The organism is Pseudonocardia thermophila, from assembly GCF_900142365.1.
Taxonomy (GTDB): Bacteria; Actinomycetota; Actinomycetes; order Mycobacteriales; family Pseudonocardiaceae; genus Pseudonocardia; species Pseudonocardia thermophila.
Window position 1 is genome coordinate 1 of sequence record NZ_FRAP01000025.1, and the last position, 111,989, is coordinate 111,989.

Below are 111,989 nucleotides of genomic sequence, written 5' to 3' on the forward strand. Positions count from 1 at the left end.
GGTGCCTCAGACACACCCACCTCGCCCGGAGGCCCTCCCCTCGTTCAAGCCGACACGCCGTCGAGCACTGACAACAACGTCCTGAGTCACTACAGTTAGCGCGCCCGCGTCACCAGCACGTCACCGGTGCCGGTGCGGCCGCGCAGGTGCAGCCGCGGCTGGTCCTCCGGCGGGGTCGAGCGCACGTCGAGATCGCTGCGCGCCTTCCCGGAACCGGACGACAGGTCGACCTCGGCCCACACCCCGGGGTGCACGCCGACCGTCAGGTCGCCGGATCCGGCGGTGATGTCCGCGCGACCGGAGACCGCGACGTCGAGCCGCACGTCGCCGGACCCGGTGCGCGCGTCCAGGTCGCCGGCGAGCCGGGCGATCTGGACGTCACCGCTGCCCGCCTTCGCGTCGAGCGATCCTGCGGCGTCCTCGACGGTGATCGTGCCGGACCCGGTGCGCACCCGGGAGCGACCGCGGGTGCGGGTGATCGTGACGTCGCCGGATCCGGTCTGCACGTCCAGATCGCCGTTGACCTCGTCGGCGCGGACCCGGCCGGTGCCGGTGCGCAGCGCCGTCCAGCCTGAGCGGCCGGTCACGGTCAGGTCGCCGGCGCCGGTGCGGGCCGCGAGCCGGGAGTCGGCCGGGGCGTGCACCGTGACCGCGAGCGGCACCAGCCGCAGCGGCATCTGCTGCGGCGAGCGCACGACCAGTCGCCGCCCAGCCTCCGACCAGCTGATCTCGGTGGCGCGCACCGCCTCGGCGCCCAGCCGGCCGATGTCGAAGCCCGCGCTCTCCAGCGGGCCGGTGTCGAACGAGCCGACGTCCCAGCTGCCGAAGCCGGGGAAGCCCTTGCTCGCCGTCCAGCTCGCGGCGGCGCCGCTCACCCAGTTCACGACGCCGCGCACGCCCTGCGCGAGGAACCCGCCGATGTCCGGGTCGTGGCGCACCTCGACCCGCACTTCGCCGGACTCGCCCTCGGGCAGGTCCGTCAGCTCGACCTGCACGCTGCCGACGTCGACGGCGATCTCCAGCTCCGCGGTGCCGGCGCACGACCAGCTCTCCCGGCGGACCTCCGGGGCGTCCTGCGACCCGTCGTCCTGCGGTGCGTCCTTCGTGAAGTCCATCATCCCTGCACCCATCCCCGGATCCGGCGGCTGTCGTGCTTCGGCTGCTTGTACGGCTTGCCGGGCCTGCGGCCGTGGCCCGCGAGCGCGCCCTGGACGACCTGGGCCAGCCACGAGTTGAGCGACATGCCCTGCTCGGCGGCGGCCTGCTCAGCCTGGTTCTTGATCTGCTCGACCAGCCTCAGCGTGATGCGGGAGATGTCCCCGGCCTCCGCACCGAACCCGCCGAAGTTGCGCGGCGGCGGTTCGGGACTCTCCTGCTCGGTCTCCTCCTCGGCGCCGGGTTGGGGGGTGACCGCCACGCGCACGTCCCGCCCGTCGAGGCGGACCTCGACGACGTGGTCGGGCAGCGCCGCGGTCACCTCGGCGGCGAGATCGGACAGCGCGTTCATGACGGCCAGCCGGGCCGCCGGCTCGATGGCGGCGGCGAGCAGGGCGGCGGTGCGCCGGGTCTGCTCGTCACCGGCTGCGGCAGCGGACGCGAGGTCCTCCCGCAGCTGGTTCACGTACTGGCTCAGGTCCATGACGCCACTGTGGCGTCATTGATGACGTCAGTCAAGGAGAATCTGACGTCACGTTGGTGGCAGCTACCCTCACAGCATGCCGCAGATCGTGCCGCTCCGCGTGCAGCTGGTCGCGAAGACGCAGTTCATCCCGCCGGAGGACGTGCCGTGGAGCACCGACGCGGACGGCGGGCAGGCGCTCGCGGAGTTCGCCGGGCGCGCGTGCTACCAGTCGTGGTCGAAGCCGAACCCGGCCACCGCCACCAACGCCGGCTACCTGCGGCACATCATCGAGGTCGGCCACCTGTCGGTGCTCGAGCACGGCAGCGTCACCTTCTACATCACCGGGGTCTCCCGCTCGCTCACCCACGAGCTGATCCGCCACCGGCACTTCTCGTTCAGCCAGCTCTCCCAGCGCTACGTCCCCGAGCACGACGCCGACGTGGTCGAGCCGGACGTCATCGCCGACGACCCCGAGCTGCACGAGCTCTTCCTGCAGGCCACCGACGCGTCGGTGAAAGCGTACGAGGCGCTGCTGGAGGGCCTGGAGAAGAAGTTCGCCGACGAGCCGAACGCCACGCTGCGGCGCAAGCAGGCCCGCCAGGCCGCCCGGTCGGTGCTGCCCAACGCCACCGAGACCCGCATCGTCGTCACCGGCAACTACCGCGCCTGGCGGCACTTCATCGGGATGCGCGCCACCGAGCACGCCGACGTCGAGATCCGCGCGCTCGCCGTCGAGTGCCTGCGCCAGCTGCAGCGGGAGGTGCCGAACGTGTTCGCCGACTTCGAGATCGGTGTCCTGGCCGACGGCACCGAGATCGCCTCCAGCCCCTACGTCACGGAAGGCTGACCGCATGTCGCTGGCGACCACCGAGCGGAGCGCGATCTGCGACGCGTTCCTCGCCGCCGGACCCGACCGGCCCACCCTGTGCGCGGGCTGGACCACCCGCGACCTGCTCGCTCACCTGCTCGTGCGGGAACGCCGGCCGTGGGCGGCGGGCGGCATCCTCGTCCCGGCGCTGGCCCCGGTCACCGAGCGGGCCATGCGCGGATACGCCGACGTTCCGTGGCACGAGATGGTCGCGACCCTGCGCGGTGGACCGCCGATCTGGTCACCGTTCTACATCGGTGCCGTCGACCGGATGGCCAACGGTGCAGAGCTGTTCGTCCACCACGAGGACGTGCGCCGCGGCGAGCCGGGCTGGGCGCCGCGCCCGCCGGATCCCGAGCGCGACGCCGAGGTCTGGACGATCGTCTGCCGCACCGGCCGCATGCTGCACCGCCGCAGCCCGGTCGGGGTGACCCTGCGCACCCCGGACGGCCGCGAGACCGTCGCGCGGCCCGGGAAGGGCGTCACGGTCGTCGGTGAGCCGGGTGAGCTGCTGCTGCACGGCTTCGGCCGCGACGCCGTCCAGGTGGAGATCCAGGGCGATCCCGACGCCGTGACGGCCTTCGGCGGGGCCGGCCGCGGCATCTGACGCCCGTGCCGCGCGTGTGATCCCCGGCCGGCCCGCCGCGCCGCCCGGATGCCGCCGTGGCCGGGCGGTACGGTCAGGGGCATGAGCTCGGCAGCGCGTACGTTCGGTCAGGTCCTCGTCGCGATGGTCACCCCCTTCGCCGCCGACGGTTCGCTCGACCTGGCGAAAGCGGAGCGGCTGGCGAACCACCTGGTCGATCTCGGCTGCGACGGGCTCGTCGTCAACGGCACCACCGGGGAGAGCCCCACCACCACCGACGCGGAGAAGGAGGCGCTGATCCGCGCCGTGGTCGGCGCCGTCGGTGACCGGGCCAAGGTCGTTGCCGGGGCGGGCACCTACGACACCGCGCACAGCATCGAGCTGGCGAGGACGGCGGAGCGGGCGGGTGCGCACGGCCTGCTCACCGTCACCCCGTACTACTCGCGGCCGCCGCAGTCCGGTCTCATCGCGCACTTCACCGCCATCGCCGACGCCACCGACCTGCCGGTGATGCTCTACGACATCCCGCCGCGCAGCGTCGTCCCGATCGAGCTGGAGACCCTGCAGCGGCTCGCCGAGCACCCGCGCATCGTCGCGGTCAAGGACGCCCGCAACGACCTGCGCGTCGGCACCGAGGTGATCGCCACGACCACCCTGGCCTACTACAGCGGGGACGACCCGGTGAACCTGCCGTGGCTGGCCGTCGGCGCGGTCGGCTTCGTCTCCGTCACCGGGCACGTCGTGGCCGACCGGCTGCGTGCCATGCTGGAGGCGTTCGAGGCCGGTGACGTCGTGCGGGCCCGCACCATCAACGCGTCGATGATCCCGCTCATCCGCGGGATCGGCCGTGTCGGCGGCGCCGTGTTCGCCAAGACCGCACTGCGCCTGCGCGGCATCGACGTCGGCGACCCGCGCCTGCCGCTCCCGCCCGCCACCGAGGAGCAGGTGGCCGCCATCGCGGGCGACCTGACCGCGGCCGGGGTCGCGCTCGATCCCGCCGCCCGTGACGCCGTCCGCGGCGACGGCACGGCCCCGGGGCTCGGCGCGCTGGGCCCGCGCGTGCCGGCCGACCTCGGGGCCGAGGTCGCCTACCCCCGATCCTGAATCCATCCCGATGACCGAAGGACACCACGTGACTCCGCCGCGCATCCCGCGCACCCCCACCCGCCGGGGAGGGGCCCGATGAGCCGCCCGGCAGGCCGGCGCGACCGGGGCCGCTCCCGGCGCGACCGCAGCCGCCCGGTCAGCGTCCCCGTCGACGCCGAGAACCCCGCCGAGCCCGAGCTCGGCCCACCGCCGGACCTGCCCGATGGCGGGCTGCGCGTCGTCGCCCTCGGCGGCATCGGCGAGGTCGGCCGCAACATGACCGTGTTCGAGTACGCCGGACGGCTGCTCGTCGTCGACTGCGGCGTGCTGTTCCCGTCGGAGGACTCGCCGGGCGTCGACCTGATCCTGCCCGACTTCCGCGCCATCGAGCACCGGCTCGACGACATCGACGCGCTCGTGCTCACCCACGGCCACGAGGACCACATCGGCGCCGTTCCGTTCCTGCTGCGGCAGCGGCCCGACATCCTCGTCGTCGGGTCGCGGTTCACGCTCGCGCTCGTCGCGGAGAAGTGCCGCGAGCACCGCCTCACCCCGCGCCTGCACGAGGTGAAGGAAGGCGCCCGGGTGCAGCACGGCGTGTTCGACTGCGAGTACTTCTCCGTCAACCACTCGATCCCGGACGCGCTGGCCGTCGCGATCCGCACCGAAGCCGGCCTGGTGCTGCACACCGGCGACATCAAGCTCGACCAGCTCCCGCTCGACGGGCGGTTGACCGACCTCGGCGGGTTCTCCCGGCTCGGCGACGAAGGAGTGGACCTGTTCCTCGTCGACTCCACCAACGCCGAGGTCCCCGGCTTCACCATCTCCGAGCGCGAGATCGGCCCTGTCCTCGACGGGGTGTTCCACCGCGCGCCGGGCCGGATCATCGTCGCCTGCTTCGCCAGCCACGTGCACCGCGTGCAGCAGGTGCTCGAGGCCGCGGCCGCGCACGACCGCAAGGTGTGCATGGTCGGCCGCTCGATGGTGCGCAACATGGGCATCGCCGCCGAGCTGGGCTACCTCGACGTCCCCGACGGTCTGCTCATCGAGCTGGACGAGGCGATGACGCTGCCCGACGACCGGGTGGTGATCGTGTCCACCGGCTCGCAGGGCGAACCGCTGTCCGGCCTGGCCCGCATGGCCCGTGGCGACCACCGCTCGGTGCGCATCCGCGCCGAGGACACCGTGATCCTGGCCAGCTCGCTGATCCCCGGCAACGAGACCGCGGTCTTCACCGTGATCAACGGGCTCACCCGGCTCGGCGCGACCGTCGTGCACCAGGGCACCGCCCGCGTGCACGTCTCCGGCCACGCGACCGCGGGCGAGCTGCTGTTCCTCTACAACGCGGTGCGGCCGAGCAACGTCATGCCGGTCCACGGCGAGTGGCGGCACCTGCGGGCCAACGCCGCGCTCGCCGCGCTCACCGGGGTGCCCGAGGACCGCATCGTGCTCGCCGAGGACGGTGTCGTCGTCGATCTCGTCGACGGTCGCGCCAGCATCACCGGCAAGGTCGAGGTCGGCCGCGTCTACGTCGACGGGCTCGCCGTCGGCGACATCGGCGAGTCCACCCTCGGCGACCGGCTGGTGCTCGGCGAGGGCGGCTTCATCTCGATCACCGTCGCGATCGACGCCACCACCGGGCGCGCGGTCACCAAGCCGACGTTGTCGGGGCGTGGGTTCTCGGACGATCCCAAGGCCCTCGACGCCGTGCTGCCGATGGTGGAGGACGAGCTGTCGCGGACCGAGGCGGAGAACATCACCGATCCGCACCGGGTGGCGCAGGCCGTGCGACGGGTGGTCGGCCGGTGGGTCGGGGAGACCTACCGGCGGCGGCCGATGATCGTGCCGACGGTGATCGCGGTCTGAGCTGCGCGGATCGGCCCCGTTCCGGGAGGGCACCGCGATCACCCGGGCAGATCGCGGCGGCCGCGGCCTCGTGCCCGACATCGCCCGGTACCGGGCGACGTCGGCAGCGGCCTGCCGCCGGCCTGCGCGCGGGTCGTCGTCCGGGAGCTGCGGCTGATCGATCCCGAGTCGTCGGCGGGGTTCGCGCTGCCGATGCCGGATGCGCACGGCGAGCCGGCCGAGTTCGTTCTGGTCGAGGAGCTGCCCGCCGACGGGGTGCTCAGCAACCCGATGCCGGCGGTGCGGCAGATCCCGCTCCCCATCGCCCTTGCCCTGGAGCCGGGTTCAACCGGCAGGGTCTCCGCCATGGAGATCCCCCACGTCGAAGACCTGGCCGATCACACCGCCGACGAGGCCGCGATCCGCGCGATCATCGCCGACACCGAGCAGGCGTTCAACACAGGTGACGCCGAGCTGTTCGTGGAGCACATGGCCGCGAACGCGTCGGGCGTCGGGGTCACCGGTGTCGAGCTGGCCGGGCGTGCGGCCACGCTCGAGGCGAGCCGGGTCGCCTTCGCCGGCCCGCTCAAGGGGCAGCGGGCGCGGTACGAGGTCGCCGGGATCACGTTCGTGCGGCCGGATGTGGCGTTGGCGCGCAAGCACGCCTGGGCGGTGGACGAGGCGGGGGAGCTCGTCGACGTCGGGCACGCCATGACCGCGCTCTACGTGCTGACCAAGGAGCAGGGGCGGTGGTGGGTGGTGGCTCGGCAGAACACGTTGGTGGGGTAGGGGGTCAGCGCTGGGGGCCCGCCGTCGCCGGTACGAGGGTCTCGCCGCGGAAGAACGGGGGCGCGACCCGGCTGTAGACGAGCATCAGCACGGCGCCGAGGAGCAGGGCGCCCACACCGATCACGAAGACGCCGCCGACGCCGAAGACGACGGTCTCGCCGCTGGCGGGATCGGCGTAGTCGATGCACGACAGGACGAACGCCGCCAGCAGCACGACGCCGCCGGTGAGCGGCAGCACGCCCTTCGTCCAGAGGGCGCGGCCGGACAGCTGTCGGCGGAAGTACCAGGCGCAGGCGAAGCCGGTGAGCCCGTAGTAGAAGGCGATCATCAGGCTCACCGCGGCGATCGAGTCGGCGAGGACGTTGGTGCTGACGGCGGTCAGGCCGACGTAGAAGACGACCGACGCGATGCCCATGCCCCAGGTCGACCAGGTCGGGGTGCGGAAACGGGGATGGACCCGGGCGAACGCGGCCGGCAGCGCGCGGTAGGCCGCCATGGACAGGGCGGCGCGAGCGGTCGGCAGGATGGTGGTCTGGGTGGACGCCGCGGCGGAGGTGAGCACCGAGAGGACCAGCAGGAACTCGAAGACGGTGCCGAGTTCGCCGTCGCCGAAGACGGCCGGGCCGATCGCGGCGAACACGTCGTCGAGGTGCTCGGGATTGCCCAGGCCGATGCCCTCGGTGCCGGTGCCGGCGAACGCCACGGCAGCCACGGCGACGAGGACGTAGGTGGTCACCAGGAGCAGGGTGGAGAGCACGCCGGCGCGGCCCGGGGTGGTGCCGGGATCGTCGCTCTCCTCGTTGCAGGAGACGGCGCTGTCCCAGCCCCAGTACAGGAAGACGGCGATGAGCACAGCCGCGACCAGCTCATCGACGCCCACGCCGAACGGCCACAGCCAGGCGAGGCTCGGCACGAGCGAGCCCTCCGGGGCGTCGCCCGTGCCGACCTTCACCAGGGCGACGACGGCGAAGACCGCGAGCACCAGCAGCTCGACGGTCAGCAGGGCGTACTGCAGGCGGGCCGAGACCTCGATGCCGCGGTAGCAGATCCAGGTCATGAGCAGGATCCACGTGGAGCCCGCGACCGCGGTCCACAGGGTGGAGGCGGCGAGATCGTGCAGGCCGACGAGCAGGAACGAGTACTGGCCGGCGATCTGGGCGAGGTTCGCCATCACGATGATGTCGGCGGCGATGATCCCCCAGCCGCCCATCCAGCCCGCCCACGGGCCGAACGCGCGCCCGGCCCAGGTGAAGGTGGTACCGCAGTCCGGCTCAGCGGCGTTCAGCTCGCGGTAGGCGACCGCGATCAGGTACATCGGCACGAACGCGAGCAGCATGACGCCCGGGCTCTTGTCCCCGACGAGCACCACGACGAACCCCAGGCTGGCCGCGAGGCTGTAGGCGGGCGCGGTCGAGGCCATGCCGATGACCACGCCGCCGAGCAGCCCGATCGCGCCGCCGCGCAGGCCCTTCGATCCGGGTTCGCAGCCCGGCATCGGCAGGGTGGACGGCGACGAGCTCATGAACCGAACCTCCCGGCGGACGAGTGCGTCTCCGCGCGACTGTAGATCGCCGACGCTAGGGTCGCGGCAGGGCTCGACGGGAGGATCAGCAGGTGACCGCAACGAAGCCGCTGTCGGATCGGGTCGCGCTCGTCACGGGCGGATCGCGCGGGGTGGGGCAGGCGATCGCCACACGGCTGGCCGCCGACGGCGCCGCCGTGGCCGTCAACTACCGGCGCGACGAGGCTGCTGCCGCACAGGTCGTCGCCGAGATCGAGGCTGCGGGCGGGACGGCGCGGGCCTACCGGGCACCCGTCGACGACGCAGAGGCCGTCGCCGCGATGACGGAGGCGATCACCACCGATCTCGGACCGGTCGACCTGCTGGTGAGCAACGCCGGCACGGCCAGCCGTGGCCGCACGATCGCCGACACCCCGGCCGATGAGTACGTGCGGCTCATGCAGGTGCACGTCCTCGGGCCGGTGGAGCTGATCCGGCGGTTGCTGCCCGGCATGCGCGCCCGCGACCGCTCCGACGTGGTCGTGATCTCCAGCTCGATCGTTTCCGACACCCCGCCCAGCGGGGCGCCGTACACGATGGCCAAGGCCGCGCTCGAGGCGGCCGCCCGCACCCTCGCCAAGGAGGAGCGCGAGCACGGGGTGCGGGTGAACATCGTCGCCCCCGGTCTCGTCGCCACCGACATGGGCGAGCGGCTGGCCGCCGCGCGCAGCGGCGCGAGCATCGCCGAGCTGGACGCCCGGTTCCCGTTCGGGCGGGTCGCGCGGCCCGAGGACGTCGCGGGCGTCGTGGCGTTCCTCGTCTCGGCCGACGCCGACTACGTCACCGGGCAGCGCATCCAGGTCGACGGCGGCGGCCCGGCGGCGGGGCTGCTCGGCTGAGGGAGGACTCGGGGATGGTGGTCACCACGCTGCACGATCCGGGGTGGCGCGGGTTCGCCAGCGACAACTACGCCGGAGTGCACCCGCAGGTGCTGGCCGCCCTCGCCGCCGCCAACGGCGGCCACCAGGTCTCCTACGGCGAAGACCGCTACACCGCCCGGCTGCAAGAGGTGATCAAGGACCACTTCGGCGGGCAGGCCGAGGCGTTCCCGGTGTTCAACGGCACGGGCGCCAACGTCGTCGCGCTGACCGCCGTGCTGCCCCGCTGGGGCGCGGTCGTCACGACGACCAACTCCCACATCCACAACGACGAATGCGGTGCCCCCGAGCGGATCGGCGGGATCAAGCTGCTGCCCGTGCCCACCCCGGACGGGAAGCTCACCCCGGATCTGGTGGCCCGCGAGGCGTGGGGCTGGGGCGACGAGCACCGCGCCCAGCCGCTGGCGGTCAGCATCACGCAGAACACCGAGGTCGGCACCGTGTACTCGCCCGAGCAGGTGCGCGCGGTCGCCGACTTCGCGCACGCGCACGGGATGGCCGTGCACATGGACGGTGCCCGGCTGTGGAACGCAGCCGCGGCGCTCGGGGCGCCGCTGCGGGCGTTCACCACCGACGCGGGCGTGGATGTGCTGAGCCTCGGCGGCACCAAGAACGGGCTGCTGGGCGCCGAGGCGGTGGTGGTGCTCGCGCCCGAGCGGGTCAGCGACCTGCGCTTCGTGCGGAAGATGACGATGCAGCTGGCCAGCAAGATGCGGTTCGCGTCGGTGCAGCTGCTCGCCCTGTTCGAGGACGATCTGGGGCTGCGCGCCGCGGCCCACGCGAACGCGATGGCCGCCCGGCTGCGGGCGGCACTGGGAGCCGAGGCACTGCCCGGGCTCGCGTTCACCCAGCCCACCGAGGCCAACGCGGTGTTCGCGACCCTGCCGACCGACGCGGCCGACCGCATCCGGGAACGGGTGCGGTTCTACGACTGGGACCGCGCCCGCGGCGAGGTGCGGTGGATGACCGCGTGGGACACGACGGAGGCGGACGTCGACGCCTTCGTGGCCGTCGTCCGGGAGGAGCTCGCGGACGGTCCGGGAGCGCCCGGCGCCGGTGCATGATGTGGCCGTGATCGCCTGGTCCGATGTGGTCGCGCCGGCCGCAGGCGCGCTGCTGACGGGAGCGGCGGCGCTGCCGGCGGCGCTGCTGGGTGCCCCGGGCTGGATCGTGCTGCCGATGGGGGTGGCCGGGGCGTGCGTCGCCGTCGTGGGACGGCGGGTGCGCGCGCTGACCGCCGAGGTGGCGAAGGCCGACCGGGCTGCGCACGAGCGGGCCGACCAGCTGGCCGCCGCGAGCCACGACCTGCGCTCCCCGCTGGCGATGGTGTCGGCGGCCGCGGAGCTGCTGCTCACCGAGGGGCCCGGCCCCCTCACCCCGACCCAGCAGCGGTTCCTGCGGACCGTCGTGGACCAGAGCGCGCACGCCGTCCAGATCGCCGATGACAACCTCGTGCAGGCGCGGCTGGAGGCCGGGGCGTACGAGCTGCGCCGCACCATGACCGACCTGTCCGCGCTGGTCCGCGAGACCGTCACCGGGCTGCGCCCGCTCGCCCAGCGCCGCGACCAGCACATCATCACGCAACTCCCGGCGGTGCCGGTGCGGGCGCTGGTGGACGCGCCGCTGCTGCGCCGCGCCGTGGTCAACCTCGCCACCAACGCCATGCGGTTCACCACCTACGGTGGTCTGATCGTGCTGAGGGTGCTGGACAACGAGACGTCGGTGGTGATCTGCGTGACCGACGACGGGATCGGGATGAGCCGGGAGGAGCGGGAGCGGCTGTTCCGCCCGTTCGTCAGCGGCTCGACGCTCGGCGACGGCACCGGGCTCGGGCTGGTGCTCACCCGCCGCATCGCCGAGGCGCACGGCGGCCGGATCCTGGTCGACACCAGCCCGCGCCGCGGCACCACGATGATGCTGCGGCTCCCGCGGGAGCGGGCATGACGGTCACCGCGCTCGTCGTCGAGGACGAGCCGCAGATGGCCGACATCGTCGAGTACATCCTGCAGACCGACGGCCTCGACGTGCGGCTGGCCCGCGACGGCGCGCAGGGCTGGGAGCAGTGGAGCGCCGGCGGGATCGGCCTGGTCGTGCTGGACATCGAGTTGCCCGGGCCGAACGGGCTGGAGCTGTGCACGCGGATCCGGGCGGCCAGCTCCGTGCCGATCCTGGTGCTGACCGCCCGCACCGACACCCAGTCGGTGATCGCCGGGCTGGAGGCGGGCGCGGACGACTACGTGACCAAGCCGTTCCATCCCCGGGTGCTGTCCCTGCGGGTGCAGGCGCTGCTGCGGCGCGCCCAACCGACCCGGATGGCGCCGACGGTCGTCGGGGACCTGGAGATCGACCTGCGCAGCGGCACGGTCACCGTGGCCGGGCGGCAGGTGAGCCTCGCCGCCACCGAGATCCGGGTGCTGGCCGCGCTCGCCGAGCGGGTCGGCGAGGTGGTGTCGTGGCGGCAGCTGCTCGCGACGGCGTGGGACGTCGACGACTGGGTGGGCGGCCGCGAGATGGTGAAGGCCGCCGTCTACCGGCTGCGGCACCGGCTCGGTGACGACCCGGCCCACCCGCGCTACATCGAGACCGTGCGCGGCGTCGGCTACCGGCTCGTCAGGTGACGGTTTCGTCACCGACGCTCACCATCTCGTCACACCATTCGGCCGATCGAGGATCTACTTTCGCTGCGATCTCGGACACAGTCGGTCCGACGGCGGCGAGGAGGCCGACGAATGCGCACGAAGGTTCTGTTGACGGCGTTACTGGTGGCGGCGGCTGCGGTGGCCGGATGTTCCCAGCGGGCCCCGGGGGGTGGCTCAGGGGAGGGCCTGACCGTCCTGTGCAGCGCGCAGGAGGACTGGTGCCAGAAGGTCACGGCGGCGTTCGCGGCCAAGACCGGCATCACCACGAGGTTCGTCCGGCTCTCGGCCGGTGAGGCGCTGGCGCGGGTGGACGCGGCGAAGGGGAGTCCGGAGTTCGACGTGTGGCACGGCGGGCCCGCCGACACCTACGTCGCGGCGCAGGAGCGGGGGCTGCTCCAGCCGCACACATCGGAGATCACCGAGCGGATCCCGGCGCAGTTCCGCGACCCGGCCGGGTACTGGACGGGCATCTACTTCGGTGCGCTGGGGTTCTGCTCGAACCCCGACGTGCTCCAGGCGAACGGGCTGCAGGTGCCCACGTCGTGGAACGACCTGCTGGCGCCCGGGTTCACCAAGCAGGTCGGGATCGCGCACCCGGCGACGTCCGGCACCGCGTACACGGCGCTGTGGACGATGGTGACGCTGACCGGCAGCGAGGCGGGTGGGCTGGACTACTTCCGCAAGCTGCACCGGTCGGTGCTGCAGTACAGCAAGACCGGCAGCGGGCCCGGCCAGCAGGCCGCGCGCGGTGAGGTCGCGACGGCGATCGTGTTCAGCCACGACTGCGCGAAGTACAAGAAGGAGAGCGCGCCGAACCTGGTGCTGTCGTTCCCCGAGGAGGGCACCGGTTACGAGATCGGCGGCGTCGGCATCCTCGCCGGCGCGCACAACCTCGACGCGGCCCGGGAGTACGTCGACTTCGCCGCGAGCGCGGAGGCGCAGAACATCGGCCCGACGGTGAACTCGTTCCAGCGACCGACCGCGCCCGACGCCACGGCCGCGCCCGAGTCGTTCGACCCGGAGACGACCAAGCTCGTCGACTACGACCTCGTCGCGGCCGGCAAGGCGAAGGAGGCGCTGCTCAAGCAGTTCTCCAGCGACGTCGCCAACAGCCCGGAGAAGTGACGTGACCGCAGTCCTCGACGCCGGCGATCCGCTCCGCACCCGGGGCGCGGTCCCCGGCCGGGCGCGGGCCAACCCCGCGCTCGTCGTCACCCTGGCCGGGATCGTGCTGTTCCTGGTGATCGGGATCCTCTACCCGCTGGCGAGCGTGTTCCTCGGGGCGCTGTCCGGCGAGGGGCTCGACCGGCTCGGGGAGCTGGTGACCAACGCGGTCAACCGCGAGGTCGTCGGCAACACCATCCTGCTCGGCCTCACCACGGCCACCTTCGGGTTGGCGCTGGCGTTCCTGTTCGCGTTCGTCGTCGTGCGGCTCGACGTGCCGTTCAAGCGGGTGCTGCACGTCATCGCGATCATCCCGGTGATCAGCCCGCCGTTCGCGCTCGCCACCGCGCTCGTGGTGCTGTTCGGCCGCAACGGCGTGATCAGCATGGGGATCTTCGGTATCCCGTACGACATCTACGGGCTCGACGGGCTCACGCTCGCGCTCGGGTTGTCGTTCTTCCCGGTCGTGTACCTGACGCTGGTCGGGATGATGCAGCGGCTCGACCCGTCGCTCGACGAGGCCGCGCAGAGCCTGGGCGCCGGCCACCGGCGGATCTTCGCCACGGTGACCCTGCCGATGCTCGTGCCCGGCCTGGCCAGCGGGTTCCTGCTGCTGTTCGTCGAGGCGATCGCCGACCTGGCCAACCCGCTCGTGCTCGGCGGCGACTTCACCGTGCTGTCCTCGCGGGCGTTCATCGCGATCACCGGCGAGTACGACGTCACGGCGGGCGCGGTGTACTCGTTCGCGCTGCTGATCCCGGCCGTGCTGGTGTTCGTGCTGCAGAAGTACTGGATCGACCGGCGGCAGGTGTTCGCCGTGACCGGCAAGCCCGCCGGGCGCGTGCAGCAACTGCGTGGGCCGGTCCCGTACATCGTCTACGCGGTGTGCGTGTTCGTGGCGGTCATGATCGTCGTCATCTACGCGACGATCGTCGTCGGCGCGGTGAGCGCCGTGCCGGGGATCGACCCGACGTTCACGCTCGCGCACTTCGAGTTCGTGCTGTTCGGCATCGGGTCGGAGGCGATCGTCGACACCACCGTGCTGGCGCTGCTCGCCGCACCGCTGGCCGGGGTCATCGGTGTGGTGATCGCCTACGTCGTGGTGCGCAAGCTGCGGCGGCTCGCGGGCGTGCTGGACTTCCTGACGATGCTGGGCATCGCGGTGCCCGGTACGGTGCTCGGCATCGGGTTCATGCTCGCCTACCGGCCGGAGCACCTGGTGTTCGGCGTGCCGGTGCTGCCGTCGCTGGTCGGCGGGGCGGCCCTGCTCGGCGGGGCGGCCGGCATCCTGGCGGTGCTGACCGTGCGCAGCACCCCGGCGGCGCTGCGGGCGGGCGTCGGGTCGCTGCAGCAGATCCACCCGTCGATCGACGAGGCGTCCACCAGCCTCGGCGCGGACGACTTCACGACGTTCCGGCGGATCACCCTCCCGCTGATCCGGCCCGCGCTGATCGCCGGGCTGACGTTCGCCATCGCGCGGTCGATGACGACGCTCTCGCCGATCGTCTTCCTCACCACGCCCAGCACCAAGATCATGACCTCGCAGATCCTCTCCGAGGTCGACGCCGGCCGGTTCGGCAACGCGTTCGCCTACTGCTGCGTGCTGATGGCGATCGTGCTCGCGCTCGTCGGGGTGATCCGGCTCGTGGTGCGCGACCCCGGAGCCCGGCCGAACGCCGCCGGCGTGGGCAGCGGGCTCGCCACCGCCACCGCGACCGAGCAACCGGCGGCACTGGTTCCCGGCCGTACCGGCGACGAAGGAGTGACCCGATGACGGCGAAGCAGCGCGAGCTCGGCCACGTCGAGCTGCACGGGCTCGGCAAGCGCTACGAGAACACCCCGCCGGCCGCCCGGCCCGCGGTGGCCGACGTGACCCTGGACATCCCGGCGGGGGAGTTCCTGACCTTCCTCGGCCCGTCCGGGTGCGGGAAGACCACCACGCTGCGGATGATCGCGGGCTTCGAGAAGCCCACCACCGGGCGGATCGTGCTCGACGGTGCGGACATGGTGCCGCTGCCGCCGAACAAGCGGCCGATGGCGATGGTGTTCCAGAACTACGCGCTGTTCCCGCACCTGAGCGTGTACGACAACGTCGCGTACGGGCTGAAGATCGACCGGCGGCGGCGGGCGGGGCTGGCTGAGGCCGTCGAGGTGGCGGTGACCAGCATGAACCTGCTCGGCCTCGAACACCGCTTCCCGCACCAGCTCTCCGGCGGTCAGCAGCAGCGGGTGGCGCTCGCGCGGGCGATGGTGATGCAGCCCGCGGTCCTGCTGTTCGACGAGCCGCTGTCCAACCTGGACGCGAAGTTCCGCGAGCAGATGCGCACCGAGATCCGGCTGCTGCAGCGGCGGATGGGCATCACCAGCCTCTACGTCACGCACGACCAGGACGAGGCGATGAGCCTGTCCGACCGCATCGTGGTGATGAACGCGGGGCGCATCGAGCAGGTGGCCACGCCCGTCGAGGTGTACACGCGGCCGGCGTCGGTGTTCGTCGCCAACTTCATCGGCCGGGCGAGCTTCCTGCCCACGTACGCGACCGACCTCGCAGAAGGGGCTGCGACCGTGCCGCTGCTCGGCACGCCCACCCGGGTCGCAGCGCACCCGCAGCTGCGGGCCGGCCAGGACGCGGTGCTCATGGTGCGGCCGCAGTCGGTCCAGGTGGAGCCGACCGTCGAGGGCGGGAACGGAGTGATCGTCAGCTCGGTGTACCGGGGCGACACCGTCGACTACGAGGTCGAGACCGCGCACGGCACCCTGCTCGCGTCGGTCCCCGATCCCGACGCGGACACAATCCTCGCCGAACAGACCACGGTGCGGGTCCGGATCGACGCCCGCCGCGCCTACCTCCTGCCGGCCGACGACACCCCGGGCCGAGCCGGGGACGACGCGCCGACCGGCCCGCCCGCGGACGCCGGGGCGCTGCACCCGGTGTGAGCGTCCGGGTGCGGCCCGGTACGAGGGGTCCGGGCCGCACCCCGGCGCACGCGAGTCGTCCTGTCCGGCTGCGCGAGTTGTCCCGTCCGGCTGCGCGAGTTGCCCCGTCGAGGACGTCGAGTTCGCCTGCCGCGGCGCGTCCGCCGTGAGATCGACGACTTCCGTCGGGCAACTCGCCGTCCCGGTTCGGCGAACTCGCCCTCCCGCTCGGGGAAACTCGCCGTGCTCGTCGGGGCAACTCGGCCGCCCGCTCGGGGAAACTCGCCGTGCTCGTCGGGGCAACTCGCGCCCACGCCGAGTGTGACGCGGCTGGCACCCCGGCCAGGTGTGGGCGGCGGCGCCGCGGGGGACGTCACCGGGGTGATGTCTTTGCGCGGGGCCCGTCAGCCGGCCTTGCTGAACTCCTCGAACGCGTCGGTGATCCGGCGCAGGAACTCCTCGACGGCGGGGCGCTCGTCCGGGTCGAGTTCGGCGACGGCGTCGTCGACCGCGTCCAGGATCGGCTCCAGCCCAGCGAGGACCATGGTCCGGGCCGAGTCGGTCAGCTCCAGGACGACGCGGCGGCCGTCGGTGGTGTGCGGGACCCGGCGCAGGTGGCCCGCCGCCTGCAGCCGGTCGACGAGCGCGGTGGCCGACGCCGAGCGGATGCCGAGCTGTCTGGCCAGCTCGACGGTGCCGGCGTTGCGGTCGGCGAGGATCTGCAGCGCCAGGACGTCGGTGACGCCCACGCCGAGCCGGCGGGCCAGGGCGGCCTCCACGGCGTGGACGGTCCGCATCAGCGCGCGCAGGGCGTCGGGGATCCCGTCGGACACCTCCTCAGGCTACCGGTCGCTAGATTGCCTAACGAATTTATGTAGACTGTCTAGTGACATGGGAGGTCGAATGGACCGGGAACAGCTCCGGCAGCTCAACCAGCAGATGGCCCAGCGGATCGCGACGGCCGAGCCGGCGCCGCTGGTCGACGGCGGCTACGCGCTGCGCGTCGTCCGCACGACGGGCCGCACCAGCGGCGAGCCGCGGGACGTCCCGCTCGCGGTGATCGCCCGCGACGGCCGCCGCTACCTGGTGGCGCCGCGGGCCCGCCGCGACTGGGTCGCCAACCTCGACGCGCACCCCGCCTGCAGCATCCTCGGCGAGGACGCGCCGCTCACCGCGGTCCGCCGCACCGACCGGACGGCCGCCCTCGTGGCCCTGCAGTACGCCCGCACCGCACACGGCCCGGCCCGCAGCGCCTTCCCGTTCACGCCCGACGCACTGCTGGACGAGGTCGTCGCGGCTATGCCAGAGATGGCCGTGTTCGAGCTGGTCACCACGGCGAGCACCGATTCGAGCACCGATTCGAGCGCGTCGTGAGCGCCGCGCGCGTCGTGATCGCCGGCGGCGGCCCCGGCGGTGCCCTGCTCGCGTACCTGCTGGCCCGCGCCGGCATCGCGGTGACGCTCTGCGAGGCGCGGTCGGACTTCGAACGCGAGTACCGCGGCGACTCGCTGCACCCGTACACGCTGGAGCTGCTCGACGAGCTCGGCCTCGCCGACGACGTGCTGCAGATCCCGCACGTCGCCGCCGACGCCTTCCGCTTCCACACGCCCTACGGCACCGTGACGCCGGCCAGCTACGCGCGGCTGCGCACCCGGTTCAACTACGTCGCGATCATGCCGCAGGCCCGGTTGATCGAGTTCCTGCTCGACCGCGCCGCCCGGTTCCCCGGGTTCGAGCTGCGCACCAGCACGAAGGCCACCGGCCTGGTGGAGGCCGACGGCCGGGTCACCGGGCTGCGCGTGCGCGACCGCTCCGGCGAGCACGAGCTGCCCGCCGACCTGGTGATCGGCGCCGACGGCCGCTTCTCGGCGGTCCGCCGGTTCGCCGATCTGCCCGTCGTCTCCTCAGGTGCGACCACCGATCTCGTGTGGTTCCGGCTACCCCGCCGCGCCGACGATCCCGCCGCCGACCTGGATCTCTACGCCGGCCCCGGCCGCTACGTGGGTGTGCTCGGCGGTTCCGATCACTGGCGGGTCGGCTACGCGATCCCGCACGGGGGCTACGCGGCGGTGCGCGAGGCCGGCGTCGAGCCGATCCGCGAGTTCCTGCGTACACACGTGCCGTGGCTGGCCGACCGCGTCCACCACCTCGAGGACATGGGGCAGACCAGCCTGCTGTCGGTCGACATCTCGGCAGCGCCGTGCTGGCACCGCCCCGGGCTGCTGCTCATCGGCGACGCCGCGCACGTCATCTCCCCGGTCGGCGGCAACGGCATCCTCATGGCCGTGCAGGACGCCGTCGCCGCAGCGAACGCGATCATCGCGCCGCTGCGCGCCGGCACCCTGACCGAGGCCGATCTGGCCCGTGTTCAGGCCGCCCGCGAGGCGGCGATCGCGCAGGTGCAGGCCGAGCAGCAGCGCACCGAGCGGAGCTCCGACCGGGCCCGCAGCCGCGGCGCCGTGCTCGCCCCGCCCCGCCGGCTGCGGCCGCTGCTGGAACTGCCGGTGCTGCAGCGCCGCTCCGCCCGCGCCAACGCCTACGGGCCGCGGCCGCCGAAGCTCGACCTCGCGCTCGTCGACGCCGCCTGAGGCAGCCCGGTGAACCAGCCGGGCGCCGCGCGCCGGAACTCGGCCACCGGCAGCTGTCCCGCCCCGGCCGGTACCGCGCCCAGCAGGGGAGCCAGCCGTGCCAGGCGCGCCCGGTTGTCCCGCTCCACCTCGGACGGCGAGCGCGGCCAGGCGCCGACGACGAGCCCGGGCACCGCCACTCCACGCCGCTCCAGCGCCTCCAGCGTCAGCGCGGTGTGGTTGAGCGTGCCGAGGCCGGACCGGCACACCACCACCGTGCTCGCCCCGGTGAGCCCGGCCAGGTCCGCCACGGTGCCGCCGGACCCGTCCAGCTCGACGAGCAACCCGCCCGTACCCTCGACGAGCACGTCGTCGTGATCGGCCGCGAGCCGCTCCACGTGCGCGCAGTGCTCCGCGAGCCCGGGCAGCCGCACGCCCGCCCGCGCCGCCGCGGCCACCGGGGCCATCGGGTCCGGCAACCGGATCCCCTCGGCCGCCCGGACCCCGGCCAGCCGCCGCACGACGTCAGCGTCACCGAGGCCGTCACCGAGGCCGTCACCGAGGCCGTCACCGAGATCGTCACCGAGATCGTCCTCGGTCCCGGCCTGCACGGGCTTGAGAACCGCGACCCGGCGGCCCGCCGCGGCCAGCGCGACCGCCAGCGCCGCCGTCACCACGGTCTTTCCGACACCGGTGTCGGTACCGGTCACGACGAGGATCACGCCGGTACCCGCGGCTGTGTCCACTGCGGCTGCTGTGTGTGCTGCTTCGGCTGCGCCCACTGCGCCGCGAGCCGGGCCGCCCCCGCCGCCCGCTCCGGGGCGATGCCCGCCCGCGCGACCAGCCGCAGCCGCGAGATCCCGTCCGGCACGCTCGGCGGGCGGAAGCAGCCCACCAGCACCCCGTCGTCCTGCAGCCGCGCGGTCGCCGCGGCCGCGTCGTCCGGCGACGCGGCCGGGATCGACTGCACCGCGCCCGGTGCCCGCGGCACGTCCGCGGCCTCGGCGATCGCCCCGGCCACCCGGTGCAGGTCCGCCACGCGTTCCGGCTCATCCTCGACGATCCGGCACGCCGTCGCCGCCGCTGCGGCCGCCGCCGGGGCGAGCGCGGTGTCGAAGATGAACGTCCGCGCGGTGTTGACCAGGTGCTCGCGCAGCACCGGCGAGCCCAGCACGGCCCCGCCCTGCGCGCCGAGCGCCTTCGACAGCGTCGCGGTGACGGCCACGCTCGGGTTCCCGGCGAGCCCCGCCGCGTGCACGGCACCCCGTCCGTCACCGGCGACCCCGATGCCGTGCGCCTCGTCGACCACGAGGAACGCGTCGTGGCGCGCGCACAGCTCGGCCGTGCGCTGCAGGTCGGTGGCGTCGCCGAGCACCGAGTAGATCGACTCCACCACGACGACGGCCCGCGGCTGGTCGCGCTCGCGCAGCAGCCGGTCCAGCGCGTCCAGGTCACGGTGCGGGCAGACCGCGACCGGCGAGCGGGACAGCCGCGCCCCGTCGATCAGCGACGCGTGCACGTGCGCGTCCGAGATCAGCAGCGTGTCCGGGTCACCGAGCGCGGTCAGGATCCCGATGTTGGCCGTGTAGCCGCTGGAGAACGTCAGGCAGGCCGGCTGTCCGGTGAGCCGGGCCAGCGCCGCCTCAAGCTCGGCGTGCGCGGCGGTCGTCCCGGTCACCACCCGCGACGCGCCCGCACCCGTCCCGAACCGCTCGACGGCGGCTCGCGCGGCGGCCCGCAGCCGCGGATCGGCGGCGAGGCCGAGGTAGTCGTTGGAGGCCAGGTCGAGCAGCCCGTCCCGGGAGCGCGGGTGCCGGGCGGCGTCGGTGCGCCGCACCAGCCCCGTGCGGATCCGGGTGGCGGCGGCCTCGGCGAGCCAGGTGTCCAGTGCGGCCATCAGCCGTGCACCTCCTCGACGGCTCCGGTGATCGCCGCGCCGATGGCGGCGATCTCGTCGGACCGGCAGACGTACGGGGGCATCGTGTAGACGAGGTCGCGGAACGGGCGCACCCACGCGCCCCGCTCGAGCGCTGCCCTGGTCACCGCCGGCACGTCCACCGGCCGGTCCAGCTGGACGACGCCGACGGCGCCGAGCACGCGCACGTCCCGCACCGAACGGAGCTCGGCGGCGGGGGAGAGGGCATCGGCCAGCTCCTTGGCGATCCCGCCGATCCGGTCGCCGTAGCCGGGCAGCAGCTCCAGCGACGCCGAGGCGACCGCGCAGGCCAGCGGGTTGCCCATGAACGTCGGCCCGTGCAGCAGCGCGCCGACCGCCCGCGCCACGGCCGACGTGCACAGCACCGCAGCCAGTGTCAGGTACCCGCCGGTCAGCGCCTTGCCCACGCACAGGACGTCGGGCGTGATCCCGGCGTGGTCGACGGCGAACCGCGGACCGGTGCGGCCGAACCCGGTCGCGATCTCGTCGACGATGAGCAGGAGCCCGTGCCGGTCGGCGATCTCCCGCAGCACGACGAGGCACTCGGGCGGGTAGACGTGCATGCCGCCCGCGCCCTGCAGCACCGGCTCGGCGACGATCGCCGCCAGCTCGCCGGCGTGCGCGGCGGCGGTCCGGCGGGCGTGCGCGGCCCACTCGTCGACGTCCGCGGGTCCGGCGATCGCGCCGTCCGCGGTCGGCGCGGCGGGCGGGCGCGGCAGGAACAGCTGCTCGGCCACCAGTCCGGGGAAGAGCGCGTGCATGCCGTCGACCGGGTCGCAGATGCTCATCGCGCCCGTCGTGTCGCCGTGGTACCCGCCGCGCAGCGCGAGGAAACGGCGCCGCTGCGGCCGCCCGATCGCGACCTGGTACTGCACGGCGAGCTTCAGCGCGACCTCCACCGACACCGAACCGGAGTCGGCCAGGAACACGTGCTGCAGCTCGCCCGGGGTGATCGCCACCAGCTGCTCGGCCAGCCGGACCGCGGGCTCGTGGGTGAGCCCGCCGAACATCACGTGGCTGAACCGGCCGATCTGCTCGCGCACCGCGGCGTCCAGAGCGGGGTGGCGGTAGCCGTGGATCGCGCACCACCAGGAGCTCATCGCGTCGATCGCGGTGAACCGGATGCCGTCGGCCGCCTCCAGCTCCAGCCGGGTGCCGGCCGCGTCGAGCACCGCGTACGGCGCGGGCCCGGCCAGGGATGCGTACGGGTGCCACAGCAGTCCCCGGTCGCGCTCGATCAGCCCGTTCATGCGTTCGGGGCCACCGCGGTCCCGGCGCCGCGCTGCCGGATCGCCACCGCGACCTCGGGCTCGACCGGCAGATGCTCGGCCGGTCGAGCACCGACCACCTCGAACCCCGCGTCGGCGATCATCGCCAGGTCGGCCTCGGCGGCCTGGCCCTCGCTCGTCAGGTAGTCGCCGAGGAACAGCGAGTTGGCCACGTGCAGTGCGAGCGGCTGGAGCGACCGCAGGTGCACCTCGCGGCCCCCGGCCATCCGCAGCTCCGCGGCCGGGGCGACGAACCGGGCGAGCGCGAGGACCTTCAGCGCCCGCAGCGGCGTGAGCAGCCAGGTCCCGGCCAGTGGGGTGCCGTCGAACGGGATGAGGAAGTTGATCGGGATCGAGTCGGTCCCGAGGTCGCGCAGCGCGAACAGGGCGTCGATCAGCTCGTCGTCGGTCTCGCCCATGCCGACGATCAGCCCCGAGCACGACGACAGCCCCGCTGCCTGCGCCTGCTCGACGGTGCGGACGCGGTCGGCGAAGCCGTGGGTCGAGCAGATGTCGGCGTAGCGGGACTCGGCGGTGTTGAGGTTGTGGTTGTAGGCGTCGACGCCGGCTGCGCGCAGCCGCTCCGCCTGGCCCTCGCGCAGGATCCCCAGGCAGGCGCACACCTCGACGTCGGGGTGCTCGGCCTTCAGCGCGGCCACGGCGTCGGCGACCCGGTCGACGTCGCGGTCGCCGGGGCCGCGTCCGCTCGCGACGAGGCAGACCCGGGTGGCGCCGCCGGCGATCCCGGCCGCGGCCTGGCGGACGGTCTCCTCGGTCGACAGCCAGGAGTACTTCAGGATCTGCGCCTGCGAGCCCAGTCGCTGCGAGCAGTAGCCGCAGTCCTCCGGGCACATCCCGGACTTGAGGTTGACGAGGTAGTTCACCTTCACCCGGTTGCCGAAGTGCGCGCGGCGCAGCCGGGCCGCCGCGGCGACGAGATCGAGCACCAGGTCGTCGGGGCACTGCAGCACGGCCCGGGCCCCTGCCCGGTCGAGCGGCTCGCCGGACAGTACCCGTTCGGCCAGGTCATCGAGGGTTTTGAACACTGTTTTGAACACTGTTCGAAAGTAGCGAGGCGGGGTGGCCGCGACAAGCCCCCGGTGCCGGGAGGCACACTCCACGGGTGAAGGTCACCCGGGCCCAGGTCGTCGAGGGGGCGTTCGAGGCGCTGCGCGCGCACGGGCTCGCCGGCCTGTCGATGCGCCGGCTGGCCCAGGACCTCGACGTGGCACCGGGTGCGCTCTACTACCACGTCGCGAGCAAGCAGGAGCTGCTCGCCGCGGTCGCCGAACGGATCCTCGCGGACTGGCCCAGCGGAGCCGCCGATCCCCGCTCGGCCGCCGCCGGCCTGCGCCGCGCCCTGCTGCAGGTGCGCGACGGGGCCGAGGTCGTCAGCTTCGTGCAGGCGTTCCGCCCGGAGTCGGTCGCTCCGACGCGCGAGCTGCGCACGCTCTTCGCGGAGCACCTCGGCGAGCGCGAGGCCGACTGGGCCGCCCGCACCGTCGTGCACTTCGTCCTCGGGTTCGTCGCCGAGGAGCAGAACCACGACGAGTTGGTCCGGGCCGGGATCCTGCCGGACGATCCCGCCCGGCAGGCCGAGTCGGAGGAGGCGTTCGCCTTCGGCGTCGACGCGATCCTCACCGGGCTCGACGTCCGCGCTACCTGAGGATCCGCGCTGCGAACAGCGCGTAGACGGCGGCGCAGCGGCGCATCGCGGCCTCGTCGATGAACTCGCCGGGGCCGTGCGAGACGTCCAGCCGGCCCGCGCCGTAGCCGAACGCGGGGATGCCGAGCTGCGCGTACCAGCGAGTCTCCAGGATGCCCGGGCACAGCTCGAACGCCGGCGGGGCGCCCTCGACCTCGGCGACGCACGCGGCGAGCACCCGGGCCGCGGGGTGGTCGGCGTCGGTAGCGCCCGGCGGCTGGCGCTGCAGGACCTCGACCGACGCGGTGGTGCCCGCGGCCGTCGCCGCGCTCGTGACGAGGTCGGTGATGCGGGCGATCTCCTCGTCGAGGTCCTCCTCCGGGTTGCACCGGCGGTCGACGGAGAACCACGCCGAGCCGGGGACGACGTTGAAGTTCACGCCGCTGCCCGAGGCGCCGCCGACGACCATCATCGAGCCCTTGCCGGTCTCGTCGGCCATCGGCAACGCGGTGCGCTGCTCCTGCAGCTCGCGGGCCAGCTCGGTGAGCGGGTGCGCGACGGCGACCATGTGCGCGAACGCGTTGTCGCCGAGGTGGGCCTGTCCGACGTGGGCCTCGCGGCCCTTGACCTGGACGCGCAGGGTGAGCGCGCCGCGGCTGGCGTGCCAGACGACGCCGCCGGTCGGCTCCGCGGTCACCATCGCGAGCGCGGCCGGATCGATCAGCCCGTGCTGCCGCAGGTAGCCGGCGCCGGCGTCGCTGCCGGTCTCCTCGTCGCAGACCAGGTGCAGCACGATCCGTCCGTCCCCGAGCAGCCCCAGCTCGCGCGCGGCCGCGGCCCCGTACAGCATCGAGACGACGCCGCCCTTCATGTCCGCGGTGCCGCGCCCGTACATCCGCCCGTCCCGGCGCTCCGGGGTGAACTGGGTGCGGCTCTGCGCGGGCACGACGTCGAAGTGGCCGTGGAAGTAGACGAGCTTCGGCCCGCTGCCGGCCGCGCCGCGCACGATGCTCGGCTCCTCCAGCTGCGCGTGCGGCGGGATCGGGAGGATCTGCGGTGCGAGGCCCAGCTCCGTCATCGCCGCGCGCAGCCGCTGCGCGCACCGGCCCAGGCCGCGGCCGGGCGGGTTCTCGGTGTCCAGCGCGACGAGGTCGGCCAGCAGTGCGGCCATCTCCTCGGCGCGTGGTTCGATCCACTCCTGCACGGTCGCGGCCAGATCCACGGGAACCTCCACCGTCGGCTGCCCGTACCTTATGGGGAACGATCCGAAATCTCTACGGAACGGGGAAGGGGGTCGGGTGGCCGCCCAGTCGCCGACGCAGCCGATGGTCGACCGGCTCGCCGCCGCCGTGCGTCGCCACCGCGAGATCCACAACCTCTCGCTCGGCGAGCTGAGCCGCGCCACCGGGTTGTCGAAGACGAACCTCGCGCGGCTGGAGGCCGGCGGGGCCAACCCGTCGCTGGAGACCCTCTGGCGGCTGGCCCGCGCACTGGGCCTGAGCGTGGGCCAGCTGCTCGAAGAGCCCCGACCGGCCGCCGCCACGGTGCTGCGCCGCGGTGCCGGGCCGGTCGTCGAGTCCACCGCCGGGATGCGCGGGCGGCTGCTGCACACCGACGGCGGCCGGCACCGCACCGAGCTGTTCGAGCTGGATCTGCCGCCGGACGCGCAGTTCCGCGGCGACGCCCACGAGCCGGGCACCCGGGAGGCGGTCTACTGCGTCGCCGGACGGATCCGCTGCGGCCCGCTCGACGCGCCGCTGGAGCTGGAGCCCGGGGACACCGCGTTCTTCGACGGAGCCGCGGCCCACGTCTACGCGGCAGGGCCGGAGGGGGGGGGGCGGGCACTGCTGGTGATGAGCTACCCGGCGTGATCCCGGTGGGGCTTCCGCCTGCCGGCGCGCTACGATCCGGCACGTGCGCAGTGTGATCGGGCTGATCATTATCGAGCGCGCCGGCTGAGCCAGGACGTCGGCGCGCCGTCTGCTGTCGCACCGGGACCTGGCCCGGACTTCCCGTTCCCCCGAAGTCCGAGGAGGCCGTGGTGGTCCTCGCCGACCCCGTCCCGTCCCGCATGTACCGCAGGATCGTCGTCCACATGACCGGTGGGCTCGACGGTGCGCTGCGGGTCATGACCCTGCTGCGCCAGCGCTGCTACCGGCTGCGCGACGTCGCCGTCGACGTGCGCGAGGGCGTGCCGGAGAGCCGCCTGGAGTGCACGGTGCTGCTCGACCGGGAGGAGGCGGAGCTGCTGCTCGCGCGCCTGCACCGCACCGTTGCGGTCACTGCCGCCGAGTACGGCTGACCGTCAGCCCTGCGGGAGCGGGGCCGCGGTGAGCCGGTGCAGCTCGGCCAGTACGTCCGCGGTGATCTCGGCGAACGAGCGGGCGTCGTCGCGCAGCCACTGGCCGAAGGCGACGGCGAAGACCGCCATCCCGCACTCGGCCGCCAGCGCCGCCGTGACCTCGCCGACGCCGCGGTCCCGCAGTCCGGCGGCGATCTCGGCGGCCAGGTTGGCGAGCTTGTGCCGCTCCCGTTCCTGCAGCTGCGGGTTCTGGTCGATCACCGCTTGGCGGGCCCGGGAGAACGGGCGGCGCTCCTCGGTGAAGAACGCGCCGACGGCCCGCAGCGCGGCGGCGACGACCTCCATCGGCGACGCGTCCGGCTGGGCCTGTGCCACGCCCGCGCGGCAGGCCTCGACCAGCGCCTGCTGACCGTGGAAGAGCACCTCGCGCTTCTCGCTGAAGTGGCGGAAGAACGTGCGCTCGGTCAGACCGACGGCCTCGGCGATCTCCGCGGCCGTCGTCTGCTCGAACCCGCGGGTGGCGAACAGCTCGAGCGCCGCCTTCTGCAACCGCTCAGGGGTGCCTGCCGCCCACCGTGCCACGTCGCGAGTCTAGGTGATGACAGCGGCTGACATCATCGCTACAGTGATGTCTGCGACTGACGTCAGTCGCTGACATCGGGAGGCTTTCCCATGCGCGTCTTCGTCACCGGTGCGACCGGGTGGATCGGCTCGGCCGTCGTCGACGAGCTGCTCGCGGCCGGGCACGAGGTCACCGCCTTGGCCCGGTCGGACCGTTCCGCCGCCGGCCTCGAGGCGAAGGGCGCCCGCGTCCACCGCGGCGACCTGGACGATCTCGCCGCGCTCGCGCTCGGCGCCGAGCAGGCCGACGCCACGATCCACCTCGCCAACAAGCACGACTGGTCCGACCCGGCGGGCAACAACGCCGCCGAGCGCGCCGCGGTGCAGGCCATCGGCGAGGCGCTCGAGGGCACCGGGCGGCCGTTCCTGCTCGCCTCCGGGGTGACCAAGTTCGGTTCCGATGTCCTCACGGAACGGGATCCCTCGCCGTTCCACGGGCCGGACTCGCCGCGCGGCGGCAGCGAGAACCTCGCGCTGGAGTTCGTCGAGCGCGGGGTGCGCACCGTGGCCGTGCGGTTCGCCCCGACCGTCCACGGCTTCCGCGACCACGGGTTCGTCGCCGTCCTCACGGCGATCGCGAAGGAGAAGGGCGTGTCCGGGTACCCGGGCGACGGCAGCAACCGCTGGTCCGCGGTGCACCGCAGCGACGCCGCCCGGCTCGTCCGGCTGGCCCTGCAGGGCGCCCCCGCCGGAGCGCGGCTGCACGCCGTCGCGGAGGAGGGCGTGCCGACGCGGCAGATCGCCGAGGCGATCGGCCGCGTGACCGGCGTCCCCATCGCCTCGATCGACCCGGCCGACGTCTCGGCCCACTTCGGCTGGATCGGCGGCTTCTTCGGGCTGGACATGAGCGCCAGCAGCGCCGCGACGCGCGAGCTGCTCGGCTGGGAGCCCGCCGGGCCGGGCATCATCGCCGACATCGACGCCGGGGCGTACACGGCCTGACACTCGGACCGACCTTCCCCCCTGGTCGGCGCCGGGGCATGATCGCGGACGTGGACCATCGGCGGGACACGCATCGGCGGGCCACGGTGCAGGCGCACGTCGCGGCCGCGCTCCGGGCCTCGGCCCCCGCCGCGGTGCCGGCCGGGCGCGAGGCGGCGGTGCTGGCTGCGCTGCACCACCTCGCACTGGCCGGCCGAGCGCCCGAACTCGCCGCCGCGTACGAGGAGGGGGATGCCGCCGCCGCCGCTGAGGCGGCGCTCGACGTGCTGGAGCGGATGGCCGCCGACGTCGCCGAGCTGGCCCGCCGCCGCCCGTTGCCCGACGAGACCGGGCACCCCGCTGTCCTGTACCCGCTGATCGCTGAGGCTGCGCACCGCAGCGGCGCGGGCGCCGTCGGGCTGGTGGACGTCGGCCGCCCGGCCGGGCTCAACCTCACCGTCGACCGCGCCGCCGTCGCCTACGACGACGGCCGCACGCTCGGTGATCCCGCCTCGCCCGTGCAGGTCGCCGCGGCCATCGTCGGCGGCTGGGCGGTGCCCGATCGGCCGATGCCGCCCGTCGCCGCGCGGATCGTCGTCGACCGGGCCCCGCTCGACGTCACCGATCCCGACGTCGCCGGCTGGCTGCGCGCCTGCCTGCCGCCCGGCGACCACGATCGGGCCGCGCGGCTCGCCGCCGAGATCGCGCTCGCCGCGGCCGATCCGCCGGAGCGGATGGTCGGGAACCCCGTCGACCTGCTGGCGGCCGCCGTGGCCCTGGTCCCCGATGGCGCGCTGCCCGTCGTCGTCACGACGTGGGCGCTCTCCCGGTTCACCCGGGAACGGCGACGGCTGCTGCTGCAGCGGCTCGCCGCCGCGAGCGCCGAGCGGGAGATCGCGTGGGTGACCGTCGAGGGGGTCGGCGTCGCACCAGAGGTGCCGACCTTCGGCGATCGCCCCGCCTCCGGCCACAGCATCCTCGGTCTGGTGCGGGCCGCGGGTGGCCGGGTGCGGGGCGAGGGGCTGGGCCGGTGCTGGCTGCGCGGCCGGATGCTGGCCTGGTTGGCGTCGGGCTGACCGGGGTCGGATCAGCGGGGTTGGATCGGCTCAGTCGCGGCCCCGGGTCGCCGCCTTCCGCCTCCGGTACGCGCGGGCGTGCTCCCGCCCGCCGCACACGGTCATCGAGCACCACCGCGCGCTGCGGTTGCGCGAGCCGTCGTAGACCACCCAGCCGCACTGCAGGCAGGCCTTGAGCCTCGGCCAGGTGCCGCGGTACTGCGCGTCGAGCACGGCGAGGGCGAGCGTCCCGAGCAGTCGATCGGTCGCGCGCGGGCTCGTGACCTGCAGGTGGAGGCCCCCGTCAGCGGCCGTCATCGCGAACGACACCGGCGCGAGCAGGGGCGCCAGCTCTCCGGTGGCGGCGGCTGCGCCGGTCGTGTGGGACGCGGTGAACGTGTGCAGCGCCTCCCGGAACGCGACGACGCGGGCGTGCTCCGCCGGATCGGCCGGGACGACCGGCAGTCCCTCGGCCGTGGTCCAGGCCGTCAGCCCGCCGGGCTCGGCGAAGCGGTCGGCGCCGTTCTCCCGGTTCGCGGTGTTGAGGAAGCGCCGTACGAGCTCCAGATCGCCCGGCGCCTCCCGGCCCGGCGGCCATGCCGGGTCGGGCAGGATCCGCCCCTGGCTGTCGGTGGGGTGATCGGCGTGCACCCTCGGACCTTCCCATGTGGACACTGACCGGCTATCGTCACTATCGTAACGGATATGACCCTGACGCAGCGAGTCGTCGGTGTGCTCGCGGCGGCGGTGGTGGCGCTGGCCGGCTGTGCGGCTGGGGGGAGCGCACAGCCGGCTGAACGCGTCGAGCTGCCGCCCGGGAGCGTCCCTGAGGTCCTCGCGGAGGCGGACGGCGTGCTGGTCGGCCACCGCCGCGACGACCGTCCCGGCCTGCTGCGGCTCACACCGGACGGGCAGCCGGCGGAGGTCCCGCTCAGCCCCGCCACCGGCTACGGCGCCACCGCCTCCTGGTACGCGCTGACCGCGGAGGGCGGGCGGATCCTGGGTGTCGGCGGCGACCGCGGCGGCGCGCACGGCAACGTCCGCTGGAGCGTGTGGACCGGCGACGCCGGCGGGGTCGCTGAGCGCGTGCAGGCGTTCTCGACGTTCGGCGGCTGGGGTGCGGGCGACCTGGTCGGTGCCGTCTTCGCCTCCGGCGGGCCGCTGCTGGTCGGCTCGTGGGAGAGCGCCCAGGCGGGCAACGACGTGATGGTCTGGACCGCTGCCGGCGACGAGTGGAGCCGAGTCGACGTCGCGGGTACGCCGCTGGAGAGCACCCGCACGACGCTGAACTTCGCCGTCGCCGCCACCCGTGCACCCGGTGGGGCACTGGTGACGGGCTGGCAGGCCGGCGCCTCAGGACAGAAGCCGGCGGTGTGGCGCCAGGTCGGCGGGTCGTGGCAGGTCACGTCGCTGCCGGACGGTGGGCGCGCCGGCATCGCGCTCGCGGCCCGCTGCGGACCAGCGGAGTGCGCGGTGGCGGGCCGGGTCGACGGTCGACTCGCCCTCTGGCGGTTCGTGGGCGATCGCTGGGAGCGGGTGGCCGGTGTGCCCGAGATCCCGCTCGGGGAGCGGGAGCCCGTCGCCGCCCCGTTGATCGTGAGCGGCGGAGCACTGCACATCGCCGCGGACGGCGACCGGGTGCGCGCGATCGAGATCAGCGACGGCGGCGTCACCACCAGGGCGATCGCCGACGTCCGCGGCCCGGTCCGCGCCCTGGTGGCGTCCGGCGCCGACGCGTACGTGATCGCTGGGGAGCCCGCGCAGCTGTGGCGGTTGCCCGAGCTGCTCGGCTGATCGGCATCGGGAACGCCGGCCCCGGCCACCGCGTCGGAGCGGATGCGTCGACGAAGACGCCGCAGAAGACGCCGCAGAGGATGCAGCAGAAGATGCAGTGCCTCAGGGAAGGTCCCGGGGGAGATCAGGGTCGAACCAGGGCTTCACCGCATGCCGGCCCCGTGACCGGCTGCCTAGCGTGGACGGTGTGGACGTGGTCGAGGGGCTCCGGCAGCTGATCGAGGGCGCGCTGTCCTCACCGTGGCTGCTGCTCGTCATCCTCGGCCTCGCCGTGATCGACGCGCTGCTGCCCGCAGTCCCCAGTGAAGCGCTGATCATCGGCGGGGGAGTGGCCGCCGCCTCCGGCTCGCAGGAGCTGGTGCTCGTCGTGGCCGCCGCGGCTGCGGGCTCGTTCGTCGGAGAGTCGATCGCCTACTTCATCGGCCGCAGGCTCGGGCCGGCCGTCCGGCGCCGGATGGTCCCCGGCACCACCCGCGCCACGACGTACGCCCACGTCGAGCACCTGCTGCACACCCGCGGCGGGCTGATCCTGCTCACCGGGCGGTTCATCCCGGCGGGCCGTACCGTCGCCGCCCTCGCCGCTGGCGCCACCGGGCTCGCCGGTCGCCGGTTCGCGTTCTTCACCGCTCCCGGCACCGTGCTCTCCGCGGGCTGGTCCGCGCTGCTCGGCTTCCTCGGCGGCGCCGCCGTCGCCGGCGATCCGCTGATCGCGCTGCTCGTCGGCATGGCCGCCGGCACCGTCGTCACGACGGCGATCGGCCTCGCCCGCCGCGGCCGTCCCGGTGCCCCCGGGGCCGAGCCCGAGACCACCGCACCCGTCCCGGTCGGTACCCGCAGCTGAGCTGGGGCGGCCGGACGGGGTGGGGCACCCACCGACCACCCCGCCCGGCCGAGCCTCGCTCCGTCAGGAGCGGTGGACCGTCAGGCGCCCACCGGCCGCTTCTGGTAGCGGCCCGCCGGCTCGCCGACGATCTTGCCGTCCTGCAGGATCCGCGTGCCGCGCAGGAACGTGTCGGTGACCTTCGCCGTCAGTTCCTGGCCCTCGAACGGCGTGTACTCCTGGCTCGACTCCGAGTCCTCCGCGCGCACGGTCCACGTGTGGTCCGGGTCGACGAGCGCGATGTCGGCGTCGAACCCGACGGCGAGGTCGCCCTTGTTGCGCAGGCCGTAGCGGCGGGCCGGGTTCGCGGTGACGAGCTCGGCGAGCCTACCCAGCGGCACGCCGCGCTTGCGGCCCTCGCTCACCAGCCCGGCGAGCAGGTACTCGGTGCCGCCGAAGCCGGACTTGGCGGCGAACACGTCGTCGCGCTTGTCGCCCTTGCCGAACTTCCGCTCGTCCTTGCAGCACGCGTGGTCGCTGACGACCCAGTCGACCGTGCCCTCCTTGACCGCCTCCCACAGCGCGTCGACGTCGGCGCGCTCGCGCAGCGGCGGGTTGACCTTGCCGCCGAGGCCGTGCGCGGTCGTGTAGTCGACGAGCAGGTGGCCGATGGTGACCTCGCGGCGGAAGTCGACGTGCGGGAACGCCTCCGCCATCCGCAGCGCCGCGTCGAGCGCCTTGCGGGAGCTCAGGTGCAGCAGGTTGATGTTCGCCAGGCCGGTCTCGTGCGCGAGGTAGGACGCGATCGAGATCGCCAGGCCCTCCGAGTGCGGCGGGCGCGACGCCGAGTAGGCCTCCAGGCCCTTGAGCTTGCCCTCCCGCTCGACCCGCTCGGTGTACGCGGTCATGATCTCGGCGGTCTCGCAGTGCAGCGACAGCGAGATCTCCGACGCGATGTCGGGGAACTGCTCCCGCGCGGCCTGGATGCCCCGCATGACGAACTCGAAGTGCGCGTAGTCGTAGCGCTCGCCCTCGGGGATCATGAGGAACTCGCTCTGGTCGCTCGACTTCCCGTGCAGACCGTGCGAGCCGTAGAACATGAACACCTTGAACGACGACACCCCGTACTTGCTGATCAGCTCGGGGATCTCGTCGATGTGCGCGCTCATCATCGGCGCGAGGTGGAAACCGTAGTCCACGTACGCCCTGCCCTCGACGGTGCTGAGCACCTCGGGGAAGACCTCCTCGTAGCGGCCGCCCCGGTTGAGGTAGTACTGGCCGGTGCGCATGTAGTTCAGGGCAGTGGTGACCCCGCCCTGGGCGCAGGCGCGGCTCTCGGTCTCGGTGTCGATCGCGAGCGGGTGGTAGATGCCCCAGTGCTGGTGGGCGTCGACGACGCCGGGGAACGCGAGCTTGCCGCCGCCGTCGACCACCTCGGTGGCCTCCGCGGTCGCGAGCTCCGGCCCGATCGCGGCGACCTTGCCGTCCTTGACGGCGATCGCGGTGCGGACCGGGGTGTCGGCCCCGGGCCGCACGAGGTCGATGTTGTGCAGGACCAGGTCGTAGGCCGTCATTCCGTCTCCTCCGTGCTGTCGTTCTGCCGGGCGGTGAGCGCCAGCAGCTCGCCCACCTCGGTCGTGGTGCCGAGGCCGGCGACTGCTGCGACCACCCTCTGGGCGGTCGTGTCGCCCAGGACCGGGCCGGCGTTGTCGGTGAACTTGCGGGCGATCTCCTCGTCGGTGAGCGGGTTGTCCACGCCGCCCCGGTTGACCAGGGCCTTCGCGGTCCACTCGCGCCCGTCGGTGGACCGCGCCCGGATCACGGCGGGGAACTGGTGCGGGTAGATGCTCGTGCACTCCTCGTCGGCGACCACGGTCGTGCGGCGCATCAGCTCCTGACGGGCCGGGTCGGCGAGGTGCGCCGGCGCGTAGTCCGCCAGCGCCGCTCCGAGCCCACCGCCGCCGAACAGCCCCACCACCGCCGCGTACGGGCCGCTGAACTGCGCCTCGTACGGGGTGCTCGGCGTGCGTTTCTTCTCGATCGGCTCGCCCACCGTCCGCACCACCGGTGCGGGCACCCCGATCTCCAGCGACTCGACCTCCGCCGGTGCGAGTCCCTGGCGGCGCAGTTCGGCCGCCGCGTCGACGATCGTGTGCGTGAAGTGGTTGGCCGGGTAGGGCTTGAAGAAGATGCGCGGCACCTCCCAATCGGTGCCCAGCCCGTCGGTGATCGCCTCCGGCCGGTACTCCCCGTGCAGGAACGCCTGGAAGAACCCGAACCGGCCCTCGAACACCGTCGGTGGCCCGGTGAAGCCGTGGCGCACCAGCCGCGCCGCCGACACCCCGGCCTGTGCGGCCCACCCGCAGTGCAGCCGCTTGACGGTGCCGCCGGTGCGGTTCGCCTCGATGATCCCGGACGACAGCGACGCCACGATGCCGATCGCGTGCGCCACCTCCGCCTCGTCGGCACCACCCAGCAGAGCCGCCGCGACCGCGCTGCCCACCGCGCCGCAGATCGACGTGGCGTGCTGGCCGTGCTCGAAGAACACGGAGTTGCCGCTCTCCGGGACGTAGCCGGCCATCCCGATGCGGACGCACACCTCCAGGCCGGCGGCGATCGCGGCGATCAGCAGGTCGCCGCTCGCGTCGTTGTCCTCAGCCGCTGCGAGCGCCGCGGGCACGACGCTCGCACTCGGGTGCAGCACCGACGGCAGGTGCGTGTCGTCGTAGTCGAGCGAGTGGGCGAGCACTCCGTTGGCGAACGCGGCGAGCGCGGCCGGCACCGGGTTCGGGTCGCCGACGACGTGGGCCCGCCCGGTGCCGCCCTGCTCGGCGACGAACGCGAGGGCGGCGGCGCTGGTGTCGAGCGCTCGTCCGGCCACGCACAGGCCCAGCACGTCGAGGATCCGCTGCCGCACGCTCGCGCGCACCGCTTCGGGCACCTGGCCCGCGGCGGCCTCCACGGCGAACCGGGCGACGGTCTGGCTCAGCGTGGGTGCAGACAGGGTGGGTGCAGGAGCAGGAGCGGTCACGAGCCGGCCTCCGGGACGACCGCGAGCGGCCGGACCGGCGAGCCCGTGGCCCCGACGAGCTTCAGCGGTGAGAGCACGAAGAGGAACTCGTGCACCCCGGCGGCGCCCAGCTCCTCCAGGTCCATCGTCTCGATGATGTGGATGCCCTTCTCCACCAGCAGGACGCGGTGCGCGGGCAGCAGGGCGTGCCCCTGGCCGGGCAGCAGCCGCTCGAACGCGATGGTGTCCGCGCCCGCCGCGTGCACCTGGCGGTCGGCGAGCCAGTACGCTCCGGCCTCGCTGACCCCCGGCACGCCGCTCGCGTGGCCGGTGTAGACCTCGGCCCCGGCGTCGAAGTTCGCGCCCCAGCCGCTGCGGATCAGCACCACGTCACCCGGGCGGATCTCGACGCCCTGCTGCTCGACCGTGCGGTGCAGGTCGTCCGGGGTGATCTCGTAGCCCGGCTCGCACTGCTCGAGGCCGAGTGCGCGCGGCACGTCCAGCAGCACGCCGCGGCGGAACATCGGCGCGATCGTCTCCGCGCCGAGCGCCTTCATCGCACCGCCGCGCTGCGCCTCCTCCGCCGAGATCCCGCCGAGCAGCTCGCCGTCGTGCGAGACGTGGGAGAACGCGTCGATGTGCGTGCCGACGTGGGTGCCCAGCGAGATGTGGTCGGCCGCGGCGGAGCCGCCGTCGGCGCGCACCATGTCGCCGTGCCGGCGGGGGAGCGTGTGCCAGTACGGCGGGTGGTTCGGCGACTGCGGCATGCCCTTGAACAGCGGCCTGCCCAGGTCGTGGACCCGGACCCCCGATCCCAGTGCTGCATCCAGCCACGAGGAGGTGATCTCCCGCGGCGCGTCGTTCACAGTCATGCGATCACCCCCCGCTCGCGCAGCTCGTCCATCTCCGCCGGCGCGTAGCCGAGCTCGGTGAGCACCGGCTCGGTGTCCGCCCCGAGGTCGCCGCCGGTGTGCCTGATCCGTCCGGGGGTCCGCGACATACCCCACATGACGTTGTGCATCAGCACCTCGCCGAGCTTCGGGTCGGGCACCTTGGTCAGCATCTGGGTGGCCCGGATGTGCTCGTCGTTGACGATGTCGGCCGCGTCGTAGACCGGCGCGACCGCCGCGCCCGCCGCGGTGAACTCGGCGATGACCTCGTCGCGGGTGCGTTGACCGATCCACTCCGAGACGTAGCCGTCGAGCAGGTCCGCGTGCTGGGCGCGCTGCGCGCCCGTCGCGAACCACGGCTCGTCGATCACCTCCGGGTGCCCGACGAGGTGCATCACGCGCTCGGCGATGCTCTGCGCGCTGGTCGAGATCGCGACCCAGCGCTCGTCCTTCGTCTTGTAGGTGTTGCGCGGCGCGTTGTTCTGCGAGCGGTTGCCCGTCCGCTGCCCGACGACGCCGAGCTGGTCGTACACGGTGGGGCCGGGACCGACCGCCGTCATCAGCGGGGTCAGCAGGTTCATGTCGACGACCTGGCCCTTGCCGGGGCTCTTGGTGTCCCGCTCCCAGAGCGCCATCATCGTCGCGGCGACCGCGGCGACGCCGGCGATCGAGTCGGCGAGGCCGAAGGCGGGCAGCGTGGGCGGGCCGTCGGGCTCACCGGTGAGGTGGGCGAAGCCGCTCATCGCCTCGGCGAGCGTGCCGAACCCGGCCCGCCTCGCGTACGGCCCGGTCTGCCCGAACCCGGTGACCCGCACCATGATCAGGCCGGGGTTGCGCTCCCACAGCTGTTCCGGGCCGAGGCCCCAGCGCTCCATCGTGCCGGGCCGGAAGTTCTCCACCAGCACGTCGGACCGCTCCGCCAGGCGCAGCAGCACCTCGGCGCCCTCGGGCTGCGACAGGTCGGCCGCGACGAGCCGCTTGTTGCGGGAGACCTCCTTCCACCACAGCGGCTCGCCGTCCTTGGCGGGCCCGTGCCCGCGCATCCCGTCGCCGCGGCGCGGGTGCTCGATCTTGATCACGTCGGCGCCGTAGTCCCCCAGTAGCTGGCAACACAGCGGACCGGCCAGGATCGTGGAGGCGTCCACGACCCGCACCCCGGTCAGCGGGCCATCGCCGAGCGCGGATTGCTCGGTCATGCGGAAATGGCTCCCCTCGGTTCGATGACCTCGCGCAGGATCCGGCAGAACGTCTGCGGGTCTTGTTCGGCGAGGAAGTCGGTCGCTCCCGGCACCACGACCGCGCTGCGGTGCTCGATCAGCTCGACCGCTCTCGGGTGCATGTGCTTGATCCGGTCCTCCGTGCCCGCCAGCAGGAGGTCCACCGGTCCTGCGGCAGCTGCGGAGTCGCGCAGGTCGTGGCGCCAGATCGCGCGGTACGACGAGGCGAAGTCGGGGCCGGCGTGCAGGTAGTCCCGCACCAGTTCGGTGACGAGGTGCGGGTCCGCCCACGGGTACTCGCCCCGCACCCGGTCGAAGATCCAGTTCAGGTGGCTGCCGTCCGGGCTGGGCTGCCACGGCGGCGCGAACGAGGCCAGCCGGTCTGCCCGCTCCTGCGGTGTGTAGACGGGCACCCCGTGCAGGACCACGCCGGCTGCGCGGCCCGGCCGGCGGGCCACCGCGTGCAGGGTGAACACCGCTCCGGTCGCCCGCCCGAACAGGAACGGCCGCTCGGCCCCGACGACGTCCGCGACCGTCCACGGAACCTCGGCGTAGTCCTCGACGCCCCATTCCCGCGGCGGCGGATCCGACTCGCCGTAGCCGGGCGTGTCGATCGCGATCGGGACGCAGAACTCCGCGAGCCCGGACAGCGCCTTGCGGTAGCGGCGGGCCGACAGCGGGCTCTGGTGCATCATGATCAGCACCGGTCGCCCGGACGCCACCTGGTCGCGCAGCGGATCGGTGCTCGCGGTGAGGACGTGCACCGCACCCCACGGCACGGGCAGGTACTCGCCGGTCATCGGCCACCCCCCAGTTCCACCGGCTGCTTCTGCTCCTGCTCGACGCGCATGCACGCCACCTCGTGCCGGTCGGCCACCTGCGCCAAGCGCACCTGCCACGACGAGCACGCGTCGACCTCGATCGGGCACCGCCCGGACAGCACGCACTTCGTGGGCTTCTTCGACGGGTTCGGGATCTCCCCGCGCAGCGGCACGTGCTCGCGCTTCTGCCCGACGACCGTGGAGAGCGTCGCCGACATCAGCGCCTGCGTGTACGGGTGGCGCGGGTTGGTCAGCACCTCCTGCGTCGGGCCCTGCTCGACGACGGTGCCCAGGTACATCACCGCGACCCGGTCGCTGATCAGCCCGACGGTGGCCAGGTCGTGGGAGATGAAGACGTAGGAGATGCCGCGCTCGCGCTGCAGGTCGCGCAGCAGGTCGAGCACGCGCGCCCGCACCGACACGTCCAGCGACGACGTCGGCTCGTCGAGGATCACCAGCTCCGGCTCGGTGATGATCGCCCGCGCGATGCCGATGCGCTGCTGCTGGCCACCGCTGAGGTTGCGCGGCAGCCGGTCAGCGTGCTCGGCGGTGAGGCCGACCCGCTCCAGCATCGCCACGACCTTCTCGCGGCGCTCGGCGCGGGAGAGCTCCGGCCGGTGGATGATCAGCGGCTCGGCGATGATGTCGCCGACCTTGAGCCGTGGGTTGAGCGACTCGTACGGCTCCTGGAACACGACCTGCAGCCGCGACCGCAGGGGCCGCATCTGCTTCCTCGACAGCGCGGTCAGCTCGATGCCGTCGAACACGACCGAGCCGGACGTCGGGGTGATCAGGCCGAGCGCGATGCGGCCGAGCGTCGACTTGCCGGAGCCGCTCTCGCCGATGACGGCGACGGTCTCGCCCTTCGCCACCGACAACGAGACCCCGTTGACGGCGTGGACCTCCTTGCCGCCGCGGCGGAACACGTGGTTCACGTCGCGCAGTTCCATGATGCTCATCGGCTGGTCACCGCCTGTTCGGTCAGGCCCGGCGCCTCCTGCGCCCACGGTGCCGGTGGCACCGCGTCGAGCAGCTGCTTGGTGTACTCGTGGGTCGGATTGGTGAACACGTCGGCGACGAGCCCGGTCTCGACGACCCGACCCGACTTCATGACCACCACCCGGTGGCAGTACTGGGCGACGACGCCGAGGTCGTGCGTGACCAGCAGCAGCGAGCGGCCGCCCTGCTTCACCTGGGAGTCGATCAGGTCCAGGATCTGGCGCTGGACGGTCACGTCGAGCGCGGTCGTCGGCTCGTCCGCGATGACCAGCGGCGGGTCGTGCAGCATCGCGAGCGCGATGACCACACGCTGCGCCATGCCGCCGGACAGCTCGTGCGCGTAGCCGCGCAGCACCCGTTCCGGTCCGCGCACCTGCACGGCCGCCAGCCGCTCGATCGCGAGATCGTGCAGCTCGGCGCGGCTCATCCGGCGGTGTGCCCGCATGACGTTGCGGAACTGCTTCTCGATCGACAGCACCGGGTTGAGCGCGCCGAACGGGTTCTGCGCGACGAAGCCGATGCGGGCCCCGCGGATCTCCCGCAACCGGGTGCGGGAGAGCTTGATGAGGTCCTCACCCTCGAACTCGGCGCTGCCCGCGACGACCCGCCCGTAGGAGGGCAGCAGCCCCAGGATCGAGCGGATGGTCACGGACTTGCCGGACCCGGTCTCGCCGACGATGCCGACCGCTTCGCCCGCCGGCACCTCGAACGAGACGTCATCGATCGCCCTGACGACACCCGCGCGGCCCCGGAACTGGGAGGTCAGACCCTGTACGCGGAGCATCAGCTTCCCTCCACCCGTCGCTGGATGCCGTTGGCCAGCATGTTGAGGCTCGCGATGGCGATGAAGATCGCCACGCCCGGCCAGATCGCGATCCACCACTGGCCGGTGGAGATCGCCTGGGCGCCCACCTGCACCATCGATCCCCAGGTCGGGGTGGGCGGCGAGACGCCGATGCCGAGGAAGTTCAGCGCCGCGATCACGATCACGGCGTTCGCCGTGGTGAGCGAGCACTGGACCAGGCAGACGTCGATGACGTTCGGCATGATGTGCCGGAACATCACCCGCCGCGGCCGGGCCCCGGTGGCGATCGCGGCCTCGATGAACCGCGCCTCGCGGATCGCCAGCGCCTCGCTGCGGATCAGCCGGATGAACCGCGGGCCGTTGATGATGACGATCGCGTAGAGGATGTTCTGGATGTCGTTGCCGGTCAGCGACACGATCGTCACCGACAGCACGATCAGCGGGAACGACTGGAACGCGTCGAGGGCGCGCATGAAGCCCTCGCTCCACTTGCTCTTCACGCTCAGCGGGAGACCGACGAGGAGACCGATCACCAGCGAGGCGAGCGTGCCGGCCAGCGCGAGCGGCAGGTCGCTGCGGCCGGCCGCGACCACGCGGGAGAAGACGTCGAACCCGTTCGCATCGGTGCCGAAGATGTGCTGCGCCGACGGCGGCTGCAGCACCGACGTCGGGTCCGGGGTCACCGGGTCGTACGGCAGCGGCGCCAGGAACGACGCCAGCAGCAGGAACAGCAGCACCGCGACACCGGCCACGATGCCCGGGCTGACCCGGGCGAAGTTGACGATCTTCGTGACGACCTCGGCGGCCGGGGACTTGGGGATGGCGGCGGCGTCACTCATAGCTCACCCGCGGGTCGAGGAGGAGGACCACGATGTCCAGGAGCAGGAAGAGGGTCAGCGTGAGCAGGCCGGCCGTGATCACGAAGCCCTGGATGATCGGCACGTCGACCTTCAGCACGCCGTCCAGCGCCCACTGGCCCATGCCGCGCCAGTTGAAGACGCGCTCGACGATCGCGGCGCCGCCGAGCAGCGACCCGAACAGGATCGCGACGTAGGTGATCACCGTGGTGCGGGACGCGGCGAACGCGTAGTAGACGACCGTGCGCTCCCGCAGCCCGCAGGCGCGGGCGAACTCGACCTGCGGCGTGGTGAGCGCGGTGCCCATGCTGCCGCGCGCGGTCTTGGCGAAGTACGACGCGTAGACCAGCCCCAGCGCCAGCACCGGCAGCGCCGCGTGGCTCACGGCCATGCCGAGCGTCTCCCAGTCGCCGGTGAACAGGCTGGAGAAGATCAGGAACGGCCGCTCGTCGGCGGAGCCCGCCGTGATCGGCAGCCGCCCGATGGGCGCGGGCGCCCAGCCGAGCAGGAAGAAGAACACGTAGATGCCGACCAGTGCGAGGAAGAAGTCCGGCACGGACTGCAGCACCGAGGTGATGCCGCTCATGATCCGGTCCGGGAGCCTGCGGGCGAAGTAGGCGCCGATCACGCCGATCGTCATGCCCAGCGCGAGCGCGAACAGCAGCGAGAAGAAGACCAGCTCGATGGTGTTCGGCAGGAACTTCCCCAGGTCGGACAGCACCGGCTCGTTCGTGAAGAACGAGGTGCCGAGATCGCCCTGCAGCAGGTTCGTCCAGTAGGAGACATAGCGCTCCAGCACCGGCTTGTCGAGCCCGAGCTGGGCGTTGACGTGCGCGATCTGCTCCTTGGTCGCGAAGTCGCCGAGGATCGTGATCGCCGGGTCACCGGGGATCAGGAACGTCAGGAAGAACGACACGCTGCCCAGCACGAACACGGAGATGGGCACGATCGCGATGCGCTTGAGGATGTAGCGCAGCATGGGGCGGCGCTGCTTCTGCTTGACCGCCGGCTGCGCGGCTCGCGCCGTCGTCACAGCACACTCACCCCTCCGTCGACGCACAGGGTGTGGCCGGTGACCATCGCCGCCTCGGCGGAGGCGACCCACCGCACCGCAGCCGCGACCTCCTCGGGCCGCACGACCCTGCCGAGCGGGATCGTCGCGAGCTTCGCGGTCATGTAGTCCTCGTTGTCGAGGACGTCCGCGGTCATCGGGCTCGGCACGATCGTGGGTGCCACCGCATTGACGCGGATCTTCGCGCCCGCCCACTCCAGCGCCAGGATCTTGGTCAGCTGGATGACCCCCGCCTTCGTCACGCCGTACATCGCCGAGCCGGCGATCGCGACGAGACCTCCGGTGGAGGCCAGGTTGACGATGTTGCCCCCGCGGGTGGAGAGCACGGGGTAGACGGCCTGGCACATGCGGAACGTGCCGTTGAGGTTGACCTCGACGACGTCGTGCCAGACCTCCTCCGGCATGGTCTCGGTCGCGCCGCGGGCGTTGATGCCGGCGTTGTTCACCAGCAGGTCCACGGTCCCGGCCCGCTCGACCGCGGCCGCGACCGCCGCGCGGCACGAGTCCCCGGAGCGCAGGTCCAGCTCGACGGCGTGGGTCGCGCTCGCCGGCGCGGCTCCGCCCAGGTCGGCGGCCACGACCACGTAGCCGTGGGCGGCCAGCTCGTCGCAGATCGCCGTACCGATGCCGCCTGCGGCGCCGGTGACGAGGGCGACGGGGGAAGCCTGGGAGTCGGTCATCAGGTCACCTCCGCGAATCGGCCGTGCCACTCGGCCCGGGCCTGCTCGGGGAGCGGCAGACCGGACAGGCGCACGGCGGGGCTCAGCGGCTCGTCGATGCCCGCGAGGCGCAGCAGCGCCCACAGCGTGGCGAGGTTGCTGCTCACGGTGGGCCGGCCGGTCTGCTGCTCGATCGCGACGAGCGAGTCGAGCGTCCGCCAGTTCGTGCAGCTGATCGCCACGACGTCGGCGTCGGAGACGTCGAGCGCCGTCGCCGCCGCGTAGCTCGCCGCGGGCTCCAGCCGGCCCTTGTCCAGGTTGGACAGGATGTGCAGGTCGTTGCGGGCGGTCACGGTGAACCCGGCCTGGCCGAGGTAAGTGACCGCGCCGTCGGCGACCGGGGCGACGTACGGGGTGGCCAGCGCGACCTTCCGCGCTCGCAGCGCGGTGAGCGCGGCGACGAGCGCGCTGCTCGTCGTGACGATCGGCACCCCGTGGGCGCGGGTGAGGTCGTCGCACGTCGCCTGGTCGGAGTCGCGCCCGCCCAGGAAGCTGCCGGACGTGCACGCGTAGGCGATGGCCGCCACACCCGCGGACGCGAGCTCGGCGACCGCCCGGTCGAGCTGGGAGTGCATCGCGAGCAGGCTCGCGACCTTCTCCTCCTCGGAGGCGACCTCGGCCACCGCGACGCGGGTGGCGAACACCGCGACGTCGGGCGGCAGGTACGCCGCGAACTCGGGTTCCACCGTGGTGTTCGTGGACGGGACCACGACACCGACACGCGCTCGCCGCCCGTACATCAGCTGCCGCCGTTCACGAGCGGGACCCGGAACCCGGGCCGGATCTCCGAGAGCAGGTCGACCACCTCGTAGCGCAGGTCGAGGCGCTCACCGGTGGTCGTGTCCCGGAGAGTGCCGGTCCAGGTGGTGCCGTACCGGATCGTGTTCTCGATGCTGGTGTAGGTGCCGCAGAACACCAGGTAGGACGACGGCAGCGCCGCCACCCGCTCCTCGAGCACCTTCACGATCGCGTCGGGGGAGAGGAAGACCGACGCGCCGCACCGCTGGTAGAGCGCGCCGTCGACGGTGGACTCGAGGACGAGGTCGCTCCAGCGCGGGGCGACGTCGCGCCACCGCCACACCTGCCTGCCCAGCACGCTCGGGCAGTACTGCTTGGCCCAGATGATGCTGTGCTTCTCCAGCACGCGGTCGGTGTGGTCGGACCCGACGCCCAGGAAGATCTCCCCCTCGTGGACGACGAGCACCAGCTCGACCTCCCCGGAGGTGCTCCCGCTGTGCACGCCGATCCGGTCGTCGGTCGTCACCGAGTTGACCGACATGGGGTAGATCCGCGGCGCGGGGACGTCGAACGCGATCCGCACGCCCACGTCGGCGACCTCGCGCTGGTGGGCGACGGCCGCGTTCGGGTCGACGGTCGCCGACCCCAGGTTGTAGAGGCGCTGCGGGGTCGTGACGAGCCGCTGCGGCCCCGCGCCCGTCCGTAGGACATCGAGCGTGAAGGTGGTCACCCGCTGTTCCTCGTTTCGCAAGTCGTACAGAGTCGGGGTGCCGTCCCCGCGCAGTGGGGGAGCTGCGCGGGGACGGCTGAGGGAGGGGGATCAGCCCTCGTCGAAGAGGCGGTCGAGCACCTGCGTCGCCGCCTCGATGGTCGGCATGCCGGCCGGCAGCCCGGAGAGCGCGATCGCCTCCAGGACCTCACGGCGGCTGGCGCCGTGCTTCAGCGCGCGCTTGCCGAAGTAGACGATCCCGTCGGGGTCGTTCTTGGCGGCGGTCGCGACGCCGACCAGCACGAGGTAGCGGGTCTTGAGGTCCAGCGCCCGCGGCTCCTCGGCGAACAGCAGCTCGGCCGTGAGCGCGTCGTAGCGGGCGAGGATCTCCGGGGAGACCTCGTCGAGCAGCTCGTGCACCGGCAGGACGTAGCCCCGCCGGGCGCGGACGGTGGCCAGCGCCTCCGATTCGGGCTTCTCGGTGGTGGTCACTTCTCAGACTTCCCTTCCGGCGAGCTCGCCTTCCCAGATCGCGTTGAACACCCGGCGCGGCGATACGGCGTCGCCGATCGCGCGCACCGGCACGACGCCCTTCAGCGCGTGGAACAGGGCGTCCTCGGCCTTGTTGCCGGTGCTGAGCACCACGGCGTCGACGTCGGAGTACTCGGTGGTCTCACCGGTCCAGACGTCGCCGAGGGTCACCGTGTCCTCGAACACGCGGACCAGCTCGTGGTCGGTGATGAACGTGATGCCCTTGTTGCGGATGCGCCGGTAGGTGGCCTGCAGGTCCCGGCTGGCCTCCAGGTCGGGGGCCACCTGCGGCAGGCGGGTCACGATCGTGACCGAGTGCCGCAGGTCCGCCAGGTGCTCGGCGACCACGACCGGCTGCCGGGCGCCGGTGTCGTCGAAGACGAACACGTTCGGGCCGATCTCGGCCTTGCCCGACATCACCTCGTTGATCGAGTAGACGTTCCACTGGTCGACGCCGGGCACGATCGAGCCGTCGCCCCACGACGCCGGCCGCAGCGAGCTCCAGCCGTGCTTCAGCGGGGTCGACCCGGTCGCGATGATCACCTCGTCGAACCCGGTGAGGTCCTCGACCTCGGCCCGGTGCCCGAGCTTCACCTCGACCTGAGCGTCCTCGATCTCCGAGATGAGCCAGTCGGTGATGCCCTGCCACTCGGCGTAGCTCGCCGACCTGGCCATCAGCGCGACCTGACCGCCGAGCTCGTTCTTCTGCTCGAACAGGGTGACCGAGTGGCCGCGCTGCGCGGCGGTCAGCGCCGCCCGCAGCCCGCCGGGTCCACCGCCGACGACGGCGACCCGCTTGCTCTGCTCGGCCTTCTTCAGCGTGCCGATGCCCAGTTCCGTCTCCCGCGCGACCGCGGGGTTGTGGACGCAGGCCAGCGGGCTGTTGACGATCGAGGCGAGGCAGTGGTTGGCGCCGACGCACGGCCGGATCCGCTTCGTCTCCCCGCGCATGGCCTTGATCGGCCACTCCGGGTCGGCGATCAGCGTCCGGGTCATGCCGATCATGTCGGCGTCCCCGCGGGCGAGGACCGCCTCCGCCAGTTCCGGGGTGTTCAACCGGCCGACCGCCACCACCGGGATGTCCGGCGGCAGCGCCCGCTTGATGTTCGCGGTGTCCTTCAGCTGGAACCCGGCCGGCTGCGGCGTCGCGCCGTAGATGTTCATCCGCTCGATGTACGTGCCCGCGGAGACGGACACGTAGTCGACGAGCCCGGTGTCGACGATCGCTTTGGCGATCTCGGTCCAGTCGGCGTTGGTGAGGCCGCCGGGGACGCCGCCGTCGGTGCCGTTGATGCGGACGCCGACGATCCGGTCCGACCCCACCTCCTCCCGGGTGTGGCGGATGATCCGCAGGATCAGCCGCAGCCGGTTCTCGAAGCTGCCGCCGTACTCGTCGGTGCGGTGGTTGGTCGCCGGCGAGAGGAACTGGCCGAGCAGGTAGCCGTGGGCCAGCCCGTGGACCTCGACGCCGTCGAGGCCGCCCTCGGCCGCGTACCGCGCCGAGAGCACGTACCCCTGGACGATCTCCTCGATCTCCTCGTGCGTGAGCACGTGCGGCATCTCGCGGTAGACCGTGCAGGGCACCGCGGACGGTGCCCACACCGGCAGCCGGTTGACCGTGCCGTTGGTCTCCCGGCCCCGGTGCCAGGGCTGCGCCAGCAGCAGGCAGCCGTGCTCGTGCACCGCGGCGGCCAGCTTGCGGTAGTTGTCCACCACCGCCGGCTGGAAGGCGAAGATCTTGCCCTTGTACGGCTGCGTGGTGGGGTGGACCGCCATCGCCTCCATGGTGATGACGCCGACTCCACCGCGAGCGCGTTCCGCGTAGTAGTGGACGTGCTCGTCGCTGAAGTTGTGGTCCTTCACCAGCTGGGTGCTGTGGCCCGTCATCCAGACGCGGTTCTTGGCGGTCCGCGGTCCGATCTTCAGCGGGCTGAACAGGTTCGGGTAGTCGGTCATCTCAGCCCTGCTTGAGCGTGTGGACGAACATCTCGCCGTTCGGGGCGTGCTGGTAGTTCGTCAGGCCCGTGCGGACGGCGTGCACGAACTGGCGATCGACCAGGTAGATGAAGCCCGGGTGCTCGGCGAGCAGCTCGCCGGCGCGCTTGACCAGCGCGTCGCGCTCGTCACCGGGGCTGGTCGTGCCGACCTTGGCGACCACGTCGTCGTACTCGCTGTTGACGTAGCCGAAGGTGTTCAGCTTGCTCTTCGAGGAGTTGTAGAGGAACAGCGAGTAGTACGGGTCGGCCACGGCCGGGGGCTCCAGGTACAGCAGCGCCTGGAAGTTGCCGTCGTGGAAGACCGTGTTGATCTCGGTGGCGCTGGCCAGGGTCTGGATCTTGACGTCGATACCGACCTTGCTCAGCTGGTTCTGCAGCAGGATAGCGATCTGCTCGGCCTCAGGGCCGGGCCGCGCCGGGGAGATGTGCAGCGTCATCGACAGGTTGCTGACGCCGGCCTGCTCGAGGAGCCGCTTGGCCTCCTCGACGTCGTAGCGGTACTTCGCGGCCTCCGGCATCTCGACGCCGTACGCCGTGCTCACGCTCGCCTCGGCGGGCTGGTTGAAGCCGCGGTAGACGGCGTCGACGATCGACTTGCGGTCGATGGCCAGCGAGATGGCCTTGCGCACCTCGTCCTTGCCCAGGACGGGGTCGGCGGCGTTGAGCACCAGCGGGATGCGGTCGGCGGACACGCAGGTCTGCACGTCGATCGCCGGGTTGTCGCGCAGCTGCGCGTACTGCTCGTAGGCCAGGCCGGCCGCGTACGAGGCGTTGCCGGTGGACAGCAGCTGGGCCCGGCTGGCGGCGTCGGAGACGCCGATGAACACCAGCTTCTCGACGTCACCGCGCTCGGCGGTGTAGTTCGGGTTCTTGCTCAGCGTGAGCCGGTCACCGGAGACGAAGTCGCTCTCGGCGTGCGTCCACGGGCCGAACGTCGAGGCGTTCTTGGAGACGAAGTTCTTGCCCCACGGGTCGTCCGCGGTGACGTGCTTCTTGACCTCGGTGCTGTCGAGGATGCGGAACTGGTACCAGGTCAGGATCGCCAGATCCATCGCGGACGGGTTGTCCATGTGGATCTCGAAGGTGCGGTCGTCGATCACCCTGATCGGGTCGGCCGCGTAGTCGGCGACGTCCTGCATCAGCGTGTTCGGCGTGCCGACCTTGAGGTCGATCAGCCGGTCGAACGTCCACTTGACGTCCTCGGACGTCAGCTTGTTGCCGGCCGCGCTGGTGGCCTCGCGCAGCTTGACCGTGACGGTCTTGCCGTCGGCGCTGCGCTCCCAGGACTCCGCCAGGTCGCCCTTGAGGTGGTCGACGCTCGCGAGGGTGGTGCAGCCCTGCTGGTCGAGATCCTCGGTGCCCCAGCGGAACAGCGTCCCGCCGAGCTCGAAGCCGATGTTGCGCGACGGGTCGCCCTGGTGGTCGGCCGGGTCCAGGCTCGTGGGTAGACCCGAGATCGCGTAGGTGAACGTCGTCCCGCCCGCGGCCGCGCTGGACTGCGAACCGCCACCGCCGCCGCACGCCGTGACCGCGAGCGCCGTCGCGGCCAGAACGGCCACCGGCCCCGCCTTCCTCCGCCACGACGGGCCGGAGCGGGCCGCCCGGGCAAGTGCTCTCCGCGTCATCAATCCTCACCTTGTTCCGGTCAATGGGAAGACGCTACGATGATGTCCCACTCTCAAGAACAGATCGTCCTGCTGTCAAGCCCGAACGGTTAACAACTTGAAACAGCGACGGTTGTCCGTTCCGGGCAGCGCCCTCCGGGTCGCCGTCGCTCCGAATGCTTCTGAAGGGTCGCCAGATGTCGGCTCACCTGCGCCTGCACGAGACGGTCCGGTGCGGCCGCCTCACTCTGCGCAACCGCATCGTCATGCCAGCGCACACGACGAACTTCGCCGTGAACGGTGTCTTCTCGCCCCGGCACATCGCCTACCACCGGGCGCGCGCGGCGGGCGGTGTCGGCATGATCATCACCGAGGGGATGCGGGTGCATCCGACCAGCCTCGCGCGTTCCAACACCGTCTCGGCCTTCGACGACGCCGTGATCCCCTCCCTGACCGAGCTCGTGGAGGTCGTGCACGGGCAGGGCGCGCTGCTCGCCGGCCAGTTGCTGCACGTCGGACGGCAGTCGGGCGGGCACCACATGCTGACCCCGGCGTGGGCGGCGTCACCCATCCCCTGGTCGAGCACTGCGGCCGTCCCGCACGAGATGACGACCGAGGAGATCGCCGAACTGGTCGCCGCGTTCGGCGCCGCCGCCCGCCGGGTCGCGGCCGCCGGCGCGGACGCCGTCGAGCTGCACCTCGGCCACGGTCACCTGCTCCAGCAGTTCCTCTCGCCGGCGACCAACACGCGCACCGACGGATACGGCGGCAGCTTCGCCAACCGGCTGCGCCTCACGCAGGAGGTGTTCGACGCCGTCGAGGCGGTGCTGCCGCCGGAGATGCCGGTCATCCTGCGGATCAGCGCGGACGAGTTCATCGAGGGCGGCCTCGTCCTCGAGGACACGCTCGCCGCCGTCGACCTGCTGCTCAAGGAGCACCAGATCGACGTGCTCCACGTGAGCCACTCGGCCTACGTCGGAAGCGCGAGCATCGCGACGCAGATGGCGGACATGAGCTTCCCGCCGCTGCCGTTCCGCCACCTCCCGCGCGCGTTCAAGCGGGAGTTCCCGCAGCTGTCGATCCTGGCGGTCGGCCGGGTCGACAACCTGGAGAACGCCCGCAGCCTCATCGAGGAGGGCGACGCCGACCTGGTGGCCCTCGCCCGCCCGCACATCGCGAACCCCGACCTGGCCGCGCTGCCGCTCCTCGACGACGCTCCGCCCGCCCGCGACTGCATCGCCTGCAACCAGGGCTGCGCCGCCCGGCTGGAGGCCGGGCTGCCGATCAGCTGCGTGGTCAACCCCGAGGTCGGCATGGAACGGGAGTGGGACGCGCTGCGCGCCGCGTCCCGCGAGGGGGAACGCCGCCGCGTGCTCGTCGTCGGCGGAGGGCCGGCCGGGCTCGAGGCCGCCATCGCGGCCGCCTCGGTGGGGCACGCCACGACGCTGGTCGAGGCGGAGCCCGAGCTGGGCGGTGCGCTGCGGCTCGCGGCCCAGCTACCGATGCGCGGGGAGTTCCGCCGGTTCATCAGCGAGGCGGAGGCGCTCGCCCGGCACGTCGGCGTCGACGTCCAGCTCGGTGTGCGGGCCGACGACGCCCTGCTGGCCGAGGGCTGGGACTCCGTCGTGCTGGCGACCGGCGGGGTGGAGGTGCCGGAGACCCGGTTCCCCGCGCTGCCGCTGGCCACCGCGCTCGCCGAGCCCGACAGCACCGGCGGGCACGTCGTCGTCGTGGACGAGGACGGCACGACGACCGCGCTCGCCGTCGCCGACCTGCTGCTGACCCGCGGCTGCCGGGTCACGCTGCTCACCGACCGCCCGAGCATGTCCTGGCGGGTGCCGGTCTACTCCCGGCCGGCGCTGTGGGAGAAGCTCTCCGGCCGCGGGTTCAGCGCCGTGCTCATGCGGGCTCCGGTCCGGCTCGACGACGGCGTGCTGACCTACCGGGACCCCCTTTCTGGTGAGGAGGGGGAGCTGCAGAATGTGTCCTCAGTGATCACGATCCGGCAGCGGGCCGCAGGTACGACGCCGACCCTGCCCGGCTCCGTGACCGGATCGGTGATCGGCGACGCCTATGCCCCGCGGACGGCGCTCGAGGCCGCCTTCGAGGGTCGGTTCGCCGGGCTCACGGTCACGGACACCCCCGGTGTCCGCACCGCGGCAGCCGCGCTGCGCGGCCGGCTCTGACCACCGGAAGGACGACGATGCAAGCGGTCGATCGGGTGTCGGCGGTGCTGCTCAGCTTCACCGAGGCGAGCCGGGACCTGGGCGTCACCGAGATCGCGGAGACGGTCAACCTCCCCAAGAGCGCCGTCCACCGCATCCTGGAGGCGCTGGTGCGCACGGGGTTGCTCGCCAAGGACGCGGACCGCGGCCGGTACCGGCTGGGCCCGCGGATGCTGGAGCTGTCCATCGCGTCCCTCGGGACGGTGGACCTGCGCTCGCTCGCCCAACCGATCATGGAGGAGCTGCGGGACCGCACCGGTGAGACGGTGACGCTGAGCATCGCGATCGGCCGCCAGCGCATGTACGTCGGGCAGGTGGAGAGCAAGCAGGACGTGCGGATGACGATCGAGGTCGGCCGGCGTTACCCGCTCTACGCGGGTGCCTCGGGCCGCTCGATCCTCATGACGTTCCCCGACGCGGATCTCGAGGCCTACCTCGCGGGCATCGAGCTGAACCCGCTCACCGACCGCACCGTGCGCGATCCCGGGCGGCTGCGGGAGATGCTCGAGATCGACCGGCGCCGCGGCTACTCGGTGAGCCAGGGGGAGCGCGATCCGTACGCCGCCGCGATCGCCGCGCCGATCATCGCGCGGGGGACCCGGGCCGTCGGCTGCTTCAGCGTCTGCGGCCCGCACGACCGGCTGAAGGACTCCGCCCCCGAACGGCTCGGGCCCCTGGTCGTCGACGCCGCGGCGACCATGTCCGCTCTGCTCACGGGAACCAACGGCGGTTGAGTGCCACCCCGGGCCGCGCCCGGGAACGGAAAGGTGTGTCATGCCGAACAGGTCCGCACAACCGGGCCGCAGCTACCTCTACGTCCCCGGCCACCGCGCCGACCGGCACGAGAAGGCGCTGGTCAGCGGGGCCGACGACGTCATCGTCGACCTGGAGGACGCAGTCCCCGCCGACGCCAAGGACGAAGCCCGCCGAGCGTGCGCCGCGCTGCTGGCCGGCGGGCCGTCGTCCGGGGCGCAGGTGTGGGCGCGCGTGAACGCCCATCCTGCCCACCTGGCGGACGACCTCGCCGCGGTGGTCTCGCCCGCGCTCACCGGGATCTGGGTGCCGAAGGCCGAGCCCGCGCTGCTCGCGGAGGTCGACGAGCGGCTCACCGCGCTCGAGCGCGCGGCCGGGCTGGCCGAGGGATCGACCGCGGTGATCGCCCTGATCGAGACCGCGGTGGGCGTGCTGCACGCGGAGGAGGTGGGCCGCTCCCCGCGGGTGGTGCGACTCGGCATCGGCGAGGCCGATCTCGCGGGCGAGCTGCGGCTGCAACCCGATCACGAGGCCAACCAGCTGTACGGGATCCGGCTCGCGGTCGTGCTCGCGAGCGCGGCCGCCGGGCTGGCGCCGCCCGTCGGGCCGGTGGAGATCGCGGTGCGGGACGAGGAACGGCTGCGGGTCTCCACGACCCGGCTGCTGCGCCAGGGCTTCCGCGCCCGCACCGCGCTGCACCCGCGGCAGATCCCGGTGATCAACGAGGTGTTCACGCCCACCGCCGAGGAGGTCGCCGAGGCGCGGGAACTGCTCGCCGTCCTCGACGAGGCCCAGCGGCGCGGGCAGGCGACGGCGGTCGATGCGAAGGGCCGCCTCGTCGATCCCGCGGTCGTGCGCGGGGCGCAGGAGATCCTCGACCGCTACGCGGGTCGCGCGACGTAGAGGCAGTCCAGCGGGTCGTCGGGCACGTCGTGCACGGTGACGTCGCCGAACCCCGCGTCGGCGAGCATCGCGCAGGCCAGCTCGCGGCCCCACATCGTGCCGAGCCCCGCCCCGCCGTGGGCGAGCGACACGGTCATGCAGTGCAGGGTGCTGACCCCGTACAGCAGCGGGGCCGCCGGGTCGCCGATGTTGTCGTCGAGCCGGCTCGCGGCGTTGACGTCCATCATCACGAACACGCCGTCGGAGTCCAGCGCACGGCGCACGGCCGCCAGCACACCGGCGGGATCGACCTGATCGTGGATCGCGTCGAAGGCGAACACGGCGTCGAACGGCGGATCGGCCGGCAGCCCGACGACGTCGCGCACCTCGAACGCCACGTTGGTCAAGCCCCACTCGGCGGCCTCGGCGCGGGCGCGCGCGATCGCGTCGGTGGCGATGTCGTAGCCGACGAACCTACTGGCCGGGTAGGCCTTGGCCAGTAGGTTCGTCGAGTGCCCCGTGCCGCAGCCGATGTCGGCGACCCGAGCGCCCGCCGCTAGCTTGCCGGGCAGGCCGGGGACGAGCGGGACGATGCCGTCGAGCAGCTGCCCGTCCATCAGCCCGCGGGACATTCCGTCCATGACGTCGGTGAACTCGGGCCGGAACTCCTCGTACGGGATCCCGCCGCCCTCACGGAACGCGCGGGCGACACCGCTGACGTGCGGGGCGAGCAGCGTGCAGATGCGGGCCATCGGCGCGAGGTTGGCCGATCCGGGCCCGGTCAGGCAGACCGCGTGCTCGGGCGGCAGCGTGAACGTGCCGTGAGCGTGCTCGACGATCCCCGCGGTCGCCAGGGCGGCCAGGCACTCGCGGACGTACCGCTCGGTGAGCCCGGCCCGCTCCGCCAGCTGCGTGCTGGTGCCGGGCCCCTCGGCGAGCGCGTCGAGCAACCCGGTGCGCTCGGCCAGGTCGATCATCAACGTCGTGATCGCTCCGGCGTAGGTGCCGATCAGCTCGCCGGCGAAGCGCTCGACCCGGGCGGTGTCGATGCCGGCGGTGTCGATGCCGGCGGTGGCGGTGGCGGTGCTGGCGGTGCTGGTGCTGGTGGTATCGCTGCCGCTGCGCGTGGTGGCGGTCATCGGGGCCTCCTTCGGTCGGGCCGCGAACGCTAGGCCCGCCGGAAGGGCCGCCGCATCGCGCGCACGACCCATTCGGCGGCGTCGATGTGGGTCGTTCTACCCAGGTGCGCTACCCGTGCTCAGCGGGAACGAGGCCGTGCGCGAACGCGTACGCCGCCGCCGCGGTCCGCGAGGTGACGCCGAGCTTGGCGAAGATGTTCGACAGGTGCCGCGCGACCGTCTTCTCGCTGATCACGAGCGCGGCCGCGATCTCGCGGTTGGTCTGCCCCGCGGCGAGGCAGGTCAGCACCTCCAGCTCCCGCGCGGTGAGCCCGGCCGGAACCGCTCCGCCGCGCCGGGCCGCGACGTCCGCCCGGCCGGTGACGGCGCCCAGCTCGGTGAACGCGGCGTCCGCGGTGTCCAGCTCGCGCGTCGCCGCTTCGCCGTCTCCGAGGGCGGTGTAGGCGTCCGCCAGCAGCAGCCGGGTGCGTGCGCACTCGTACGGGGCGCTCAGCTCGACCCACTGCCGGCACGCGGCGCGCAGCGTACCCAGCCGCCCCGGCCGCGTCGCCGGTCGCCAGCTGCACCGCTCCGGCCGCCCGGGCGGCCAACGCGGCCAGCCCGGGCCCGGCGCACTCGGCCGCCGTGGCCGACAGCTCCGCCGCGGCCTTCTTCGCGGTGACCCGGTCCCCGGCCGCTAGCGCGATCTCGACCTGCGCGGCGCACAGCCGGGCCCGCTTGAGCCGGTCACCGGTCTCGGCGAGCAGCGCCGTCCGCACCGCCGCCGCGGCCGCCGACGTCCTGCCCTGGGCGAGCCGCAGCAACGCCAGCCCCGGCTGCGGATCGCGGCCGAGCCGGTGCGCCCGCGCGTACTCCTCCTCGGCCGCGTCGAACCGGCCCCGCAGCCGGTGCAGCTCGCCCAGCTCGTAGTGCCCCTCGGCCGCGGTGCTGATCATGATCTCGTCCAGCTCCGCGCACACCTGCGCCGCCACTCGCTCGGCCCGCTCCCAGTCCCCGGCCATCGCGAGGATCTGCGCGCGGTGCACCCGGCAGATGCCGGTGAACACCACGGCGGCCGGCAGCGCGGCGCCAGCGCTCCAGCGCGGCCGTCCAGTGCGCGGCGCGCCGCACATCGCCCAGCTCGTGGCACGCGGCGATCATGTGGCAGTACAGGTTGCCGGCGATGTCGGGCGCGATCTCGCCGTCGACCACGGTCACCATCGCCTTGTCCAGCAGCGCCAGTCCCTCGGCGACGCGGCCCTGCTTCACCAGCGCCCGTCCCTCGCCGAGGGTGCCGGCGGCGACCACACCGGGATCGCCGAGCCGCCGTCCGTCCGCCGCGACCGACCGCGCCGCAGCGATGACGGACTCGGCCACCTCCGGATCCCCGCAGTCGTCGATCGCGGCCTCGACCCGCGTGAAGTAGCGCAGGTAGACGGCCTCCGGCGCGTCCGGCAGCTCGGCGAGCAGCTCCGCGGCCCGGCTCATCCACCCGAACCCCTCGATGTCCTCACCGCGCAGCAGATGGTTGACCGCCACCTGCAGCGCCGCCGCGGCCGCCCCGCGCCGCTCCCCGGCTGCCAGGTGCGCCCGGTGCGCGGCTCGCCCGGCCTCGATCGACTCGTCCACCTGCCCGAGCCACCACGCGCTGTCGGCGAGCGCCAGCGCGTCCGCCGGCGCCAGGTCCGTCACCGCTGCCGCCCGCCGGAAACCCTCCCGGGCCGCGTCCCACCGGTGCTGCTGGTAGGCCGCCCGCGCCGTGCGCAGCGCGCCGTCGTCACCGCCCATGCCGACTCCTCGCTCGCCGCCGTGCAGGACAGCGTGGTCCCGCGGTGGCGCCCTGGCAATGAGGGGAAGCTCCGCCGTGAGCGCACACCGTACGGCGTCGGGACCCCCTCCGCGGTCAGGCGGCGAGGATCTGCATGTACGAGGCTCCGGTAGACGCGCTCCACCTCAACAGCGCCCCGGCCGCGCACCCCGGACCGGCACGCCGCGCCTGACCGAGCCCTGCCGGACGGGAGATCACCAGGGCATGGCCCCGTGCTTGGACACGAACGTCCCGGTCGGTCCGTCCGGTCCCACTTGCGCCATCCGGACGACGATCTCGGCGGCTTCTTCCACCGTCTGCGTGCCGGTGTTGCCGTTGAGATCGGTCTTGGTGTAGCCGGGCTCGACGGCGTTGACCCGGAACTCGGGCAGCGCCTTGGCCAGCTGGATCGTGATCACGTTGACCGCGGTCTTCGACGCCGGGTAGGCGATGCCCTGGTAGAAGTGCGTGAAGCTGGCCGGGTCGCTCAGCGTGGAGAGGGACGCGAGCCCGCTCGACAGGTTGACGATCACGGGCGCCGAGGAGCGGCGCAGGATCGGCAAGAACGTGTGGGTGACCCGCATGGTGCCGAACACGTTCGTCTCGAAGACGGCGCGGACGTCGTCCGCGGTGGTGTCCGCCGGTGCGAGGATGCCGTTGTCCGGCAGCCGGCCCTCCACGCCGGCGTTGTTGATGAGGACGTCGATGCCGCCGGCGTCCTCGATGGTCTTCGCGGCAGCGGCGACGGAGGCGTCGTCGGTCACGTCGAGCTGGACGAACTCCGCACCCAGCTCGGCGGCCGCGGCCCGGCCGCGCTCCTCGTCACGGGCGCCGAGGAAGACCCGGTGCCCGGCGGCGATGAGCTGCCGCGCCGTCTCCTTGCCGATGCCCTTGTTCGCTCCGGTGATCAACATCGTGCTCATGCCTCCACGATCGTCCGAGCGGCGCAGGCATGAGGACTGTGCGGTTTTCCTGGGACTGCCGGTACCAGGACGAAGGGCTCAGGGCGTCGCGGTCGTCGGCGGAGCTGTTTGTGCGCTGCCCTCCGCGACCGGGTTTCCGCCCGCACCCGGACTGCCCCCGCCCGACGCCGGGGGAGTGGGCGTGCCCTCACCCGAGCCGGGGCTGGAACTACCGGTGCCCGGATCGGACGGTGCGGGGTCCGAGGGGCTCGGAGCCGGCGTGCCGGGATCAGGTGCCGCGGGGCTGGGGTTCGGCGACGTCCCCGGCCCCGGGTCCGAAGGAGTGGTCGACCCATCGGCCGGCGCCGGCTCGGGCACCGTGGCCGGCGCCGGCGCGGCCGGCGAACTGTTCGGCGCGGAGGCAGCGGGGGCCGGTGCCGACTGCGCCGGCGGCTGCGGCGCCGTGGCAGCCCGCCCGGTCTGAACGGCGGACCGCTCCTGCGGCGCGGCCGGCCGCGGCTGCGCCGCGGGGGCCTGCTCCGGCGGTTCCACCTCGGCCGGGGCGTCGGCGGTCGCGGTCTGCGCGCCCTCCGCGGCCTGCTCAGCGGGGGCGGCCGGACGGGAGATGACGGCGGGCGTCTCCCCCGACAGCAACGTCGGATCGACGGTGTACGCCAGCGCCGCGGCGCCGCCCGCGATCCCCGTGGTCACCAGCGCGGTGAGCAGCGCGACGCGCAGCCGCAGCCCCCGGCCGGTCTGCCGCTCCGGCTCGGGCCACTCCACGGCCGCCCGGCGGATGTCCGGCACGTCCGGCCGCGGCGGCGCGGCCGGCGCGCTGCTCGCGGCAGCGGGACGGACCACCTCAGGCGCGGGCGCCGGAGCAGGTGCCGGCACCGGCGTCGCCGGCTCGGCAGCAGGCGCGGCAGCAGCCACGGCTGCCGCGGCGCGCTGCGCGGCCAGAGCGGCCCCGCGTGCCGCGGTCGTGCGCGGATCGGAGTCGACGGTGACCGGACGCCCCAGCCCGGCGGAGACCAGCTGCGGCACCAGCGGGATCCGCGACGAGCCGCCGACGAGCAGCACCGTGTGCAGGGCGGTCGCGTCGATCCCGGCGGCGGCCAGGGCTCGGCGCAGCGCGGGGACGGTCTCGGCGACCTGCGGCCGGATGCGGTCCTCGAAGTCGGCGCGCGCGATCCGCACCCGCGTGTGCACGCCGGGCAGCATGACCTGCACCGCGCTGTCCACGTCGGCCGAGAGCGCCTCCTTGGCCGAGGTGCACTCGCGGCGCAGCGCCGCCACCGCGGCCAGCACGTCAGGATCGGTGTCCTCGACGCCGGCCTGGTCCCACGCCGGGTCCCAGGCGTCGCCGATGGCCTCGCGGACGTGGGCGAGGACCTGCTCGTCGAAGTCGACGCCGCCGAGGTCGCTGCCGCCGACCCCGTCGAGGCCGACGGTCAGGCCGCGCACGACGGGGGTGCCGTCGGCGTCGCCGGCGAGGACGGCCGCGCTGAACGTGCCACCGCCGAGGTCGTAGACGGCCATCAGGGTGTCGGGTTCGAGCCCGGCCGGGCCCGTGTGCCCGAGCGCGGCCGCGACCGGCTCCGCGACCAGCTGCACGTCCGACAGGCCCGCCGCGGTGAGCGCCTCGCGCAGGGTCGTGCAGCGGTGGGCGCCCCAGCCGGCGGGGTGGGTGACCGCGATGCCGTCCGGTGCGCCGCCCTCCCGGGCGGTCACCAGGCCGACGACGCTGGTGACGAAGCGGGCGGCGATCTCGTCGGCGCGCATCACGCGGTCGCCGAGGACGAGCGGGGTGTGGTCGCCGATGCGGCGGGTGAACCCGCGGGCCACCCGTTGCGGCTCGGTCGCCGCGCGGCGCTGCGCAGCCTCGCCGACGAGCAGCTCGCCGGCCTCGGTGAGCAGGGCGATCGTGGGGATCGCGGTGGCCGAACCACCCAGGGACACGGGCTCAGGGCGCGCATCCGCCGCGCGCGCGACCGCCGCCGTCGTCCACGTCGAACCGAGGTCGATGCCGAGGTGGTACCCCGGCCGTGGTGGAGGTGTCGGCAGCGTTCCCATGTCGTGATCATCGAGCACCCGGAAACAGCCGTTAGCCCCACCCCTGACGACCACACCGACGAGTGCACGCTGGTCCGGCGGGCCTCACGGAGGGCGACGGCGGCTCACCGGAACGGCCCAGGACCGTGCCCGTTCGGCTCACGGGTGCAGCGCGCGGACCTGGGCGGGTTCCGGGCCGCCGGGCGCGAGGAGCAGCACCGCGTCGTCGAACCCCGCCGCCGCGTAGCGCTCCAGCGCCTCGGCGGCGGCCCTCAGTTCGTCGGCCGTCCGGGCGGGCACGTAGCCCGCGACCGCGCGCCGCCCGCCCGCCGCGCGGAACCGCTCGTGCGCGGCGAGGATCTCGCCGGGGGAGCGGCGGTGACCGGAGGCGATCCAGCCGTCGAACTCCCGCGCCGCGCGCTCCACGTTCGCACCCCACGAGCCCAGCAGCAGCGGCGGCGGGCCAGCGGCCGGGGCGGGCGCCAGATCGGCGTGTTCGTCGCGGCCGTGCGCGAGCAGTCCCCGCAACCGTTCGACGGACGAGCGGAAGTCCCGGAAGCGGGTCGTGTGATCGCGGTCGAGAGCCGCGAAGTCGGCTGCGGTCGATCCCGGGCTCAGCCCGAGCGTGAGCCGGTCGCCGCACACCAGCATCAGCGACAGGATCCGGTGGGCGAGGTCCGCGGGATGGTGCAGCGGTACCTGGACGGTCGCCGTGCCCACCTCGATCCCGCTGCCGGCCGTCGCTGTGGCCGCGGCGGCCAGCGCGACGAACGGATCGGGCACCAGCCGGCCACGACCGATCACCTGCGGCGCCCACAGGCTCTCGAACCCGGCGTCCACCAGCTGCTTCGCCCACTCCACCACCGGGGACGGCGGGCCGGGGGACAGGTGGACGAGCGCCGCGCCGATCCTCACCCGCTCCGCCGCCGAGCCGCGAAGTCCGCGTACCAGCGCAGCGCACCGGGATCGTCGACGGACGACGGGTTCGCGGCCTTCTCCAGCGGGGTGCCCCGCATCAGTTTCTTGATCGGCACCTCCAGCCGCTTGCCGGTGAGCGTGTGCGGCACCGCAGGAGCCTCGAGGATCTCGTCGGGCACGTGCCGCGGGGAGAGCTGGGTGCGCAGCGTCGTGACGATCTTCTGCTTGAGCGCGTCGTCGAGCGTGTGCCCGGGCGCTGGGACGACGAACAGCCCCAGCCAGTAACCACCGTCCGGCTGCTCGACGCCGATCACGAGCGTCTCGCTGATCTCGGGCAACGACTCCAGGACGTCGTAGAAGTCGCCGGTGCCCAGCCGCACCCCCTGCCGGTTGAGCGTGGAGTCGGACCGGCCGTGGATGGTGATGCTGCCGTCGGAGTGCATGGTCACCCAGTCGCCGTGCCGCCACACGCCCGGCCAGGTGTCGAAGTACGACTCGGTGTAGCGGACGGCGTCCGGGTCGTTCCACAGCTGCACCGGCATCGACGGCATCGGCTGGGTCACCACGAGATCGCCGACGGCGTCGACGACGGGCTTGCCGTCCTCGTCCCAGGCCGCGCAGTCGACGCCGGCGAGCTTGCCGCCGATCCGGCCGACCCGCACCGGGGAGTACTCGTTGGCACCGACGAACGCACCGGAGATGTCGGTGCCGCCGCTCGTCGAATCGATCTTCACGTGCGGGCCGACGTGCTCGGCCACCCAGCGGTAGCCGGCCGGGGGCAGCGCCGAGCCGCTCACCATCAGGTGGCGCAGCCGGCTCAGGTCGTGCTGCTCGCGCGGGGACACGCCGGTGGCCGCGGTCGTCGTGATCACCGCGGCGCCCATGAACGCGACGTCGGCCCCGACGCGGGCCGCGACCTCGAACACCGCGCCCGGCGGATGGTTCGGGCTGCCCTCGTACAGGACGATCGACGCGCCCTGGGTGAGCGCGCCCATCTGCATGTTCCACAGCGCCCAGCCGGTGCCGGTGTAGGTGAACATCCGCTCGCCCTCACGCAGCCCGGCGTAGAGCCCGGCCCACTTCAGGCCTTCGAGGGTGATCCCGCCGTGGCCGTGCACCAGGCCCTTGGGCAGTCCGGTGGTGCCGGAGGTGAACAGCACCCACAGCGGATGCGAGAACTCGACCGGCTCGAACTCGAGCTCGGCGTCCTGCGCCACGAGCTCCGCCCACGGTGTGGTGCCGTCGGGCGCCGGCCGGTCGAACGCGTACGGGACGTGCACGACGTGCCGCAGTGGGGGCAGCTTCTCCCGCAGCTGCGCGACGACGGGGCCGCGGTCGACCAGCTTGCCGTTCCAGTGGTAGCCGTCGACGGCGATCAGCACGGCCGGTTCGAGCTGGGCGAGCCGCCCGATCGTGCCCTCGACGCCGAAGTCCGGTGAGCAGCACGCCCACACCGCACCGACCGCGGCCGCGGCGAGGCAGGCGATCACCGTGTGCTCGGTGTTCGGCAGGTACGCCGCGACCCGGTCCCCGGGGCGCACCCCGGCCCGGCGCAGCCAGCCCGCCGCGGCGGCCACCGCGCGGCGCAGCTCCCCCCAGGTGATCTCCCGGGCCGGCTGCCCGCCCTCCTGCACGCACACCAGCGCCGGGGCGTCGTCGGCGCCGCGGCGCAGCGCGTTCTGGGCCCAGTTCAGCCGGGCCCCGGGGAACCAGCGGGTGCGCGGCATCGGGTCGGGCGTGCGCACCCGTTCCGCCGGCGTGGCGAACTCGACCTGGTAGTAGTCGACGATCGAGGTCCAGAACCGGTCGATGTCCTCGACCGACCACGCCCACAGGGCGTCGTGGTCGGGGAACGGCCGCCCCTCCCGCTGCTCCAGCCAATCGAGGTAGGCCCGCAGCGTCGAACCCGCGATCCGCTCGGGCGGCGGGGTCCAGAGCAACTCGCCCGCTGTCTCTACTGCCTTCTCCGTCATCCCGCTCCTGCTACCGCCGTTCCGACGCCCGGCGGGCCCCGTGATCGGGGCCCGCCGGGGTCCGATCTCACTCAGACCAGCGACCACTCAGACCAGCGACGTTCAGACCAGCGACGCGGTCAACCCACCGTCGAGGACGTAGCTGGCGCCGGTGATCCACGACGCCCGGTCGGACGCGAGGAACGCGGCCACCTCGGCGATGTCCTCCGGGGTGCCCAGCCGGCCCTGCTTCATCGCGACCAGGTCGCCGAACGGCATCTGCGTCGCGGCCTCGAAGTCCGGGACCAGCCGCTCCACCATCGCGGTGTCGGCGAACCCCGGGCAGACCGCGTTGAACCGGACACCGGTCGGGCGCATCTCGACGGCCGCGACCCGCGTCAGCTGGATCAGGGCCGCCTTCGACGCGCAGTACGAGCCCAGGAGCGGGCTGCCGCCGATCCCGGCGATCGAGGCGATGTTGACGACGTTGCCCGTCGACTCGATCAGGTGCCCGATCGCGGCCTTCATCGCCACGAACGGCCCGCGCACGTTGACCGCGTGGATCCGGTCGAAGCTCTCCGTCGACTGGTGCAGCAGCGGCGAGGAGACCTCGATGCCGGCGTTGTTGACCAGCACGTCCAGCCCGCCGAGGATCTCGACCGCCTGCGCGATCGCCGACTGCACCTGCGCCTCGTCGGTGACGTCGCAGTTCGCGACGCCCGCCGCGCCGATCTCGGCGGCCGTCTGCTCGGCCGCGTCGGCGTTGATGTCGCTGACCACGACGCGCGCCCCGCGCTGGGTGAACAGCGTCGCGATCGCCTTGCCGATCCCGGCACCGGATCCGGTGACGAAGACCCGCTTACCCTCCAGCTCGCTCATCTGGTTCCTCTCGGGTGGGGTGGTGGGTCGGATCCGTCAGCCGGCCTCGACCTTGGGCAGGATGTCGTTCTTGAGCCGCTTGAGGTCGTCCATCGTCTTCTCGGTGGGCACGTCCTGGAACGGAGGCCAGATCATCGGCATGTCCAGCCCGGCCTCCTTGTAGGCCTTGAGCCGGTCGGTGATCTGGGCCTCGGTGCCCACCAGCAGGTTGGTGAGCTTGCCGTTCGGGGACTGGTCCACCTCGGTGTCGGTGATGACCGTCCAGATCATCGAGCTGATCACGATGTCGTCGACGGTGCGGTTGGTGTCGAGCTCCTCGAGCTCCCGCTGGATCGCCGCGCGCCAGGTGCGGATGTCGTCGGGGGAGTCCTGGATGCCGATCCAGCCCTCGAGGTTGTACTTCGCGATGCGCGCCGCCGAGCGCTTCGGGTCCTTGAGCCCGGAGAAGTAGATCGGCGGGTGCGGCTTCTGCACGGGCTTGACGCCGAACCCGCACGGCTCGAAGTCGGCGAACTCGCCGTGGTACTCGAAGAACTGGTTCTGCCAGATCCCGAGCATGATCTCGATCGTCTCCCGCACGTGCTTGTGCCGCTTCGGGAAGATGTGCGACGCGCTCGCCGCCGCGAACTCCTCGGGCATCCAGCCGGAGCCGACGCCGACGTTGAGCCGCCCGCCGGCGAGGTGGTCGATCGTGGCCATCTCGGTGGCCAGCACCGCCGGCGCGCGGTAGGGGGTGTCGGTGATGCTCATGCCGATGCGCACCTTCGACGTCTTCGCGGCGAGCCACGGGATCAGCGGGTAACCCTGGAACCATTCACCCGCGGCGGCCACCGGCAGCGCCTTCGGCAGCCCGTCCATCATCCCGAACGGGTAGGTCAGCTCCTGCCGGTCGGAGGCCACCGGGACGACGATGCGGTCCAGCGTCCACACCGAGTCCAGTTCGAGCTCCTCGGCGAGGGCGGTGAGGTCCTCCAGCTCTTTGAGGGTCACCTTCGTGCGGAAGTTCGGCAGGTAGAGCGCGAGCTTCATCGGATCGGTCTCCTTGCTGAAACGGGTGGGTGGGGTTGGTACGGGATCCGTCACGCGCGGGTCAGCGCGCCACGGATCTCGGTCTTGAGGACCTTGCCGACGGTGGAGCGCGGCAGGTCGGGCCAGATCTCGATCTGCTTGGGCGCCTTGACGCTGCCGATGCGCTCCTTCGCGAACGCGATCAGCTCGGCCGGGTCGATCTCAGCGCCGGGCTGCAGCTGCACCACCGCAGTGACGCGCTCGCCCCACTTCTCGTCCGGCAGCCCGACGACAGCGCAGTCGCGGACGGCCTCGTGCGCCATCAGCGCCTGCTCGACCTCGGCCGAGTAGACGTTGAAGCCACCGGTGATCACCATGTCCTTGGCGCGGTCGACGATGTAGAGGTAGCCCTCTTCATCGAGGTAACCGATGTCGCCGGTGTGGTGCCACCCGAACCGGGACGCCTCCAAGGTGGCTTCCGGGTTGCGGTAGTAGCCGGCCATCACCAGCGAGCCGCGCACGCAGATCTCGCCGCGCTCGCCCCGCGGCAGCGGGTTCCCCTCCGGGTCGAGGATCGCCACCGTGACCAGCGGCGTCGGCTTGCCGGCCGAGGCGAGCCGGGACGTCGCGATCGAGCCGTCGGGCAGCCGGTGCTCGGCGGGCGACATCGTCGAGATCATCATCGGCGCCTCGGACTGGCCGAACAGCTGCGCCATCGGGCCGATCCGCTCCAGCGCCTCGGCGAGCCGGGCCGTCGACATCGGCGCTGCCCCGTACCAGAAGCACTGCAGCGATGACAGATCGGTGCTGTCCAGCGCCGGGTGGCCGAGCAGCATGTAGATCACCGTCGGCGGAAGGAACGTGTGCGTCACCCGGTGCTGCTCGATCAGCTCCAGGAACCGCCCGACGTCCGGCTTCGGCATGATCACGATCTCGCCGCCGCGGGCCATGACCGGGAAGCAGAGCACCCCGGCCGCGTGCGTCAGCGGCGCGAGCGCCAGGTACACCGGGCGGCCCTCGAAGGGGTAGCTCATCAGCGTGATCGCCGACATCACCTCGAGGTTGCGGTCGGTGAGCATCACCCCCTTCGGTCGTCCGGTCGTGCCCCCGGTGCCCACCAGCGCCACCACGTCGTCGGGTGGCGGGGCCTCGACGGGCGGATCGGCGCGGGCGGCGTCCAGCCAGTCGTCGAACCCGGCGGCCAGGCCGTCGCCCGGCCCGAACCGGACGAGTGTCGTGAGCTTCGGCAGCCCCGGCGCGATCTCGGCGACCAGCTCGTCGAACGCCGGCTGGTACAGCAACGCGGAGCACTCGAACAGGTCGAGCAGCTCTGCGTTCTCGGCCGCCGCGTTGCGCGGGTTGATCGGGCACCACACCGCACCCGCCCGGGCGATCCCGAAGACGCAGGTGAATGCGGTGGGATCGTTGGCGGACAGGATGCCGACCTTGTCCCCGGGCGCCACACCGGAGCGGCGCAGCGCGCGGGCCACGGTGCGGGAGAGCGCCACGACCTCGCCGTAGGTCCGGGACGTGCCGTCGATCGTGAGGCACGGTGCCCCGGGATCCAGGGAGGCGCCCTTGTCCAGGTAGAAGCTCAGCGACATCGCCGCCCCCCGATCGATCCACCATCGGCTGTGATGACAGTCACGACCGTGGCCCGGTGCTGGACGGATGTCAAGATTTTTCTGGACGAGTGGTCAAAGAATCCACCCGACGGTTACCGTGACGCGGTGACCAGTTCAGCAGCCGCCCGGCTGCGGGGTCGCGTGGACAAGTTCGAGCAGCGCCGCCGCGAACTCGCCGACGCGGCGCTGCACACCTTGGCGGACCTCGGCTACGCGCGCACCAGCCTGCGTACGATCGCGGAGAACACGTCGTTCTCCCACGGCCTGCTGCACTACTACTTCGCCGACAAGATCGAGCTCATCACGTACTGCGTGCAGCGGTACAAGGCCGCGTGCACCGAGCGCTACTCGGTGCTCGTCGCGGAGGCGACCACCCCGGAGGAGCTGGCGATCGCCTGCGGGGACGGGCTCGCGGCCACCCTCGCCGACGCGCCGCTCATGCACCGGCTCTGGTACGACCTGCGCAACCAGTCGATGTTCGAGGAAGGGTTCCGCGCCGACGTCGCGGAGATCGACGCCGGTCTGCAGGCGATGATCTGGGACCTCGTGCGCGCCTACGCCGAGCTGGCCGGTGCGCAGCCGAGCTGCACAGCGGCCGAGGCGTACGCGCTGTTCGACGGGTTGTTCCTGCACGCGCTGCAGCAGTACCTGGGCGGAGCCGAGACGGCGCTCGACGAGCTGCGGCAGCGGTGCCGCGACCTGCTGCCGCGGCTGGTGGGCTGAGGTTGCCGGGTTGCCCGGTCCGCGCTTCCTCAGTCCTCGTCGTCGTCGTCGTGGTCCTCGTCGTCGCTGCCCGACGAGGAGCTGCTCTCCTGCGACGACCCGTCGTCGCCGCCGTTCTCTTTGAGCCACTTGCGCACGCCGCCGGCGCCGTAGATCGGGCCGTCGTAGGTCATGCCGCGGGCGGCGTACTCCTTCGACGCGTTCACGACCTCGACGAGGTCGCCGACCTTGAGGTAGGAGAACCAGAACTTGGCGTCCTCGAGGGGCAGATGCACGCAGCCGCCGGACGGGTTCTCCGGGTCACCGGCGTGGAAGGCGATGCCGCCGGGTGCGAAGAACACCGAGTACGGCATCGGGTCGGGCACGCCGTTGGTGAACGATTCGCTGCTGACGTGGTCCTTGTTCTTCCACTCGACCCGCCAGTTGTACCCGGGTGGGGTGGGCTCGGTCTTGCTGCCGGTCGCGACGAGCACCGGGCCGCGCACGACGTTGCCCTTGCCGTCGAGCAGCCACGCCCGCTGGGAGTCGAGATCGACGCAGGCCTTCGCGGACACCGTGCACGGGGTGCCGGTGGCGAGCTTCTGCGACCGGGCCATCTGCGCGGTCCGCTTCGGTGCGGCCGCGACGGTGGTCGGCTTCGGCGTCGACGTCGGCGTCTCGGACGGCTCGGCGGACTCCTCCTCGGTCACGGGCGCTGCGGTCGGCAGTGCAGCCGCCACCGGCGGTGCGGCGGTGCTGGCCGGTGAGCCGCACGCCCCAGCGGCGAGCACGAGCCCGACGACCGAAACCGCGACGCCGAGCGCTCGAACCTGGTTGCGTCCCATGATGAACTGCCTTGCTCCTCGCGTCGGGAACCCCGCGGCGTGAGCACCGCCGGATTCGACCTCAACCAGGAAGACGCCCGGGGCGGATCGGGGTTGCCTCACCTCCGGGACGGGTGCCTGCGCCAGCGCGGGGACGAAGCAGGGACCAGCGGATACGACATCAGGACGACGTCCTGACCGGATGGACGGGGATCGCACGCCGCGTCGCGCGGGCGGGAGCCGGGCGGGCCGGCTGCTCGTGCGGCTCGGTCTCGGCTGAGTCACGCGGTGGCGGGCGCGGCGGCCCGGTCGCGCAGGTCGAGCAGGGCGAGCGCGACGAGGATGAAGCCGAGCACGGCCGCGTAGTGCGAGACCACCCAGGCGCTGGAGCCCATGGCGGCCTGCGCGCCGGCGACCGTCGCCTCGTCGTCCCACGGGCGCAGGACGGGGCGCAGGGTCGTGAGGACGGCGGCGATCAGCTGGTTCCAGGTCTGGTCGAGGTCTTCCGGGAGGCCGAAGCCGCCGCCTGCCTCCAGCGAGCTGAACCCGTGGGCGACGGCGCGCAGGCAGCGGGCGGCGTGGACGGCGGCCGAGCCGGTGAGGCCGTAGCCGCGCAGCGTGGCCAGCACGACGTCGAACAGCTCGTCGCCGGGCCGGGCCAGCGCCGGGTCGTGGAGCGGGTCGAGCGGGACGGCGGCGTAGCGAGCGGGATGGCGGCGGACGACGTCGCGGTAGGTGTCGAGCAGGGCGCGGACGGCGTCGTCACCGCTGCGGCCGAGGACCGCGGCCGTGAAGTGCCGGGTCATGTCGCCCATGACCCGCGCCGCGATCAGGGTCTTCAGCTCGCCGAGGCCGGCGACGTGCTTGTACAGCGACGGGGTGGCGACTCCGGTGCGCTGCGCGACCGCGGCGAGGGTGAGCGCGTCGATGCCGTGCTCGTCGACGACGGTGAGCGCGGCATCCACGACCGCCTCGTCGAGAGCCCCGCCCTAGCCACCGCTGTTCCTCATAGCCAAGAAGCTGATCTCATCAGCCGATGTCGTCGAGCGGCGTGCTGGCTTGGGCATCCCACGAGCGCGTCGCCGCCGTCCCTGCCCGCCCGGGGCGACCCGCCGCCGCGCTGGGGCGCCGAGGAGCACGTCCGCGCTCTGTTCGCCGACCGCGCCACGGTGGCGCCGCCGCACCACCACGGTCATGGACCGCATCGGCGACCCGCAGGAGGTCCGCGAGCACGGGAAGCACGAGCACGGATCGCCGCCGGTGTGCGCACACCGGCGGCGATCCCGAGGCGTCGTGCAGCTCGACCCGATGGGGCGGCGCGCACCGCCCTCGCCCCCACGAGGGCGGTGCGCTGCTCACCAGGTGACGAGCAGCGACTCGAGCCCCCGGAAGAAGTAGCTGGCGATGTAGGTGGGCTCGTAGCCGTCGGCCAGGCGCATCCCGGGCAGCCGGCGGACCAGCGTCTCCACCGCGACGCGGATCTCCGCCCGCGCCATCGGGGCGCCCGGGCAGGTGTGCAGCCCGCGGCCGAACGCGAGGTGCTCCCGGACGTTGGGCCGGTCGAGGTCGACCCGGTCGGGATCGGGGAACCGGGTCTCGTCGCGGTTGCCGGAGCCGAACAGCAGCAGCAACGGGGCGCCCGCGGGCAGCTCGGCACCGCCGAGGTTCGTGGCCCGCGTCGTGACGCGGAACAGACCGCGGTGGGGTGCGTCGCGGCGCAGTGCCTCCTCGGTCAGCTTCGGGATCGTCTTGACCGGGTCAGCGCGCAGCCGGGCGTGCACGTCCGGGTTCTGCAGTGCGATCAGCATCGTCGCGGTGATCGCGTCGCGCGTGGTGTCGAACCCGGCGACCCGGGCGGCACCGCGCACGATGTTGTGCACGCGCGCGTCGGACAGGCCGGGGTAGCCGTTGGCGCCGTGCACCAGATCGGAGATCAGATCGGCGCGCGGGTGTGCCCTCCGGTCGTCGATGAGCGCCTGCAGGTAGCGGGTGTACTCGACCATGCGGTGCGCTGCCGCGACCCGGTCTGGCACCGGGGCCAGGCGGTTCCACAACGTGTTGACGTCGTCGGTCCACTGCTGGATCTGCGCAGTGTCCTCGGGCGGGAAGCCGATGATCGCGCTGATCACGGTCTGCACGAACGGCACGGCGTAGTCGGCGACGAGATCGGCCCGGTCGTCGGTGAACCCGTCGATCAGCTCGTCGGCGCGGGCGCGCATCGTGGGGAGCATCGCGCGCACACGGGCACCGGTGAACCCGGCGTCGAACACGCGCCGCACGGGGGTGTGGTCCGGCTCGTCGTCGTTCACGACCATGGGCGTCTCCGGTACGCCGCCGGCCCGCAGGATCTCGACGACCTCGGGCGGGTTGTCGTAGATCCACGGGAGGGCGGCCTTGGACGAGTACGTCTCGGGGTCGTTCAGGACGGTGATCAGGTCGTCGTAGCGGGTCACCAGGTAGGCGCCGATCGTGGGGGACAGACGTGGCGGCCCCTGCCGGGCGACCCGGTAGAACAGGTGCGGGTCCTCGCGGTGCGGGCTGACCATCGGGTTGAAGTCGGACGCGGCCTCGTCGGCGGAGATCTCGGCGGTGGTCACGGCGGCTCCTCGGCGTCGCTTCGGTCGGACGAGGCCGACGCTAGGTATGTCGCGGATCACCTCCTAGCCGCAGAACGCAGGTGGGGCGGCCGAACAGCGAAGTGCCGGGTCAGTCCTGGGCGAGGGTGTCCGACGGCAGCTGCCCGTATCGGGCGCGGTAGGCCGCGGCGAACCGGCCGTGGTGGGTGAAGCCCCAGCGCAGCGCGATGTCGGTGACGGTCGTGCGGGCCGGGTCGGCCGCGCGCAGATCGGCGTGGACCCGCTGCAGCCGCACCTTCCGCAGGTACGCCATCGGCGGCATCCCGACGTGCCGGGCGAAGGCGTCCTGCAGCGCACGGCTGCCGACGCCGACCCGCCGTGCGAGGACGCCGACGGTCCACGGCGCCTCCGGTTCGGCCTCGATCAGCGCGACGGCGTCGCGCACCGCCGACGCGCGCGGCATCCGCGGCGGCGCGGCCAGCAGGCCTCGCCACGGATGGTCAACTGCGTGCAGCAGCGCGACGACGAGACCGTGCGCGAGCGGGCGTGCCACCACCGGCGCCGCGAGCGGGCCGTCCGGATCCTCGATCGCGTCCATCAGCACCCTGGCCAGCCGCCACCACTGCCGACCGGGACCCGAGGACAGATCGAGCGTCGCGCCGAGCGGTGCGGCGGCCCGTACGGGCCGGTCGATCAGGTCCGCGAGCGTGTCCTCCAGGACACCGCGCTCGATCCGCAGCCCGAACAGCCGTCCGCCGCCGGCCCAGCCCCTCATCGTGGTGCGCCCGTCCGGGCGGTACACCGCAGCCAGCTGCGGAGTGGCGCACACGTCGGCGTGCCCGGTCCAGGTGCGCAACGGGCCGTCGAGCGGCACGTTGACCTCGTAGCCGGTCTCCAGCTCCGCGGTCTCCAGCAGCACCTCACCGCGGTACGCCAGCACTCCGGCCCGGACCCGTCCGAGATCGATCGCCGACAACGACATCCCGAACGACTGAGGGTCGAGCACGGTGAGGCGGTGCGGGAAGTAGACCCGCCCGCAGGCGTCCTGCGCCTCGTCCCGTGCCCGGGTGGTGACCGTGATCGTCGGCATCATCGCCCTTCCCCGGCCAGGATGGGTAGGCATCGGTGACGGTCAACCGGCGCGTTCGCCGGGACGGAACCGGATCAGGTCTGCGGCGCTGGCCGGCTCGCCGCATGGGCGGCGGCCGTGTCGTCGGCGCCGTGGCCGGCGGCGGACGCCCGCCGGGACCGGTCGCGGGCCGCGGCGGCGACGTCGAGCCGCACGCCCGCGGCCTCGGCGGCGGACACGATGAGATCGGCGTCCTCGGCCGCGTTGTCGACGGAGAAGTTCGGCGTCCAGTCGCCGGTCATGATCGCTTTCGGGTCGTGCGCGCGCCGTTGTCCTTGAGCGGCGTGGGGGAGCGGGGTCGTGTCGGGGGGCTCGGCGGGTTGTGGGTTGTTCTTGGTGGGTAGGGGTTCGATGGGGGTGAGGGGTGTGGCCGCGGATCCGGCGTCGTGGCTGTGGATTGTCCGGTGATGTGGTGGGTGACGAGGTCGGCTGTGTCGGGGTCGTTGGGTGGTGGTACGGGACGTGGCGGCCGTGCCGGGCCTGCGTGCAGTGTTGTTCGTGGGTGTCGGGTGTGGTCTCGGCGGCGGGTTTCGTGGCGAGGTCTTCGATCCGGGCGCACGCCCGTCGCGGGAAGCGGGTGTGCGGTGATCCGCCGGTCCAGCTCGGGCCGCTCCTCGCTGGTGAGGTAGGAGCCGGCGGTGGTGCTGGCGGCGATCTTCTGCTCGTGCAACTCCCCGGCGGTGGACAGTGGCCGGACCCGGTCGTGCAGGTCGTGGGTGGTCCGCACCCGCACCCCACTTTGGTGGGCGAAGACCCGGCAGGCCACTGCGACGTCGTGAGTGATGAGCTTCTCGATCTGGCGCGGTTCGGTGAGCCCAGCGGTGACGGCGTCGGCGGCGAGTTCCCGGGCGAGTTCGCGGATCTGTTTCGAACAGGTGCTCTATTCTTCAAAGCAAGTAGATGGACCACGGGTCGATGACCCGTGAGTCAGCTCGAGTTCCCCGTCGAGGGGCCGTCAACGCAACCACACTGCTCGAGTAATCCACTCGCCCCACGCGCGCTGCGGAAAGCAACCACGCCGCGACGCGTGTGCGGACGGGGACCACATGGGCTCAGCACTCCACCACGTTCACCGCCAACCCACCCCGCGACGTCTCCTTGTACTTGACCTTCATGTCCGCCCCCGTGTCCCGCATGGTCCGTATCGCCTTGTCCAACGACACGACGTGGTCCCCCGTCCCCTGCAACGCCAGTCGCGCGGCGTGGATCGCCTTGGTCGCCGCGACCGCGTTGCGCTCGATGCACGGGATCTGCACGAGCCCGCCCACCGGGTCGCAGGTGAGCCCGAGGTGGTGCTCGATGCCGATCTCGGCGGCGTTCTCCGCCTGTTCCGGCGTGCCGCCGAGCACCTCGGTCAGCCCCGCCGCCGCCATGGCGCACGCCGACCCGACCTCGCCCTGGCAGCCCACCTCGGCCCCGGAGATCGACGCGTTGCGCTTGATGATCGAGCCGATCGCGCCCGCGGTGAGCAGGAACCGGACGACGCCGTCGTCGCTCGCCCCGGGCACGAACCGGCGGTAGTAGTGCAGCACCGCGGGCACGACACCGGCGGCGCCGTTGGTCGGGGCGGTGACGACGCGTCCGCCCGACGCGTTCTCCTCGTTCACCGCGATGGCGAACAGGCTGACCCAGTCCAGCACGTCGAGCGGGTCGTGGGCGCGTTCGAGCGCCTCGAGGCGGGCCCGGATGCCGGCTGCTCGCCGCCGCACTGCGAGCCCACCCGGGAGCACCCCGGTGCGGTGCGAACCGTTGCGCACGCACTCCTGCATGACGTCCCAGATCCGCAGCAGTCCGGCGTCGATCTCCGCGTCGCTGCGCCAGGTGCGCTCGTTGCGGCGCATCACCTCGCTGATCGGCACCCCCGCGGCGGCGCAGTGCGCCAGCAGTTCGTCCCCGGAGCCGAACGGGTGCGGGACCGGGTGGTCCTCCTCGCTCCCGCATCCGTCCTCGCCGCGGACGAACCCGCCACCCACCGAGTAGTAGGTGCGCGCCCGGATCTCGGTGGCGCCGTCGAACGCGCGGAAGATCATCCCGTTCGGGTGCTCCGGCAGCGTGCGGCGGCGGTGCAGCACGAGATCGTCGCGCTCGCAGAACGCCACCGCGCGCCGGCGCGCGAGCGGCAGTTCTCCGGATGCCCGCACCTGTGCGACCAGGTCGGGCGCGGCGTCGGTGTCGACGGTCTCCGGTTCCTCCCCGAGCAGGCCCAGCACGACAGCGGGGCCGCTGCCGTGGCCGTGCCCCGTCGCGCCGAGGGACCCGAACAGCTCGGCCCGGACGCGGGTCGTCCGGTCGAGCAGGCCGTCCGCGATCAGGCCGTGGACGAACATCCGCGCGGCGCGCATCGGCCCCACAGTGTGCGAGCTCGACGGCCCGATGCCGATCGAGAACAGGTCGAAGACGCTGACGGCCACGGGGAGCTACCCGGTCACGACGGGCTCGGGGTAGAGCGGGCGGCGGGCGGTCAGCGCCGCCACCCGGGCCCGCAGCTCGTCGCCGCGGGTGGCGTCGAAGCCCGGCAGCAGCGTCTGCGCGACGATGTCGGCGACCTCCCGGAAGTCCGCCTCGTCGAACCCGCGGGTGGCCAGCGCCGGGGTGCCGATCCGCAGCCCGGACGTGATCATCGGCGGGCGCGGGTCGAACGGCACGGCGTTGCGGTTGACCGTGATCCCCACGTCGTGCAGGCGGTCCTCCGCCTCCTTTCCGGTCAACTCCGCCTGCACGAGGTCGACGAGCACGAGGTGCACGTCCGTGCCGCCGGTGAGCACCCGGACGCCGGCGTCGCGGCAGTCGCCCGCGGTGAGCCGGTCGGCCAGGATACGGGCGCCGTCGAGGGTCCGCTGCTGGCGCTCGCGGAACTCGGGCGTGCCCGCGATGCGCAGTGCCACCGCCTTCGCCGCGATCACGTGCTCCAGCGGCCCGCCCTGCTGTCCGGGGAACACCGCGGACGCGATCCGCTTCGCGTGCTGCTCCTTCGCCAGGATGAGCCCGCCGCGCGGGCCGCCGAGCGTCTTGTGCGTCGTGGTCGTGACGACGTCGGCGAACGGCACCGGGTTCGGGTGCAGCCCGGCGGCGACGAGGCCGGCGAAGTGCGCCATGTCCACCATGAGCAGCGCCCCGACGGCGTCGGCGATGCGGCGGAACTCGGCGAAGTCCAGCACCCGCGGGTACGCCGACCAACCGGCGATGATCAGCTTCGGCCGTGCGGCGTGCGCCACCCGCTCCACCTCGGCCATGTCGACCCGCCCGGTCTCGCGGTCGACGTGGTAGGCCGAGACCTCGTACAGCTTCCCGGAGAAGTTGATCCGCATCCCGTGGGTGAGGTGCCCGCCGTGGGCGAGGTCCAGGCCCAGGATGCGGTCGCCCGGCTCCAGGAACGCGGCCATCGCGGCGGCGTTGGCCTGCGCGCCGGAGTGCGGTTGCACGTTTGCGTAGTCGGCGCCGAACAGCTCCCGCGCCCGGTCGATCGCCAGCTGTTCGACGACGTCGACGTGCTCGCAGCCGCCGTAGTACCGCTTACCCGGGTAGCCCTCGGCGTACTTGTTGGTCAGCACCGAGCCCTGTGCCTCCAGGACGGAGGTGGGCGCGAAGTTCTCCGACGCGATCATCTCCAGCGTGCCGCGCTGGCGGCCGAGCTCGGCCTGCACGGCAGCGGCGACCTCCGGATCGGCGTCCGCGAGCGGAGCCAGCAGCTGCGGATCCACGTCAGGCCTCCTCGGTGAGCTGCCGGTACGCGGCCGCGTCGAGCAGCGCGTCGAGATCGGCGTCCGGGGCGGCGACGCGGAACAGCCAGCCCTCGCCGTACGGGTCGGCGCCCACGGTCTCGGGGGAGCTGTCGATCGCCGGGTTCACCTCGGTGACCGTGCCGCTGACCGGCGCGTAGATGTCGCTGACCGACTTGGTGGACTCGACCTCGCCGCACGCCTCGCCCGCCGTCACGGTGTCGCCGACGTTCGGCAGCTGCACGAACACGATGTCGCCGAGCAGCCCGGCGGCGACGTCGGTGATGCCGACGGTGATCGTGTCGCCGTCGCGGCGGGCCCACTCGTGCTGCTCGGTGTAGTGCAGGTCGTCGGGGATGGTGGCCATGCTCGGTCCTTTCAGGAAGTCCGCTTGTAGAAGGGCAGTTCGACGACCTCGACCGGCTCCGGCCGACCGCGGACGTCGACGACGAGGGACGTGCGGGGCTGGGCCACCGCGCGGTCGACGTAGGCCATCGCGACCGGGTAGCCGAGGGTGGGCGAGAGGGCGCCGCTGGTGACCTCGCCGACGGCGGTGTCGTCGTGCAGCACCGGGTACCCGGCGCGCGGGGCTCGCCGTCCGCTGCCGCGCAGCCCCACGAGCACCTGCGGCGCGGGGTTGTCGCGCCGCCTCTCCAGTGCGGCGCGCCCGACGAAGTCGACGGCCTTGTCGAACCGCACGACCCGGCCGAGCCCGGCCTCGAACGGCGTGCGGTCCGTGCTCAGCTCGTGGCCGTAGAGCGGCATGCCCGCTTCCAGCCGCAGGGTGTCGCGGCAGGCCAGCCCGGCGGGCACCAACCGGTCGCCGCCGAGCTCGGTGAGCTTCTCCCAGACGGCGGTGGCCTGCTCGTCGGGCACGAAGATCTCGAAGCCGTCCTCGCCGGTGTAGCCGGTGCGGGCGAGCATGACCTCGGCGCCGGCGAGCGTCGCCGGGCGGGCGGCGTAGTACTGCAGGTCGTCGAGGTCCTGCCCGGTCGCAGCGGCCACGATCGCCGATGACGCCGGCCCCTGCACGGCGACCAGTGCGGTCTCCAGCGTGCGGTCGGTGATCTCGGCGTCCAGCCCGGCGGCGCGGGCGACCAGCTCGGCCGCGACCAGCGCCCGGTTCGCCGCGTTCGCGACCACCAGGAAGTGGGTCTGGTCGAGCCGGTAGACGATCAGGTCGTCGAGCACGCCGCCGTCGGGGGCGCAGAGCATCGTGTAGCGGGCGCGGCCGGTCGCGAGCGCGCCGATGTTGCCCACCAGTGCCAGGTCCAGCGCGTCCGCCGCGGCCGGGCCGGTCACGTGGACCTCGCCCATGTGGGACAGGTCGAACAGGCCGGCCGAGCGGCGGACGGCGTGGTGCTCCTCGAGGTCGCTGCCGTACCGCAGCGGCATCGACCAGCCGGCGAAGTCGGTGAACATCGCCCCGAGCCGGGCGTGGGTCTCGTGCAGCGGGGTGCGCAGCAGGGCGGAGTTGTCCAACGGGTGCTCCTCAGGACGGGACGGTGGCCGGGAGAGCGGGCAGCACGAAGGTCCGCGCGGAGGCGGACGGCGCGCGGCGCAGCGCGGATCGCTGGTGGGGTGGTGGCCGGATCGGCCGGACGTGATCGACATGCGGGCTCCCAGCACTGCGCGCCCCGGCGGGCGCCGGGGCGGGAGCCCCCTCTGTCGTGAGCCTGAGAGATTCGCCGGACCCGGAGGCCGGGTGCCGACTTTCACCGTGGGCGAGGCGTGTCGGACGCCTGCTTTCCAGAGTGGCCTCGCCCGAGCGGTGTGGGTGCCTGAGAGATTGGCGGGGTGCTTGCTCCTCCGGCGCCCGTCGTCCTCGCCCCCCTCAGCGGGGTCGGGACACGGGACTCTCCCGCCCGGGTTCGAACGGCCCGATGTGCAGTTGTCCAGCGGAACGGTAGCGGGCCGGCACCGCCGCCGTCCACCGTCCTGTGAGCAGGCCGCGCGTCAGCGGGACTCGGTGAGCATCAGCTCGGTGATCTCCTCCTGCAGCGCGGCGCCGAGGCTGCCCCAGCCGTCCTTGTAGCCGTAGACCGAGCCCAGTCCGCGCGCCTCGTAGTCGCCGCAGAGGATGTCGACGTCGTCCGGGGTGATCAGGCCGGGATGCGCCACCCCGACGGCCTCGGACACCGCGAGCAGCTCCTTGCGCAGCGCCCGGAGGTAGTTGGCGCAGCGCACCGACTTCGACGCCGGGTCCAGACCCCGGGCGAGCCAGCGGTCCTGGGTGGCGACGCCGGTGGGACAGCGGTCGGTGTGGCACCGCTGCGACTGGATGCACCCGATCGAGAGCATCGCCTCGCGAGCGACGTTGACCATGTCCGCGCCGAGCGCGAACGCGACGACCGCGTTGTCCGGCACCCCGCACTTGCCGCTGGCGATGAACGTGAGCTGGTCGGTCAGCCCCGCGTCGGCGAACCGGCCGTACACGCGGGAGAGCGCCATCCGCAGCGGCAGCGCGACCGAATCGGTGAAGATCAGCGGTGCGGCACCCGTGCCGCCTTCGCCGCCGTCGATCGTCACGAAGTCGACGCCGCGATCGCCCTTGGCCATCTGCGCGACCAGCTCGTCCCAGAAGTCCATCGCGCCGACGGCGGACTTGATGCCCACCGGCAGCCCGGTCTCGGCGGCGATCAGCTCGACGAAGTCCAGCATCGAGTCGACGTCGGAGAACGCGGTGTGGCGGGCGGGCGAGGCGCAGTCGACCCCGACGGGGATGCCGCGGATCTCGGCGATCTCCGGCGTCACCTTCGCGGCCGGCAGCAGCCCGCCCAGCCCCGGCTTCGCGCCCTGCGAGAGCTTGATCTCGATCGCTCGGACCGGCGCCGAGGCCGCCAGGTCCGTCAGCCGGGCGAGATCGAACCGACCGTGCTCGTCGCGGCACCCGAAGTACGCGGTGCCGAGCTGCAGGACGAGGTCTCCGCCCTCCCGGTGGTACGGGGAGAGCCCGCCCTCACCGGTGTTGTGCAGGCAGCCGGCCATCGCGGCGCCGCGGTTGAGCGCCGTGATCGCGCTGGCCGACATCGAGCCGAAGCTCATGCCGGAGATGTTGACCACTGACCCCGGTCGGAACGCCTTCGTCCGTCCGCGAGGACCGCCGAGCACCTTCGCGCTGGGCACGACCACGTCGGGCGCGTGGTGGACCGGTGCCGGCGGGGCGACCGCGGAGAACGTGCGGTGCTTGATGATCGCGTAGCCGGGTGTGTGCTCGGTGTCGCAGTCGGTGCCGAACCCGAAGTAGTTGTTCTCCGACTTCGAGCTGGCGTAGATCCAGCGGCGCTGGTCGCGGCTGAACGGCCGTTCCTCGTCGTTGCCGGTGACGATGTACTGGCGCAGCTCCGGGCCGATCTCCTCCAGGAGGTAGCGGGCGTGCGCGATCACCGGGAAGTTCCGCCGCAGCGCGTGCTTCTTCTGGGTCAAGTCCCGGACCGCGACCGCACCGACGGCGGCGGCAGCGGCGCCGAGCACGCGGCTCATCTTCATGCGGAGAGTCTGCCACTGGGTGGCAACCGATCCTGGGATGCGGACGGCGGGGAGCCGAGCATCGGCAGGGACACGAAGACCGAGGAGGGTGGGGATGGAGTGGGACCGGGTCCACAGGATGGCCCTGGACGACGTCGAGATCGCCTTCCGGCTCGCGGGCAGCGGAGCGCCGCTGTACGTGCTGGTGCACGGCTGGCCGCAGACCGGGCGGTGCTGGCAGAAGGTGGTCGACCCGCTGGCCGAGCGCGGCACGGTGGCGGTGCCGGACCTGCGCGGCTACGGCGACTCCGGCCTCGCCACCACGGGCTACACGAAGCGGGACGCCGCGGGTGATCTCGCCGCGCTCGTCGCGCACCTCGGCCACGAGCAGGCCGTCGTCGTCGGGCACGACCGGGGCGCCCGGGTGGCGCACCGGATGGCACTCGACCACCCGGACAAGATCGCAGCGCTCGCGCTGCTCGACATCCTGCCCACCCGGGTGGTGATGGACAGCTTCGACCGCGAACAGGCCGCCTACATGTGGCACTGGTTCTTCCACCTGCAGCCCGAGCTGCCGGAGCTGCTGATCGCCGGCAACGTCGAGCCGTACCTGCGGTTCTTCATGGGGTCGCTGGTGGTCCGCGGGGTGATCGACGAGGACACGTTCGCGCACTACGTCCGCGCGTTCTCCGATCCGGCGCACCTGCAGGCGACCCTCGAGGACTACCGGGCCGGGTTCACCGCCGACCTGGAGCAGGACGAGGCCGACCACGCCGCGGGGCTGCGGGTGCGGGCACCGCTGCTGCTGCTGTGGGGCGCAGACGGCGCCCTCGGCGGCACCGACGTCGTCGGCGTGTGGAAGGAGCACCACGCCGATCCCGCCGCGGTGCGCGGGCGGGCGGTGCCGGGCGGGCACTTCGTGCCGGAGGAAGCGCCGGCCGAGGTCCTGGCGGCGCTCGCGGAGCTGGTGGCGTGACCACCGCGATCCCCGACCTGGGGCTGACGGCGCTGGAGGTGCTCACCACCACCCGGGCGGTCCGCCACCGCCTGGCCCTCGACCGACCCGTCGACCCCGCGGTGCTGCGCCGGTGCGTCGAGATCGCGCTGCAGGCCCCGACCGGACGGAACAGCCAGCGGGCCGCGTTCGTGGTGGTGACCGAGCCCGAGCGCAAGCACGCGCTGGCCGATCTGTGGCGGCGCGGCCTCGGCCAGGGCGACGAGCCGATGTCGCCCGCCGACCTGCGCCGCGCCTACGCCGAACCCGGCTCGATGGAGCGGGTGTGGAGCGGGCTGCGCCACCTCGCCGACAACCTGCACCGCGTGCCCGCGCTGGTGATCCCGTGCATCGAGGGGCGCGCCGAGCACCTGGCGCTGCCCCAGCAAGCGAGCCACTTCGGCTCCATCCTGCCGGCCGTCTGGAGCTTCCTGCTCGCCGCCCGCGCGCACGGGCTCGGCACGGTGTGGACCACCGGCAACCTGGCCGTCGAGCGGGAGGTGGCGGAGCTGCTCGGCATCCCGTACGACGAGGTCATGCAGGTGGCGCTGATCCCGGTCGCGCACACGAAGGGCACCGCCTTCCGGCCCGCGCACCGCGTGCCGGTCGACGAGGTGCTGCACTGGAACCGCTGGTGACCGCTCAGACCTGGGTGATCGCCGGGTGCCGGGCGAGCAGGTCGTCGAGGCGGGAGCCGACCCGCGCGCAGTTGCGCCGCACCACGTCGAGGAACGCCGCGAGCACCGGGGACGGGTCGGCCGCTCGGAACGACATCTGCAGGTCCGGTAGCCGGTAGCGGGGCGCGACGTCGCAGAACCACACGTCGGGGCGGGCGATGAGGCGCATCCGGGACGGGCCGAGTCCGACCCCGGCGCAGCACGCGGCGAGCCCGGCGATCGTGTGGATGTCGCGGGCGGTCGCGGCGGCTCCCAGCGGGGCGGGATCGTCGGCGAACAGCGGCCGCAGGTAGGACTCGGCCGCGTCGGTCTCCACCACCAGCGGCTCCGCGGCCAGCTGCTCGACGGTCACGCCCGGCTGCCCGGCGAACGGGTGCGCCGCGGAGACCACGGCCACCAGGTGGTCGGCCCCGATCGGCACCGTGACCAGATCCTCCGCTCCGGCGCCGCGCGGCCCGCCCCGGCCGACCGCGACGTCCAGCTCGCCGTCCAGCAGGCCGGCCGCCACCTCCGGGGTGGTCATCTCCTGCACGATCAGCCGGACCTCCGGGCGGCTGCGGCGGAACCGGCCGAGCACGGTGGGCAGTGGGTCGAGCAGGGCGGAGGCGACGACGCCGATCCGCAGCCGACCCGTCTCCCCGCGGGCGGCCCGGGCCGCGTCGATCCGGGCCCGGTGCATCTCCGCCAGCGCAGCCCGCGCCCTGACCAGGAACGCCTCGCCCGCGGCGGTCGGGAACACCCCGCGCGACGTGCGGTCGAACAGGCGCTCCCCGACCTCCCGCTCCAGCGCCGCGATCTGGGTCGACAGCGGCGGCTGCGCGATCCCCAGCGACGCCGCGGCGCGGCCGAAGTGGCCGTGCTCGGCGAGCGCGACGGCGTAGCGGAGATGACGTGCTTCCACCGCGACCACGATATCCGTGGTGTATCGGGAAAGCCATCGTGAGCAATGGTGATGTATGGGTGGTCCACGCTGCGCTGGGCTGGTGAGGTCATCGCCCCTTACCCCGAGGAGCCGCAGTGACCCGACCGACCGCCGCCGAGACCGTCCTGGTGCTCGTGCACGGCGCCTGGCACGGCGCGGTGCACTGGAGCGCCACGCAGCGCGCGCTCGCCGAGCGCGGCCTCGCCACCGTCGCCCTCGACCTGCCCGGAAGCGGGCTGGACGCCCCGGTGCCCAGCGGTTACTTCCTGCCCGGGCAGCCCGGGTTCGCCACCGAGGAGTCCGCGCTGACCGACGTGACCATGCAGGACAACGCCGACGTCGTGCTCGGCGCGCTGGCCACGGCCCGCACCCGGTACCGGCACGTGGTGCTGGTGGCGCACAGCGCCGGCGGATCAGCCGCGTCGGCGGCCGCCGAGCAGGCCCCGCACCTGGTCGACCACCTCGTCTACCTGTCGGCGTTCGTGCCGGCGGGCCGCCCGCGGTTCGCCGACTACGTCACCGCGCCGGAGAACTCCCACGCCGTGCAGATCCCGCCGATCGGCGATCCCGCCGAGCTGGGCGCGATCCGCATCAACCCGCTCTCGCCCGATCCCGCGCACACCGACGTGATCCGGCGGGCGTTCCTGAACGACCTCGCCCCGGGCAGCGCGGACGTGTGGCGGCAGTTCCTCCACCCCGACCACCCGTACTCGAGCTTCACCACCCCGGTGCTGGTGACCCCGCAGCGCTGGGGCCGGCTGCCGCGCACCTACGTCCGGCTGACCGACGACCTCGCGCTCCCGCCGAGCACGCAGGACCTGATGGTCGCCGAGGCGGACCGAGTCGTGCCGGACAACCCGTTCCGGGTGCACGCGCTGCCCGGCGGGCACTCACCGTTCGTCACGCGGCCGGTTGAGCTGGCAGCGCTGCTCGCCGAGATCGCGCTGGCGAGGACGCGGGATCGATGAACCGGTGTCCGCGGCCGGTGCCGCGGCCACCGCCCCGTAGCCCGTACCGTCAGGCCGCCCGCGGCACCGGCCCGGCCCACACACGATCGAGGAAGCCGGCGATCAGCGGGGCGATCTCGCCCAGGTGCGTCTCCAGGGCGAAGTGGCCGGTGTCGAACAGGTGCAGCTCGGCGTCGGGGAGGTCACGCAGGTAGGCGCGGGCACCCGGCTCGGGGAAGAACGGGTCGCCGACCCCCCAGGTGATGAGCGTCGGCGGGGTGTGGGTGCGGAGCCAGTGCTGCCATCGCTCGTAGCGCTCCACGTTGCTGCGGTAGTCGAGGGCCAGCGCTACCTGGGCGTCCTTGCGGCCGGGGAGGTCCAGGTAGACCTGGTCGAGCAGCCAGGCGTCCGGAGCGAGGCGCTCAGGGTCGGGCACACCGGTCTCGTACTGCATGCGGGTCCCCTCGAGCGTGAGCAGCACGCGGATCCGTTCGAGGGCGCCCGGGGTCTCGGGCCGTAGCGCGATGAACTCGCGCGCGTCGGCGGAGAGCCCCTCGACGTAGGCGTTCCCGTTCTGCACCACCAGCCCGGCGATCCGCTCCGGGTGCCGCTCGGCGAGCCGGAACCCGATGGGGGCACCGAAGTCGAAGACGTACACCACGAAGCGGACCAGACCGAGCGCGTGCACGAAGCCCTCGGTGACGTCGGCGAGCCGGTCGAAGGTGTAGGTGAAGTCCACGGGGGCGACGGTCCGGCCGAAGCCCGGGTGGTCGGGGGCGACGAGCCGGTAGCGGGCGCCGAGCACGTCGATGAGCCGACGGAACTGGTGCGACCCGGACGGGAAGCCGTGCAGGAGCAGCAGCACCGGAGCGTCGGGCCGATCGGGCTGCGACTCGCGGAAGAAGACGCGGACGTCCCCGATGTCGATGTGGCGATGGATGGTGCGGGCGATCGGCAACGTGTCCATGGCTAACTCCTTAAGTTGGCGATGACCCGTTAGATGCTGCGCGGCGTGTTCTAACGTGTCAAGACCGTCGTGTACCGTTAGCAGGGTGACGGCTCCGTTCCCGCTGATCGGCGAGCCCCTCGCCCTCGACCTGGTCAACACCCGCACCGCGGCCGCCGACCTGCTGGTCACGCCCGAGCGGCTGACCGACTGGCTCGCCGTCCAGGCGGAGCGGTTCGCTGAGGCGGGCGAGGTGGTGGCGGCGGGCCTGGACGAGGGTTCCCTCCAGGTCGTGCGGTCGATCCGGGACCGCGTTGCGCGCGCCGTCGACGCGGCTCGTCACGGGGAGCCCCCTCAAGCGGACGATCTGGCCGCGCTCGCCGAGGCGCAGCGCGCGGCGCCCGCGGTGCTGGAGGTGGCGTGGGACGGCGCGCGGGTCGTCGCGACCCGCTCGCGCACCGGTGACGTGTCCGCCCGGATGGGGGCGTGGCTGGCGGAGGCGGGTGCGGAGTTCCTCGCCGATCCCGCGGTGACGCGGGTGCGGCAGTGCGCGGCCGACGACTGCGTGCTGGTCTTCCTCCCCGCGCATCCCCGACGGATCTGGTGCTCGGCGGCGCGGTGCGGCAACCGGGTCCGCGTGGCCCGCCACTACCACCGGAGCCGGTCGAGATGAGCTCCGCGGGACAGGCGATGTCGCCGCCGTTGTCCCGCGGGGACAACGGCGGTGGCCCCCGACCCGCGTAGGTTCGCTGCGGGGCGACAGACGGGAGGACACGGTGGCGGACTCCGTGCGGCGTTCGGGCGCGGCGGGCTTCATCGAGACCCGCGGCCTGGTCGGCGCGATCGAGGCGGCCGATGCCATGGTCAAGGCGGCGAACGTGGAGCTGGAGGGCTACCGCACGCTGCGCAACGGCCAGGTGACGGTCGTCGTCCGTGGTGACGTCGGGGCCGTGACGGCCGCGGTCGCCGCCGGTCGGGCGGCGGCCGAGCAGGTGGGGGAGCTGTACGCCAGCCACGTCATCCCGCGGCCGGACGCAGGGACGGAGGATGTGCTCGGGGCTGCTGTCGTGCGCCCTGAGTGACGGGCACCGCGCAGTTCCGCGGGACCTGGAACCTGGGTCGGCATCCGCGGTCGGTCTCCTTGTCGCGCCGGCGCGTCGCGGGCTGAGTCGGGGCTGGCTGACTGCTTGTGGTCCCGTCGCCACCGTGGTCAGTCACCGCGCTGTGCATCGTGTCGCGGTGGGTCGACCCGGCTCGGTGTCGGTGCGCGAGTGGTGTGGACCGGTCGTTGGGTGGAGTCGTCGCCGATGATGATGCCGTCGCGGGTGAGGATGCGCCGGTAGGTCGTGCGCCCGTCGTCGTCCTTGAGCAGGGCGAGCGGGACGGGCCCGTGTCCGGGGATCTCGGCCCGGCGAGTGCCCGGGCGAACTCGAGGATCGCCGCAGCCTCCCGCTCGGCCGCGCTGTTCTTCTCGCGCACACGCTGCCGCACCCGGTCGGCGAGTGCGGCAGCGTGTGCGGACGACATGGTCTGAGCCTGCCGGCGAACGTATCTCGAACAAATGTTCTATTCTCCGACGAGGAGAATGAACAAGGGTTCAGTGAACCGGGACTCGCGCGGTGGTGGTGTCGGCTCGAGTTCTCGTTCGAGGGGTCGCAGGGCGGCTCCTGGTCGCGCAGGCGATGTCACGCAGAGCAACAAGCGCTGTCCACCGCCGTGGAGAGTCGATCGGCGTCGGCCTTCACGACGTAGACCTCCCACGGCTCTGAGCCCGGCCCCTGTGTCCAGACCTTGTCCTGCAGCGCGTAGCAGCACTCGGCGTCGTTCTCGGTCGTCGTGGCAAGGCCTGCCTCCTGTAGCCGGGCAGCGGCGGCGACGACCTCGTCCGCGCTGGCCACCTCGACGCCGAGGTGGTCCAGTGCGGTCGGCTCGCCGGGCTCGCCCTCGATCAGCACCAGCTTCAGCGGTGGCTCGCCGATCGCGAAGTTGGCGTAGCCCGGGCGGCGCTTGGCGGGTTCGGTGTCGAACAGCTTCGAGTAGAACGTGACCGACGCCTCCAGGTCGGGTACGCGCAGGGCCAGCTGGACGCGGGACATCTCCGCACCTCCTTGGTTAGACGAATGTCTAAACAGACAGTGGCACGCTGATTAGAAGACTGTCAAACTAGCTCCGTGGTGAACGATCTCTGCTGCACACCGATGATCAGCGAGCCGCTGAGCGAGGAAGCCGCCGTCGAGCTGGCGCGCGGATTCAAAGCGCTCGGCGACCCGGTGCGGCTGCGGCTGCTGTCGCTGATCGCCGCCCGCCGTGGTGGCGAGGTGTGCGTCTGCGAGCTGACCTCGGCGTTCACGCTGACCGCGGCGACGATCTCCCACCACCTGAAGGTGCTGCGCGTAGCCGGGCTGGTGGACTGCGAGCGGCGCGGCACGTGGGTCTACTACTGGGTCGTGCCGGCGAAACTGGGTGCGTTGTCGCAGCTCCTCGACGCGTCTCCGGTCGTCGCCGCCGGAGCGGGCGGGTGAGCGATGGCCGGTGAACCCGTCGTCCTGTTCGTCTGCGTCCACAACGCCGGCCGCTCCCAGATGGCCGCCGGATGGCTGCGGCACCTCGCCGGTGACGCGGTCGGTGTCCGGTCCGCGGGGTCCGAGCCGGCCGGCCGGGTCAACCCGATCGTCGTGGCGGCGATGCGTGAGGTCGGCATCGACATCGCGACTGCGCAACCCCGCAAGCTCGACCACGCCGCTGCGCACGCGAGCGACGTGATCGTCACGATGGGCTGCGGCGACTCCTGCCCGGTCGTGCCCGGCAAGCACTACGAGGACTGGCCGGTCCCCGATCCCGCCGGGCAGCCGATCGAGGTGGTGCGGACGATCCGCGACGACATCCGCGCCCGGGTCGAGGGGTTGCTCGCCGAGCTCCTGCCCGACCGGGTCACGACCCGTTCTGGTTCTCCGCCGCCGCGGACTCGTTGACCTGCAGCAGCCGCAGCGCGAAGTCGGCCCGCATCCGGTCCTCGTGCCGGCTCAGGTCGAGACCGGTGAGCTGGCGGATGCGTTCCAGGCGGTAGCGCATGGTCTTGTGGTGGATGAACAGGCGCTCGGCCGCGACGCGCTGCGAGCAGTCGGCGTCGAAGAACGCGCGCAGAGTGCGCACGAGCGAGCCCGCGTTCTCCCGGTCGTACTCGATGAGGGGGCCGGTGACCTCCTCGATGAAGGTCTGCAGGTCGGGGTCGTTGCCCGAGCCGAGCAGCAGCCGCACGATGCCGAGCTCCTCGTAGAGGAACACGTTCTGCCCGCCCAGCCGGCGCGCAGCGGACAGGGCGGTCCGGGCCTCGTTGAACGCGCTCGGCAGCTCGACGACGTCGGCGTGCTGACGGCTCACGCCCCAGGTCATGCGCAGGCCGGGATGGGTGCGGTCGATCGCCGCGGCGATCGCGGTGACGAGGTCCTTCGCCTGCGGGCGGTCCAGGTCCACCGCGACGGCGACGAGCATGTCGCCGCGCATCCCGGCGAGCGCGAGGCCGCGACCGTCGTGGAGGGAGCGCACGGTGCGCAGCACCTCGCGGCGGAGGCGGTCGGTCTGGGAGGTGTCCCAGCCGTTGGTCGCCGCCAGCTCCTCGACGTTCTCCAGCCGGCCGTGCACCACCCGCAGCGACTTGGTGAGGACGATCCCGAGCTGGTGGGCGCGGGTCCGCGCGGCGAGCCGGTGCTCCACCGGGCCCTGCAGCAGGTCCCACAGCACCTGCTCGATCGCCTCGGCGCGGGCCCGGCTCGCGGCCCGCTCTCGCAGCAGCGCCAGCGAGCACGCCATGCTCACCTGCCCGGCGACGGCCTCCATCAGGTCGGGGGAGTGGTCGCCCTGGACGAGCACGACGTGGCCGGCGCGGTCGCCGTCGGCGTAGACCGGGCGCGCCCACAGCCGCGGATCGCCGTCGCCGTCGCGGCGCCCCGGCTGCGGCATCGACGGGGGCAGGATCCCGACCATCCGGCCGCCGCTGTGCGTGGCGACCAGCTCGCCGTCGGGGCCGTAGACACCGATCTCGCAGTTGAGGTCGGTGGCCACCGTGCGGGCCACCGCGGGCAACCCGCCGCCCTCGATCACGGTGGACAGCAGCCGCTGCTGCAGCTGCGAGGAGCGGCCCAGCACGGCGACCTGCTGCTGCAGCGCGTCCCGGGCGCGCTCGGCCTCCGCGGTCGCCGCGGCCTGCCGGTCGTGCAGCCGGGCGTTGTCGATGGCGATGGCGGCGAAGTCGGCGAGGGTCACCATGCGGCGGGTGTCGTTGTCGGTGAACACCGACGTGCGCCGCCGCCACACCTCGAGCACCCCGACGAACTCGCCGCGCAGCCGCAGCGGCACGGCCAGCGCCGAACGGGTCTCCTCCTTGACCGCCAGCGACATGAAGTCCTGGCTGATCCGCTCGTCTTCCAGGTAGGAGTCGACCTTCGCCGGCTCCCCGGTGAGGAACACCAGCCCCGCGACGCCCTGACCGCGGCGCATCTCCAGGCGCGCGGTCTGCGCGAACCGGTTCCCGACGCACGAGCGCATGCGCACGACGTCACCCTCGCGCAGCATCACCCCGCAGATGTCGGAGTCGAGCAGGCGCAGGGTGCGTTCGGCGATCGTGTGCAGCACCTGATCGACGTCGCGGACGGAGAGCAGCTGCTGCACGACCTCGCCGATCGCCTGTGTCTCGGCCGCCGCCGCGGCGATCTCCGCGTCGGCCGAGGCCCGCTGGCGCAGCAGCGACAGCCACGCGCAGCCCTGCCGCAGCAGGCGCCGCCAGCCCGGTTCCAGCCGGACCATCGGGTCCCAGCACAGCGCCACGTGCCCGTCCGGAACAGCGAGCAGCCCGGGGAGATCACCGTCGAGCAGCCGGCAGTCACCGCTCGCCGGCAGTGCGGCGACACCCGTTCCGGGCCCGGCGAGGGTGATCCAGCGCGCCTGCGACCAGGCGGCCACCGTGACCGGGGTGCCGATCAGCAGCGATGCCCTGGCGGCGAACGCGTCCGCGGCGGCGGCGACGTCGGTCGGCAGGGTCTCCAGCAGATCGCGCACGGCCTCGGCGGCTCCCCCGTGCGCGGGGCTCCGGTTGCTGACCTCGGGGGTGCGCGGCGCCCTGGCCGGTGATGCAGGAGCCATCGCCACCCTCCACCCGTCAGACTGTGACCAGGCTCTTGAGCGTACGGCGCTCGGCCATCCGGCGATACGCCTGCGGAACCTCGTCGAGGGGAACCGTCTCCGTCACGATCACCGTCGGATCGACCGCACCCGATCTCACGAGCGCGGTGATCTGGTCCCCGTCGCGCATCACGTCCCCGATGGCGAACCGCAGCGTCAGCTCATCGGCGAACGCGCGCTGCACCGGCACCGAGTGGGTCTGCATGGTCGGCACACCCACCGACACGATCGTTCCCCGCTTGCGGACCAGCGTGAACGCGGTGTCCAGCCCGGCCGCACCACCGATCGCGTCCACGACGACGTCGGCGCCGCGCCCGTCGGTGATCGCGGCGACCAGTTCGGCGGCCCCGTCGGGATCGGTCACGAGGGCGCCTTCGGCCGCGGCGAGCGCGCGCCGTGGCGCCACCGGTTCCACGACGACGACGGCCCCGGCCCCACAGGCCTGCGCGACCAGGCTGGTCAGCTGCCCGACCGGACCGCCGCCGACGACGACCGTCGAGTCGCCCGGGGCGAGTTCAGCGCGCCGGATCGCGGCGTAGCCGGTGGCCAGCGTGTCGCCGAGGAGGACCGCGGCGTCGAGCGGCACTCCGTCCGGGACGGGCCGCAGCACGGTGTCGGCGAACGGGACACGCACCAGCTCGGCCTGAGCTCCGGCGAGCGCAGGCCCGTACGTCACGCCGGTGCCGAAGAACCGGCGATCGGCGCATTCCCAGTGGTCGCCGCGACGGCACCACCAGCACTGTCCGCAGGCGGTGAAGTCCGCGCCCGCGACGAGGTCGCCGAGCGCGTGGCCGTGCACGGCGTCGCCCACGGCCACGACCTCGCCGGCGAACTCGTGCCCGAGCACGGTGCCGCGGGGCAGGCCGGCGTCGTGCGCGACCAGGTGCAGGTCCGTGCCGCACACCGCGGCCCGGCGCACCCGCACGACGGCGTCGGTCGGCGCGAGGACGTCGGGTTCGGCGACGGAGTCGACGCGGACCTCGCCGTCGCCGGCGTAGAGCACCGCTTTCACCGCGACCCTCCGCTCATGCCGGGACCGCCTCCAGGTCGGCCACGCGGATGCGGATGCGCTCCGCGGCCTCGCGCAGCGCGGCCAGCTCGGCGGGGGACAGGTCCAGCTCGACGATCTCGCGGACGCCCGTGCGGCCGAGCCGGGCGGGCAGGCCGACGTAGACGTCGCGGATGCCGTAGGTGCCGTCGGCGAGGACGGCCGCGGGCATGACCTCGCCGCGGTCGGCGGCCATCGCGAGCACCATGCGCGCGGCGGAGGTGCCGGGGGCGAGGAACGCGCTGCCGGTGCGCAGCAGTCCCACCACCTCTGCACCCGAGTTGCGGGCGCGGTCGACCGCCGCCTCCACCGCGGGCCCGGCGAGCTCCGTACCTGCGGCGCGGGCCTGCGACAGCGGGATGACCATCTCGTCTCCGTGGCTGCCCAGCGCCCACGCGGACACCCGGTCGGCGCGCATCCCGACGGCCGCCCCGGCGAGTGCCTGGAATCGGGCCGTGTCCAGCACCCCGGCCATGCCGAGCACCCGGTGCGCCGGGAACCCGGAGACCCGCCACGCGTGCTGGGTCATCTCGTCGAGCGGGTTGGTGACGACGACGATCACCGCGTCCGGCGCGGTGGCGGCGACCCGCTTGGCGATGTCGCCGACGACGGCGGCGTTCGTGCTGATCAGGTCGGACCGGCTCATCCCCGGCTGCCGCGGCCGGCCGGCCGTGATGATCACGTAGTCCGCCGGGCCCGCCTCCTCGACGGAGCCGACGCCGCGCACGCGCGTGCCGAAGCCGGACAGCGCCGCGGTGTGCGTGAGGTCCAACGCCACACCGGCGGCCCGGCCCTGGTCGACGTCGACCAGCACGACCTCGTCGAACACGTCGGCGTCGGCCAGGCGCAGCGCGGCGATCGTGCCGACCTGGCCCGCCCCGACCACGACCACCCGGCCGGTGCCCGCCGGCGCGGGGGTGGACAGCCGGGCGTTGCGGCGGAACAGCGCTCCGGACGGCGGCGACATCGGTGGCGCCGGGGGACCGAGCTTGCGGAACAGCTCGGCCGTGATCACCGCAGCGTCCGGTGCGGCGGGCGGTTCCGGCGCCGGCGGGGCGAGTGCCCGCGGCGGGGCGGGCGTGGGTGCTGCGGGCTGAGGCGTGGGTGCGGGCGGAGGCGGAGTCGCGCGGACCGGTGACCCGACCACGATCTCGACGCCGAGCTCCCGTGCCCGCTCGCGGGCCAGCGGGGTCACCACGTCGCGGGCGCCCACGTGCAGGACACCGCCGGTGGCGGCGTCCACCGCGGCGGCTCCCACCACGGTCATCGCCGGTCCTCCCGCCCCTCGATCCCCTCCAGTGCGGCGACGGCAGCGTCGCGAGCGCTCTGCACCTCGCTCTCGGTGCCGGACAGGAACATGCGCCCGAACCGGCCGACGGCGCGCAGCTCGATCACGGTGATGCTGGCGGCCTTCTCCGCCTCGTTCGCGGCGATCGAGATGTAGGCCGCCGGTGCGACCTCCATGACGAACAGGCTCTGCCCGGGCATGAGCATCGAGCCCTTGCGCCACTTGTTGAGCAGCTGTGCCTGGTAGGGGTGCACGTTGGTGATGAACTGCGTGGACGCGATCGTCGGGCGGATCCGGTCGGTCTCGGTCATGCCGAGCTCATCGAGGATCGCCCGGCCGGACGCGAGCACCTCGGCCTGCTGCTCGGAGTGGATCTCCAGCAGGCCGAACTCGCGTTCGATGATCTGCAGCGCGGGTCGCACGCCGGCCGCCTTCAGCGCGATGTCCGCGGCGCGGAACACCTCGTTGCCCGGCGCCATCTCGATGTAGAGCTCGGCCATGCCGGCCAGCGGGACGTCACCCGGGCTGGTCGCGGCGATGTGCGCGGCGCACTGCGGCTGCATCCGGTCGATGAACGCGTAGGTGCGCAGGGTCGGCGTGTGGCTCGACGCGGTGGTCACGGCGCGCACCTCGCGATCCCGAGCGGGGTGATGAGCAGGGCGTGCGGGTAGGTCACGACGGTTCGCTCCAGGTAGGACGCCAGCACGTCATCGGCGCCGGGGACCATGAGGGCTCCGCCCGCGAGGTGCAGGGGCAGGTCCTCGTCGCCGCGGGTGAGGTCGCGGACGTTCTCCGCGATCTTCTGCAGCCCGGGCACGAGGATCGGGAGGCTCTCGCGCGGATGGGTGCGCTTGTAGGGCTCGGCCTCCTCGACGGGGATGCCGAGCGCACCGGCGAGCACGAGGTCGAGGTGGTGGCCGCCGCCGGGCCGGTCGTCGAGCCGGGTCAGGACGCCGTCGCGGAAGACCCCGACGCCGGTCGATCCGCCGCCGACGTCGACGACGGCCCCGTCGGTGATGCCCAGCGCCGCGTGCGCCGCGCTGACCTCGTCCACCAGCGCGACTTCGGCGAAACCCGCGCCCTCGCAGACGAACGTGCAGGCGCGGGCGTCGGCGACGGGGATGCACGGAGGGTACGCCGTGGCGGCACTGACCAGCTCGACGCCGAGCGCGGCCTCGGCCGCTTCCCGCAGCCGGGTCACGGTCGCGCGGGCCTCGGCGAAGTCGACGACCACACCGTCGCGCAGCGCGCCGGAGGGATGGGCGCCGACCCAGACGGGCCGGCCCGCGTCGAGGACGACCAGCACGCAGCTGGCGGTGCCCAGGTCGACCCCGACCTGAAGCGGCCCGCCGGTGAGCGGGCGCGGGCCGCCGTCGCGCGCACCGGAGGCCACCGCGGCGGCCTCCTCCAGCAGCTCCCGGACGTCGGGCACCGTCGTGATCACGGGATCTCCACCGGGTCGTAGATCGTGCGCCACGGCCGGACCTCGTGCGCCACCCGCTTGATGTTGATCAGGTGCATGGGTGTGACGTTGTCGGAGCAGATCGAGCCGCTCCACGTGCCCGTGCCCAGTTGGAACGACGGGTCCACCTCGGTCGAGAAGCCCATCCCGCCGAACAGCGCCGGGGTGTTGATCACGATGCGGCCGGCGGGCAGCGTCGCGAACGGGGCGATCTCCTCGGGATCGGCTGCGTGCACGGCCGTGGTGTGGCCCTCGCCGTCGAGGGCGAGGATCTCCCGGCAGCGGGCCCAGCCCTCCGCGGCGTCGCGGACCCGGTAGACCGACAGCACCGGGCCGAGCACCTCCCGCGACAGCGGGGTGTCGACGCCGACGCTGTCCAACTCGCAGGCCAGCACTCGGGTGCCGGCCGGGACGGAGAAGCCCGCCAGCTCGGCCAGCCGCACCGCCGTCTGCCCGACGTTCGCCGGCCGCAGCGCGCCGCGCTCGTCGAACAGCACGTGGATCAGCGCGTCCTGCTGCGCCTCGTCCATCCAGTACGCGCCGCGCTCGGTGAACGCGGACAGGAAGGCGTCGGCGGCGGCGTCCGCCACCACGATCGACTGCTCCGCCACGCACGCGGTGCCGTTGTCGAACGACTTCGAGGTGATGATCATCTCGGCGGCCTCGGCCGGGTCGGGCACGCTGGCGCCGACGTAGGCCGGCACGTTGCCCGCCCCGACCGCGATGGTCGGCTTCCCGCTGGAGTACGCGGCGCGCACCATGCCCGGTCCGCCGGTGGCCAGCACCAGTGCGATCTCCGGGCGGCGCATCAGCTCCTGCGTGGCCGACAGGGTGGGGTTCTCCAGGCAGGAGATCAGCCCCTCGGGCGCGCCTGCGGCCACTGCGGCCTCGGCCATGATCTCCGCGGCCCGGTGGGTGCACCGGGCCGCCCGCGGGTGCGGGGCGTGCACGATCGCGTTGCCCGACTTCACCGCGGCGAGGCTCTTGAACAGCGTCGTCGACGTGGGGTTGGTGACGGGGATGATCCCCGCGATGACCCCCATCGGGCTGCCGATCGCGGTGACCCGGGCCGCCTCGTCGACCCACAGCACCCCGATCGCCCGGCGCTGCAGCATCCACCGCGCGACGAAACCGGTGTTGTAGCGGTTCTTGTAGATCTTGTGCTCGTAGACGCCGTACCCGGTCTCGTCGACCGCCATGCGCGCGAGCTCCTCGGCGGCATTGGTCCCGGCCCGCGCCATCGCGCGCACGTAGTGGTCGAGCGTGTCCTGGTCGGCGCCGTCGAGCGCCTCGAACGCCCGGCGCGCCGCGCGTGCCTTGGCACGGACATCGGCGAGCCCGGCGAGGTCGGCGTCCAGCGTCGCGGTCATCGAGCGTCAGGCCTTGGGTCGGGTCAGGGCCGCGAGGATGCCCTCGGTCTCGTCGTGCGGTCGGGGGATCACGTGCACGGACACGACCTCGCCCGCCTTGCCGGCCGCGACGGCACCCGCGTCGGTGGCGGCCTTCACCGCACCGACGTCACCGCGCACCATCACGGTGACCAGGCCGCCGCCGATCTCGCGGTGGCCGAGGATCTGCACGTTCGCGGCCTTGACCATCGCGTCGGCGGCCTCGATCGCCCCGACGAGGCCCTTGGTCTCGATCAGGCCGAGTGCCCCGCGCAGCGCGGGTGCGGCCGCCGCTGGAGTAGTCGCAGCCATCTTGTCCTCCGTATCGGTACCGGGGTCGGTGGTCGCGCCCTGCCGGAGAGCGCTCATCACTTGCGGTAGCTGACGGTGCCGTCGCGGACCACGGTGTCGGCGATGGCGACGACCGCCCGATCGGTCGGGACATCGGCGCCTGCGGCGACCCGGGCGGCCCCTCCCGCGGCCACCAGAACGACCTCGCCGACTCCCGCGCCGACCACGTCCACAGCCACGTAGGCGGGGCCGCTGGTCTGCTCGGGGTCGGTGTCGAGGGCGTCCTGCACCAGCAGCAGGCTGAACCGGTCGAGCCCGGGCTCCTTGGCGGTGGAGACGACCTGACCGAGCACCTTCGCCAGCTGCACGCCCGGTCACCTCCATCGGTGTGTGGTTCACGGCGGGATCCGCCGGATCGGACAGTAGGAGCGGCCGGACCCGCCGAGCCTTATCCCGAAGGGACAACGTCTCCGGGATCGGTTGTCCTTCGTCGCACTGGAGTCACGTGCGTGCGGAACGGCATCGTGGCGGCACGGGACCTCCCGCCCCCGGGCGGTCCGGCCACGAGGAGGTGCAGGGTGATCCGGCCCGAGGACGCGCAGTTCCACCAGCCCACCAGCGACGACCCGTTGTGGGCCGAGACGAACTACTTCGGCCTCTACGCAGGTCAGGACACCGACCGGCCGATGAACATCGGCATCTACGCCCTGTTCCGGGAACCGCTCGGCGTCGTCGGCTCCACGGTCTCGGTCAACAGCCGCAGGGTGACCGTGCCCTGGGTGGCCGACTACTGGGACGCGTGGGAGCACCTCGTCGTGCCGCAGCCGTCGAATCTGCTCGACTACGAGCTGGCGAACGGGCTCAAGGTGGTCTGCTCCGACCCGAACAAGGTGTGGGACGTCGCCTACACCGACCCGGCGGCCGACCTGGAGATCCGGTTCCGCTGCACGGCGCTGATGGAGCCGTACGACATCAACGACCCGGCGATGGACCCGCTCGCGGCCGACCGCGACATGAGCAAGACGTGGGGCCACGCCTACGCCGGGCACTTCGACATGACCTGCCGCTTCGAGGGCGAGATCCGCCTGCGCGGGGTGACCACCCCGATCGACTGCGTGTCCACCATGGACCACAGCTGGGGCGTGCGCGCCGAGCGGCAGACCTCGCGGCTGTCGTGGATGCACGCGCACTTCTCGCCTGACTTCGCCGTGCACGGGCTGTTCGACTTCACCACCGAGAACGGCCCCGATGCCCCGTCGCCGATCCAGATGACCCACGGATACGTGCTCGACCACGGCGAGGTCATCGGTCTCGCCTCCGGCAAGGGGGTCACCGAGCGGCGCGGGTTCTACCCCGAGAAGATCCAGATCGAGGTCGCCGACAAGTCCGGGCGCATCTGGGAGTTCAGCGGCACCGCGCTCACCGCGTTCCCGTGGCAGTCCCAGCCCGGCGTCGTCGGGCACAACTGCTTGCTGCGCTGGACGCACGACGGGCAGACCGGCTACGGCGAGTGCATGGACTTCATCGGGATGGGAGAGCTCGGCGACGTCTACCACAGGCTGCACACCGGGAGCTGACGCGATGACCCCGCCCGCTCGCCCACCTGTCCGGGCGGTCGTGTTCGACCTCGACGGCACGCTGGTGCAGACCCGCATCGCGTCGTGGGAGGTCTTCGAGAAGATCAGCCGCCGCTACGGGCTCGGCGTGGACGACCCGGAGCAGTACTTCGCGTTGTTCAACGGCAACATCTACACCTCGATCGCCGAGCTGTGCCGCGACGAGCAGCAGGCCGCGGAGGTCAAGGAGGAGTTCCTGCGCCTGCTGCGGACCGAGTACACCCCGCCGCTCGTGCCCGGCATGGCCGCGGTGGTGCGACGGCTGGCTGCGAGCGCCACGCTGGCGGTGATGTCGTCGAACGCGATGCAGGTGCTGCGCCGCGTCCTCGTCGCCAACGACCTGGCGTTCTGCTTCGCCCACGTCTACGGCGGCGACGTCATCCCCGACAAGCGCACCGCCATCCGCGCGTTCCTCGCCGAGCCCGCCAACGGGTACGGGCGGCGCTGCTCGGCCGACTACGACGAGGCCGGCCGCCCGTTGACGCCCGACCCGGCCAGCACCGTGCTGGTCACCGACACCGCGGGCGACGTGCGGGACGCGCTGGCCACCGGGATCCGCGTCGTCGGCGTCGCATGGGGCATGCACACCGTCGAGGAGCTCACCGCGGCGGGCGCGGAGTTCGTCGCGCTGTGGCCGCAGGAGCTGCTCGCGCACCTGCTCGGCGACGCGGCCGCGGACCCTGTGGGCGGGGCCTGTGCCCTGCCCGCCGCGCCTGCGGCACCCACCGTCGAGCACGAGTCCGCGCCCGAGCCCGATCCGCTCGCCGCGGTGCGCGCGGCGGCCGCAGCTCGGCGCCGGCGGCGGCGCACCGCCGCCCGTGCCGACGTGCTCGTGGCCTGCGCGCCGGCGCCGCCGGTCCCGCAGCCGGCGCAGCTCGCAGGAGCCGGTCCGGTGGCCGGGGGCGAGCTGCTGAGCGCGATTCGAAGGACCTGCGGTGGCTGAGCCCCGTCCGGTGCGCGGCCTGGTCGGCGCGTACAACTTCCGCGACCTGGGTGGGCTGCACTGCGCCGACGGCCGCCGGGTGCGCCACGGCCTGCTGCACCGCTCCGACACGCTGCAGGCGCTCACCCCCGACGACGTCCGGTACCTCGTCGACGAGGTCGGCATCGAGCTCGTCGTCGATCTGCGCCGCGGCGGCGAGGCGGTCGCGCAGGGCCGCGGTCTCCTCGCCGAGACCACGGTGACGTACCTGAACGTGCCGCTGGCCGAGGCGCCCGAGGCGTCCCAGCACCCGCCGCGCGAGCAGACACTGATCTTCTACCTGGACCACCTGCGGTCGCCGACGTCGGCGCTGCCGATGCTCGTGCAGATGCTCGCCGCGGTCGCCGGGCGCCCGGTCCTCGTGCACTGCGCCGCCGGCAAGGACCGCACCGGCCTGGTCGTCGCGCTCCTGCTGAGCCTGCTCGGAGTGGACCGCGGCGAGATCGTCGCCGACTACCTCGCCACCGACGCCAACATGCCGCGGATCGTCGAGCGGATGCGTGGCTGGCCGCACTACGCGGCGCACATGGCGGCCGTGCCGCCAGAGCTCTACGAGACCCACGAGCACTCGATCACCGGGTTCCTCGACGCCCTCGAACGCGACCACGGGGGTGCGGAGGGCTGGGCCGCCGAGCGGGGCATCCCGGCCGAGGCCATCGCGCGCCTGCGCGAGCGCTGCACCGAACCCGCCGGCTAGCCGAGCGCGAACAGCGACGAACGGCCCTTCGTGAGCAAGCATCGCTCACGAACGGGCCGTTCGTGTTCCCTCTCGTGTTCCCTCGCAGAGGCCCAGGGGCCGCCGCGCTGTACAGCGACGGCGGCCCCGGTCACCCGCTCACCCCGCCGCTGCCCGGCCCAGGGCGAGGACGAGGGGGCGCGTCTCCGCGGCGTCGACCGCGAACCGGCGGAACCCGAGCGCGTGCAGCTGCGCCGCCGTCTCCTGCGACACCGTGCCGGACAGGCGCAGCCCGAGCGGGCACGACCGCACCGCGGCCACCCGTTCCAGCAGGCCGACGACCGCCGGGTCCACGCTGCTCCGGGGGTCGCAGGTCAGCAGGCCGCGGGCTAGGTAGTCGTCCAGCGGCTCCGCGGTGAGCAGCTGCCGCGCCGGCAGCCCGAACACCGCCGCCTGCAGCGCGCGCAGCTCCAGCCACAGCACGTCCCCCGCTGCGGCGATCTCCGCGACGTGGTGCACGCCGCGCGGGCTCGTCACGTACGCGCCCACCGGCACCCCGGACTCCGCGGCCAACTCGCGCAGGGCGCGCGCCTCGGCCGGGTCGGAGACGTGCCGCAGCGCGAGGTGCGGCCGCGCCGCGCCCCCGGCCGCGGCCGCGGCGGCGGCGAGGCCCCGCAGCTGCGCCGCGACGAGCGCGGGCCTGCCCAGCGGCACCGACAGCGCCGGGTGCCGGGTGGTCACCGCTGTCTGCTGCAGCAGCTCGCGGGCCTCGTCGGCGACCAGGTCGATCGCCCGGATGCCCACCTCGGCGCCGCCCGCTGCGGCCAGCAGCGGCGTGAACTCCTCCTCGACGAGCTCGGCGATCCGGTCGAACGCGGCGGCCGACATGTCGTCGGCCCCGTCGAGCAAGCTCTGCACGAGCCCGTCGATGTGCCCGGTCGCGGCGAGGACGTCGTCGACGGCGGTGACCAGTCCGTCCGCGCCCGCGGCGAGCGCCGGGGCCACGTCGGCGGGAAGCGTCACCCGGGCCAGCACCGTGCTGTCGCCGCTCCTGCGGGCGATGCGCAGCAGCCCGTCGAGCGCCGCGGTGGCCGCGGCCGGTGTCGCCACGGGGAACGCACCCTCGAACAGTTCGCCGGTGGCGCCGTCGAGGGAGACCTCGCTGCCCTCGGGGAGCACGCGGTCCCCGACGACCAGGGTGCGCGCCCGCTCGTCGACGACCAGCGCGGACGCCCCCACCACGCACGTGGTGCCGAGCGCGCGCGCGACGACAGCGGCGTGACTGGTCGAGCCGCCGGTGGCGGTGACGATGCCCTCCGCCGCGATCATGCCGTGCAGGTCGGCCGGGCTCGTCACGGGCCGCGCGAGGATCACCGCCTCACCGGCCTCGGCACGCTCCTTGGCCCGGTCGGAGTCGAGGACCAGCTTGCCGCTCACCTGCCCGGGGCACGCGCCGATCCCCGTGGTCAGCAGCCTGCCCGCCGCGCGCGCCTCGGCGACGTCGTCGTCGGCGAACCCGGGCCGCTGGACCTGGCGCACCTGCTCGGCGGTGACCATGCGCAGCGCGGCCGCCGGCGCGATCGTGCCCTCGCCGGCGAGGTCGGCGGCGATGCGGACGGCCGCCTCCGCGGTCCGCTTCGCGCTGCGGACCTGCAGGAAGTACAGGGTGGAGCGCTCGACGGTGAACTCGATGTCGAGCACGTCGCCGTACGTGCGCTCCAGCTCGGCGCAGGTGGTGCGCAGCTCCTCCAGCAGGGGGGCGGGCAGCGCCTCGGCAACCGGGTCGGGCGTGCGGATGCCGGCCACGACGTCCTCACCCTGGCTGTGCGCGAGGTACTCGCCGAACAGGCCCGGCGCGCCGGTGACCGGGTTGCGGGTGAACACCACCCCGGACCCGGAGTCGGCGGACAGGTTGCCGAACACCATCGACTGCACGACGACGGCCGTGCCCAGGTCGTGCGGAATGCCGTGGAAGTCCCGGTAGGTGCGGGCCCGGCGGGTGTTCCACGAGCGGAACACGGCCTCGACGGCGCCGAGCAGCTGCGCCCGCGGATCGTCGGGCACCGACTCGCCGCAGTCGTCCTGCAGCTGCTTCTCGCACGCCGCCCAGATCCGGTCGTAGACCTCACCCGGGTCGTCGTCCGGCCCGACCGCAGCCGCGAGCACCTCCAGGCCCTGCCCGGGATCGAGCGCTCCGAGCACGGTCTCGGCGTACATCGCGTGGAAGCGGCGGACCACGTCGGCGACGAACCGCACGTCGCCGGTCGCCTGCGCGAGCGCGACGGCGGCGCGGCGGTCGATGCCGAGGTTGAGGATCGTGTCCATCATCCCCGGCATGGAGATCGGGGCGCCGGACCGCACCGAGAGCAGCAGCGGTACGGGCCCGGAGCCGAACGCCTTGCCGCTCGCCCGCTCCAGCTCCTCCAGGCGGGTGAACACCTCGTCGGCCAAGCCTTCGGGCAGCCCGCCGACCTGCAGGTAGTGGCGGCAGGCGTCGGTGGCGATGACGTAGCCGGGCGGCACCCGCAGGCCCAGCTGGGTGAGCCGGGCAAGCCCCGCACCCTTGCCGCCCAGCCGGTCGACGTCGGCCGGATCGGCCTCGGCGAAGGTGAGCGTCGCGCGAATCATTCCTCGCGCTCCCGGCCCAGCGTGCGCAGCAGGTCCTCGTGGAACTCGAACCAGATGTTGTGGATCGAGTCGACGGTGGGGGAGGACACCAGCTCGGTTCGCCCGGCGTCCACGCCGGCGAGCGCGGTGCGGAACCGCCGCGGGTAGGCGGAGAAGCGCGGATCGTGGGTGGCGAGCACGTCCAGCAGCGGGGTCAGCCGGGCGATCAGCTTGTCCAACCGATCGATGATCTTGCCGTCGTACTCGGCGTCGGAGTGGTCGTTGGCGACCTTGCGGCCGCCGACGTCGACCTGCTGCCACGCCGACATCGTGGTGAGGAACTGGGAGTTGGTGGTCTCGAAGCGCTCGACCAGCTCGCCGACGGTCCGGTCGGCGCGCACCGGGGCGTAGAGCTGGTCGGCGGCGGCGCGCAGCGCGGGTTCTGCCTCGTCGGTCGGCAGGGCGGAGCCGCCCGCCTCGACGACGAGGCCGCGTCCGGCGAGCCCTTGCAGGCGCTCCGCCACCTGCTGCGGGTCCCCGCCGATGGCGTCCGCGATCGCGTCCGCGGAGGCCATCTTCTTCAGCGCGACGGCGTTGAGCACGTCGTAGTCGGTCTTGTCCAACCCTTCGGTCACTTCTGCCCTTTCGCAGGACCGGGCGGCGCGGAGGCCCGCGCCGCCCGGTGTGGACGTCCGAGAGTGGTGCCGGCAGGCCGTTACAGCCAGCGGTACTTCGAGCGCCTGCGGTCGGCGTTCTCGGAGAACGGCAGGTAACCCGAGCCGGAGAAGATCTTGCTGGGCACCGTCTCCTGCGCGAACCCGCGCTTGGTGATCTCGTAGTAGTAGTTCGCGACCCGCTGGTCGATCTCCCACAGGTCGTAGTCGCGGCAGGCCTTCTCGTAGGTTCCGGCCAGCCGCAGGTGCGGGAGGATCATGTCGATGTAGTAGACGTACTGGCCGTTCCAGATCAGGTCGCGCCGGCACATCCGCGACGTCTTGGAGTAGAGCTTCAGCGTCGCGGTCTGCACCTTCTCGAGGTGCTTGTCGAGCTCGGCGACCGTGATCGGGTACACCTCACCCATCGGGGTGTTCCACTTCTCCCGGGCGAACACCGCTCCGCTCGTGATCGCCTCGATGTAGTTCTTCGGGCGGGTGAACGTCGTGGAGATGTCGTTGACCCGGATCTCGGCGAGGCCCATCTTCTCCGGGTCGATGGTGAAGGCCAGCGTGTAGCAGTGCGGGAGACCGGCGTCGTCGCAGACGTCGCTCCAGTGGAAGATCTCCTCGTTGACGAACAGGTCGCGCAGGATCAACAGCTGGCCGTCCGGCAGCTCGTACGGGCCGGTGTCGCCCAGGCCGAGCCGGCAGTCGTAGTGGTCGAGGAACGACAGCAGCTCCGCGGCCGCGTTGAACTGCGTGAACTTCGCGTGCGCCGGGCCGCCCTCGTCGAGCGGTTCCAGCTGCGAGGTGATCTGGGAGAGCAGCTCGGGCTCGTGGATCCGGCAGCGGTAGCGGTCCTGGGAATTGAGGATGTAGCCGTCCTGGCGCTTGCCCCACAGCACCCGCTGCATGAACTTGAGGATGATGTTGGATTCCTCGATGTAGTCGTCCGGGCCGATCGCCTCGAGTGCGAGCAGACCGCACCGGCCCATGCCGAACCCGACGGCGCCGATGCACCAGTCGTGCACCGAATTGATCTTCGTGCCGATCTCGCGCCGCGCAGTCGCCCCGATGTCCATGACCCCCTGTGCGCCGCCGACCTCGTCGGTCGTCATGCGCAGGATCTCCGGCCACCGGTAGAACTCGTGCATGAAGGCCAGGATCTCGTACTCCTGGCGGGGGATCATGCCGCTCACGCCCTCGGTGGCGCGCATGACCAGCACGTCCCAGATGTTCCACGCCAGGTAGTTGTTGAGGTCGTTGAGCTCGTCGATGGTGAACTCGTCGCGGAGGACGTCCTCCTTGGACACCTTTTCCAGGACCCGGCTCTTCGCCCGGGCCCGCATCATCTTGTCGCCCTTGATCCCGTCGGTGACGGGATCCATTCCGACGAAGTTGCCGGTGTAGGTGAGCTCCTGGAAGCGCAGGCCGTCGTCGTCGGGCTCGTACCGCTGCTTGTAGGTCGCGCGCTTGCCCTCGGTGGTCGTCACTGACTCGTGCTCCTGTCGGGGTCGCTGAGGGTTCGGGCTCGTACGTCAGTCGTCGGCCAGGACGCGGCCGATCTCGTGGTCGGTGCAGTCGAGGCGGACCTTGCGGCCGTCGAGGGTCTTCGCGATCTCCTCGAAGTGCGCCTCCGGGGTGTTCCCGACGACGTACCGGGATTCGCTGCTCGTCAGGTGGGCGGTCATCACGCAGGGCGTCTGGAACTCCCGCGAGAGGATGCCCAGGTGCGACTCCGGCGCGCCGGACATCGTGATCACGCCGATCGCGCCCATCGAGAGGGCGGGCGCCAGGAACGTAGTCGTGCCACCGCGGACCAGCAGGATGTGCTCCTTGAGCTTGCCCGATTGGATCAGCGCGATCACGTCGGCCGGTGACGCCAAGTACTTCACCGTCCCGCTGGGCGACTTACTGGTGTCGAAGACGTTGTAGCCTTCGGCCAGCACTTCAGCCATGAAGTTCCTCCTTGAACTGGTGAATCGCAGTCACCCGGGCTTCCGCGGTTGCGCTCGTCACATTGCCGTCGCGCATCACCATGACCGATGGACACGGCAGACAAAACTGCCCGCGGGCGTTGTCCTCGCCAGATAGCCGGGGTGGAGCAACGTCACCCGAGGAGCAGAACCACCAGGTTCCGTGGTCCGTGCACACCCTCGACGCGGTCGAGCTCGATGTCGCTGGTGGCGCTCGGACCGCTGATCCACGTCTGTGGCCGGGTGGGATCCAGCTTCGCGATCGCCGAGGGGACGTCGGGCACCACCTGGTCGGCGCGGACGATGCAGACGTGCCGGTCCGGGACGAGGGTGGCGGCGCGACGGCCCTGGCCGGGGTCGTGGTCGAGCACGATGGTGCCGGTCTCGGCGATGCCGAGCGCGGCGGTGGTCAGGACGGCGTCGACGTCGTCGAGTTCGGTGACGGGCAGGGCGTGGTCGGGGACCGCGCCGGCGGGCCACAGCTCGGTGGGCAGGTCGGCGGGCACGAGGACCCGGCCGGTGCACTCGGCGGCGATGTGCGCGGCCAGCTCGTCGGGGGTGCAGCGGACGACGCGGGCGCGGTAGTCGGCGACCCGTTCGACGAACGTGTCGACGTCAGCGGGGCTCGCAGCGGCGGGGGCGGGGCGGTCGACGGCGATGTCGGCGGGGGTCTCGGTGGCGGGCACGTCGCGCAGGGCGGCGCGGATGCGGCCCAGGATCTCGTCGCGGGCGCTCACTGCTGCTCCGTCCGTCCGCCGTCGGTGCGGGCCCACCAGGCGCGGAACGATTCGGGCGCGGGGATGGGGACGTCGCGGGCGTCGGCCCAGCGGGCGGCCGGGCCGGGCAGGGCACCGAGGGTGGCGCGGCCGCCGGGGGCGCGGCGCCGGGTGCGGCGCAGCAGCTTCCCGACGGCGCAGGCGACGCGTTCGGCGACGGAGGTGCGGCGGGCGTCGCCGAGGGTCCAGGCCGCTGCGGCCATCGCCGCGTTCTGCGCGGACGGGTGGCCGCGGTGGGAGTCGACGACCTCGGCGCGCAGGTGGACCAGCACCTCGGGGATGTCGATGCGCACCGGGCACACCTCGAAGCAGGCCCCGCACAGGCTGGACGCGTAGGGCAGCGAGTCGACCTGGGCATCGGCACCGACGCCGCGCAGCATCGGGGTCAGGATCGCGCCGATCGGGCCGGGGTAGACCGAGCCGTAGCTGTGCCCCCCGGTGCGCTCGTAGACGGGGCAGACGTTCAGGCACGCCGAGCAGCGGATGCAGCGCAGCGCCTGACGGCCCACCTCGTCGGCCAGCACCTGGGTGCGGCCGTTGTCCAGCAGCACCACGTGCACTTCCTGCGGGCCGTCGCCGGGGGTGACGCCGGTCCACAGCGACGTGTACGGGTTCATCCGCTCCCCGGTGGACGAGCGCGGCAGCAGCTGCAGGAACACCTCCAGGTCGGCCCAGGTGGGCACCAGCTTCTCGATGCCGACGACGCTGATCAGCACCTCCGGGAGGGTCAGGCACATGCGGCCGTTGCCCTCGCTCTCGACGACGGCGAGCGTGCCGGTCTCGGCGACGGCGAAGTTCGCCCCGGACACCGCGACGCGGGAGCGGAGGAACTTCTCCCGCAGGTGCGCGCGGGCGGCCGCGGCCAGCTCGGCGGGGACGTCGGAGAGATCCGCCGGGGCGGGCCGGCCGTAGCGGCCCATCTCACGCAGGAAGATCTCCCGCACCTCGGAGCGGTTGCGGTGGATCGCCGGGACGAGGATGTGGCTGGGCAGGTCGTCGCCGAGCTGCACGATCAGCTCTGCCAGGTCGGTCTCCCACGCGGTGATGCCCGCCGCGGCCAGCGCGTCGTTGAGCCCGATCTCCGCGGTGACCATCGACTTGACCTTGACGACCTCGTCGGTGCCGTGCCGGCGGGCGACGTCGACGACGATCCGGTTGGCCTCGGCCGCGTCGCGGGCCCAGTGCACGGTCGCACCCGCGCGGGTCAGCGACTCCTCCAGCTGCTGCAGGTAGGTGTCGAGGTGGCGCAGCGTGCGGTCCTTCAGCGCGGCCCCGGCCCGGCGCAGCCGTTCCCACTCGGCCACCTCCCCGACGACGGCGGCCCGCTTGGCGCGGATCGTGCTGGTCGCGTGCGCGAGGTTGCGCCGCAGCTGGGTGTTCGCCAGCGCGCTGCGGGCGGCCTCCGGGAACGCGGGCGTGCCCAGGAACGTGCGGCTCATCGGGCCACCTCCGCGGCCGGGTCGGCGAGAGCGGCGGGGGTCTCGGTGGCGGCGAGCACCTCTGCTATGTGCATGACCCGCACCCCCGCCCGCTGCCGCGACAGCAGCCCGCCGATGTGGGTCAGGCACGAGTTGTCACCGGCGACGAGCACCTCCGCGCCGGACTCCCGCACGTGCCGGGCCTTGTCCGCGCCCATCGCCACCGACGTGTCGGGGTTCTTCACCGCGAACGTGCCGCCGAACCCGCAGCACTCCTGCGCCGCCGGCAGCTCGCACAGGGTGAGTCCGCGCACCGCCCGCAACAGTGCCAGCGGCCGGTCACCCACGCCGAGCATGCGCAGCGAGTGGCAGGTCGGGTGGTAGGTGACCCGGTGCGGGAAGTACGCGCCGACGTCGACGACGCCCAGCACGTCGACCAGGTACTCCGACAGCTCGTACACCGGCGGCGACTCCTCCACCGCTCGCACCAGCCCCGGATCACCCGATCGGCGCGCGACGATCCGGTGCTGGTGGCGCACCGAGCCGGCGCACGAACCCGACGGCACGACGATCGCCTCGCACCCGGCGAACGCCTCGACGTGCCGGCGCACCAGCGGCACCGCCTCGTCGAGGTAGCCGGTGTTGACCATCGGCTGGCCGCAGCAGGTCTGCCCGGCCGGGAAGGTGACCTCCACGCCGAGCCGGCGCAGCAGCGTGACCACCGCCTTCCCGGTCTCCGGGTAGAGCACGTCGTTCAGGCAGGTGACGAGCAGGCCGACGGCCACGAGCATCCTCCGCCCCGGCGCGCCCGGCGCGCGCCTATGGTCCGACCATAGGTCATGGATAGACTCCCGTCCATGAGGCGGTGGTGATGGCAGCACCGAAGTGGGGCCCCGTCGAGCGGGTCGCGACCTACGAGCTCGTCATCGAGAAGATCGAGGAGCAGCTCGTCTCCGGTGCGCTCGGCCCCGGCGACCGGCTGCCGCCCGAGCGGGAGCTCGCCGCGCTGCTCGGCGCCAGCCGTCAGGCGGTCCGCGAGGCCCTGCGGGTGCTGCAGGCGCTGGGCATCGTGCGGTCGCGCCAGGGCACGGGCAGCGACGCGGGCACGGTGATCGTCCCGGCCCCCGCACACGCGCTGTCCCGGGTGCTGCGACTGCACCTCGCCGTCAGCTCGTTCCCCGCCGCCGATCTCACCGGGGCCCGCGTGCTGCTGGAGCGCGCCAGCGCCGCCGCAGCCGCTGAGCGGCGCGATCCCGAGGCGATCGCCCGGCTGCGCGAGCTGCTCACCGCCATGGACGCCGACCTCGGCCGCGAGGAGTTCAGTGAGCTCGACACGAAGCTGCACGTCGCGATCGCCGGGTCCGCCGGCAACCAGCTGGTGGGGGAGCTGACCGCCGCTGTGCGCGAGTCGCTGCGCGGCGCGCTGCTCGACGGGATGCGCGCCGAGCCGGACTGGCCCACCCTGCGCGACCAGCTGCGCCGCGAGCACCGCGGCGTCGTCGAGGCGATCGAGGCCGGGGACGCGCCGCTGGCCGCCGACCGGCTCGAACGCCACATCCGGGCCTTCCACGTCCGCATCGACGGCTAGCGGGCTACCCCACCGAGCGCGCGATCCCCAGCGCCGCCGTGCGCACCGCCGGGGCCAGCCGGTCCACGGCCGCGCGCGAGTGCGCGACGATGCCCAGCGCGGCGCGCACCGATCCGTCCAGCCGCAGGATCGGTGCCGCCACCGAGACCGCGCCGAGCGTCATCTCCTCGAACGAGTACGCGACCCCGGTTGCCCGCACCTCGGCCAGGGCGGCCGCCAGCACGCCCGGGCGGGTGATCGTGTTCGGCGTCATCCGCGGCAGGCCGGCCGCCGCGACCTCGGCGAGCAGCTCTGGTCCGGAGAACGCGAGGATCGCCTTGCCCACCCCGGTTGCGTGCAGCGGCAGCCGCCCGCCGATCTGGGTCAGCGTCGGCACGGCCCGGGCCGAGGAGATCTTCTCGATGCACAGCGCCGACGTCCCGTCCAGGACGGTGAGCTGGATGTTCTCCTGCGTGGCCTGGTAGAGGTCGTGCATGTAGGGCAGCGCGGCCGCGCGCAGCCCGCGCTGCTGCGGCGCCAGCGTGCCGATCGTCCACAGCCGCATCCCGATGCGGTAGCGGCCGTCGTCCAGCCGTTCCAGCCCGCCCCACTCGCGCAGTTCGGTGATCAGCCGCCGCGCCGTGGAGACCGGCAGCCCGCTGCGCCGCGCGATCTCGGTGAGCGTGAGCGCCGGATGGGCCACGTCGAAGCTGTCGAGGACGGCGAGCAGGCGCCGGGACACCGACTGGCCGGGGTTCTTGGTCCGTCCCGCCACGGCCGCCGACCGTATCCCGTCTGCCGTTCAGTGGCAACGAAGTCTTGGTACGCGCTGGTGCCGGGCGTCAGGATTTCCGGGTCCCGACCGGAGAACGACGGGGAACAGGGAGGTTCTTCCGATGACGGTTGGCGAGATCGTTTCCACTGGGCGGCAGTTCCGGTGAGTGCGCGGGTCGCGATCGTCACCGGTGGCGCCGGCGGCCTGGGCCGCACGATCGGCGAGGTCCTGCACGCCGACGGGTTCCGCGTGGCGCTGCTCGACCTCAAGGGCGCCCCGGAGGTCGCCGGCGAGCTGGGCGTGCTCGGGGTGCCGGTCGACGTGACCGACGAGGAGTCCGTCCGCACCGCCCTCGCCCGGGTCGAGCAGGAGTGGGGACGCGTCGACGCGCTGGTCAACAACGCCGGCGTCGAGCCCCCGCACACCCTGGAGACGGTCGACCCGGCGACCTGGGCGCAGACGCTCGACGTCAACCTCGCCGGGCCCGCCCTGATGATCAAGAACTGCATCCCGCTGTTCCGCCGGGCGGGCGGCGGCCGGATCGTGAACATCGGCTCGCGGACCTGGCTGGGCGGTGGCGCCTCGGCCGCCTACGCCGCGGCCAAGGCGGGGTTGGTCGGGCTGACCCGCCAGGCCGCCCGCGAGCTGGGGCCGCTCGGCGTGACGGTGAACGTGGTCGCCCCGAGCTTCCTGCGCACCCCGCTGAACGCCACGAAGGGTGATCCCGAGTTCGTCGAGGCGTTCGCCGAGCGGTTCGCCGCTGCGTCCCCGCTGGGCAGGCTCGTCGAACCGCGCGAGGTCGCGCACGCCGTCGCCTTCCTGCTCTCCGAGCCCGCCGGGGCCATCACGGGGGAGACGCTGCACGTCACCGCCGGCACCCACCTCGCGCCGTACATCCACTGAACCCGTCCGCCGGGCCCGTCCACCGAAATCCCCGCACATCGATCGAGCCAAGGAGTAGCCACCCGTGCCGACCGACCGAGAAGACCGCCAGGACCTGCGGGAGCTGGTGGAGAACTGGGCGCTGTGGCGCGACGCCGGTGACTGGGACCGGTTCGCGACCGTCTGGCACCCCACCGACGGCTGGATGTCGGCCACCTGGTTCCAGGGTCCCGCGCCGGAGTTCATCGCGGCGAGCCGGGCCGGGTTCGAGCGCGGGGTCGAGATCCTGCACTTCCTCGGTGGCCACACCGCCGACGTCGCCGAGGACCGGGCGATCTGCCAGACCAGGATGACGATCAACCAGCGGGCGCTCGTCGACGGCGTGCTGGTCGACGTGGTCTGCACCGGCCGGTTCTACGACTTCTGCAGCCGCGAACCGGACGGCTGGAAGATCGTGCGCCGCCAGCCGATCTACGAGAAGGACCGGCTCGACCCGGTCGATCCCGCCGCTCGCCTGGAGCTGGACGCCGAGCTGCTGGCCCGGTTCCCGACCGGCTACCGCCACCTCGGCTACCTGCAGACGAAGGCCGGCATGACGGTGAAGACCGGGCTGCCCGGGCTCACCGGCGCAGCCGTCGAGCGCCTCTACGAGGAGGGCGCGAAGTGGCTGGCCGGCTCGCCCACCCCGGGCAGCTCGCACCTGGAGGTGGCCTCATGATCCTCGGCTGCAGCGCGAACACCCTGCGCTTCGCCGACCTGCCCACCCGCGTCGGCGCGGCCGCCGCGGCCGGGTTCGCCGGGATCGGGCTGCGCCTCTGCGACTACGTCGACGCCGGCCTCTCCGACGAGGCCATCCGCGACCTGCTCGACCACCACGGCGTACGGGTGCTGGAGCTGGAGCACACCTGGGACTGGTCGCTGGGGGAGGACCCCGTGGAGGAGGCGGTGTTCCGCCTCGCCGACCGGATCGGAGTACGCCACCTCAACGTCCCCATGTTCGACGCGCACCCGCTCGACGAGCTGGTCGAGCCGTTCGCGGGCCTGTGCGACCGGGCAGCGGAGCACGGTGTGCTGGTCGGGTTCGAGTTCCTGCCCTACAGCCACGTCCGCACCCTCGCCGAGGCCTGGCGGGTCGTGGCTGCGGCCGACCGGCCCAACGGCGGGATCACGTTCGATCTCTGGCACTGGTTCCGCTCCGGCGGCCGCGTCGCCGATCTCGCCGCGGTCCCGGCCGAGGCGATCGTCGCCGTGCAGCTGTGCGACGTACGGCCCGAACCCGGCCCCGACCTGACCTACGAGGGCCGCCACCACCGGATCCTGCCCGGGCAGGGCGCCGGCGACACCGCCGGCGTGCTGCGTGCGCTGCGCGACCGCGGAGTGCGTGCGCCGGTGACCGTGGAGGTCTTCTCCGACGAGCTGGACGCGCACCCGGCCGAGGAAGCCGCCCGACTGGCCTACGCCGCGGGCGCCGCCGTGGTCGCCGCGACCGGCCTGCCGACCCCCGACTGGGAAACGACCGTGGAGCACCGATGACCAGCAGCACCGTCACCCCCGGCGCGTTCAGCGAGGAGACCTCGGCCGACGTCGTGGGGGCGAGCTTCGCCGGCACCCCCGATCCGCGGCTGCGGCAGATCATGACGAGCCTCGTGCACCACCTGCACGCGTTCGTCCGCGACGTGGAGCCGACCGAGGCGGAGTGGGCCGCGGCGATCGACTTCCTCACCCGCGTCGGGCAGACGTGCGACGACACCCGCCAGGAGTTCGTCCTGCTCTCCGACGTGCTCGGGGTGTCGATGCTCGTCGACGCGATCAACCACCGCGTGTCCGGCGGCGCCACCGAGTCCACCGTGCTCGGCCCGTTCCACATGGTCGAGTCGCCGCCGCGCGAGCTGGGCGCGGACATCTCGCTGGACCGCAACGGCCCCCCGTGCGTGCTCGCCGGTCAGGTCCGCAGCACCGACGGCACCCCGCTCGCCGGGGCTCAGGTCGACGTGTGGCAGGCCAACGGCGCCGGCTTCTACGACGTCCAGCAGCCCGACGTGCAGCCCGAGCGCAACCTGCGCGGGCTGTTCACCACCGACGCAGACGGCCGGTTCTGGCTGCGCACGGTGGTGCCCCGGTACTACCCGATCCCGACGGACGGTCCGGTCGGCGCGCTGCTCACGGCCACCGGCCGGCACCCGTACCGCCCGGCGCACATCCACCTCATCGGTGCGGCCGAGGGCCATCGGCCCGTCGTGACGCACCTGTTCGTCGAGGGCAGCCCGTACCTGGACTCCGACGCCGTGTTCGGGGTGAAGGAGTCGCTGATCCGGCCCGTGACCGTGGTCGACGACCCGGAGCGCGCCGCGTGCCACGGCGTCGACAACCCGTTCCGGCTGATCGAGTTCGACCTCGTTCTCGAACCGGCCTCCGATCCCCGCTGAGCTGCGGGGTTCCCCATCTGTCCGACGGAGGGCACATGACGAGAGTCGACCTGCACACCGTCATGGACCGGAACAAGGTCGGTCGCCTGCAGCGGCTCGTGCTGCTGCTGTGCTTCGGTGTGGTGACCCTCGACGGGATCGACGTGGCGATGGTCGCCTACATCAACCCGGCGCTGATCGACGATTGGGGTATCTCGAAGGCCGAACTCGGGCCCGTGGTGACCAGTGGGCTGCTCGGTCTCGCGATCGGTTCACTGGTGGCGGGTCCGCTCGCCGACCGGGTGGGCCGCCGCGCGGTCATCCTGACCTCGATGGTCGGGTTCGGCCTGATGAGCATCGCAACGGCGTTCACCACCGACGTCATGTGGTTCTCGATCCTGCGGGTGCTCACCGGCATCGGGCTGGGCGCCGCCCTGCCGAACGCGACGACGCTGGTGTCGGAGTACGCCCCGGCGCGGCGGCGCAGCGCGATGATGTCGCTGACCTACTGCGGGATGACCCTCGGCGGTGCGCCGCGGGCTACCTGACCAGCGCCCTCATCGAATTCGCGAGCTGGCACTGGGCGCTCGTCGTCGGCGGTGTGCTGCCCATCGCGTACGCGGTGGTCGTGTACCGGCACCTGCCCGAGTCGCCGACGTACCTCGCCCGCCAGCCCGAGCGCAGCAGCGAGCTGGTCGCGCTGGTGCGGCGCATGGTGGCGGAGCCGATCCCGGACGGCACCCGGTTCGTCCTGGACGAGCCGCCTGTCGAGTCCCGGATGCGGGTGGCCGGTCTGCTGACGCGGCGGTTCCGGATCGGGACGTTCGGGATCTGGGCGGGGTTCGTCGCCGCGTTCTTCATCGTGTACCTCACCAACAGCTGGCTGCCGATCCTGATGACCGACGTCGGCTTCTCGCTGACCGCGGCCGCGACGATCGGGCTGCTGCTGCAGGCCGGCGGCACCGTCGGCAACCTCGCGATCGGCTGGCTGATGGACCGGTTCGGCCCGCACCGCACGGTCATCGCCGCCATGGGCTGCGCCGCCGCCATGTGCGTGCTCATCGCGATCGCGCCTCAGGACGTGCTGGTGATCGGCATGCTGATCTTCGTGCTCGGCATGTTCACCAACACCGTCGGCACCGGCTTCCCGATCCTGTCGGCGCGGTTCTACCCGACGTCGATCCGTGCGACCGGCACGAGCTGGGCCACCGGCATCGCGCGCTTCGGCGCCATCGCCGGGGCCGCCGCCGGTACCGTCCTCGTCGCCGTGGGCATGAACTACCGCGAGGTGTTCCTCTCGCTGCTCATGCCCGCCGCGGTGTGCATCTGCGCCGTCTTCGTGAAGGGCCGGGCGAGCATCGCCCTGCGCCGCGCACCGGCACCCGAGCGGACCGACGTCGATCTCGCTCCCTGACCCCGAGGACCACAACCATGCGCATGCAGAACAAGATCGCGATCCTCACCGGCGCCGCCGGCGGCATGGGCCGCGCCTCCGCGGAGGCCTTCGCCCGCGAGGGCGCGGTGGTCGTCGTCACCGACGTGCTCGGCCACGACGGCGAGGCGACGGCCGCCGCGATCCGCGCCGGCGGCGGCCGGGCCGAGTACCGGCACCTCGACGTCTGCGACGAGGAGAGCTGGATCGAGGTCGTCGACGACGTCGTCGAGCGCCACGGCCACCTCGACGTGCTGGTCAACAACGCCGGCATCAGCGGCACCTACGATCCCGACCTGGCCAGCACCGACTTCTACGACCTGCTCATGCGGGTCAACGCGCAGGGGGTGTTCCTCGGCATCAAGCACGGCTCGGCGGCGATGGCCCGCACCGGCCGCGGCTCGATCGTCAACATGTCCTCGATCTCGGCTTCCATCGGCCAACCCGGTGTGCACATGGGCTACGGCGCCTCGAAGGCCGCGATCGCGGCGATGACCCGCATCGCCGCGGTCCAGCACGCCGACTGCGGCGTCCGCGTCAACGCCGTCGCCCCCGGCATGCTGCCCGCCATGCGCACCTCCCGCGGCTCCGCCGATCCGAGCTGGCGCGCCCAGCAGATCGCGGGAGTCCCGATCGGCGGGAGGGCAAGATCGAGGAGGTCGCCGCGACCGTGCTCTTCCTCGCCAGCGACGGGTCGTCCTACATCACCGGGGTGGAGATCCTGGTCGACGGCGGCCTCGTCGCGACCTGACCACCGCCCGGGCCCGGTGGCGGGGAGGCCCTACCGGTTCCCCTCCACCGGCGCAGGGCACTTCGCGATCGCCTCCGCCACGTCGACCACCACCCGCCGGGTGTCCCCCCGGTGCACCGCCCAGGTCGTGAGCGACAGCGGCAGATCGAGAAGCGGCGCCCACCGCCACTCGGGCAGCTGCCGCCGCGCCGTCGACGAGCCGACGCACACGGCGTCGACCCGCTGCGCCTCGGCCGCGGCCAGCGCGTGCTCGACGAACCGGGCGAAGATCCAGATCGGGTGGACGCCCGCGGTGTTGGCCGCCGCGAGCAGGCTGTCCTGCTGATCCGGCACCTGGCCCCGGGAATGGATCAGCACGCGCAGCCCGTCGAGGTCCGCGAGCCGGTGCGTGGCCGCGCTGGCCAGCGGGTGGCCCGGGCGGAGCGCGACGCCGAACGACTCGGTCCACAGCAGCTTCCCGAGGTAGCCCGACGGCGGGGACTGGTGGATCATCCCGATGTCCAGCTCGCCCGCCTGCAGCGCGCGCAGCTGGTCGGACGTGCTCGCCTCGACCAGGTTCAGCGCACACTCGGGCAGTCGCTCACCCAGCTGCCGCACCACCCCGACCAGCCACTCGGGCGGGATGCCCGGCGGCACGCCGACCGAGACGGTCTCGCGGGTGCGGTCGCTGCCGGCCACGACGTCGGCCGTCGCCGCCTCCAGGGCGAGCAGCTGACGGGCGTGCCCGGCGAGCGCGGCACCGGCAGGGGTGAGGGAGACCCCGCGCGCGCTGCGCTCCAGCAGCGGCCGGCCCAGCTCGCGTTCGAGCGCGCGGACCTGGCGGGACAGCGACGGCTGCGCCACCCGCAGGTGCGCCGCAGCGCGGTTGAGCGAGCCCAGCTCGGCGACGGTCAGGAAGTAGCGCAGGTGCCGCAGCTCCATGTGCTCGATGCTATGCCTTCAAAGCAGAACAGGGGTAAGGCAGTCGGATCTGGACAGGAAGATCGGGCGGAGTTGTACTCCGTCTATGCCTGATGGTTCTATCTCGCGGGTGGCACTGGTCACCGGCGGCGCCGGGGCGCTCGGCGCCGCGACCGGGCTGCGGCTGGCCCGGGCCGGCTCCCGCGTCGTCCTGGTCGACGTCGACGGAGACGGTGCCGAGCGGGCCGCCGAGCGCATCACCGCGCAGACGAGCCTGCCGGTGATCGGGCGCAAGGCCGACGTCACCGCCGAGGCCGACGTGGAGCGGCTGATCGCCGAGATCGCCGCCGAGCACGGCAGGCTCGACCAGCTCGTGAACGCCGCCGGGCGCAACGCCCGCGGCGGGTTCGCCGAGATGCGCGAGGACTGGGACCAGGTCGTCGCCGTGAACCTGTGGGGCCCGGCGCTGCTCTGCCACGCCGCCGCGGACCTGATGGGCCGCCACGGCGGCGCGATCGTCAACATCGGCTCCCGCACCTGGCTGTCCGGGGGGCCCGCCGCGTACGCCGCGTCGAAGGCCGGGCTCGTCGGGCTCACCCGGGCGCTGGCCGTCGAGCTGGGCCCGCGCGGGATCACCGTCAACGCGGTGGCGCCCAGCATGGTGATCACTCCGTTCACCCGGCGCGACCGCAGCGACGCGGAGTTCGCCGCGATCGTCGAGCGGCACGAGGCGATGTCCGCGGTGCCGGGGCTCGCCAGCGCCGAGGACGTCGCCAACGCGGTGGCGTTCCTCGCCTCCCCGGAGGCCCGCTTCATCACCGGTGAGGTGCTGCACGTGGCCGGCGGCGCCCAACTCGCCCCGCGGCCCTGAGGGGAGGCCGCGGTGCCGAGCATCCAGTTGCCCGAGGTGCGGCTGCACCTCACCGACGAACCCGCCGACCAGCCGGCGGGCCGTCCGGCGCTCCTCGTCCACGGCTGGCTCGACAGCTCCGACACCTGGATCCACCTGTTGCCGGAGCTGCGCCGCACCCGCCGGGTGGTGGCCCCGGACCTGCGCGGGCACGGCAACAGCGAAGCCCCCGACTCCCGCTACGACGCCGCGGAGCTGGCGGGTGACCTGGCCGCGCTGATCACCGCGCTCGAGCTCGCGCCGGTCGTCGCCGTCGCGCACTCCATGGGGGCGTCGCTGATGTCTCGGGTCGCCGTCGAGCACCCGGAGCTGGTGCACGCCCTCGTCCTGGTCGATCCCGACTACGGCGGCGATCCGCGCGACCGCGAGCGGATGCTGGCGATCGCCGAGCAACCCGATCCGCGGGCCGTGGTGCGGGACGTGGCGCGGATGGTCGCCGCCGGGCCCGACGCCCGCACCGCTGCGCCGCACCTGCGCGAGTGGCACCAGCAGACGCTCGCCCGGGTGCCGCCGTTCGTCGTGCAGCGCAGCATGCACGCGAACCTCGTCGCGCCCAGCTCCATCCGGTTCCGGCCCGAGGCGGAGGAGCTGCTGGCGAAGCGGCACCAGCCGGTGCTGGCGTTCCACCGCGACCCCGCCCGCGCCGCGCTCGACCGCTCCCTGAGCCGGCACCCGCTCACCCGCGTGGTCGAGGTGCCCGGCACCGGCCACTGGATCCACCAGGAACATCCGCGGTTGGTCGCCGACACGGTCGCCGACTGGCTCCGCGAGATCGACTGAACCCGTTCGCAGGACAACTCGGAGGAGAACGATGACGGTCAACGGTGATCGCGCCGCCGCGATCACGACGGAATCCCCGCCGCCGGGCTACAGTGCGGTGCGCGCCTGGACGGTCACCGCGGCCGTCGTCGGCGCGGTCGTGGTGGTGTTCCTCGACAAGGCCCTGCTGGGCCTGGTCGCCAACCCGATGCGGGCCGAGCTGGACCTGTCCTCGACGGCGTTCGGCGCGCTGGGCAGCGCATCGCACGTCCTGCAGGTCGCCGCCTGCCTCGGCATCGGGCTGCTGGCCAACCGGATCTCCCCGCGCTGGCTGCTGCTCGTCTCCGGCGTGCTGTGGGCCATCGGGCAG

Annotated in this window: 111 protein-coding genes, 1 pseudogene and 2 riboswitches (1 of these 114 running past the window's edge); of the genes and pseudogenes, 46 read left to right on the plus strand and 66 right to left on the minus strand. The window is 73.0% G+C overall.

Annotation, left to right across the window (positions count from 1 at the left end):
- Window positions 1-95 precede the first annotated feature (95 nt).
- Together BUE41_RS26050 and BUE41_RS26055 are read right to left on the minus strand one after the other, a co-directional pair.
- Entirely contained in the window at window positions 96-1,130 is a 1,035-nt protein-coding gene (locus BUE41_RS26050) for a DUF4097 family beta strand repeat-containing protein (protein ID WP_084755872.1), read from the minus strand.
- The gene (locus tag BUE41_RS26055; protein WP_073459983.1) at window positions 1,115-1,639 is read right to left on the minus strand and encodes a toxin-antitoxin system HicB family antitoxin; all 525 of its coding nucleotides are present in this window, start codon (window positions 1,637-1,639) and stop codon (window positions 1,115-1,117) included. The genes BUE41_RS26050 and BUE41_RS26055 overlap by 16 nt, the downstream gene beginning before the upstream one ends.
- A gap of 76 nt (window positions 1,640-1,715) precedes the next feature.
- Between BUE41_RS26055 and thyX the strand changes: the two genes are divergently transcribed.
- The 5 genes from thyX to BUE41_RS26080 all read left to right on the plus strand — a co-directional run bounded on the left by thyX (window position 1,716) and on the right by BUE41_RS26080 (window position 6,795).
- Window positions 1,716-2,468, plus strand: coding sequence for an FAD-dependent thymidylate synthase (thyX, locus tag BUE41_RS26060; RefSeq protein WP_073459984.1), 753 nt, complete (start codon window positions 1,716-1,718; stop codon window positions 2,466-2,468).
- Window positions 2,469-2,472: 4 nt separating this feature from the next.
- Window positions 2,473-3,096, plus strand: coding sequence for a TIGR03085 family metal-binding protein (locus BUE41_RS26065; protein WP_073459985.1), 624 nt, complete (start codon window positions 2,473-2,475; stop codon window positions 3,094-3,096).
- Between the two features lie 81 nt (window positions 3,097-3,177).
- On the plus strand, window positions 3,178-4,179 hold the full coding sequence (gene dapA, locus BUE41_RS26070; protein ID WP_073459986.1) for a 4-hydroxy-tetrahydrodipicolinate synthase: 1,002 nt from the start codon (window positions 3,178-3,180) through the stop codon (window positions 4,177-4,179).
- Window positions 4,180-4,257: 78 nt separating this feature from the next.
- Window positions 4,258-6,027: a ribonuclease J gene (locus BUE41_RS26075; protein WP_084755874.1), complete on the plus strand. Its 1,770-nt coding sequence runs from the start codon at window positions 4,258-4,260 to the stop codon at window positions 6,025-6,027.
- Window positions 6,028-6,219: 192 nt separating this feature from the next.
- Window positions 6,220-6,795, plus strand: a complete 576-nt coding sequence (locus tag BUE41_RS26080) for an SgcJ/EcaC family oxidoreductase (RefSeq protein ID WP_234997590.1) — start codon at window positions 6,220-6,222, stop codon at window positions 6,793-6,795.
- Between the two features lie 4 nt (window positions 6,796-6,799).
- Here BUE41_RS26080 and BUE41_RS26085 read toward each other — a convergent pair whose 3' ends face one another.
- Window positions 6,800-8,317, minus strand: coding sequence for an APC family permease (locus BUE41_RS26085; protein WP_073459987.1), 1,518 nt, complete (start codon window positions 8,315-8,317; stop codon window positions 6,800-6,802).
- A 92-nt stretch (window positions 8,318-8,409) separates the two neighbouring features.
- Here BUE41_RS26085 and BUE41_RS26090 point away from each other — a divergent pair, with 92 nt between their 5' ends.
- The 7 genes from BUE41_RS26090 to BUE41_RS26120 all read left to right on the plus strand — a co-directional run bounded on the left by BUE41_RS26090 (window position 8,410) and on the right by BUE41_RS26120 (window position 15,974).
- Window positions 8,410-9,195 (plus strand): SDR family NAD(P)-dependent oxidoreductase, encoded by a 786-nt coding sequence (locus tag BUE41_RS26090; protein WP_084755876.1) that lies wholly within the window; start codon window positions 8,410-8,412, stop codon window positions 9,193-9,195.
- A 14-nt stretch (window positions 9,196-9,209) separates the two neighbouring features.
- The gene (locus BUE41_RS26095; RefSeq protein ID WP_073459988.1) at window positions 9,210-10,298 is read left to right on the plus strand and encodes a threonine aldolase family protein; all 1,089 of its coding nucleotides are present in this window, start codon (window positions 9,210-9,212) and stop codon (window positions 10,296-10,298) included.
- A 7-nt stretch (window positions 10,299-10,305) separates the two neighbouring features.
- On the plus strand, window positions 10,306-11,178 hold the full coding sequence (locus BUE41_RS26100) for a sensor histidine kinase (RefSeq protein WP_143172364.1): 873 nt from the start codon (window positions 10,306-10,308) through the stop codon (window positions 11,176-11,178).
- The gene (locus BUE41_RS26105; RefSeq protein WP_073459990.1) at window positions 11,175-11,852 is read left to right on the plus strand and encodes a response regulator transcription factor; all 678 of its coding nucleotides are present in this window, start codon (window positions 11,175-11,177) and stop codon (window positions 11,850-11,852) included. Before BUE41_RS26100 ends, BUE41_RS26105 begins: the two co-directional genes overlap by 4 nt.
- Window positions 11,853-11,963: 111 nt before the next feature.
- A complete protein-coding gene (locus tag BUE41_RS26110) occupies window positions 11,964-12,998 on the plus strand; it encodes an ABC transporter substrate-binding protein (protein WP_073459991.1) in 1,035 nt (344 codons plus the stop codon).
- Between the two features lies 1 nt (window position 12,999).
- Window positions 13,000-14,811 (plus strand): ABC transporter permease, encoded by a 1,812-nt coding sequence (locus tag BUE41_RS26115; protein WP_073459992.1) that lies wholly within the window; start codon window positions 13,000-13,002, stop codon window positions 14,809-14,811.
- Window positions 14,808-15,974, plus strand: a complete 1,167-nt coding sequence (locus BUE41_RS26120) for an ABC transporter ATP-binding protein (protein ID WP_073459993.1) — start codon at window positions 14,808-14,810, stop codon at window positions 15,972-15,974. The genes BUE41_RS26115 and BUE41_RS26120 overlap by 4 nt, the downstream gene beginning before the upstream one ends.
- A 383-nt stretch (window positions 15,975-16,357) precedes the next feature.
- Here the strand turns inward: BUE41_RS26120 and BUE41_RS26125 are convergent, their stop codons facing one another.
- On the minus strand, window positions 16,358-16,786 hold the full coding sequence (locus BUE41_RS26125; RefSeq protein WP_073459994.1) for a MarR family winged helix-turn-helix transcriptional regulator: 429 nt from the start codon (window positions 16,784-16,786) through the stop codon (window positions 16,358-16,360).
- A gap of 70 nt (window positions 16,787-16,856) precedes the next feature.
- Between BUE41_RS26125 and BUE41_RS26130 the strand changes: the two genes are divergently transcribed.
- Together BUE41_RS26130 and BUE41_RS26135 are read left to right on the plus strand one after the other, a co-directional pair.
- Window positions 16,857-17,327, plus strand: a complete 471-nt coding sequence (locus tag BUE41_RS26130) for a nitroreductase/quinone reductase family protein (RefSeq protein WP_073459995.1) — start codon at window positions 16,857-16,859, stop codon at window positions 17,325-17,327.
- Window positions 17,324-18,541, plus strand: coding sequence for an FAD-dependent oxidoreductase (locus BUE41_RS26135; protein WP_073459996.1), 1,218 nt, complete (start codon window positions 17,324-17,326; stop codon window positions 18,539-18,541). Before BUE41_RS26130 ends, BUE41_RS26135 begins: the two co-directional genes overlap by 4 nt.
- On the opposite strand, the gene bioD is transcribed toward BUE41_RS26135, so the two are convergent.
- The 4 genes from bioD to bioB are packed head-to-tail and all read right to left on the minus strand — an operon-like array spanning window position 18,490 to window position 22,770.
- On the minus strand, window positions 18,490-19,266 hold the full coding sequence (gene bioD, locus BUE41_RS26140) for a dethiobiotin synthase (protein ID WP_200804116.1): 777 nt from the start codon (window positions 19,264-19,266) through the stop codon (window positions 18,490-18,492). The genes BUE41_RS26135 and bioD overlap by 52 nt on opposite strands.
- A complete protein-coding gene (locus BUE41_RS26145; protein ID WP_073459997.1) occupies window positions 19,239-20,417 on the minus strand; it encodes an aminotransferase class I/II-fold pyridoxal phosphate-dependent enzyme in 1,179 nt (392 codons plus the stop codon). The genes bioD and BUE41_RS26145 overlap by 28 nt, the downstream gene beginning before the upstream one ends.
- On the minus strand, window positions 20,417-21,706 hold the full coding sequence (bioA, locus tag BUE41_RS26150) for an adenosylmethionine--8-amino-7-oxononanoate transaminase (protein ID WP_073459998.1): 1,290 nt from the start codon (window positions 21,704-21,706) through the stop codon (window positions 20,417-20,419). Before bioA ends, BUE41_RS26145 begins: the two co-directional genes overlap by 1 nt.
- A complete protein-coding gene (bioB, locus tag BUE41_RS26155; protein WP_073459999.1) occupies window positions 21,703-22,770 on the minus strand; it encodes a biotin synthase BioB in 1,068 nt (355 codons plus the stop codon). The genes bioA and bioB overlap by 4 nt, the downstream gene beginning before the upstream one ends.
- A 77-nt stretch (window positions 22,771-22,847) precedes the next feature.
- On the opposite strand from bioB, the gene BUE41_RS26160 reads away from it, so the two are divergent.
- Window positions 22,848-23,390, plus strand: coding sequence for a TetR family transcriptional regulator (locus BUE41_RS26160; RefSeq protein ID WP_073460000.1), 543 nt, complete (start codon window positions 22,848-22,850; stop codon window positions 23,388-23,390).
- Here BUE41_RS26160 and BUE41_RS26165 read toward each other — a convergent pair.
- Window positions 23,383-24,591 carry a M20 family metallopeptidase gene (locus tag BUE41_RS26165; protein ID WP_073460001.1) on the minus strand — a complete coding sequence of 403 codons (1,209 nt, stop codon included), beginning with the start codon at window positions 24,589-24,591 and terminating at the stop codon, window positions 23,383-23,385. The genes BUE41_RS26160 and BUE41_RS26165 overlap by 8 nt on opposite strands.
- A 76-nt stretch (window positions 24,592-24,667) precedes the next feature.
- Here BUE41_RS26165 and BUE41_RS29890 point away from each other — a divergent pair, with 76 nt between their 5' ends.
- Together BUE41_RS29890 and BUE41_RS26175 are read left to right on the plus strand one after the other, a co-directional pair.
- Window positions 24,668-25,240: a helix-turn-helix domain-containing protein gene (locus BUE41_RS29890; RefSeq protein WP_159444970.1), complete on the plus strand. Its 573-nt coding sequence runs from the start codon at window positions 24,668-24,670 to the stop codon at window positions 25,238-25,240.
- Between the two features lie 170 nt (window positions 25,241-25,410).
- On the plus strand, window positions 25,411-25,671 hold the full coding sequence (locus BUE41_RS26175) for a hypothetical protein (protein WP_143172366.1): 261 nt from the start codon (window positions 25,411-25,413) through the stop codon (window positions 25,669-25,671).
- Between the two features lie 3 nt (window positions 25,672-25,674).
- Here the strand turns inward: BUE41_RS26175 and BUE41_RS26180 are convergent, their stop codons facing one another.
- Window positions 25,675-26,253, minus strand: a complete 579-nt coding sequence (locus tag BUE41_RS26180) for a TetR family transcriptional regulator (RefSeq protein ID WP_073460002.1) — start codon at window positions 26,251-26,253, stop codon at window positions 25,675-25,677.
- 90 nt (window positions 26,254-26,343) lie between these two features.
- Here BUE41_RS26180 and BUE41_RS26185 point away from each other — a divergent pair, with 90 nt between their 5' ends.
- A complete protein-coding gene (locus BUE41_RS26185) occupies window positions 26,344-27,234 on the plus strand; it encodes an SDR family oxidoreductase (RefSeq protein ID WP_073460003.1) in 891 nt (296 codons plus the stop codon).
- Between the two features lie 50 nt (window positions 27,235-27,284).
- Window positions 27,285-28,289, plus strand: coding sequence for a DUF2332 family protein (locus BUE41_RS26190; protein ID WP_200804117.1), 1,005 nt, complete (start codon window positions 27,285-27,287; stop codon window positions 28,287-28,289).
- 30 nt (window positions 28,290-28,319) lie between these two features.
- On the opposite strand, the gene BUE41_RS30505 is transcribed toward BUE41_RS26190, so the two are convergent.
- Window positions 28,320-28,919, minus strand: coding sequence for a CGNR zinc finger domain-containing protein (locus BUE41_RS30505; RefSeq protein WP_143172367.1), 600 nt, complete (start codon window positions 28,917-28,919; stop codon window positions 28,320-28,322).
- A gap of 54 nt (window positions 28,920-28,973) precedes the next feature.
- Between BUE41_RS30505 and BUE41_RS26200 the strand changes: the two genes are divergently transcribed.
- Together BUE41_RS26200 and BUE41_RS26205 are read left to right on the plus strand one after the other, a co-directional pair.
- Window positions 28,974-30,062, plus strand: coding sequence for a hypothetical protein (locus BUE41_RS26200; RefSeq protein ID WP_073460005.1), 1,089 nt, complete (start codon window positions 28,974-28,976; stop codon window positions 30,060-30,062).
- 187 nt (window positions 30,063-30,249) lie between these two features.
- Window positions 30,250-30,903 (plus strand): DedA family protein, encoded by a 654-nt coding sequence (locus tag BUE41_RS26205; protein ID WP_073460006.1) that lies wholly within the window; start codon window positions 30,250-30,252, stop codon window positions 30,901-30,903.
- 80 nt (window positions 30,904-30,983) lie between these two features.
- Here BUE41_RS26205 and BUE41_RS26210 read toward each other — a convergent pair whose 3' ends face one another.
- The 15 genes from BUE41_RS26210 to BUE41_RS26285 all read right to left on the minus strand — a co-directional run bounded on the left by BUE41_RS26210 (window position 30,984) and on the right by BUE41_RS26285 (window position 46,872).
- Window positions 30,984-32,456, minus strand: coding sequence for a dihydroorotase (locus tag BUE41_RS26210; protein WP_073460007.1), 1,473 nt, complete (start codon window positions 32,454-32,456; stop codon window positions 30,984-30,986).
- Entirely contained in the window at window positions 32,453-33,913 is a 1,461-nt protein-coding gene (locus BUE41_RS26215) for an MmgE/PrpD family protein (protein ID WP_234997592.1), read from the minus strand. The genes BUE41_RS26210 and BUE41_RS26215 overlap by 4 nt, the downstream gene beginning before the upstream one ends.
- Window positions 33,910-34,764, minus strand: coding sequence for a cyclase family protein (locus BUE41_RS26220; protein ID WP_073460008.1), 855 nt, complete (start codon window positions 34,762-34,764; stop codon window positions 33,910-33,912). The genes BUE41_RS26215 and BUE41_RS26220 overlap by 4 nt, the downstream gene beginning before the upstream one ends.
- Window positions 34,761-35,978, minus strand: coding sequence for a CaiB/BaiF CoA transferase family protein (locus BUE41_RS26225; RefSeq protein ID WP_073460009.1), 1,218 nt, complete (start codon window positions 35,976-35,978; stop codon window positions 34,761-34,763). Before BUE41_RS26225 ends, BUE41_RS26220 begins: the two co-directional genes overlap by 4 nt.
- Complete coding sequence (locus tag BUE41_RS26230) at window positions 35,975-36,799, minus strand: alpha/beta fold hydrolase (protein ID WP_073460010.1); 825 nt, start codon at window positions 36,797-36,799, stop codon at window positions 35,975-35,977. The genes BUE41_RS26225 and BUE41_RS26230 overlap by 4 nt, the downstream gene beginning before the upstream one ends.
- Entirely contained in the window at window positions 36,796-37,779 is a 984-nt protein-coding gene (locus BUE41_RS26235) for an ABC transporter ATP-binding protein (protein WP_073460011.1), read from the minus strand. Before BUE41_RS26235 ends, BUE41_RS26230 begins: the two co-directional genes overlap by 4 nt.
- Window positions 37,776-38,603 carry an ABC transporter ATP-binding protein gene (locus BUE41_RS29900; protein ID WP_084755890.1) on the minus strand — a complete coding sequence of 276 codons (828 nt, stop codon included), beginning with the start codon at window positions 38,601-38,603 and terminating at the stop codon, window positions 37,776-37,778. The genes BUE41_RS26235 and BUE41_RS29900 overlap by 4 nt, the downstream gene beginning before the upstream one ends.
- Window positions 38,603-39,463: an ABC transporter permease gene (locus BUE41_RS26250; protein ID WP_073460012.1), complete on the minus strand. Its 861-nt coding sequence runs from the start codon at window positions 39,461-39,463 to the stop codon at window positions 38,603-38,605. The genes BUE41_RS29900 and BUE41_RS26250 overlap by 1 nt, the downstream gene beginning before the upstream one ends.
- Window positions 39,456-40,514 carry an ABC transporter permease gene (locus tag BUE41_RS26255; protein WP_084755892.1) on the minus strand — a complete coding sequence of 353 codons (1,059 nt, stop codon included), beginning with the start codon at window positions 40,512-40,514 and terminating at the stop codon, window positions 39,456-39,458. The genes BUE41_RS26250 and BUE41_RS26255 overlap by 8 nt, the downstream gene beginning before the upstream one ends.
- Window positions 40,511-41,233: an SDR family NAD(P)-dependent oxidoreductase gene (locus BUE41_RS26260; RefSeq protein ID WP_073460013.1), complete on the minus strand. Its 723-nt coding sequence runs from the start codon at window positions 41,231-41,233 to the stop codon at window positions 40,511-40,513. Before BUE41_RS26260 ends, BUE41_RS26255 begins: the two co-directional genes overlap by 4 nt.
- Window positions 41,233-42,012, minus strand: coding sequence for a maleate cis-trans isomerase family protein (locus BUE41_RS26265; protein ID WP_073460014.1), 780 nt, complete (start codon window positions 42,010-42,012; stop codon window positions 41,233-41,235). Before BUE41_RS26265 ends, BUE41_RS26260 begins: the two co-directional genes overlap by 1 nt.
- Window positions 42,012-42,740 (minus strand): DUF2848 family protein, encoded by a 729-nt coding sequence (locus BUE41_RS26270; protein WP_073460015.1) that lies wholly within the window; start codon window positions 42,738-42,740, stop codon window positions 42,012-42,014. The genes BUE41_RS26265 and BUE41_RS26270 overlap by 1 nt, the downstream gene beginning before the upstream one ends.
- A gap of 90 nt (window positions 42,741-42,830) precedes the next feature.
- Entirely contained in the window at window positions 42,831-43,211 is a 381-nt protein-coding gene (locus BUE41_RS26275; RefSeq protein WP_073460016.1) for a carboxymuconolactone decarboxylase family protein, read from the minus strand.
- Window positions 43,212-43,214: 3 nt separating this feature from the next.
- Window positions 43,215-45,206 carry an oxidoreductase gene (locus BUE41_RS26280; RefSeq protein ID WP_073460017.1) on the minus strand — a complete coding sequence of 664 codons (1,992 nt, stop codon included), beginning with the start codon at window positions 45,204-45,206 and terminating at the stop codon, window positions 43,215-43,217.
- Between the two features lies 1 nt (window position 45,207).
- Window positions 45,208-46,872: an ABC transporter substrate-binding protein gene (locus BUE41_RS26285; RefSeq protein WP_084755897.1), complete on the minus strand. Its 1,665-nt coding sequence runs from the start codon at window positions 46,870-46,872 to the stop codon at window positions 45,208-45,210.
- 176 nt (window positions 46,873-47,048) lie between these two features.
- Between BUE41_RS26285 and BUE41_RS26290 the strand changes: the two genes are divergently transcribed.
- Genes BUE41_RS26290 through BUE41_RS26300 form a run of 3 tightly spaced genes read left to right on the plus strand, consistent with a single transcriptional unit; the run spans window position 47,049 to window position 50,732 of the window.
- Window positions 47,049-49,037: an oxidoreductase gene (locus BUE41_RS26290; protein WP_073460019.1), complete on the plus strand. Its 1,989-nt coding sequence runs from the start codon at window positions 47,049-47,051 to the stop codon at window positions 49,035-49,037.
- Window positions 49,038-49,054: 17 nt separating this feature from the next.
- Complete coding sequence (locus BUE41_RS26295; RefSeq protein ID WP_073460020.1) at window positions 49,055-49,810, plus strand: IclR family transcriptional regulator; 756 nt, start codon at window positions 49,055-49,057, stop codon at window positions 49,808-49,810.
- Window positions 49,811-49,850: 40 nt separating this feature from the next.
- The gene (locus BUE41_RS26300) at window positions 49,851-50,732 is read left to right on the plus strand and encodes an HpcH/HpaI aldolase/citrate lyase family protein (protein ID WP_073460021.1); all 882 of its coding nucleotides are present in this window, start codon (window positions 49,851-49,853) and stop codon (window positions 50,730-50,732) included.
- Here BUE41_RS26300 and BUE41_RS26305 read toward each other — a convergent pair.
- The 10 genes from BUE41_RS26305 to BUE41_RS26345 all read right to left on the minus strand — a co-directional run bounded on the left by BUE41_RS26305 (window position 50,711) and on the right by BUE41_RS26345 (window position 62,951).
- On the minus strand, window positions 50,711-51,850 hold the full coding sequence (locus BUE41_RS26305) for an ArsR family transcriptional regulator (protein ID WP_084755900.1): 1,140 nt from the start codon (window positions 51,848-51,850) through the stop codon (window positions 50,711-50,713). The genes BUE41_RS26300 and BUE41_RS26305 overlap by 22 nt on opposite strands.
- A gap of 109 nt (window positions 51,851-51,959) precedes the next feature.
- On the minus strand, window positions 51,960-52,139 hold the full coding sequence (locus BUE41_RS33085; protein ID WP_456107116.1) for a response regulator transcription factor: 180 nt from the start codon (window positions 52,137-52,139) through the stop codon (window positions 51,960-51,962).
- A 437-nt stretch (window positions 52,140-52,576) separates the two neighbouring features.
- Window positions 52,577-53,617: a hypothetical protein gene (locus BUE41_RS29910; protein ID WP_143172368.1), complete on the minus strand. Its 1,041-nt coding sequence runs from the start codon at window positions 53,615-53,617 to the stop codon at window positions 52,577-52,579.
- A gap of 234 nt (window positions 53,618-53,851) precedes the next feature.
- Window positions 53,852-54,559, minus strand: coding sequence for an SDR family oxidoreductase (locus BUE41_RS26315; RefSeq protein WP_073460022.1), 708 nt, complete (start codon window positions 54,557-54,559; stop codon window positions 53,852-53,854).
- Between the two features lie 78 nt (window positions 54,560-54,637).
- Window positions 54,638-56,497 (minus strand): Hsp70 family protein, encoded by a 1,860-nt coding sequence (locus BUE41_RS26320; protein WP_159444972.1) that lies wholly within the window; start codon window positions 56,495-56,497, stop codon window positions 54,638-54,640.
- Window positions 56,498-56,749: 252 nt separating this feature from the next.
- Window positions 56,750-57,505, minus strand: coding sequence for an LLM class flavin-dependent oxidoreductase (locus BUE41_RS26325; RefSeq protein WP_073460024.1), 756 nt, complete (start codon window positions 57,503-57,505; stop codon window positions 56,750-56,752).
- Window positions 57,502-59,481, minus strand: coding sequence for an acetoacetate--CoA ligase (locus BUE41_RS26330; RefSeq protein WP_073460025.1), 1,980 nt, complete (start codon window positions 59,479-59,481; stop codon window positions 57,502-57,504). The genes BUE41_RS26325 and BUE41_RS26330 overlap by 4 nt, the downstream gene beginning before the upstream one ends.
- A 102-nt stretch (window positions 59,482-59,583) precedes the next feature.
- Window positions 59,584-60,339, minus strand: a complete 756-nt coding sequence (locus BUE41_RS26335; RefSeq protein WP_073460026.1) for an SDR family NAD(P)-dependent oxidoreductase — start codon at window positions 60,337-60,339, stop codon at window positions 59,584-59,586.
- 36 nt (window positions 60,340-60,375) lie between these two features.
- On the minus strand, window positions 60,376-61,368 hold the full coding sequence (locus BUE41_RS26340; protein WP_073460027.1) for an LLM class flavin-dependent oxidoreductase: 993 nt from the start codon (window positions 61,366-61,368) through the stop codon (window positions 60,376-60,378).
- Window positions 61,369-61,418: 50 nt separating this feature from the next.
- On the minus strand, window positions 61,419-62,951 hold the full coding sequence (locus tag BUE41_RS26345) for an acyl-CoA synthetase (protein WP_073460028.1): 1,533 nt from the start codon (window positions 62,949-62,951) through the stop codon (window positions 61,419-61,421).
- Window positions 62,952-63,077: 126 nt separating this feature from the next.
- On the opposite strand from BUE41_RS26345, the gene BUE41_RS26350 reads away from it, so the two are divergent.
- Window positions 63,078-63,695, plus strand: a complete 618-nt coding sequence (locus BUE41_RS26350) for a TetR/AcrR family transcriptional regulator (protein WP_073460029.1) — start codon at window positions 63,078-63,080, stop codon at window positions 63,693-63,695.
- A 29-nt stretch (window positions 63,696-63,724) separates the two neighbouring features.
- Here BUE41_RS26350 and BUE41_RS26355 read toward each other — a convergent pair whose 3' ends face one another.
- The 10 genes from BUE41_RS26355 to BUE41_RS26400 form a co-directional block, all read right to left on the minus strand.
- On the minus strand, window positions 63,725-64,519 hold the full coding sequence (locus BUE41_RS26355; protein ID WP_073460030.1) for a L,D-transpeptidase: 795 nt from the start codon (window positions 64,517-64,519) through the stop codon (window positions 63,725-63,727).
- A 260-nt stretch (window positions 64,520-64,779) separates the two neighbouring features.
- Window positions 64,780-65,463, minus strand: a complete 684-nt coding sequence (locus tag BUE41_RS26360) for a TetR/AcrR family transcriptional regulator (RefSeq protein ID WP_073460031.1) — start codon at window positions 65,461-65,463, stop codon at window positions 64,780-64,782.
- A 390-nt stretch (window positions 65,464-65,853) separates the two neighbouring features.
- Window positions 65,854-67,095, minus strand: coding sequence for a cytochrome P450 (locus BUE41_RS26365; RefSeq protein WP_234997593.1), 1,242 nt, complete (start codon window positions 67,093-67,095; stop codon window positions 65,854-65,856).
- A 109-nt stretch (window positions 67,096-67,204) separates the two neighbouring features.
- Window positions 67,205-68,167: an AraC family transcriptional regulator gene (locus BUE41_RS26370; protein WP_159444973.1), complete on the minus strand. Its 963-nt coding sequence runs from the start codon at window positions 68,165-68,167 to the stop codon at window positions 67,205-67,207.
- A 71-nt stretch (window positions 68,168-68,238) separates the two neighbouring features.
- On the minus strand, window positions 68,239-68,445 hold the full coding sequence (locus BUE41_RS26375; RefSeq protein WP_073460032.1) for an imine reductase family protein: 207 nt from the start codon (window positions 68,443-68,445) through the stop codon (window positions 68,239-68,241).
- 810 nt (window positions 68,446-69,255) lie between these two features.
- Window positions 69,256-70,614 carry an L-serine ammonia-lyase gene (locus tag BUE41_RS26380; RefSeq protein WP_073460033.1) on the minus strand — a complete coding sequence of 453 codons (1,359 nt, stop codon included), beginning with the start codon at window positions 70,612-70,614 and terminating at the stop codon, window positions 69,256-69,258.
- Between the two features lie 6 nt (window positions 70,615-70,620).
- Window positions 70,621-71,904: a serine hydroxymethyltransferase gene (locus tag BUE41_RS26385; protein ID WP_281689433.1), complete on the minus strand. Its 1,284-nt coding sequence runs from the start codon at window positions 71,902-71,904 to the stop codon at window positions 70,621-70,623.
- Between the two features lies 1 nt (window position 71,905).
- Entirely contained in the window at window positions 71,906-72,289 is a 384-nt protein-coding gene (gene gcvH / locus BUE41_RS26390; protein ID WP_073460034.1) for a glycine cleavage system protein GcvH, read from the minus strand.
- A gap of 11 nt (window positions 72,290-72,300) precedes the next feature.
- Window positions 72,301-73,404 carry a glycine cleavage system aminomethyltransferase GcvT gene (gene gcvT / locus BUE41_RS26395; protein ID WP_073460035.1) on the minus strand — a complete coding sequence of 368 codons (1,104 nt, stop codon included), beginning with the start codon at window positions 73,402-73,404 and terminating at the stop codon, window positions 72,301-72,303.
- A gap of 173 nt (window positions 73,405-73,577) precedes the next feature.
- Window positions 73,578-73,681: riboswitch (glycine riboswitch) on the minus strand.
- Window positions 73,682-73,796, minus strand: a riboswitch (glycine riboswitch). It abuts the riboswitch before it with no gap.
- 82 nt (window positions 73,797-73,878) lie between these two features.
- Window positions 73,879-75,411, minus strand: coding sequence for an FMN-binding glutamate synthase family protein (locus BUE41_RS26400; RefSeq protein WP_073460036.1), 1,533 nt, complete (start codon window positions 75,409-75,411; stop codon window positions 73,879-73,881).
- A 94-nt stretch (window positions 75,412-75,505) separates the two neighbouring features.
- Here BUE41_RS26400 and BUE41_RS26405 point away from each other — a divergent pair, with 94 nt between their 5' ends.
- Both BUE41_RS26405 and BUE41_RS26410 read left to right on the plus strand, forming a co-directional pair.
- Window positions 75,506-76,366 carry an alpha/beta fold hydrolase gene (locus BUE41_RS26405; RefSeq protein ID WP_073460037.1) on the plus strand — a complete coding sequence of 287 codons (861 nt, stop codon included), beginning with the start codon at window positions 75,506-75,508 and terminating at the stop codon, window positions 76,364-76,366.
- Window positions 76,363-77,022 carry a nitroreductase family protein gene (locus BUE41_RS26410; protein WP_234997595.1) on the plus strand — a complete coding sequence of 220 codons (660 nt, stop codon included), beginning with the start codon at window positions 76,363-76,365 and terminating at the stop codon, window positions 77,020-77,022. Before BUE41_RS26405 ends, BUE41_RS26410 begins: the two co-directional genes overlap by 4 nt.
- A gap of 4 nt (window positions 77,023-77,026) precedes the next feature.
- Here BUE41_RS26410 and BUE41_RS26415 read toward each other — a convergent pair whose 3' ends face one another.
- Complete coding sequence (locus tag BUE41_RS26415; RefSeq protein WP_073460083.1) at window positions 77,027-77,962, minus strand: LysR family transcriptional regulator; 936 nt, start codon at window positions 77,960-77,962, stop codon at window positions 77,027-77,029.
- Between the two features lie 116 nt (window positions 77,963-78,078).
- Here BUE41_RS26415 and BUE41_RS26420 point away from each other — a divergent pair, with 116 nt between their 5' ends.
- The gene (locus BUE41_RS26420) at window positions 78,079-78,951 is read left to right on the plus strand and encodes an alpha/beta fold hydrolase (RefSeq protein WP_073460038.1); all 873 of its coding nucleotides are present in this window, start codon (window positions 78,079-78,081) and stop codon (window positions 78,949-78,951) included.
- 49 nt (window positions 78,952-79,000) lie between these two features.
- Here BUE41_RS26420 and BUE41_RS26425 read toward each other — a convergent pair whose 3' ends face one another.
- Entirely contained in the window at window positions 79,001-79,897 is an 897-nt protein-coding gene (locus BUE41_RS26425) for an alpha/beta fold hydrolase (RefSeq protein WP_073460039.1), read from the minus strand.
- 85 nt (window positions 79,898-79,982) lie between these two features.
- On the opposite strand from BUE41_RS26425, the gene BUE41_RS26430 reads away from it, so the two are divergent.
- Window positions 79,983-80,549: a CGNR zinc finger domain-containing protein gene (locus BUE41_RS26430; protein ID WP_073460040.1), complete on the plus strand. Its 567-nt coding sequence runs from the start codon at window positions 79,983-79,985 to the stop codon at window positions 80,547-80,549.
- A gap of 103 nt (window positions 80,550-80,652) precedes the next feature.
- Complete coding sequence (locus tag BUE41_RS26435; RefSeq protein ID WP_281689426.1) at window positions 80,653-80,958, plus strand: BMC domain-containing protein; 306 nt, start codon at window positions 80,653-80,655, stop codon at window positions 80,956-80,958.
- Between the two features lie 603 nt (window positions 80,959-81,561).
- On the opposite strand, the gene BUE41_RS26445 is transcribed toward BUE41_RS26435, so the two are convergent.
- Window positions 81,562-81,972, minus strand: coding sequence for an ArsI/CadI family heavy metal resistance metalloenzyme (locus tag BUE41_RS26445; RefSeq protein ID WP_073460042.1), 411 nt, complete (start codon window positions 81,970-81,972; stop codon window positions 81,562-81,564).
- Between the two features lie 102 nt (window positions 81,973-82,074).
- On the opposite strand from BUE41_RS26445, the gene BUE41_RS26450 reads away from it, so the two are divergent.
- Window positions 82,075-82,398, plus strand: a complete 324-nt coding sequence (locus BUE41_RS26450; RefSeq protein WP_073460043.1) for an ArsR/SmtB family transcription factor — start codon at window positions 82,075-82,077, stop codon at window positions 82,396-82,398.
- 3 nt (window positions 82,399-82,401) lie between these two features.
- Window positions 82,402-82,848 carry an arsenate reductase ArsC gene (locus BUE41_RS26455; RefSeq protein WP_073460044.1) on the plus strand — a complete coding sequence of 149 codons (447 nt, stop codon included), beginning with the start codon at window positions 82,402-82,404 and terminating at the stop codon, window positions 82,846-82,848.
- Here the strand turns inward: BUE41_RS26455 and BUE41_RS26460 are convergent.
- Genes BUE41_RS26460 through BUE41_RS26495 form a run of 8 tightly spaced genes read right to left on the minus strand, consistent with a single transcriptional unit; the run spans window position 82,808 to window position 90,899 of the window.
- The gene (locus BUE41_RS26460) at window positions 82,808-85,015 is read right to left on the minus strand and encodes a helix-turn-helix domain-containing protein (protein ID WP_084755909.1); all 2,208 of its coding nucleotides are present in this window, start codon (window positions 85,013-85,015) and stop codon (window positions 82,808-82,810) included. The genes BUE41_RS26455 and BUE41_RS26460 overlap by 41 nt on opposite strands.
- A 16-nt stretch (window positions 85,016-85,031) precedes the next feature.
- A complete protein-coding gene (locus tag BUE41_RS26465; protein WP_073460046.1) occupies window positions 85,032-86,066 on the minus strand; it encodes an alcohol dehydrogenase catalytic domain-containing protein in 1,035 nt (344 codons plus the stop codon).
- Window positions 86,067-86,079: 13 nt separating this feature from the next.
- On the minus strand, window positions 86,080-87,369 hold the full coding sequence (locus tag BUE41_RS26470) for a malate dehydrogenase (RefSeq protein ID WP_084755911.1): 1,290 nt from the start codon (window positions 87,367-87,369) through the stop codon (window positions 86,080-86,082).
- Entirely contained in the window at window positions 87,366-88,010 is a 645-nt protein-coding gene (locus tag BUE41_RS26475) for a BMC domain-containing protein (protein WP_234997596.1), read from the minus strand. The genes BUE41_RS26470 and BUE41_RS26475 overlap by 4 nt, the downstream gene beginning before the upstream one ends.
- A complete protein-coding gene (eutJ, locus tag BUE41_RS26480; RefSeq protein ID WP_143172369.1) occupies window positions 88,007-88,834 on the minus strand; it encodes an ethanolamine utilization protein EutJ in 828 nt (275 codons plus the stop codon). Before eutJ ends, BUE41_RS26475 begins: the two co-directional genes overlap by 4 nt.
- On the minus strand, window positions 88,831-90,222 hold the full coding sequence (locus BUE41_RS26485; protein ID WP_073460047.1) for an aldehyde dehydrogenase family protein: 1,392 nt from the start codon (window positions 90,220-90,222) through the stop codon (window positions 88,831-88,833). Before BUE41_RS26485 ends, eutJ begins: the two co-directional genes overlap by 4 nt.
- Before the next feature lie 6 nt (window positions 90,223-90,228).
- Window positions 90,229-90,552, minus strand: a complete 324-nt coding sequence (locus BUE41_RS26490; RefSeq protein WP_073460088.1) for a BMC domain-containing protein — start codon at window positions 90,550-90,552, stop codon at window positions 90,229-90,231.
- A 56-nt stretch (window positions 90,553-90,608) separates the two neighbouring features.
- Entirely contained in the window at window positions 90,609-90,899 is a 291-nt protein-coding gene (locus tag BUE41_RS26495) for a EutN/CcmL family microcompartment protein (protein ID WP_073460048.1), read from the minus strand.
- A gap of 210 nt (window positions 90,900-91,109) precedes the next feature.
- Between BUE41_RS26495 and BUE41_RS26500 the strand changes: the two genes are divergently transcribed.
- The 3 genes from BUE41_RS26500 to BUE41_RS26510 are packed head-to-tail and all read left to right on the plus strand — an operon-like array spanning window position 91,110 to window position 93,826.
- The gene (locus BUE41_RS26500) at window positions 91,110-92,108 is read left to right on the plus strand and encodes a DUF7064 domain-containing protein (RefSeq protein WP_073460049.1); all 999 of its coding nucleotides are present in this window, start codon (window positions 91,110-91,112) and stop codon (window positions 92,106-92,108) included.
- Between the two features lie 4 nt (window positions 92,109-92,112).
- Entirely contained in the window at window positions 92,113-93,090 is a 978-nt protein-coding gene (locus BUE41_RS26505; RefSeq protein WP_073460050.1) for an HAD family hydrolase, read from the plus strand.
- Window positions 93,083-93,826, plus strand: a complete 744-nt coding sequence (locus BUE41_RS26510) for a tyrosine-protein phosphatase (protein ID WP_073460051.1) — start codon at window positions 93,083-93,085, stop codon at window positions 93,824-93,826. Before BUE41_RS26505 ends, BUE41_RS26510 begins: the two co-directional genes overlap by 8 nt.
- Before the next feature lie 138 nt (window positions 93,827-93,964).
- Here BUE41_RS26510 and BUE41_RS26515 read toward each other — a convergent pair whose 3' ends face one another.
- The 7 genes from BUE41_RS26515 to BUE41_RS26545 all read right to left on the minus strand — a co-directional run bounded on the left by BUE41_RS26515 (window position 93,965) and on the right by BUE41_RS26545 (window position 102,023).
- On the minus strand, window positions 93,965-96,433 hold the full coding sequence (locus BUE41_RS26515; RefSeq protein WP_073460052.1) for a pyruvate, phosphate dikinase: 2,469 nt from the start codon (window positions 96,431-96,433) through the stop codon (window positions 93,965-93,967).
- Window positions 96,430-97,047 (minus strand): hypothetical protein, encoded by a 618-nt coding sequence (locus BUE41_RS26520; protein ID WP_084755915.1) that lies wholly within the window; start codon window positions 97,045-97,047, stop codon window positions 96,430-96,432. Before BUE41_RS26520 ends, BUE41_RS26515 begins: the two co-directional genes overlap by 4 nt.
- Before the next feature lie 80 nt (window positions 97,048-97,127).
- Window positions 97,128-98,561: a hypothetical protein gene (locus BUE41_RS26525; protein ID WP_073460053.1), complete on the minus strand. Its 1,434-nt coding sequence runs from the start codon at window positions 98,559-98,561 to the stop codon at window positions 97,128-97,130.
- Between the two features lie 45 nt (window positions 98,562-98,606).
- Window positions 98,607-99,026, minus strand: coding sequence for a PEP-utilizing enzyme (locus tag BUE41_RS26530; RefSeq protein ID WP_073460054.1), 420 nt, complete (start codon window positions 99,024-99,026; stop codon window positions 98,607-98,609).
- Between the two features lie 152 nt (window positions 99,027-99,178).
- Window positions 99,179-99,781, minus strand: a complete 603-nt coding sequence (locus tag BUE41_RS26535) for a LutC/YkgG family protein (RefSeq protein ID WP_073460055.1) — start codon at window positions 99,779-99,781, stop codon at window positions 99,179-99,181.
- Complete coding sequence (locus tag BUE41_RS26540; RefSeq protein WP_073460056.1) at window positions 99,778-101,259, minus strand: lactate utilization protein B; 1,482 nt, start codon at window positions 101,257-101,259, stop codon at window positions 99,778-99,780. Before BUE41_RS26540 ends, BUE41_RS26535 begins: the two co-directional genes overlap by 4 nt.
- A complete protein-coding gene (locus tag BUE41_RS26545; RefSeq protein ID WP_268794555.1) occupies window positions 101,256-102,023 on the minus strand; it encodes a (Fe-S)-binding protein in 768 nt (255 codons plus the stop codon). The genes BUE41_RS26540 and BUE41_RS26545 overlap by 4 nt, the downstream gene beginning before the upstream one ends.
- 86 nt (window positions 102,024-102,109) lie before the next feature.
- Between BUE41_RS26545 and BUE41_RS26550 the strand changes: the two genes are divergently transcribed.
- Window positions 102,110-102,826 carry a FadR/GntR family transcriptional regulator gene (locus BUE41_RS26550; RefSeq protein ID WP_073460090.1) on the plus strand — a complete coding sequence of 239 codons (717 nt, stop codon included), beginning with the start codon at window positions 102,110-102,112 and terminating at the stop codon, window positions 102,824-102,826.
- 4 nt (window positions 102,827-102,830) lie between these two features.
- On the opposite strand, the gene BUE41_RS26555 is transcribed toward BUE41_RS26550, so the two are convergent.
- Window positions 102,831-103,580, minus strand: a complete 750-nt coding sequence (locus BUE41_RS26555) for an IclR family transcriptional regulator (protein WP_073460058.1) — start codon at window positions 103,578-103,580, stop codon at window positions 102,831-102,833.
- A 162-nt stretch (window positions 103,581-103,742) separates the two neighbouring features.
- Between BUE41_RS26555 and BUE41_RS26560 the strand changes: the two genes are divergently transcribed.
- From BUE41_RS26560 to BUE41_RS33035, 7 genes and pseudogenes are all read left to right on the plus strand, one after another.
- Window positions 103,743-104,483, plus strand: coding sequence for an SDR family NAD(P)-dependent oxidoreductase (locus BUE41_RS26560; protein WP_073460059.1), 741 nt, complete (start codon window positions 103,743-103,745; stop codon window positions 104,481-104,483).
- Between the two features lie 64 nt (window positions 104,484-104,547).
- Window positions 104,548-105,180, plus strand: coding sequence for a nuclear transport factor 2 family protein (locus BUE41_RS26565; RefSeq protein WP_073460060.1), 633 nt, complete (start codon window positions 104,548-104,550; stop codon window positions 105,178-105,180).
- Window positions 105,177-105,995, plus strand: coding sequence for a sugar phosphate isomerase/epimerase family protein (locus BUE41_RS26570; RefSeq protein ID WP_073460061.1), 819 nt, complete (start codon window positions 105,177-105,179; stop codon window positions 105,993-105,995). The genes BUE41_RS26565 and BUE41_RS26570 overlap by 4 nt, the downstream gene beginning before the upstream one ends.
- On the plus strand, window positions 105,992-106,888 hold the full coding sequence (locus tag BUE41_RS26575; RefSeq protein ID WP_073460062.1) for an intradiol ring-cleavage dioxygenase: 897 nt from the start codon (window positions 105,992-105,994) through the stop codon (window positions 106,886-106,888). The genes BUE41_RS26570 and BUE41_RS26575 overlap by 4 nt, the downstream gene beginning before the upstream one ends.
- A gap of 35 nt (window positions 106,889-106,923) precedes the next feature.
- Window positions 106,924-107,415 carry an MFS transporter gene (locus BUE41_RS32555; RefSeq protein ID WP_200804118.1) on the plus strand — a complete coding sequence of 164 codons (492 nt, stop codon included), beginning with the start codon at window positions 106,924-106,926 and terminating at the stop codon, window positions 107,413-107,415.
- An 11-nt stretch (window positions 107,416-107,426) separates the two neighbouring features.
- Window positions 107,427-108,281: an MFS transporter gene (locus BUE41_RS31520; protein WP_327194788.1), complete on the plus strand. Its 855-nt coding sequence runs from the start codon at window positions 107,427-107,429 to the stop codon at window positions 108,279-108,281.
- 65 nt (window positions 108,282-108,346) lie between these two features.
- Window positions 108,347-109,050: pseudogene (locus tag BUE41_RS33035) on the plus strand (SDR family NAD(P)-dependent oxidoreductase).
- 30 nt (window positions 109,051-109,080) lie between these two features.
- Here BUE41_RS33035 and BUE41_RS26590 read toward each other — a convergent pair.
- Window positions 109,081-109,971 carry a LysR family transcriptional regulator gene (locus BUE41_RS26590; RefSeq protein ID WP_073460063.1) on the minus strand — a complete coding sequence of 297 codons (891 nt, stop codon included), beginning with the start codon at window positions 109,969-109,971 and terminating at the stop codon, window positions 109,081-109,083.
- A gap of 85 nt (window positions 109,972-110,056) precedes the next feature.
- On the opposite strand from BUE41_RS26590, the gene BUE41_RS26595 reads away from it, so the two are divergent.
- The 3 genes in view from BUE41_RS26595 to BUE41_RS26605 are tightly spaced (at most 31 nt apart) and all read left to right on the plus strand, a layout consistent with a single transcriptional unit that may run on beyond the window.
- Entirely contained in the window at window positions 110,057-110,821 is a 765-nt protein-coding gene (locus tag BUE41_RS26595) for an SDR family NAD(P)-dependent oxidoreductase (protein ID WP_073460064.1), read from the plus strand.
- Window positions 110,822-110,833: 12 nt separating this feature from the next.
- Window positions 110,834-111,640, plus strand: coding sequence for an alpha/beta fold hydrolase (locus BUE41_RS26600; protein WP_073460065.1), 807 nt, complete (start codon window positions 110,834-110,836; stop codon window positions 111,638-111,640).
- Window positions 111,641-111,671: 31 nt separating this feature from the next.
- Window positions 111,672-111,989, plus strand: partial view of an MFS transporter gene (locus BUE41_RS26605; protein ID WP_073460066.1) — the start only. 984 nt of this gene lie beyond the right edge of the window; the window shows 318 of its 1,302 coding nt (coding positions 1-318); the start codon lies at window positions 111,672-111,674; its stop codon lies off the right edge, out of view.

What these genes read in the sequence shown, in the direction of transcription:
- BUE41_RS29910 (WP_143172368.1), bottom strand. Translation starts at nt 53,617, where the DNA reads ATGGGCGGTGACGACGGCGCGCTGCGCACGGCGCGGGCGGCCTACCAG.
- BUE41_RS26305 (WP_084755900.1), bottom strand. Translation starts at nt 51,850, where the DNA reads ATGACCGCCACCACGCGCAGCGGCAGCGATACCACCAGCACCAGCACC.
- BUE41_RS26265 (WP_073460014.1), bottom strand. Translation starts at nt 42,012, where the DNA reads ATGTACGGGCGGCGAGCGCGTGTCGGTGTCGTGGTCCCGTCCACGAAC.
- BUE41_RS26210 (WP_073460007.1), bottom strand. Translation starts at nt 32,456, where the DNA reads ATGACGGCCTACGACCTGGTCCTGCACAACATCGACCTCGTGCGGCCC.
- BUE41_RS26260 (WP_073460013.1), bottom strand. Translation starts at nt 41,233, where the DNA reads ATGACCGACTCCCAGGCTTCCCCCGTCGCCCTCGTCACCGGCGCCGCA.
- thyX (WP_073459984.1), top strand. Translation starts at nt 1,716, where the DNA reads ATGCCGCAGATCGTGCCGCTCCGCGTGCAGCTGGTCGCGAAGACGCAG.
- BUE41_RS26595 (WP_073460064.1), top strand. Translation starts at nt 110,057, where the DNA reads ATGCCTGATGGTTCTATCTCGCGGGTGGCACTGGTCACCGGCGGCGCC.
- BUE41_RS26450 (WP_073460043.1), top strand. Translation starts at nt 82,075, where the DNA reads ATGATCAGCGAGCCGCTGAGCGAGGAAGCCGCCGTCGAGCTGGCGCGC.
- BUE41_RS26225 (WP_073460009.1), bottom strand. Translation starts at nt 35,978, where the DNA reads ATGACCGAGCAATCCGCGCTCGGCGATGGCCCGCTGACCGGGGTGCGG.
- BUE41_RS26110 (WP_073459991.1), top strand. Translation starts at nt 11,964, where the DNA reads ATGCGCACGAAGGTTCTGTTGACGGCGTTACTGGTGGCGGCGGCTGCG.
- BUE41_RS26065 (WP_073459985.1), top strand. Translation starts at nt 2,473, where the DNA reads ATGTCGCTGGCGACCACCGAGCGGAGCGCGATCTGCGACGCGTTCCTC.
- BUE41_RS26460 (WP_084755909.1), bottom strand. Translation starts at nt 85,015, where the DNA reads ATGGCTCCTGCATCACCGGCCAGGGCGCCGCGCACCCCCGAGGTCAGC.
- BUE41_RS26330 (WP_073460025.1), bottom strand. Translation starts at nt 59,481, where the DNA reads ATGACGGAGAAGGCAGTAGAGACAGCGGGCGAGTTGCTCTGGACCCCG.
- bioA (WP_073459998.1), bottom strand. Translation starts at nt 21,706, where the DNA reads ATGAACGGGCTGATCGAGCGCGACCGGGGACTGCTGTGGCACCCGTAC.
- BUE41_RS26370 (WP_159444973.1), bottom strand. Translation starts at nt 68,167, where the DNA reads ATGATGCCGACGATCACGGTCACCACCCGGGCACGGGACGAGGCGCAG.
- BUE41_RS26590 (WP_073460063.1), bottom strand. Translation starts at nt 109,971, where the DNA reads ATGGAGCTGCGGCACCTGCGCTACTTCCTGACCGTCGCCGAGCTGGGC.
- BUE41_RS26250 (WP_073460012.1), bottom strand. Translation starts at nt 39,463, where the DNA reads ATGAGTGACGCCGCCGCCATCCCCAAGTCCCCGGCCGCCGAGGTCGTC.
- BUE41_RS26505 (WP_073460050.1), top strand. Translation starts at nt 92,113, where the DNA reads ATGACCCCGCCCGCTCGCCCACCTGTCCGGGCGGTCGTGTTCGACCTC.
- BUE41_RS26315 (WP_073460022.1), bottom strand. Translation starts at nt 54,559, where the DNA reads ATGAGCACGATGTTGATCACCGGAGCGAACAAGGGCATCGGCAAGGAG.
- BUE41_RS26335 (WP_073460026.1), bottom strand. Translation starts at nt 60,339, where the DNA reads ATGAGCGAGCTGGAGGGTAAGCGGGTCTTCGTCACCGGATCCGGTGCC.
- BUE41_RS26085 (WP_073459987.1), bottom strand. Translation starts at nt 8,317, where the DNA reads ATGAGCTCGTCGCCGTCCACCCTGCCGATGCCGGGCTGCGAACCCGGA.
- BUE41_RS26285 (WP_084755897.1), bottom strand. Translation starts at nt 46,872, where the DNA reads ATGACGCGGAGAGCACTTGCCCGGGCGGCCCGCTCCGGCCCGTCGTGG.
- BUE41_RS26375 (WP_073460032.1), bottom strand. Translation starts at nt 68,445, where the DNA reads ATGACCGGCGACTGGACGCCGAACTTCTCCGTCGACAACGCGGCCGAG.
- BUE41_RS26145 (WP_073459997.1), bottom strand. Translation starts at nt 20,417, where the DNA reads ATGGCCGCACTGGACACCTGGCTCGCCGAGGCCGCCGCCACCCGGATC.
- BUE41_RS26300 (WP_073460021.1), top strand. Translation starts at nt 49,851, where the DNA reads ATGCCGAACAGGTCCGCACAACCGGGCCGCAGCTACCTCTACGTCCCC.
- BUE41_RS26340 (WP_073460027.1), bottom strand. Translation starts at nt 61,368, where the DNA reads ATGAAGCTCGCGCTCTACCTGCCGAACTTCCGCACGAAGGTGACCCTC.
- BUE41_RS26455 (WP_073460044.1), top strand. Translation starts at nt 82,402, where the DNA reads ATGGCCGGTGAACCCGTCGTCCTGTTCGTCTGCGTCCACAACGCCGGC.
- BUE41_RS26550 (WP_073460090.1), top strand. Translation starts at nt 102,110, where the DNA reads ATGGCAGCACCGAAGTGGGGCCCCGTCGAGCGGGTCGCGACCTACGAG.
- BUE41_RS26345 (WP_073460028.1), bottom strand. Translation starts at nt 62,951, where the DNA reads ATGTCGCTGAGCTTCTACCTGGACAAGGGCGCCTCCCTGGATCCCGGG.
- BUE41_RS26515 (WP_073460052.1), bottom strand. Translation starts at nt 96,433, where the DNA reads ATGATTCGCGCGACGCTCACCTTCGCCGAGGCCGATCCGGCCGACGTC.
- BUE41_RS26080 (WP_234997590.1), top strand. Translation starts at nt 6,220, where the DNA reads ATGCCGGATGCGCACGGCGAGCCGGCCGAGTTCGTTCTGGTCGAGGAG.
- BUE41_RS26200 (WP_073460005.1), top strand. Translation starts at nt 28,974, where the DNA reads ATGACCCTGACGCAGCGAGTCGTCGGTGTGCTCGCGGCGGCGGTGGTG.
- BUE41_RS26570 (WP_073460061.1), top strand. Translation starts at nt 105,177, where the DNA reads ATGATCCTCGGCTGCAGCGCGAACACCCTGCGCTTCGCCGACCTGCCC.
- BUE41_RS26470 (WP_084755911.1), bottom strand. Translation starts at nt 87,369, where the DNA reads ATGACCGTGGTGGGAGCCGCCGCGGTGGACGCCGCCACCGGCGGTGTC.
- BUE41_RS26485 (WP_073460047.1), bottom strand. Translation starts at nt 90,222, where the DNA reads ATGACCGCGACGCTGGACGCCGACCTCGCCGGGCTCGCCGATGTCCGT.
- BUE41_RS26095 (WP_073459988.1), top strand. Translation starts at nt 9,210, where the DNA reads ATGGTGGTCACCACGCTGCACGATCCGGGGTGGCGCGGGTTCGCCAGC.
- BUE41_RS26280 (WP_073460017.1), bottom strand. Translation starts at nt 45,206, where the DNA reads ATGACCGACTACCCGAACCTGTTCAGCCCGCTGAAGATCGGACCGCGG.
- BUE41_RS26575 (WP_073460062.1), top strand. Translation starts at nt 105,992, where the DNA reads ATGACCAGCAGCACCGTCACCCCCGGCGCGTTCAGCGAGGAGACCTCG.
- BUE41_RS26490 (WP_073460088.1), bottom strand. Translation starts at nt 90,552, where the DNA reads ATGGCTGCGACTACTCCAGCGGCGGCCGCACCCGCGCTGCGCGGGGCA.
- BUE41_RS26230 (WP_073460010.1), bottom strand. Translation starts at nt 36,799, where the DNA reads ATGACCGGCGAGTACCTGCCCGTGCCGTGGGGTGCGGTGCACGTCCTC.
- BUE41_RS26295 (WP_073460020.1), top strand. Translation starts at nt 49,055, where the DNA reads ATGCAAGCGGTCGATCGGGTGTCGGCGGTGCTGCTCAGCTTCACCGAG.
- BUE41_RS26105 (WP_073459990.1), top strand. Translation starts at nt 11,175, where the DNA reads ATGACGGTCACCGCGCTCGTCGTCGAGGACGAGCCGCAGATGGCCGAC.
- BUE41_RS26405 (WP_073460037.1), top strand. Translation starts at nt 75,506, where the DNA reads ATGGAGTGGGACCGGGTCCACAGGATGGCCCTGGACGACGTCGAGATC.
- BUE41_RS26055 (WP_073459983.1), bottom strand. Translation starts at nt 1,639, where the DNA reads ATGGACCTGAGCCAGTACGTGAACCAGCTGCGGGAGGACCTCGCGTCC.
- BUE41_RS32555 (WP_200804118.1), top strand. Translation starts at nt 106,924, where the DNA reads ATGACGAGAGTCGACCTGCACACCGTCATGGACCGGAACAAGGTCGGT.
- BUE41_RS26120 (WP_073459993.1), top strand. Translation starts at nt 14,808, where the DNA reads ATGACGGCGAAGCAGCGCGAGCTCGGCCACGTCGAGCTGCACGGGCTC.
- dapA (WP_073459986.1), top strand. Translation starts at nt 3,178, where the DNA reads ATGAGCTCGGCAGCGCGTACGTTCGGTCAGGTCCTCGTCGCGATGGTC.
- BUE41_RS26355 (WP_073460030.1), bottom strand. Translation starts at nt 64,519, where the DNA reads ATGGGACGCAACCAGGTTCGAGCGCTCGGCGTCGCGGTTTCGGTCGTC.
- BUE41_RS26540 (WP_073460056.1), bottom strand. Translation starts at nt 101,259, where the DNA reads ATGAGCCGCACGTTCCTGGGCACGCCCGCGTTCCCGGAGGCCGCCCGC.
- BUE41_RS26530 (WP_073460054.1), bottom strand. Translation starts at nt 99,026, where the DNA reads ATGGCTGAAGTGCTGGCCGAAGGCTACAACGTCTTCGACACCAGTAAG.
- BUE41_RS26075 (WP_084755874.1), top strand. Translation starts at nt 4,258, where the DNA reads ATGAGCCGCCCGGCAGGCCGGCGCGACCGGGGCCGCTCCCGGCGCGAC.
- gcvH (WP_073460034.1), bottom strand. Translation starts at nt 72,289, where the DNA reads ATGGCCACCATCCCCGACGACCTGCACTACACCGAGCAGCACGAGTGG.
- BUE41_RS26130 (WP_073459995.1), top strand. Translation starts at nt 16,857, where the DNA reads ATGGACCGGGAACAGCTCCGGCAGCTCAACCAGCAGATGGCCCAGCGG.
- BUE41_RS26290 (WP_073460019.1), top strand. Translation starts at nt 47,049, where the DNA reads ATGTCGGCTCACCTGCGCCTGCACGAGACGGTCCGGTGCGGCCGCCTC.
- BUE41_RS26050 (WP_084755872.1), bottom strand. Translation starts at nt 1,130, where the DNA reads ATGGGTGCAGGGATGATGGACTTCACGAAGGACGCACCGCAGGACGAC.
- BUE41_RS29900 (WP_084755890.1), bottom strand. Translation starts at nt 38,603, where the DNA reads ATGCTCCGCGTACAGGGTCTGACCTCCCAGTTCCGGGGCCGCGCGGGT.
- BUE41_RS26235 (WP_073460011.1), bottom strand. Translation starts at nt 37,779, where the DNA reads ATGAGCATCATGGAACTGCGCGACGTGAACCACGTGTTCCGCCGCGGC.
- BUE41_RS26445 (WP_073460042.1), bottom strand. Translation starts at nt 81,972, where the DNA reads ATGTCCCGCGTCCAGCTGGCCCTGCGCGTACCCGACCTGGAGGCGTCG.
- BUE41_RS26220 (WP_073460008.1), bottom strand. Translation starts at nt 34,764, where the DNA reads ATGACTGTGAACGACGCGCCGCGGGAGATCACCTCCTCGTGGCTGGAT.
- BUE41_RS26425 (WP_073460039.1), bottom strand. Translation starts at nt 79,897, where the DNA reads ATGGACACGTTGCCGATCGCCCGCACCATCCATCGCCACATCGACATC.
- BUE41_RS26185 (WP_073460003.1), top strand. Translation starts at nt 26,344, where the DNA reads ATGCGCGTCTTCGTCACCGGTGCGACCGGGTGGATCGGCTCGGCCGTC.
- BUE41_RS26400 (WP_073460036.1), bottom strand. Translation starts at nt 75,411, where the DNA reads ATGAAGATGAGCCGCGTGCTCGGCGCCGCTGCCGCCGCCGTCGGTGCG.